We start from the raw sequence: 115343 nt of genomic DNA on the forward strand, positions 1-115343 counted from the left end.
CTTCAGCGGCATTGCATCGTCAACCAACAAGGATCTGTTGGGTATCGCGGGGACCGCCAGCGGCGCCGGCGTAGCAATCACTTATGGCGGCCAGCCGATCAAACTGGGTCAGGCGACTGCGGCACAGACGCTGAATACTGGCAACAACAGCCTGAACTTCGCCGCTTACCTGCAGGGTGAAGGCGCTTCCGCAGCCATCGTTCCGGGCGATTTCACCGCCGTAGCCGACTTCACTCTGGCTTATCAGTAAGTGAGACAGCAGGCTTAATCAACCAGGCATGGGGTACGCCGCATGCCTGGTGACTCTCTGTGTCAAAGGAATGTCGCGATGTTTTTTTCAAGGAATCGAGCGGGTGCCGTTCTTTTGGCGTCGTTGGCGTTTGCGCCCGGCAGTGCAATTTCCGCCGCACAGGGGTGGGGCAAAGTCAGTATGCACGGCGCCATTATCGACACTGCCTGCGCCATTGCCGCCGGCAGCCGCGATCAGACTATCGATATGGACACGCTTCCTATCGGACAGATCATTCGTGACGGCCAGGGGATGACTAAACCTTTCAGTATTGAATTGGTTAATTGCATTTTGGAACGTCCGGAAAACAAGCCTGATTGGAAATTCTTTCAGGTCACGTTTGACGGTTTGGCGGAAGGCGTTTTGTTTGGCGTACAGGGTGATGCGCGCGGCATCGCATTGAAGATAAAAGACAGCCGCGGCAGGCCGGTTATTCCAGGGGAACCGTTGCCGATGGAGGGAATAATACCGGGGAGCCGAGTGCTGAATTATTCCATGACGTTAATGCCGAATCACCAGCCGTTGAAGGTGGGAGCGTATTTTTCCACAGTGCGTTTTAAGCTGGATTATTTTTGATTTTTTCTCGTACTGACGGTTAATTCGTTATTGAAAGGACTTTATTATGCTTTCACCGGCAGGGAAGTTATTTCGTCTTCAGGCCTTGGGGCTCTGTGTCGCCCTTTCTCTGGGAAATCCGATCGCGTTGGTTTATGCCGCCGACGTTATTCAATTCAATACTGACGTCTTGGACATCAACGATCGTAAAAATATCGATCTGAGCCAATTTACGCGCAGCGGCTACATCATGCCGGGCGTTTATACCATGGTGGTGCACGTCAATAAGAACGACCTGCCGGAACAGCCGGTGACGTTTATGGCGCCCGAGAACGATCCTAAAGGCAGCGAAGCCTGTCTTTCGCCGGAGTTGGTCAACCAACTGGGGCTGAAAGAAAAACTGTTGAGCACGCTGAACTGGACGCACGGCGGCCGTTGCCTTGAGGCCTCCAGCCTGGCTGGGATGGAGGCCCGCGGCGATCTTGCCAGCTCCTCGCTGTACCTCAATATTCCTCAGGCCTATCTGGAATACAGCTCGGAAAACTGGGACCCGCCTTCGCGCTGGGATGACGGTATTCCCGGGTTGCTGTTTGACTATAACGTCAATGCTCAAACGCAAAAACATCAGAAAGGCGGCAGCAGTTACAGCCTGAGCGGCAACGGCACCGGCGGCGCCAATCTGGGCGCCTGGCGTCTACGCGCCGATTGGCAGGCTAATCTCAACCATCAGACCGGTTCTTCTCAGTCGACCGACAAACAGTTCGACTGGAGCCGCTATTACGCCTATCGGGCTATTCCGGCGCTGCGCTCGCGGCTGACGATGGGGGAGGATTATCTGAACTCCGACATTTTCGACAGCCTGCGTTTTACCGGCGTCAGTCTGCGATCCGACGACAGCATGCTGCCGCCCAACCTGCGCGGCTATGCGCCGGAAGTGACGGGCGTGGCGAAAACCAACGCCAAGGTGGTGGTCAGCCAACAGGGGCGCGTGCTGTATGAGACGCAGGTGGCGGCGGGGCCATTCCGCATTCAGGACATCAACGACGCGGTTTCCGGCGAGCTGGACGTACGCGTCGAAGAGCAAGACGGCAGCGTGCAGGAGTTCAAGATGAACACCGCCAACATCCCTTATCTGACGCGACCGGGTACGGTGCGTTACAAGCTGGCGACGGGCAAGCCGTCGGAATGGGGGCATCACCTGCGCGGGCCGATGTTCGGCACCGGTGAGTTCTCCTGGGGCATCAGCAACGGCTGGTCGCTGTACGGCGGGGGCATCGCCGGCGGCGATTACAACGCGCTGTCGCTGGGGATCGGGCGCGATCTGATGGCGCTGGGGGCGTTGTCGTTCGATGCCACGCAGTCGCGTGCGCGCTTGCCGCAGGAGGGCGCTCTGACCGGCGGTTCGTACCGGTTGAGCTATTCGAAGAACTTCGACCAGTACGACAGCCAGATCACCTTCGCCGGCTACCGCTTCTCCCAGGAGGACTTCATGAGCATGGGGGACTACCTCGATGCGCGTTACGAAGGAGGACGCAGCGGCAAGAGCAAGGAAATGTACACCATCACCTTCAACAAACAGTTCCGCGATCTGGGGTTGAGCACCTATCTCAACTACAGCCACCAAACCTACTGGGATCGGGCGCCGAACGATCGTTACAACCTGATGGTATCGCGCTACTTCGATATCGGCGATTTCAAGAGCGTCAGCGTGTCGCTGTCGGCCTATCGCAACCGCTATAACGAACGCAATGACGACGGGATGTATCTGTCGCTGTCGCTGCCCTGGGGCAGCGCGGGCACGCTCAGTTACAACATGACGCTCGATCGCGAAGAGAACGCCCACCGGGTCGGTTACTACAACCGGGTCGATGAACACAACAACTATCAGATCAGCGCCGGCGCCGCACGCAGCGGGGCGACGGCCAGCGGCTATTACAGCCATCAGGGCGATATGGCGCAGATCAACGCCAACGCCAGCTACCAGGCCGGCCGCTATAGCGCCGTCGGCATCGGCGCGCAGGGCGGCCTGACGATGGCGGCGGAAGGGGCGGTGCTGCACCGTGTCAATACGCCGGGCGGCACACGCTTGCTGCTCGATACCGAAGGCGTCGCCGGCGTGCCGGTACGCGGCTACGGCAGTACGGTGCTGACCAACCGTTACGGCAAAGCGGTGGTGGCGGATGTAAACAGCTACTACCGCAATAAGGCCAGCATTGATCTCAACAGCCTGAGCGACAACGTCGAGGCGACGCGTTCCGTGGTGCAGGCCACGTTGACCGAGGGAGCCATCGGCTACCGCAAGTTTGAGGTGATTGCCGGCGAGAAGGCGATGGCGATCGTCAAACTGGCGGACGGCAGCGAGCCTCCATTCGGCGCCACGGTGTTGAATGCCCGTAAACAGGAGACCGGCATCATCAATGACGGCGGCAGCGTTTACCTGTCTGGCCTCAACCCCGGCGAGCGCATGAGCGTGCATTGGAACGGCGCGGCGCAGTGTGAAATCCAGCTGCCGGCGCCGTTGCCGGCCGAAATGCTGATGAACACGATGAACACGCTGCTGCTGCCTTGCCGTCCTCTTGCCGGCAACAAGCCGGCGGCTGACGCCAACTGACTTATACCCGGCGGAGTGCGCTCCGCCGCTAAACCGCCGGAGCGGGATTGCCCGCCTTCGGCCGACTGGAACCGTGAAGACATGATGAATCTGACTATGACCAGAAAGACCGTTTCCCTTGTGGGCCCGCTCGCCGCCGCATTGACGCTCGGCGCGGTCGGCCTGCCCGCTCATGCGGCTATCGCGCTGGATCGCACGCGCGTGATTTTCGACGGCGACCTGAAAACGGTCAGTCTCAACATCAGTAACCAGAACAAACAGTTGCCGTATCTGGCGCAGGGGTGGATCGAAGACGATCGCGGCAACAAAATCCAAAGCCCTTTCACCGTGTTGCCGCCGGTGCAGCGGGTGGAGCCGGGCAAACCGAGCCAGGTGAAGATCCAGTCGCTGCCGGCCGCGCGTCAGCTGCCGCAGGACAGGGAGACGCTGTATTACTTCAACCTGCGTGAAATCCCGCCGCGCAGCAACAAGCCGAATACGCTGCAGATAGCGTTGCAGACGCGCATCAAAATGTTTTATCGCCCGGCGGCGCTCGCCCCGAAGAAGAATGCGGCGCCGTGGCAGGAGCAGCTGACCCTGACCCGGCAGGGTGACAAGTACGTGGTGAACAACCCGACCCCGTATTACGTGACGATCGTTGAGGCGAGCGCCGGCAAGGGCGGGAAAGGGGCGGCGGGCTTTGAACCGTTGATGGTGGCGCCGAAGGCCAATGCCCCGCTGAACGTCTCCGCCGCGAGCCTCGGCAACGCGCCGTCGCTGGCGTACATCAACGATTACGGCGGGCGGCCGCAGTTGAACTTCCGCTGCGCCGGCAATGCCTGCCAGGCCGTGCCGGCCGCCAAATGACGAGCCGCGCGCAGGCAGGAAAGACAGAGTGAACACAGCGGAGTGAACGAATCATGCAACGAAAGATCCCCATGCTGTTGGGAAAGGCCTATGAGCGTCATCAGCGACGCACTATCGGCCTGACGGTATTGGCCGCGCTGATGGTGCCGCTGACGGCGGGCGCGATGCTGATGCTGATGCCGCCGGCCCGCGCGGTAGACAATTGGGACGTGGAGGGCGCGAACGGCACGCTCCACGTCTACGGCGCGTTGACGGAAAGCGCCTGCAGCCTGGAAATGACCACCGCTCGTCAGGAAGTGTGGTTGGGTGAGACGGGAACGGCGCACTTCCAGCGCCCGGGCGATCGCGGCACGCCGGTGGCGTTCGAGCTGACGCTGAAAGACTGTCTGCGGGCGCCGGCGAGCAACCGCGACGCCTGGACCGGAGTGCTGGCCTGGAGCGGCAGCCAGCCTGCGGTGTCCGTGGCGTTTGCCGCGCCGACGGATGACGACGCGCCGGGGTTGGTCAGGGTCGCCGGCGTTACCGGATTGGGGTTGCAGTTGGCAGATGCCACCGGCCTGCCAGTGCGCCTCGGCGCGCGTAACAAACCGGTATTGCTGACGCCGGGACAAAACACCCTGATGTACACGGTGACGCCGGTGCGCACCCCGGCGACGCTGAGCGCCGGCGCTTACCGTGCGGCGATCGATTTCCGGCTTTACTACGACTAATACGCCGCTTGCGCCCGGTCGGCGCAAGCGCAACCAAAGGGAGTGGCGTCATGCGCGCGACAGAGACGAACCGGCGCCGGAGCGCGCTGTTGGGGGCTGGCATGGTCATGGCGGCCGGCATAATGGCGCAGTCGGCGACTGCGGCGGAAAACATGCGCTTTCACGGCACGCTGGTGGCCGAGCCGTGCGTCATTCAGCCAGGGGATGAGGACATTCCGCTGGATTTCGGCACCATCGTCGACAAATACCTGTATCTGAACACCCGCTCCCACAGCCAAACCTTCGCGTTGCACCTGACCGAGTGCGATCTCAGCCTGGGCAATACGGTGGCTATCACGTTTACCGGCACCGAGAACGCCAAACTGCCCGGCCTGTTGGCGTTGGATGCCGGCAGCCTGGCGTCGGGGATCGGCATCGGGCTGGAGGACAGCAGCGGCAAGGCGCTGCCGCTCAATCGCGCCAGCGATAAATTCCGCCTGAATGCCGGCAACACCACGCTTACGCTGCAGGCCTATGTGCAAGGGGAGCCGGAGGCTATCCAGACGAAGTCCATCGGCCGCGGCACTTTCAGCGCGGTGGCCACTTTTACGTTGGAATACGAATAAGCGTCTACAAGGACAAGAAACGCAATGATGAGAAAGCACGTCAATCACGCCCTGCGCATGGGGCTGCTGTGCCTGTTGGCGTTGAGCGCCGCCGCTTGCCAAAGCCAAAAGTCGGGCAAGCCCGCCGTGAACACTAAAAATCAGGTTGTGCAACCTCCGTCAGAAGAGGCTTTGCGCAAGCAGCGTGAGGCCGAGCAGCTGCAGCAGTGCCAGCAGCAACTGGGGGCATTGCGCGCGATCGACGAGAAACAGTATCAGCGCTATAAGCAGGCCTTCGACAGCCTGATGAGCGGCGCTTCGCAGTACGCCAGCCTGCGCGCCAGGGTAAACGGCGACACGCAGGCGACGGTGGATGCGCTGTATCGCTACAAGGTCAACTATCTGTGCGCCGGGGTGAATCAGGCGGTGTTGACCGGCTTGGCGGATCGCGGGGAGCAGATTAAATGAGGCTGCGCCAGCTGGGCTGCGTCGCTCTGCTGTTCTCCGGCGTCGCGCTGGCGGACGACGGCGTGCCGGCGCTGCTGCAGTTTGCCGAGCAGTATCAACGGCAAAACACCGTGCCGACGAACGAAAAAGCGGCGCCAGCCGACCGCGGGGCGGGACAAAAAAGGCCTGAGCCGGCAAAGCGCACGTCGGGCGCCAACCAGCCTGCTTCATCGGCCAAAGCTTTTACGCTGACCCAGGAATTATTGGCGCGTGATCAACAGCTGGCGCGTCAGCGAATGGAACTGACGATGTTGCGCCAGGAACTCGCCGCGTTGCGGGCGGAGAAAGCGACGCCATCCGTCGCGACGTTGCCGGACTCGTCAACGCTTCAGCAGTGGATCGCCGGGCTGGGCGCCGCCTGGCGCGGTTCGCCCGATGCGCAGCGCGCCGAGGCGCTGTTGCGTCAGGCGACGCAGGAAACCGCCAAAAGCAGAGCGGCGGCGGCGCAGGCCGAACGGCGCGTTACCGAGCTGGAATCTGCCGCGCAGGCATCGGCACAGACGCTTGCACAACGCCAACGGGAGCACCAGGAGGCGTTGCACGCTCTGCGCGCTGCGTTGGAAGAGAGCGAGCAGAAGCGGGCCGGTGAGCAGAAAGTGACCCAGCAGACGCGCGAAGCGCTATTGGCGCTGCATAAGCGGCTGCAATGGGAAGTGACGCCGGAGCAGTTGAAGGATGAACGCAAGCGTTTGTCCTATGCGGCGGGCAGTGCGCTGGGGCGGGACATTCAGGGGGTAGTGGCGGCGCGTCAAAGCTGGGGCGTACCGGTGGACCGCGACAGCCTGTTGGCGGGCGTCATCGATAGCGTCTCGGGGCGTTTGCGGCTGCCGCCGGATGAACTGGATGCGCTGACGGCGCAGGCGGATGCCGCCGCCGTGGCCGCGCGTGAGAAACGCGTTAACGAACAGCGGCGGCGTGATGAAGATTACCTGGCGCGATTCAGTCAACAAAAGGGCGTAAAGCAGTCGGCGATGGGCTTTTGGTATCGGGTGGATTACGCCGGGGAGGGCGCGCTGGCGCCAACGGCGGTGGTCGATGTGGTCGTGAAGGAGAAGTTGACCGACGGTACGGTGATCCAGGATATGGAACTGAGCGGCAAGGTGCTGTCGCAACCGCTGTCCGAGTATCCGCCGCTGTTCAGGGAGGCGATAAGCCATCTGCACAACCACGGTTCGCTGACGATGGTTGTGCCGCCGGCGCTGGCCTACGGCGAAACCGGCTACCCGCCGAAAGTGCCACCTAACGCCACCATGATTTATGAATTACGCATCGACAACAGTCAGGCGCCGGCAAAGGGCGCTCAGGCGGTTAAACGGGAAGCCGGAACGGCGGGAGGGCAGGGATGAACACGATGATAAAAATCGCGCTATTTGATGAAAACCGTTACTTCAGCGCCGGCTGGCAGGAGGCTCTGGCGCTGCACTTCAGCACTTACGGCAAGCGCACGCTGTTACTGGATGCGCAGCAGGTTCACGAAGCCGATCTGGTGTTCTGCTATTTTCCTCCCGGCGTGCAAAGCTGTTTTTGTCACTTCTTTGAGACGCAGACCGCGGGGCGCAAAACGCTGTATTTCTCGTTGCGAACGCCGGAGGGGCGGCATAAGCGCACCGTTGGGAACCGTTGCGCGCTGGAGGCCGGTGTTATCTACCACGATACGCCGTTGGTCTCGGCGCTGTATCAGGTGAGCGCCGAGCTGGAACGGCGCAGCAAATGGCCGGGCAGGCCGGGTTGTGGCAGGAACTGCATATGCCAGCACCGCGGCCTGACGCTGCGCGAACAGGAGATCATGCGCTGTATGACGCGGGAGATGGGGGTGACGCAAATCGCACGGATGCTGGACATCAGCGTGAAAACCGTCAGCAACCACAAGATGAGCGTTATGCGCAAAATGGGATTCCGGCGTAATGCCGAGCTTTATGGGTGGCTGCGACACAGCGCCCGTCCCGGCGCCATGGGGCTCGAACCGGCATTCAGCCGGGCGTTGCGGCAGGGAAGGAACGGCATTGAGACGGCGCCGGCCAAATCGGACCGGCCGGCGCCTTAAGTGCCTTACCGTGGCGATCAGTTGCAGGCCACGACCTTGATCGCCAGCCCGCCCTGTGAGGTTTCGCGGTATTTGGCGTTCATGTCTTTGCCGGTTTCGTACATGGTTTCGATGACCTTATCCAGACAAACCCGCGGTTGGCTGGTGCGGCGCATCGCCATGCGCGCGGCATTGACTGCCTTGACGGCGGAAATGGCGTTGCGTTCGATGCAAGGCACCTGAACCTGGCCGGCGAGCGGATCGCAGGTCAGTCCCAAATGGTGCTCCATGGCGATCTCCGCCGCGATGCACACCTGCGCCGGGCTGCCGCCCAGCAGCTCGGTCAACCCGGCCGCCGCCATCGAGCAGGCGACGCCCACTTCCCCCTGGCAACCCACTTCGGCGCCGGAGATCGAGGCGTTCATCTTGTACAGCGCGCCAATCACGCCGGACGCCAGGAAGTAGCGGGTGTAGGAATTGGCGTTCACCGGGCGGATGAACTTGTCGTAGTAGGCCAGCACCGCAGGGATGATGCCGCAGGCGCCGTTGGTCGGGGCGGTAACCACGCGGCCACCGGCGGCGTTCTCTTCGTTGACCGCCAGCGCGAACATGTTGATCCAATCGACCACGTTCATCGGGTCGATATTGTTCTTGTCTCCGGTCACCAGAATGCGGCGCAGCGCGGCGGCGCGGCGCGGCACCTTCATCGGGCCGGGCAGCAGGCCTTCGGTGTTGATGCCGCGCTCAATACCGGCGCTCATCACCTGCCAGACGTCGGCGAAGTGCGCGTCGATATCCGCTTTGCTGCGCAGCGCCAGCTCGTTCTGCATCACCAGGCCGGACAACGACAGCCCGGTCTCTTTGCAATGCTGCTGCAAATCGTGCGCCGATTTGAACGGGTAGGGCACCGGCGTTGCGCCCTCGGCGGACTGGCCGAAGTGCTCTTCGTCGACGATGAAACCGCCGCCGATCGAGTAATAGGTTTTGCTGTGCAGCAAGCGTTCACCGGCGAAGGCGCGGATGCGCATGCCGTTTTCGTGCAGCGGCAGGTTATCGCCGTGGAAATTCATGCCGCCATGCTGCGGGAAATCCACCTCGTGGTGGCCGTTGGCCAGCGGCAGGCGGCCGCGCTGTTCGACGTCGCGGATAAAGCCCGGAATGCTGTCGATGTCCACGTCGTGCGGCAGGTTGCCGGCCAGGCCCATGATGATGGCGATATCGGTATGGTGGCCTTTACCGGTTAACGACAGCGAACCGTACACGTCGACCACCACGCGGGTGGTGTCCTGCAGCTGCTGGTGGGCGATCAGATCGTCAATGAACTGTTTGCCGGCTTTCATCGGACCAACGGTGTGAGAACTGGATGGGCCAATGCCAATTTTGAAAATATCGAAAACGCTGACCATGGTCTCGCCTCCTTCTTCAGGTTTCAGGCGGTGAATACGGGAAATGGGGGCAGTGCGGGAGGGCCGGCGCGCAGCGGCGCCGGCCGGACGTGATTAGCCGAGCAGGCTGAACACGATAGCAGAGATGGCGATCAGACCCATCACAACCACAAATACGTTGCTGATGTGGCCGCTGTACTTGCGCATGGCAGGCACTTTACGGATGGCGTACATCGGCATCAGGAACAGCAGCATGGCGATGATTGGGCCACCCAGGGTTTCGATCATGCCCAGGATGCTCGGGTTCAGGGTGGCGACGATCCAGGTGGTCACCAGCATGAAGATAGCGGTCATGCGGTTCAGCTTGGCGGTGCTGACGGTTTTTCCGCGGCTCTTCATTGACTTGGCAACCAGGCCGTTGAAGCCTTCACGGGCGCCCAGGTAGTGGCCCAGGAACGATTTGGTGATGGCGACGAAGGCGATAACCGGCGCGATGTACTCGATCATCGGGTTGTTAAAGTGGTTAGCCAGGTAAGACAGAATCGAGATGTTCTGCGCCTTGGCTTCCGCCAGGTTTTCCGGCGTCAGGCTCAGCACGCAGCTGAACACGAAGAACATCACGGTCAGCACCATCATGATGTGCGCGTAAGCCAGAATGCGGGAGCATTTCTTCTCGGCGTCCGCGCCGTACTCTTCGCGTTTGGCGACGGCGAAGGCGGAGATGATCGGCGAGTGGTTGAAGGAGAACACCATCACCGGGATCGCCAGCCACAGAGTCATGATCAGGCCGTGACCCATGCCGGTACCGCTGCCGGACAGCGACACGTTTTCGAAGATGGCGCCGGTCCAGTTAGGGATCAGGTATACCGCCAGCAGCATCAGCACCGCTACGAACGGGAAGACCAGGATGCTCATGGTTTTCACGATGGCCTGCTCACCGAAGCGCACGATGGTCATCAGGCCGACGATCAGGATCAGCGACAGGATGGCGCGCGGCGGCGACGTCATGCCCAACTGGTGGGTGATGAAGCTGTCGACGGTATTGGTGATCGCCACGCTGTAAACCAACAGAATCGGGTAGATGGCGAAGAAGTACAGCAGGGTGATCAGTTTACCGGCGGTGATGCCGAAGTGCTCTTCCACCACGGCGGTGATGTCTTCACCGGGATTTTTGCCGGACAGAACGAAACGGCACAGGCCGCGGTGGGCAAAGAAGGTCATCGGGAAAGCGATGATGGCCATGATGATCAGAGGAATCAAACCGCCGATGCCGGCGTTGATGGGCAAGAACAGGACGCCTGCGCCGATGGCGGTGCCGTACAGGCCCAACATCCACATGGTATCCGTTTTACGCCAGGTACTGCTGGAGCCCGAGGCCGCAGAGGCAATTGTGCCGGTCTGTGTAGTGTCCATAAATATCTCCGAAGTGAACACGAATTTAAAATTAAAAGGCAAAACTTAAGGTTAAACCGTCAAACGTCCTATTCAGGCAACGCTTGCGGTAAGAATCAGGTGTTGCTTGCGGGGATGTTTTGGCGTCCCCCTGGTTGTTTATTGCGTTCATTACCAAGGCACAGCGCCGGGTAATTCACTAAAGACTTTTCACCTTCACGGGTGATAAAAGTCGTTACCGCTGCCGACAGGTCATTGCCTGTCGATTTTTGTTGGCGGCAAGATAACGATTTACAGTAGAAACAACCGTGATCCTGCTCTCAAATGCGTAATATGTGCAGTTATCTGCTTTTTCATCGATTTTTCGCGCATTTGTTGCACATTTGTGTAAGATTTTGTGCTGAGAACGCTCTCATAAAAATTTCTGCGATTATGTGGCTTGTACAATAATTAGCCGGATAAAGCGCTGTGCCCAGCAGCAAGCCGAGCAATATATTTTATGCGTGGTTTTGGATCTAGCTAAAAACCCGGATTAAGCAGTTTTAGTGATGTGGATCACATTGTGTTTTTAAGGTAAATTGAATTTATCTTTTTGTTTTTAATGATTTTTATTTAAAATTCACCGCTAGTAACGAAGGGAAATTACTTACGTGGTTAGCGGATAAAAATGCGTAACCATTCATCATATAAATAACAGATACCTAACAGGTATTGGTGAGATTTGCTGCAATCGCGTAAACCGCCGTTTATTTAAACTTCCTGGCCTTTGGCACGATTTATCATATAAAAGCCATAAATAGCCGTTAATTCACCCAGCCGACCGCGTGTTTAGCCTGCGAAAAAATAATCACTCGGGTGAGCTGTTGCATTTTATTAACCTGATGTTGCGTGCGGATAAGCGAAAAACGCGAATTGATTGCGCATTATTTGTTCATTTTCCGGCGGGGAAAGAGGGATATCGACGCGGTGCGCCGTCGGTTATGACGGCGCTGAAGGCGAATTAATAGCGGATAGCGATGGCGTTGTCGTTGAAGAACGCCAGGAAGTCGGCGCCCGGCTGGCGATCGGTGATCACCCGATCGAACTGCATCAGCGGGCCGATGCAGGCCGGCTTGGTTTTGCCGAACTTGCTGTGGTCTGCCACCAGGATCTTTTGCTGCGCCATCGCCATGGCGCGATGCTTCATCTCCAGCTCGTCGAAGTTGAAGCAGGTGGCGCCGTGCTGCAGGCTGAGGCCGGCGGCGGAGATAAAGGCGATGTTCGGGCAGATGTGATCGAGCTCGTTGCGGCCGCCGACGCTGGAAAAGATGTAGTTGTTCGGCTTGAACTCGCCGCCGCACAGAACCACCTTGCAGTTCGGTTTGTCCTGCAGCGCCAGGAAGGTGTTCAGCGAATGACACACGGCGGTGAAAGCCAGCTCGTCGGCGATGGCGTCGATGATCGCCGGGGTGGTGGTGCCGCAGTCAAAAAACACCGTGTCGTTTTCATTGATCAGCGGCGCTGCCAGCAGTCCGATGCGCCGTTTCTCCGTGACCTGTTTGGCTTTTTGATCGGAAACGAAGTAGTTGGTCACGCCGTTGCTGCGCGGATCGGTCACCACGTAGCCGCCGAGCAACACCACGGCCGCCGGTTCGGCGCTTAGATCGCGGCGAATGGTCATCTCCGAGACCCCCAGCAGCGCGGCGGCTTCTTTCAGGTGGATCTTGTCAGCGCGTTTTAACGCCTGAACTAACCGGTTGATACGTTCTTCGCGCCGCGTTTCCATAGATCCGTCTTCCCACAGGTAATAGAGATAAAAGGCGAGCCGGCATTTCCGACGCTAAACACAACGATGCGGGGCAATATCGGGCCGCATCAGCCGCCCGTATTGTCCCGCATCGGAGTGTATGGCCATGCCCGTCAGGGCGAGCCGACGATCAGTAGCTGCCCGCCGCCGGCTGGGCGCCGGAGACGATGGCGACGCCGGAGCTGGTGCCGATACGCGTGGCGCCGGCTTTGATCATCTTCTCGGCGGTGGCGCGATCGCGCACGGCGCCGGAAGCTTTCACGCCCATTTCGCTGCCCACGGTCTCGCGCATCAGTTTGACGTGCTCTTCCCGAGCGCCGCCGGTGCTGAAGCCGGTGGAGGTTTTCACGAAGGCGACATCGAGTTCGCGACACATTTCACAAACCTGGACGATCTGCGCATCGCTGAGCAGGCAGGTTTCCAATATTACCTTCAACGGGATCGCCGCGCAAACCTCGCGCACGGCGGCGATGTCGGCTTTCACTTCGTCCAGCAGGCCGCTTTTCAACCAGCCGACGTTGATCACCATGTCGATCTCTTGCGCGCCGGCGGCGATCGCCGCTTTGGCTTCAAAGGCTTTGGCGACGGTCAGGCCGGCGCCCAGCGGGAAACCGATCACCGAGCAGACTTTCACGGTGCTTTCCTGCAGCAGCTGGGCCGCCAGCGGCACATAGCCGGAGTTGACGCATACCGCATAGAAGTTGTGCTGCTGCGCTTCTTCGCACAGTTTGGCGATCTGCATTTCGGTGGCGTCCATGGCCAGCAGGGTGTGGTCAACATAGCTGGCGTAATCGATGCTTTCGGTGGTCATCGCGGTTCCTTAGTGAAGTTGAGAAAAGAGCATGGATAGGTAATGTGAAAATAATAACATTCCAACATCGATAAACCTAGCGGGATTTGAAAAATGTCGACGAGATCATAGTTACTTCACTGTTATCTGTATAACTTAGGGGAGAGTTATTTGTTATTTTAATAACATTTTCAGTGGCTGCTCGCGGCCTGCACGGGCGAAACGTCGAGGGGAAAAAAGATGGAGATCAACATCGATCTGGCTCCTGAAGCTTTCGGGACGCATCGGCAGGAACTGTTCCGCAACGCGGATTTCGCGGTGAGCGCGCATCGCTGCGCAGAACGCGGGCTGATGCTGACGCTGGCGAATTGCCGTGGCGCGCTGAGGGTTTTACCGTATCAGGGCCTCGCGATCTGGGACGCTGAGTTTGACGGTCATTCGCTGAAATCGGGCCGCCGCAGCGCGCGGGGCGCCGGAAGAAAGCGCGCTGACGACGCCGCGTTCTGTCCCGCCTGGCCGGGTCACGACGGCGCGCCGATCCAGATGCAACGCGTGTGGCTGCAGCTGGCGGGCGATGAGCTGACGTTGCACGGTGAAGGCGAGCGGTTGGGCGAGCGTTGGCGCATCGGCCCGGCGCTGCGTCTGGCGGCCCAGAGCGCGCAGTTCGCCATAGAGATGAAGATTACCAACCTGGGCGAGCGGCCGCAGCCGCTGCGCTATGTTTGCCGCCTCAACTATGATTGCATTCCCGACGCGGTATTCCGCCAGAACCTGCCGACGCCGGCTTTGTCAGGGGATACGATCGGGCAGGAACTGCTGTGCTCCGACGATCTGACGCGCTACGTGGATCAGGCCGAGTTCTTTATGCTGGCGCCGCAAGGCCGCCGCTATGTGACGCGTTTTGCCACCGGGCAATTCAACTATGGCCTGCGGCGCATCGCTGTCCAGGGCAACAGGCGGCTGCTGGCTTTTATCCAGCCGGCGAACTGCCGCCCGAATGCGCCAGAGGGTGAGGGGGTGATGCTGGGAGCGGGAAAAACGCGGGCGTTTTGCGTGACCACCGGCGTGGTGTGAAAGCAGGGGCGGTAACGCCCCTGTCATGTTATGCGGTTATTCTTTCACCCAGCCGCGGCGAATGGCGAAGGCAAACAGGAAGCGATACAGACGCGACAGCTTGTCGGCGAGGACATCACCGAACAGATTCCATACCAGCTGAGCGAACAGGCAGCCGACCAGGCCGAGCAGGAAACCGCCGACCATATCCAGCGGCCAGTGCACGCCGAGGTAAACGCGTGACCAGGCGATGCCGACGGCGACAATCATCAGCAGCGCGCCGGACCAGACCCGGTGCCAGAACAGGAACGCCAGCGCAAAGGTAAAGATGGCGGTGCCGTGATCGCTGGGGAACGAGCTGTCCGGTGCGTGCGCCAGGAAGGTATAACCCACGCCGGCGACGAACGGACGCTCATGCGGCAGCAGCGCGCCGATAGCGGAGGCGGCAAGCATGGCGAACAGCAGCGCGATCGTGGTTTTCGCCACCACTTCGCGCTGTGAAACCAGCTGGCTTCGCGGCCCCCACAGCCACAGGCCGACGATCAGCAGCGGCACGATAATGATAAGATCGCGCGCCAAAAAGGTGGCGAAATCGATCATCCATTCGGGAGATGCCGGGGTCGCATTGATCCAGGCGAAAAGAACATGGTTTAACTGCTCCATAACCGTTACCTCATCTTGCGGCGCCAATAGCCGCTAATCATCCAATAAATAGCCAACTGGCTTAACCAAACCCACCAACCCGCCCACAGGTTATGGGTAAGAAAATGTGCGCCGCGCATGATCTGACCAAAGCCCATCAACATGCCGAGCGCAATGCCGCCGCACCAGCAGCACCAGGCCAGGCGCGGGCGCTGCGGATAAAACAGGAAAAATAACGCCATGACCGCGAAACCGCTCGAGGCGTGCCCGCCGGGGAAACAGCGACCGGGGCCCGGCAGCGCCGGTATCGCGCCGAATAAAGGGAAGGACATCGCCTTGCCGCCGTACTCGATCAGATCCCACGGACAGGAGTGCGCGCTGGTGGCCTTGAGAATGCCCACCACCAGCGGGCCGATGCCGAGAAGCAGCATGCTGACAATCAGGCGCGCGCTGCGGCGATAGATGCCCCAAAACAGCGTGAGCACCGCTCCCACGATCACTATCTGCTTCAACAGACGGTGATTGATCAGATCCAGCCAATAATTGTTTTGCCACGGGAAATGCCCGCTGGCGGCATCGTACCAATAATTGCTGATCGCCCAGTCCAGCTGTTCGTTGCGGGAGAGCCACAGGAATACCAAACCGCTGATCAGCAGGCCAAAAACTTGCCAACGGTAAAAGGATGTCGGCAGGGAGTAAAGGGCGGTTGTCTTAATTTGCTGTGCCGTTGAGGATTGATTTAATGACGATTCTGGATTCACGCGCAGGCTCGGTGACAGGATTGAATAGCGCCACTGTAATAATTCTGTCTTAAGAAAACCTTAGTCCTGCGGCAAGAGAACCCTCCGCTTGGGCGCCGGTCAGCGCGTGTTTCTCTCGTCTTAATCGGCGGTTTTTTGGGGTATTGCTCCGGTTAATGGGTTATATCGGGCGATTGTCACTATTTATAGCCTATTGTAAAGAAGATTAAACTTGTGGCGAGCATGGCGGTAGTGTATTAGTTTATAGGCGGATTATTTGACAAAAAGTGTAGGGATAAAACATGAACAAGGCATCCGTTGTATTTTCCGGCCTGCTGATGGCCGTTTCCGCCGGCGCTATGGCGGCGACCTCTGGCGATGACGCAGACATGAGCAAACAGCCGCTGGAAAAAGTCGCGCCTTACCCGAAAGCCGAGAAGGGCATGAATCGCCAGGTGATCTACCTGCCGAAGCAAGAGCACGAAGAGAACTACAAGGTCGAACTGCTGATCGGCAAGACGCTGGAAGTGGACTGCAACCGCCATATGATCGGCGGCACGCTGGAGACCAAAACCCTGTCCGGCTGGGGTTACGACTACCTGGTGCTGGAGAAGCTGTCTGAACCGGCCTCGACCATGATGGCCTGCCCGGACAACACCAAGACCAAGCAATTCATCGCCGCCAACCTGGGCGACGCCGCGATGCAGCGTTACAACAGCCGCCTGCCGATCGTGGTGTATGCGCCGAAAGACGCGGAAGTGAAATACCGCATCTGGAAAGCCGAAGATACCGTAAGCCAGGCTGAATCAAAGTAATCCGCGATTAGCGCTGTGAATACATGATCTTGTACCAAGCCGTTTGAAGAGCATTTTGCAATTATATGCGGCTCTTCAGGCGGTTTTTTATTTTCAGTCAGGAAAGCCGAGTGCTTAGCCAAATTTTTTCAACCTACAGAGGGAAAATAGAAAGTGACTCAAGCTAACAAGGTTAATATCCTTGGTTTAATGGCGTTTTTTTAATTCTCACTCGCAATATCCTCATTTTTATCCCCCTTTATCTCTGATTATATTGTTGTGAATTGCAATTATTTGGCTAATAACAAACCGTTTTGGTTACATAAATAAAAATATTCTTATTAATCATTTTATTGTTGTTTTATTGATTTTATTTAATGGCAAAGAGATGGAAATTAATTATTGTGCTGCTAGATTCATCAATGTAATTAGCTCCACGGCAATTACATTGTTCGCTAATTAATATCTAAAAAAACTTACGAGGATATTCCAATGGCTGATTGTAAATGCAATGAACAAGATCCGCATGCTCAAAATGAACATGTTGCTGATTTTACTGCGGTTGGATTTTCGCAAAAAACACCGGCGCCGGTACCTGTAGACCTTAAGCAGCAGGGGGTATTGGCGCTTAAACTTTCGGTTTGCGTTGGGGCCAGTTATAACCCAGCAAACAACCAAATTTGTTTTACCATTCCTATCTACGGTGACTTTTGCGTTTCTTCGCCTATTCCAATTCCCATTGGTGGGCAGCTTAAAGTGTGCGCAGAGACCTGTGGTTCCTTTATTCCTACGGGGTTGAAGGCCACTATTTATCTGAACGGTTCCGTTCTGTTCTCTGTCGTTCTTTTTGGCGCTTGTTAATGTAAAAAGAAAAGCAAGGCACCTTAGATGTCTTGCTTTTTTTGATATTAAGATATTGATATGGCCGTTGTTGGGTTCAGACCCAATTGCTAATTAATACAGCCACTCCTTTCTCACTCTTTCTGCAATCAAACCTTGGGAAATGCATTGTTTGATAGCCGACCGCCCGACACTAAACGTTAAGAGAAACGATGTTTCAGGAAGGAGCGGACGCGCTGTACGTCGTCAGTTGAGGTGTTGCTGCCATCTGATGGCGGTCTCGCGGGCGGCGGCGTGCAGGCAACAAAAAACCCGATAATCTTGAACCTAAAAGGCGGGATTATCGGGCTCCACAAAATGGGGACATCAAAGAAAAGCAGTGGCACTAATTCAGACTGCGGCCCCCAACGAAAGTTCTGGCCGGCGACAAAAAAATCAAAATATTTTTATCGCCGATCCATCTCTCCCGCTAATCGATCAGCCGAGTATGCCTGGCCATAGCACCACGATGAGAGAACCCGCCAGCGTTAACAGCACGTTAGCGATGGCGTAGGTGCCGGCATAGCCCAGCGCCGGGATGTTGCTGCGCGCGGTGTCGCTGATGATCTCCATCGCCGGTGCGCAGGTGCGGGCGCCCATGATGGCGCCGAACAGCAGGGCGCGGTTCATGCGCAGCACGTAGGCGCCGAACAGGAAGCAGATAATCACCGGCACCAGGCTGACGATAAGCCCGGCGATCAGCATCTGGCCGCCGACCGCGCCCAGGCTGTGGCCGATGCCGGCGCCGGCGCTCAGGCCCACGCCCGCCATAAACACCATCAGGCCGAATTCTTTCACCATGTTCAGCGCGCCCTGCGGAATATAACCGAAGGTCGGGTGGTTGGCGCGCAGGAAGCCGAGCATGATGCCGGACATCAACAGGCCGGCGGCGTTGCCGATGCCGAACGAGAAGTTGCTGAACTGAATGGTGATCTGGCCGATCAGCAGGCCGATGATGAAGAAGGCGCAGAACGCCAGCAGATCGGTCACCTGGCTGTGGATCGAGATAAAGCCAATCTTCTCCGCCACGCTCTTCACCCGGCGCGCGTCGCCGCTTACCTGCAGCACGTCGCCCTTGTTGAGCACGATGCTGTCGTCGATCGGCATTTCGATCTGGCTGCGGATCACGCGGTTGAGGAAGCAACCGTGGTCGGTCAGCTTCAGCTGGCTCAGGCGTTTGTTCACCGCGTTGCTGTTCTTCACCACGATCTCTTCGGTCACGATGCGCATGTCGAGCAGATCGCGATCGAACACTTCCTTACCGTTGCGGAAGCTCGGATCCAGCCGCGCGTGGGCGTCCGGATAACCGACCAGCGAGATCTCGTCGCCCACCTGCAGCACCGCGTCACCGTCCGGGTTGGCCAGAATGCCGTTGCGGCGGATGCGTTCGATGTAGCAGCCGGTCTGGCGGTAGATGCCCAGTTCGCGCAGGTTCTTGCCGTCGGCCCAGGCCACCAGCTCGGGGCCGACGCGGTAGGCGCGGATCACCGGCAGGTAGACCTTGCGCTGGCTGTCGGTGTCCAGGCCGCGTTCGCGGGCGATCTGCTGGGCGGAGGTGGACAGATCCTGGTGCTGCAGCTTCGGCAGGTAGCGCGCGCCGAAAATCAGGCTGACCAAGCCGATCAGGTAGGTGAGGGCGTAGCCGAGGCTCAGATGATCCTGCGCCGCCAGCAGCGCCGGGCCGTTGACGATGGTGTTGCGCAGCGTATCGCCGGCGCCCACCAGCACCGGCGTCGAGGTCATCGAGCCGGCCAGCATGCCGGCGGTCAGGCCGATGTCCCAGTGGAACAGCTTGCCGAGGCCGATGGCGATCACCATTGCCGAACCGACCATCACCAGCGCGAGCATCAGGTAATTCTTGCCGTCGCGGAAGAAAATCGAGAAAAAGTTAGGCCCGGCTTCCACCCCGACGCAGAAAATAAACAGCATGAAGCCAAGATTCAGCGCCTCGGTGTTAATGGCGAAGTGTTGCTGGCCGAGCAGCAGAGAAACCACCAAAACGCCAATGGAATTACCGAGTTGGACGGAGCCCAGACGGAGTTTACCGAGGCATAGCCCCAGTGCGAGTACCACGAACAGTAACAGAATGTAGTTACCGTTTAACAAACTAGCGACGTTTATGTTCACGGAGGATAACTTATTGTTTACCAGTAAGTGCTTGATATAGATAACTATAAGAGATAAATTCAGCCTTAAAACGACATCATGAATCACCACCAGCAGAAAGCGAAGCGAACCATCGTTCGGCGGCGTTCATTCTAGACGCTATGACCGATGACAGCCAGCACAGAAAGCTGATTTCCTGCGCCGCCGGGCGCATTTAACTCTCTTTTGACCAAGGAAAAAATTCGGTTCAGCGTCACCGCACGGGTGATCGGGCCGATTTCTATTGATGCGGTAATTGGGCGGGGGAGAATTCGCATGACGAGTTATCGATATTGGCTGGGCATTCTCAGCTGTTTTCTGTTGTTCAGCCTGGTGTTTCTCGGCCAGCAAACCGGCCTGTTCGGTAGCACGGATCATGAGCACCACGGTGAAACCGGCCTGCTGCTGTTTGTGATCCCCGGCGCAATCGCCAGCTATTTGTCGAGCCGCAAGCGGCTGCTTTGCCCGTTGCTTGGCGCGCTGTATGCATTGCCGCTGTGCCTGCTGATCCGCCACTTTTGGCTGACGCCGTCCTATTCGTTCTGGCAGGAGCTGGCTTACGCCACCAGCGCGGTGTTCTGGTGCGTGTTCGGCGCTATGCTGATGCTGTTCGCCCTCGGTCTGTTGCACACGCTGCAGCAGCTGCACCGGCGGCAGCGGCAATAAAAAAAGGCGCGTTAAGCGCCTTTTTTGTCGTTCAAAAACTTACTGGAACAGGTTCAGGTGTTCTTTAGCGTAAGCTTCGAAATCGGTGCAACCGCCGATGTGCTTCTCGTCCAGGAAGATCTGCGGCACGGTTTCAACCGGTTTGCCGACGGTTTTTTCCAGATCGGCCTTGGTGATGCCTTCCGCGTGGATGTCAACGTAACGGAAGTTGAAATCGTCGCGTTCTTCAGTCAGTTTTTCCGCCAGTTCTTTAGCGCGGACACAATAAGGACAGCCAGGACGCCCGAAGATTACTGCAAACATGCAACGCTCCTTAATTGGATTTTCGATAAATTATTCGCGATTGCAACGACATCCCGTCACCGAAAAAGTCATTACCTGCGTCAGATGGCGCCTACTATGCCCGTTGAGGCGGTGAAAAAAAAGCAGGAATTACCTGTTAATCTGATTCATGTAACCAATTAGTCTGCCGGGGCTGTCGCCATCGGCGGGAATTCACTACACTGGGGGCAGACCTTCTGGAGAGGAAAAATATGCGTTCATTCGGTGACTTACCGCGCCCGGTGCTGGTGTTGGAAGGGCTGGGCATCGTGATGCTGGTGCTGGCCTACCTCAGCATTCACGGCCACCTGCAACTGCCGGGTTGGCTGGCGTCGCAGCAGGCGGCGGTCGGCATGATTTTCCTCGGCGTGGCGCTGATGGTGCCGGCGGCGGCGTTTCTGGTATGGCGCGTGGTGCAGGGCTTCGGGCCGCTGATGCGCGGCGGGTTGCCGCCGGAAAACGATCGCCGCAAACCGCAAGATGCAGACGCATCGAAAGATAATCAGGATCGCGATCCGCGCGCCTGAGCGCCGCGGCCGCTAACCCGCCTGCCGGGCAGGCGTTGGCTTTTGGGGTGACGAGTGAAAATTGCCATTCTTTCTCGCGACGGATCGCTCTATTCATGTAAGCGGCTGCGTGAAGCGGCGGAAGATCGCGGGCACAGCATCGATATCATCGATCCGCTCTCCTGCTATATGAACATCAATCCGGCGGCGCCGACCATTCATTATCGCGGCCGTCAGCTGGAACGTTACGATGCGGTGATCCCGCGCATCGGCTCCGCCATCACCTTTTACGGCACCGCGGTGCTGCGCCAGTTCGAACTGCTCGGCAGCTACCCGCTAAACGAATCCGTGGCCATTACCCGCGCCCGCGACAAGCTGCGTTCGCTGCAGTTGCTGGCGCGGCAGGGCATCGATCTGCCGATCACCGGATTTGCCCATTCGCCGGACGACACTGGCGATTTGATCGAGCTGGTCGGCGGCGCGCCGCTGGTGGTCAAACTGGTGGAAGGCACGCAGGGCATCGGCGTGGTGCTGGCGGAAACCCGTCAGGCGGCGGAAAGCGTGATTGACGCCTTTCGCGGGCTGAATGCCCACATCCTGGTGCAGGAGTACGTGCGCGAGGCGCAGGGGCGCGACGTGCGCTGTCTGGTGGTGGGCGGCCGGGTGGTGGCCGCCATCGAACGGCAGGCCAAGCCCGGTGAGTTTCGCTCCAACCTGCACCGCGGCGGCACCGCCTGCAAGGTGACCATCACCGCCAGGGAGCGGGCGATTGCGGTCAAAGCGGCGAACACGCTGGGGCTGGACGTCGCCGGGGTGGATATCTTGCGCGCCGAGCGCGGCCCGCTGGTGATGGAGGTCAACGCGTCGCCGGGGCTGGAAGGGGTGGAAACCACCACCGGGCTGGACATCGCCGGCATGATGATCGAATACATTGAGCAGCGCGGCCGGCCGGGCTTCCGCCTGAAATCCGGCGGTTAACGGGGTGGGCGGAGCGCATTTCCCGCCGTGCAATATCTGAATTAGTGAATTAAGCCGCATTGATCGTGGCGTATCGGGTGAATATTCCGTAAGCTATGCGCCTTTTCGCGTATTGAATATTGTGAGGCTGGTTATTATGGATTCACTCATTGTCCCCGATTTGGCGCTGTTGCGGCGCTGGCTGGATCAGTCGGGCATTTCTTTCTTTGAGTGCGATTCCTGCCAGGCGCTGCACCTGCCGCACATGCAGAACTTCGACGGCGTGTTCGACGCCAAGATAGATCTGGTGGACAACGTCATTCTGTTCTCCGCGCTGGCCGAAGTGAAGCCGACCGCGTTGATCCCGCTGGTGGCGGACCTGAGCCAGATCAACGCCAGCTCGCTGACCATCAAGGCGTTTGTCGATATTCAGGACGACAACCTGCCGAAGCTGATCGTCTGCCAGTCGCTGAGCGTGGCGGTCGGCATCACCTACGAGCAGTTCACCCACTTCATGCAGCAGGGCGAAGAGCAGGTCTCGATGGTGATCCTTGAGGCGCGGGCGAACGATCTGCTGTTTATGGGTGACGAAGAAGAGATCCCCGCTGGCGCCGTGCGTCAACCGATGCTGCACTGATCCTCGCCATACCTTAAGCATGCCGTCGCTCCGGCGGCATGCTGCCGTGACGCCTCTCCGCAATAAAATATTCTGCACTTTGGCCTTTGCCGCCCGATCTTTCTCGCCTTTTGCGCCGTTAATGGCGTGTCACATAGAGAAAACTGCATAAAAAATCGATAAAAGGCGTTTTTTACCCTGGGGGCTGGCGGGTTGCGATGGCAGCGGCTATGCTGCTGATTCTGCAAAGGGCTTGCGATTCCCCTTGTGACCACGCGAGCAGGGCAGTGAAAAAGGCGCATGCAATCATATGCATAGCCATTCAGTTCGCGGTTGCAACGATTGCGCTCAATCAGGAAAGGTTTTGTATCGCTGCAGATACAAGTTCAATTCTATGATTCACCCTGTTTTGGAGGAAGTTACGGATGGTCACCCAACGTAAAAAGTGGTTATCGGGTGTGGTTGCCGGCCTGTTGATGGCCGCGTCCGTCAATGCGTCAGCCGAAGAGAAAACGCTGCACGTGTATAACTGGTCCGATTATATCGCGCCGGACACTTTGGCTAATTTCCAGAAAGAAACCGGCATCAAAGTGGTGTACGACGTCTTTGACTCCAACGAAGTGTTGGAAGGCAAACTGATGGCGGGCAGCACCGGTTATGATCTGGTGGTTCCTTCATCCAACTTCCTCGAGCGCCAGTCTCAGGCCGGCATCTTCGAACCGCTCGACAAGAGCAAAATGCCCAACTACAAGAATCTCGATCCCGAGATGCTGAAGCTGGTTGCACACAATGACAAAGACAACAAATACGGCATCCCATACCTGATGGTGACCACCGGCATCGGCTATAACGTCGACAAGGTGAAGGCGGCATTGGGCAAAGACGCGCCTGTCGACAGTTGGGATCTGATCCTCAAGCCGGAAAACCTCGAGAAGTTGAAAAGCTGCGGCGTCTCCTTCCTCGATGCGCCGAGCGAGGTTTACGCCACTGTGCTGCACTACCTGGGCAAGGATCCCAACAGCACCAATGCGGCGGACTATACCGGCGCGGCCAACGATCTGCTGCTGAAACTGCGGCCGAATATTCGTTACTTCCACTCTTCTCAGTACATCAACGATCTGGCTAACGGTGATATCTGCGTGGCGATCGGCTGGTCCGGCGACGTGATGCAGGCGGCCAACCGCGCCAAAGAGGCGAAGAACGGCGTGAACGTGGCCTACGCGATCCCGAAAGAGGGGGCGCTGACCTACTTTGACATGTTCGCCATGCCGGCGGACGCCAAGAACAAAGACGCCGCGTACCAGTTCCTGAACTTCCTGATGAAACCTGACGTGATGGCGGGCATCAGCAACTATGTCTATTACGCCAATGCGGTGAAAGATTCCACGCCGCTGGTGAACGCCGAAGTGCGCGAGAACCCGAACGTCTATCCGCCGGCCGATCTGCGCGCCAAGCTGTTCACGCTCAACGTGCAGTCGCCGAAGCTGGACCGTGTCATTACCCGCGCATGGACTAAAGTTAAAAGCGGGAAGTGATGATGGGGGGGATACCCCCGATCGTCGGTAAACCGGCAGGCGGGGGCTCCCCGCCTGCATTGCCGTTTTGGGCCACGGCGCTCGCCGTGGTTTTGTGCCGCTTTACGCCGGAGAGCACCCCGATTGAACGACGCCATCCCTCGTCCTCAAGCCAAGTCGCAGAAGGTCTTCACCCCTCTGCTGGAAATCCGTAACCTCACCAAAACCTTCGACGGGCAGAATGCGGTCGAAGACGTCAGCCTCACCATCTACAAGGGCGAGATCTTTGCGCTGCTTGGCCCGTCCGGCTGCGGCAAGTCCACCTTGCTGCGCATGCTGGCCGGCTTTGAACAGCCGACGGAAGGGCAGATCGTGCTCGATGGGCAGGATATGTCGCATGTGCCGCCGTACCAGCGGCCGATCAACATGATGTTTCAGTCGTACGCGCTGTTCCCGCACATGACCGTGGAGCAAAACATCGCGTTCGGCCTGAAGCAGGACAAAATGCCGCGGGCGGAGATCGCCGAACGGGTGGCGGAAATGCTGGCGCTGGTGCACATGCAGGAGTTCGCCAAACGCAAACCGCACCAGCTTTCCGGCGGCCAGCGGCAGCGGGTGGCGCTGGCGCGCAGCCTGGCCAAGCGGCCGAAGCTGCTGCTGCTGGATGAACCGATGGGCGCGCTGGACAAGAAGCTGCGCGATCGCATGCAGCTGGAAGTGACCGACATTCTCGAGCGCGTCGGCGTGACCTGCGTGATGGTGACGCACGATCAGGAGGAGGCGATGACCATGGCGGGGCGCATCGCCATCATGAACCGCGGCAAGTTCGTGCAGATCGGCGAGCCGGAAGAGATCTACGAGCATCCGAACAGCCGCTTCAGCGCCGAATTTATCGGTTCGGTCAACGTCTTCGACTGCGTGCTGCAAGAGCGCCACGACGATGCGCTGATCCTGCAAAGCCCGGGGCTGCGCCATGCGATCAAAGTGGATCCGGACGCCTCGGTGGTGGATGGCGTGCCGATCCAGGTCGCGCTGCGGCCGGAAAAGATCCTGCTGTGCGAACAAGTGCCGGAAGACGGCTGCAACTTCGCGGTGGGGGAAGTGGCGCACATTTCCTATCTGGGTGATCTGTCCATCTACCACGTGAAGCTGCACAGCGGGCAGATCATCAGCGCCCAGCTGCAAAACGGCCATCGTTTCCGCAAGGGGATGCCCACCTGGGGCGATGAAGTGCGTCTATGTTGGGAAACCGACAGCTGTGTCGTGTTGACGGTGTAGTGGAGCTGGTGAGGAGTAACCCGTATGTCCCTGCTTTCTGAACGCACGCCGGAACCGCCGGCCAAAACGCCGGCCACCCTCAAGGCCTTGTTCCATCGCCTGCTGATGGCTCACGGCCGCAAGCTGGTAATCGCATTGCCGTATTTATGGCTGACGCTGCTGTTTATGCTGCCGTTCCTGATCGTGTTCAAGATCAGCCTGGCGGAGCTGGCGTTGGCGGTGCCGCCTTACACCGAGCTGATGAGCTGGGTGGACGGTAAGCTGAACATTGCGCTCAACTTCGCCAACTATCTGCAGCTGACCGACGATCCGTTGTATATCGATGCCTACCTGCAGTCGCTGCGCGTGGCGGCGGTCTCGACGCTGTGCTGCCTGATCATCGGCTATCCGCTGGCCTGGGCGGTGGCGCACAGCAAAGCGTCGACCCGCAACATTCTGCTGTTGCTGGTGATCCTGCCTTCCTGGACTTCGTTCCTGATCCGCGTTTACGCCTGGATGGGGATCCTGAAAAACAACGGCACGCTGAATAACTTTCTGATGTGGCTAGGGGTGATCGACCAACCGCTGGTGATCCTGCACACCAACCTGGCGGTGTATATCGGCATCGTTTATTCCTATCTGCCGTTTATGGTGTTGCCGATTTACACGGCGCTGATCCGGCTGGATTACTCGCTGGTGGAGGCGTCGCTGGATCTGGGGGCGCGGCCGCTGAAAACCTTCTTCAGCGTGATCGTGCCGCTGACGCGCGGCGGCATCATCGCCGGTTCGATGCTGGTATTCATTCCGGCGGTGGGGGAGTTCGTGATCCCGGAACTGCTCGGTGGGCCGGACAGCATCATGATCGGCCGCGTGCTGTGGCAGGAGTTCTTCAATAACCGCGACTGGCCGGTGGCCTCGGCGGTCGCCACCATCATGCTGCTGTTGCTGATCGTGCCAATTTTGTGGTTCCACAAACACCAGAACAAGGAAATAGGGGGGCAGGAATGAACAACTTGCCGGTAGTGCGTTCACCGTGGCGCATCGCCATCCTGACGATCGGTTTTACCTTCCTGTATGCGCCGATGCTGATGCTGGTGATCTACTCCTTCAACAGCTCCAAGCTGGTGACGGTGTGGGCCGGCTGGTCCACGCGCTGGTATACCGAACTGTTCCACGATTCGGCGATGATCAGCGCGGTGGGGCTCAGCCTGACCATCGCCGCCGCCTCCGCCACCGCCGCGGTGGTGCTGGGCGCCATCGCCGCCGTGGTGATGGTGCGGTTCGGCCGCTTTCGCGGTTCGACCGGCTTCGCGTTTATGCTGACTGCGCCGCTGGTGATGCCGGACGTGATCACCGGCCTGTCGCTGCTGCTGCTGTTCGTAGCGATGGGGCACGCTTTCGGCTGGCCGTCGGAGCGCGGCATGTTCACCATCTGGCTGGCGCACGTCACCTTCTGTACCGCTTATGTGGCGGTGGTGATCAGCTCGCGTCTGCGCGAGGTGGATCGCTCGATTGAAGAGGCGGCAATGGATCTGGGGGCGCCGCCGCTGAAAGTGTTCTTCGTTATTACCTTGCCGATGATTGCGCCGGCGCTGATCTCCGGCTGGATGCTGGCGTTTACCCTGTCGCTGGACGATCTGGTGATTGCCAGCTTCGTCTCCGGCCCGGGCGCCACCACGCTGCCGATGCTGGTGTTCTCCAGCGTGCGCATGGGGGTGAATCCGGAAATCAATGCGCTGGCCAGTCTGATCCTGCTGGTGGTGGGCATTCTCGGCCTGATCGCCTGGTGGTTTATGGCGCGTTCGGAAAAACAACGATCGCGTGAATTACAGCGGGCGGCCCGTAGCTGAATCGTAACAAACCTGCTATTTTTGCAATCAATAAGTATTGCAACTAACTACCTGACTTTACATGCGCCATCTGTATTGGTGGCGCGTCGTAGCGGAACACGGATATGTCAGACATGCTGAAAAGCGGGCAGGGAATGAGATCGACTTCGGATGCGCCGGTGCCGGTGATGGTGGCGGGCACCGCCATGGTGGCGATCAAGTGTATCAGCGTGGTGTTGTTGTTGGGCGAACTGGGCGTCGACGGCGCACAGGAATTCGTCAACACCAGCGCGCAGGCGTGGGATTCCACCTTTATCTTTCTGGCCGGCCTGATGCTGCTGTGCCTGCAAATCAGCTGCGGCTTTGCGGTGATGCGCGGCCGCAACTGGGGACGCTGGGGCTATGTGGTCTGCCAGTGCATCGTGGTGCTTTACCTGCTGTTGGCCACCATTGGCAGCGTCTTCCCCGAGGTGTTCACCGTGGAGGGGGAAACCAGCGGCCAAATCCTGCACGTTCTGATCCTGCAAAAGATCCCCGACGCGGTGATCCTGGCGTTGCTGTTCGTTCCTGCCGCCAGCCGCCGCTTCTTCACCGCGCGCAAGTGAGATTTTAGGCGTGCGGAGTGGTAAACTCTGCGCCCTTAATTCGTCATCCTGAACTTCACGGTAATCTTCATGCATTGCGCTTTGTATACGGCGGGTACCTGCCGTTCCTGTCAGTGGCTGGAAAAGCCCTATCCGCAGCAACTGGCTGACAAACAGCATCACCTGCACTCGCTGCTGGCCGGGCGCGACGTCGCGCAGTGGCTGCAGCCGATGGCGGGGGAGCTGAGCGCATTTCGCAATAAAGCCAAGATGGTGGTCAGCGGCAGCGTGGAGCGCCCGCTGCTCGGCATGCTGCACCGCGACGGCACGCCGGTCGATCTGAGCGACTGCCCGCTGTATCCCGCCGGCTTTGCGCCGATGTTTGCGGTGCTGAAAAGCTTCATCGCCCGCGCCGGCCTGACGCCGTATAGCGTGGCGCGCAAACGCGGCGAGCTGAAATACCTGCTGCTGACCGCAAGCACGCTCGACGGCGGCGTGATGCTGCGTTTCGTGCTGCGCTCGGAAACCAAGCTGGCGCAGCTGCGCGCCGCGCTGCCGTGGCTGCAGCAGCAGCTGCCGCAGCTCAAGGTGATCTCCGCCAATATTCAGCCGGTGCATATGGCGATCATGGAAGGGGAGCGCGAGATCGCGCTGACCGAACAGCAGGCGCTGGAGGAACAGTTCAATCAGGTACCGCTGTTCATCCGCCCGCAAAGCTTCTTCCAGACCAACCCGCAGGTGGCCGCCGAACTGTATGCCACCGCCCGCGACTGGGTGCGCGCGCTGGGTATCAACAGCATGTGGGATCTGTTCTGCGGCGTCGGCGGTTTCGGCCTGCACTGCGCGCAGCCGCAAACGCGGTTGACCGGCATCGAAATCAGCGCGGAAGCGATCGCCTGCGCGCGCCAGTCGGCGCAGCGATTGGGGTTGCTGCAGGTCGATTTTCAGGCGCTCGACTCCACCCGCTTCGCCACCGCCGAAGGCCAGGTGCCGCAGCTGGTGCTGGTCAATCCGCCGCGGCGCGGCATCGGCCAGACGCTGTGCGATTATTTGAGCCGGATGGCGCCGGATTACATTCTGTATTCCAGCTGCAACGCCGAGAGCATGGCGAAAGATATCGAGATGTTGCCGGGATACCGCATCGAACGGGTGCAGCTGTTCGACATGTTCCCGCATACCGCGCACTACGAAGTGCTGACGCTGTTGGTGCGGCGTTTATAAAACATAAGGCCCGGTTATCCGGGCCTTATTGCTTACTGCGGGAACCATTTGTCGTTGATGGCTTTGTAGGTGCCGTCGGCCTTGATGGCGTCCAGCGCGGCGTTCAGCTTGGCCAGCAGCGCCTGGTTGTCCGGGCGCACCGCGATGCCGAGACCGGTGCCGAAGTATTGCGCATCGGTGATGTGCTCGCCGACTGGCGCCAGCTGCGGGTTGGTTTTCAGCCACTCGTTCACCACGGCGGTGTCGCCGAACACGCCGTCGATACGGCCGTTTTTCAGCTCCAGAATGGCGTTCTGGTAGCTGTCGTAAGAAACGGTGTTAATCTCCGGGTGCTTGTCCTGCATGTATTTCTGGTGGGTGGTGCCGTTTTCCATGCCGAGCTTTTTGCCTTTCAGATCCGCCAGCGAGCTGAACTTGCCTTTTTGCGCGATCACGATTGCCGAGTTGGCGTAGTAAGGCTGGGTGAAAGCGACCTGTTTGCTGCGTTCCGGCGTGATATCCATCCCGGAAATCACCGCATCGTATTTCTTGAATTTCAGCGCGGCGATCAGGCTGTCGAACGCCTGGTTGGTGAAGGTGCACTGCGCCTGCATCTGCTTGCACAGCGCGTTGGCCAGATCGATATCGAAACCGACGATCTGGTTGTTGGCGTCGAGTGATTCGAACGGCGGGTAGGTGGCGGAGGCGGCGAAGCGGATAGTCTCGGCAGCGGCGGCGTTAAAGGTCATCCCGGCCAACATCGTCGCGGCAAGCAGCAGTTTTTTCATGCGTAGAGCTCCTGTCTGGATCCTGAAAGTGATTATTCGCTATCGTTTGTTTTTACTGGTAATCGCCAGAGGTTTTTGTGCGAATGCCTGTTGTTAACCCTGCCATTGAGTGAATTAAAATGCAATATAAATGATTAAGTATTGCATTGAGGGATAAAAAAAGCCCCGCACAATGGCGGGGCTCATGGGGGCGGCGCCCTCAGTTACGGCGCTCAAACGCCAGCGCGCGGCGCTCCACCAGCCGCATCAGCAGCGTCAGCAGGCCATTGACGCACAGGTACACCAGGCCGGCGGCGCCGAACACCATCACGTCGTAGGTGCGGCCATACATCAGCTGGCTGTAGCCCATCACTTCCATCAGCGTGATGGTATAGGCCAGCGAGGTGCTTTTGAACACCAGCACCACTTCGTTGGAATAAGACGACAGCGCGCGTTTGAAGGCAAACGGCAGCAGGATACGCAGCGTCTGCCGGCGCGACATACCCAGCGCTTCGCACGACTGCCATTGCCCGGCCGGAATGGCGCGCACCGCGCCGTAGAACAGCTGCGTGGTGTAGGCCGCGCTGTTCAGCGCCAGCGCTATCATCGCGCACAGCCAAGGCTGCGACAGCAGGTTCCACAGCCACGGATAGTCGCGGATCGCCGGAAACTGACCGGGGCCGTAGTAGATCAGGAAGATCTGCACCAGCAGCGGCGTGCCGGTGAACAGCGTCACGTAGATCTTGACCAGCGGCGTCAGGATTGGCGTTTTCAGCGTCAGGATCACCGTCAGCAGCAGCGACAGCACCAGCGCGACGATCAGCGCGGCGACGGTCAGCGTCAGGCTGGTATGCAGCCCTTTGAGGATTTCCGGCAAATACTCAATCATCAGACCGGCCCCCGCTCAAAGCGCGTGGCGCGCAGCTCAATGCGTTTGATGACGTATTGGCTGAACAGCGTCACCAGCAGGTAGATGGCCGCCGCGATCACATACCAGGTAAAAGGCTCCTGGGTGCGGGTGGCGATGCTCTTGGTTTGCAACATCAGATCGTTCACGCTGATCAGCGACACCAGCGCGGTGTCTTTCAACAACACCAGCCACTGATTGCCGAGGCCGGGCAGGGCGTGGCGCCACATCTGCGGCATGATCAGGCGAAAGAAGATCGCCGCTTTACTCAGTCCAAGCGCTTGACCGGATTCCCACTGCCCCTGCGGCACCGCTTTGAGCGCGCCGCGCAGCGTCTGCGAGGCGTAGGCGGAATAGAGCAAGGCCAGGGCGATCACCCCGCACAGGAACGGGCTGACTTCGAAATTGTCGATCGCCAGCTGAATCGGCAGTTGGAACAGACCGAGGTTGAGGGTAAAGCCGTCGGAGAGCATCAGCAGCAGCTGCGACGAGCCGAAATAGATAAACAGCACCACCAGGATTTCCGGCAGGCCGCGCAACACGGTCACCCAGGCGGTGCCGAGCCAGCTGACCGCTTTCCAGCGGGACGATTCCCATACGGCGAACAGCATCGCCAGAATCAGCCCGAGGATCAGGGCGCAAACGGCAAGGCCGACGGTCATGCCGGCGGCGCTTGCTAAAGGTTGTAATTCATTCATTTGGGCGTATTACTGCTGGAACCATTTTTTGTAGATGGTTTCATAGGTCCCATCCTGCTTGATCTTGTCCAGAGCGGCGTTGAACTTGCCCTGCAGATCGGTATTCTTCTGGCGCACCGCGATGCCGAGGCCGGTGCCGAAGTAGTCTTTGTCGGTCACTTTGGCGCCCACTGCCGCCAGCGCGTCATTCTGCTTCAGCCACTCGTTGACCACCGCGGTATCGCCGAACACCGCATCAACGCGGCCGTTCTTCAGATCCAAAATGGCGTTCTGGTAGCTGTCGTAAGGCACGGTGGTGATTTCCGGGTGCTTGTCGGTCAGGTATTTTTGGTGGGTGGTGCCGTTTTGCACGCCCACTTTCTTGCCTTTCAGCGCCGCCACGTCGGCGATTTTGCCTTTCTGCGCGATGAACAGCGCCGAGTTATCGTAGTAAGGCTTGGTGAACAGCACCTGCTTCTCACGCTCCGGCGTAATGTCCATGCCAGCCATCACCGCATCGAAACGCTTGAACTTCAGGCTCGGGATCAGGCTGTCGAACGCCTGGTTGGTGAAGGTGCACTCGGCCTGCATCTCTTTGCACAGCGCGTTGGCTAGATCGACATCAAAACCCTGAATTTTGTTGCCGGCGTCAATAAATTCAAATGGAGGATAGGAGGCTTCGGTAGCGAAACGGATGGTTTCGGCTGCGGAGGCGGAAACGCTGATGCCGGCCAGAACGGCGGCGATTATTAGTTTTTTCATCGCAAAATCCCCAAATTACAGCAAGTTAATTGTTAGTGTGATAAGTAGTTGGCAAACTCGGTGGTCCGTGGCTGCGCAAAGTGGCTGCTGTCGCCTTGCTCCACCACGTGGCCGTTTTCCATGTACACCACGCGGCTGGCGGTCTTGCGCGCCACTTCCACTTCGTGGGTGACGATCACCTGCGTGATGCCGGTGCCGGCCAGTTCGCGAATGATGCTGACGATCTGAGCGGTGATTTCCGGATCCAGCGCCGCGGTCGGTTCATCGAACAGCAGCACCTGAGGTTCCATCATCAGGGCGCGGGCGATCGCCACGCGCTGCTGCTGGCCGCCGGAAAGGTGCAGCGGGAAGCGATCGGCGAAGTCGGTCAGGCGCAGACGCTTGAGCAGCTTGTCGGCGCGCTCCATCGCCTGAGCCTTGGTCAGACCCAGCACGCGGCAAGGCGCCTCGATCAGGTTCTGAACCACGGTGAGGTGAGGCCACAGGTTGTATTGCTGGAAGACCATGCCGACGTTTTGACGCAGCTCGCGAATGGCTTTCTCGCCCGGCGCCTGTTTGAAGTCGAATTGGTTGCCGGCGATCTGCAGTTGGCCCGAACGCGGCATTTCCAGCAGGTTCAGCACCCGCAGCAATGAGCTTTTCCCGGCGCCGCTTGGGCCAAGCAGCACCAGGGTTTCCCCGGCTGGACAATCCAGCGTGATGTCAAACAGCGCCTGGTGAGCGCCGTAATAGCAATTGATACCGTTAAGTTGAATACTCATGCGCCAGAATTGAATAGACATTGATGCCGCAAATGTTAACTTCCACAGAATACTTATGCAATCTTTGTGCGTTAAAATTTATGAGTGTGCGGCGGGACAGTAAAAGATTAGCACAAGATACCGCGACTCAAGCCGAGGGAGGGGATTTGTGGCGCAGGCTGTGATATCGGTAGCGAAATTTTTTCTATTGGACGAAATTTGAGCGGCGGCGGACAGCGGGGATGACCGACGCGGCAAGCCCGCGTCGGCCGGGGAAGGCGGGTTACTGGTTTTCCAGCACCTGGCGCACGCTGCCGTTGGTGGCGTGCGCTGGAACATTCAGGTAGCGAATATCATCAACCACCCAGCAGGTGCCTTCGCGCACCATCAGCACTTCGTCTTGCCAGTTCACGGTGCTGTTGGCGTCTTTCTGGTAGCTCAGATCAACGCGCAGCGGGATGTTCTTCGCATCGGTGTTAGGAATGGTCGAGGCGCTGGCGACGGAGGCGTTGCTTGGCCCTTGCGCATTGCCGGAGAACAGATCGCCGGTTATCCGGTGCTTGCCCGGGTTTTGAGCGGCGCTGGCCAGATCCTGATACAGCACTTTGCTCAGATAGGGCTGCAGCTGCGCCAGGCGGTTGCTGTCCGGCAGGCCGGCGCCCTGCTGGATGCGCAGGTCATAGAACTTTTGCGCGACCGTATCCGGGCCGCCTTCCACACAGCTGCCGCTGCGGGTGCCGATATCCTTGTATGCCGGTTCCACCGTGGTACAGGCACTCAGCAACAGCGCTAAGGGTAAAACAGCCGCAATCGTTTTTGTTTTCATCTTATTACCTTATGTGAAAGTCTCTACCATGAAGACCGATAGCTTACAGTATAAATGCGTTTTTTGGCCTTGCATTCGTACTGCGTGCCATTGATTAAGCGAACATAACGCCAATCTTCTGGTCATAGATACGTTGAATTAATCAAACAAGGAATTCTGATGCAGCTTTCAACTACCCCGACCCTGGAAGGGTTCACCATTACCGAATACTGCGGCGTCGTCACCGGCGAAGCGATCCTCGGCGCCAACATTTTTCGTGATTTCTTCGCCGGCGTGCGCGATATCGTCGGCGGCCGCTCGGGCGCTTATGAGAAAGAGTTGCGCAAGGCGCGCTTGATTGCGTTCGAAGAGCTAGAAGATCAGGCAAAAGAGCTGGGCGCCAACGCGGTGGTCGGCATTGATATCGATTATGAAACCGTTGGCAAAGACGGCAGCATGCTGATGGTGACCGTCAGCGGCACCGCGGTGAAAGTCAGCCGCTAACGCCATTCTCCGCGCCCCGGCCGTTTCGCCGGGGCGACATCCTGTAGGTTCATCCCACCTTGTGCTGCTCGACGATCGGGCGGTGTTCCTGCGGTTTCACCGGCGCCGGCGCTTGGCGATGCGGCATCGGCTGAACGGACGGCTGGTGGATCTGCGGCGCCGGGGCAGGATGCGGCATGATGCGCGCTTGCGGCACAGGTGCCGGGCGCACTAACGCCGGATGCAGCGTTGCGGCCGGTTCGCGCGCCCCCGGCTGAACGACGTGCGGCACTATCTGAACCTGGGGGTGCACGGCGGATGGATGCACCGGCGCAGCATGCACGGCCATCGGCTCCTGCGCGTGGGGCGCCGCCGGCGCGGTATGCGTGAACGTCGGCATGCTCCTCGGCTGTTGCACATGGGGCGCGTTGACCGACTGTTGCACGTGCGGCGCGGCCGCTACCGGCTGGCTGTGCGCAAAGGTCGGCAGGGTCATCGGCGCATGGGCCGCAGGCGCGACACGCGGCTGCGCGTTAGGCGTCTGCGGGTTGAAATGTGGCGTCGGCGCGGCGGTCGTATTGTTGTAGTTATTCACTGTATGGATGCTGCGATTCACATTGTTCACGTTGTTATATTGGTTGATGTTGGTGACGCGATTCACCACGGTGGTGGAATGCGATACGTAGGGCGCATCGCGATAGACCACCGGTTGGCGTCGATCGTCCCAGCGCATATCCCAGTTGTGCCAGCCGCTGTTGTGCTGGTTGAACAATGAGGCGACCGCAATGCCGACACCGAAGCTGATCACGCCGGCCGCCAACATGTCGCCGCCGCTGTAGCCCGAAGGTTGATACCGATAGCTCGGATAAGCTGGGACCGGCGTGCCGTAGGCCACCCAGGGATCGTAATGCGGGACGTAAACCGTATCCGGCTGGCTGGGTTCGATGACGATGGTTTCGCCCGGCGCCGCCACCACGCGCTGGCGATAGGGCTGCCGCTCAACGTAACGGGTGGTGGGAGCCACGACGATGCGCTGCTGCGGGGTGTTTTTCAGCGTGCCTTGGCTGGCCGCCCGTTGACGCATCACCTGAATGGCGTTCATCACGTCGGTGGGATCGTTCAGGGAGGCGCTGCCCAGGGCGGTGGTCCAGGGGATGTTTTTCGCCATTTGATCGAGCACGTCGGGGAATTGCACCAGGCCGCGCACGCTGGGATCCCAAGGCTGAGTGTCGGCCGCTGAGCTGAGCGCCGCCGGTTGCAACCCGCGGTTTTGCGCCAGCCAGGCATCCGCGGCGCTGATTTGGTCAGGATAACCCGCGCCGGCCAACACCTGCGCCAGCAGCTTGTCGGGGAACAGCGCCACCGGGCTGACCAACTGGTACAGCTGGTCGGCGGTCAGCGGCGTATAGGCCGGCGCGCTCACATTGGCGGCGGATGCAGCCGAGGGCGGTGCGCTTGCGCCCATCGCGTCAGCGACTTTTTGCCGATCGCAGCCGCTGAGCGGCAGCATGGCGGCACAGAGCAACCAGGACAGATAGCGTGGCGTGAACATGTTCGACTCCGCTCTTTCGGCGCAGATGATACTTTGAGACTATCATGGGCGGGAAAGGCCGCCAGTCGGGAGCAACACTCGCTTGCACATCGGCGTTGTCTGTCATTATTTCTCGACGAACGTGATGATTGGATACAGGTCAATCGCGTCGCGTTACATCTCTCACGGACGCCAATCAGGAGGATAAGTGAAAATTTGGCCAGGGATCATCGCCGCCGCGCTGTTGGCGGGGTGCCAAAATCCGCAGCAGGACACGCTCGTCGATCGCGGCGCTTACCAGCTCGAGACGCTGCACCAGGCGCAGGGCGCCGATCGGCGCATTCGCTTTCTGGTGATGCACTATACGGCGGAAGACTTTCATTCATCGCTGAAAACGCTGACCGATGAACACGTCAGCGCGCACTACCTGTTGCCGGCGCATCCGCAGCGCGAACACGGCAAACCGACGGTGTACCGGCTGGTGCCGGAAGCGATGCGCGCCTGGCATGCCGGCGCCAGCGCCTGGCGCGGCCGCAGCAACCTCAACGACACCTCGATCGGTATCGAAATCGTCAACAAGGGGTTCACCCGCAGCATGCTGTTCACCCATTGGCAGCCTTATACGGCGGAGCAGATCGCCGTGCTGATCCCGCTGAGCCGCGACATCATCCAACGCTATGGCATCCAGCCGCAGGACGTGGTGGGGCACAGCGACATCGCGCCGCAGCGCAAACAGGATCCCGGCCCGCTGTTCCCCTGGCGGCAGCTGGCGCAGGCCGGCATCGGCGCCTGGCCGGACGAACGAGACGTGCAGCGTTTGCTGGCGGGGCGCGATCGCCATGCGCCGGTGCCGATGACGCCGCTGCTCGATAAGCTGGCGCGTTACGGCTACGCGGTTGATGCGTCATGGGATGCGCGGCAGCAGCGCAATGTGCTGGCGGCGTTTCAGATGCATTTCCGGCCCGACGATGTGCGCGGTGAGCCGGATGCAGAGAGTGAGGCGATTATCGATGCGCTGCTGGTGAAGTACGGCGCGTGGCGTTGATTACAGGCCGTGCAGTTTGCCGTGATCTTTCAGCCAGCGGGCGGTGCGCGCGATGCCTTCTTCCAGCGAGACGATCGGCTGATAGCCCAGCTCTTGCTGCGCGCGGGTGGTATCGAGCGTGAGGTCGAAGTTGAGTTTGGCGACGCCGTAGTGGGTCAACACCGGCTCCTTTTCGCTTTTGCTGCCCAGGCGCTCCATGCCGCGCGCCATCATGTCGAGCATCGGGTAGGGGACGGAGCGGATGCGGCACTTCATGCCCAAATCGTCGATCAGCTGCTGCACCACGGTGCGAAGCGGACGCGGCTGCTGGTTGGTGATGTTGTAGGCGCGGCCGGACGGCGTGTCTTCTTTTAGCGTCGCCAGCCACATGGCGTGCACCGCGTTCTCCAGATAGGTCATGTCCACCATCGCCGCGCCGCCGCGCGGCAGCAGCAGGTTGCCGTAGCGTTTGATCATTTGCAGCAGCCGCGGCAGCATCACCTTGTCGTGCGGCCCGAACAATCCCTGCGGGCGCAGAATGGTGAAATGGGTCTGCGGATTGGACAGCGCCAACTGCTGGATCACTTGCTCGCCGGCGGCCTTGCTGCGCGCGAACTCATTGGCGTAGCGCTGCGGGCGGAAGTCTTCGGTTACGTTGCGGTGATGGTGGTAATCAAAATAGATCGCCGGGGAAGAGATGTGAATGAACTGCGCCACGCCATAGGCCGCCGCCCATTCGCCGAGGCGGCGGGTGGCGCGGACGTTGGCCAGTTCGAAGGCTTCTTCGGTGCCCCAGGGCGAGGTAAAGCTGGAACAGTGCCACAGCACGTCGACGTCCGCCAGCATCGCCTTGGCCTGCGAAGAGATCAGGTTGGTGAGATCGGCATGAATGAACTCCGCGCCCATTTTTTCCAGCAGGCCGCCCATCGCCTGGTTACGGCCAGTGGCGCGCACTTTGATGCCCTGGCGGCGCAGATATTCAACGGCGTTACGGCCTAACCCACTGGTGGCACCGGTGACCAATACCTTCATAACGGACTCTATTCTCACCCAAAATCGGAATACCGGCGGGCGCTTGCGGCGCTCCCAGCAAATAAGATGCCATTCTTCCGTGATTTCGTGCGCTATGCAATCGGAAAGCCCCGAAGCACAGCGGCAAACTGTGCGGTTGATCGACAAATGAACGGCATTCAGCGCTGTTGGCGGTCCAGGTTCTCGGCCAGTGTCGCGATGCGCTTCGCCATGCCGCGAAAAATGAACAGGTGTGCGGGCATCATGGCGAACCAATACAGCAGCCCACTGAAGCCGGCCGGATGCCACCAGGCGCGCACGTCCAGCGTGCGGCGATCGCCGCGATCGGTAATGGTGAAGCTCAACCGCCCCAGCCCTGGCGCCTTCATGCCGAACAGCAGCGCCAGTTGCCGCAGCGGTTTCAGCGTGATGACTTTCCAGCCGTCGATTTCGTCACCCAGCGCCAGGGTCGTGCGCGCCGGGCGGCCATAGACCACGCCGTTGCCGATCATGTCGTCCATGCGGGCGCGGACCCGCCACAGGATATTGGCGTAGAAATAGCCTTCTTCACCTCCCAGTTGCTGCACCGTTTGCCACAGCGCCTGGCTGCTGGCGGCGGTATTCAGCGCGCAACCGGCCTGTTTCGGGTAGTAGCCGTAGCCGGGGCGCCAGCGGGCCCGCGCCGCCGGATCGTAGCCCCAGTCGGCGGAATCGACCACCTCCAGTTCGCGCTGCAGCGTGGCGGTGACCGCCTGATCAAAAGTGTGCAGACGCTGCGGGATCAAGGCTTGCAGCGGCCGGCCGTCGGCGGGCAGATCGTGCTTCAGGCCCTGGATCAGCGCGCGCGCGATCGGCGTCGGCACCGAGGTGATCAGGCTGATGAACCACACTGAAATCAGTCGCGTCGGCAAGGGGATCGGGATCAGCCAGCGCCGCTTGCCGCTGATGGCGATAAAGCGTTTGAACATATCCTGATAGCTGAGGTATTCAGGCCCGGCGACGTCGAAGATGCGGTGTTCCTCCGCCGGGTGCGCCAGCAGATCGGCAAGGTAAACCAGCAGGTTCTCCAGCGCCACCGGCGAGGACTTCGAGCGCACCCAGCGCGGCGGCGTCAGCACCGGCAGGTTATAGACCATGTCGCGCATCACTTCGAACGCCGCCGAACCGGGGCCGACGATGATGCCGGCGCGCAGCTCGGTCACCGGCACACCGCTCTGGCGCAGGATCTCGCCGGTCAGGCGGCGGGCCGCCAGGTGCGGCGAACTGTCGTCGTTCGGCTGCAGCGCGCCGAGAAAGATCACCTGTTTGACGCCGGCATTGCGCAGCGCGTCGCGCAGGTTTTCCGCCGCCTGGCGTTCCTTCTCGATAAAGTCGTCGCCGTCGCCCATCGCGTGCACCAGATAGTAAAGCGTATCGATTTCCCACAGCGCCGCGCTCAGAGTTTCCGGGCGGTGCAGATCGACATACAGGCAGTTGACCTGCGGCCAGTTCTGCGCCTGCAGCCACTCGATGCGCCGTGCGGCGGCGGTAATCTGGTGCCCCTGTTCGATCAGGTGCGGGATCAGGTTCTGGCCTATATAGCCGCTGGCTCCAAGAACCAGTACGCGTTGGGGTGTCATCGGGCCGCCTTGTGCGGTAGAGGATTGGCAGAACGACAGGATGCCAAATTCAGGGTTTAAATGCACATTTTGTATGGGTATAAGTCGGTTGCATCCATCCTGACGCAGGTTCACACTACGCGCCCCTTATCGCACGAAAAACCGGATGCCATGAAGCTCAATGTGATTTGTTACGCCCTGCTGGGTCTGGCGCTGATCGCCAGTTTGTTCTCGCCGCATCCGGTGTGGATGTGGTTGTTGCTGGCCAACCTGCTGACGTTTCTGATCTACGGCGGCGATAAGCTGGCGGCGCGCAAAGGGTGGCGACGGGTGCCGGAGGCGACGCTGTTGCTGTTCGGCGCGCTGGGCGGCTGGTTGGGCGCGCTGCTGGCGCAGCAGCTGTTTCGCCACAAAACCCAGAAGCAACCGTTTAAAACCTGGTTCATCCTCAGCGTGGCGCTCAATCTGGCGGCGGTGCTGGGGCTGTGGTACTGGGTTTACGGCCGCTGGATCTTCTGATTGCGGGGCGCGGCCTGCGCCCCTGGCGATCAGGCGTGCTGCTGAAGAAACTCCCGCCACAGTTCGACCACCCGCTGCAGATCCTGACGGCTGACGTCGAGGTGGGTCAGAATGCGCGTCAGCGGGCCACTGCTGATCAGCACGCCGCGTTCGCGCATCCACGGACCGAATTTGGCCGCCAGCGCCGGCGGTTGGCGCAGGTACAGCACGTTGGTCTGCGCGCCGGGAGCGGCGATCTCCACGCCGATCTGCCGCAGCTGTTGCTCCAGCCAGACCGCGTTGTCATGGTCTTCGCGCAGCCGCGCAACGTTATGCTCCAGCGCGTATAGACCGGCCGCCGCCAGGATGCCGGCCTGACGCAGCCCGCCGCCGGTCATCTTGCGCCAGCGCAGCGCGCGCTGAATGAAGGCCTCGCTGCCGCACAGCAGCGATCCGACCGGCGCGCCCAGTCCTTTTGACAGGCAAATGGTGAAGGTGTCGCAGTATTGCACGATCTCTTTCAGCGGCAGGTTCAGCGCCACGGCGGCGTTAAAGATGCGCGCGCCGTCGATATGCAGCGCCAGCTGCCGCTCGCGGGTAAACTGCCACGCCTGCTGCAGGTAGGCCTGCGGCAGGACTCGGCCGCTGATGGTGTTTTCCAGGCTCAGCAGCCGGGTGCGGGCGAAGTGGATATCGTCGGGTTTGATGGCGGCGGCGAGCTTGTCCAGCGGCAGCGTGCCGTCGGCGTCGGCCTCGATCGGCTGCGGCTGAATGCTGCCCAGCACCGCTGCGCCGCCGGCTTCGTATTTGTAGTTGTGCGCCTGCTGGCCGACCAGGTATTCATCGCCGCGCTGGCAGTGGCTCAGCAGCGCCACCAGGTTGGCCTGGGTGCCGCTGGGCAGAAACAATGCCGCTTCTTTGCCTGACAGGCGCACCGCCTCGGCCTCCAGCGCGTTGACCGTCGGGTCATCGCCGTAGACGTCGTCGCCGACCTCTGCCTGAGCCATCGCCTGGCGCATGGCGGCGCTGGGGCGGGTAACGGTGTCGCTGCGTAGATCGATAAGCATAGGGTTCCTGGAATATAAGGGAGAGGAAAAGGGTACATGGCATCATATACCCTTTATTTCACCGGGGCAGCTTGCTTAGCGCAGCCAGTTGGTTTTCGCCAGCTCGACCACTTCGTCGCCGCGGCCGTTGATAATGGCGCGCAGCATGTACAGGCTGAAGCCTTTCGCCTGTTCGAACTTGATCTGCGGCGGCATCGCCAGCTCTTGCTTGGCGGTGACCACATCCAGCAGCGCCGGGCCGGGGTGCGCCAACATCTCCTGCAGCGCGCCGTCCAGATCGGAGGCTTTTTCCACGCGGATGCCCTTGATGCCGGCGGCGTTGGCGATCGCCGCGAAGTCCGGATTATGCAGATCGGTGCCGTCGGTCAGGTAGCCGCCTGCCTTCATCTCCATCGCCACGAACCCCAGCACGCTGTTGTTGAACACCACGATTTTCACCGGCAATTTGAGCTGCGCCAGCGACAGGAAGTCCCCCATCAGCATGGTGAAGCCGCCGTCGCCGCACATGGCGATCACCTGTTTATCCGGCGCGGTGGCCTGAGCGCCGATCGCCTGCGGCATGGCGTTGGCCATCGAACCGTGGTTGAACGAACCGAGCAGGCGGCGCTTGCCGTTCATTTTCACGTAGCGGGCGGCCCACACCGTCGGCGTGCCGACGTCGCAGGTGAAGATGGCGTCGTCGCTGGCATAGTGGCTGAGCTGCTGCGCCAGATACTGCGGGTGGATCGGCTGGTCGTCGTTGGCGGTCGCCAGCCCGTCGAGATCCTTGCGCGCGTTGCGATAATGCTCCAGCGCCTTGTCGAGGAACGCCCGGTCGCGCTTGGGCTCCAGCTGCGGCAGCAGGGCGGTGAGGGTGGTGTGGATATCGCCCACCAGCGCCATATTGACCGGGCAGTGCGCGCCGATGCTGCCGGGGTTGATGTCGATCTGAATGATGTTGGCGTTGGTGGGGTAGAACGCGCGATAGGGGAACTGGGTGCCGAGCAGCACCAGCGTGTCGGCGTTCATCATCGCGTGGTAGCCGGAAGAGAAACCGATCAGCCCGGTCATGCCGACGCTGTAGGGGTTATCCCACTCGATATGTTCTTTGCCGCGCAGCGCGTGCACCACCGGCGCTTGCAGCAGCTCGGCCAGCTTGACCACTTCATCGTGCGCGCCAGCGCAGCCGCTGCCGCACATCAGGGTGATGTTCTTCGCCTTGTTCAGCGTTTCCGCCAGCTTGTTCAACTCGCTCATCGGCGGCTGCACCAGCGGCAGCGCCGGGGTATGCCAGGTCAGCGTCGCGTCTTCCGGCGCCATGCGCAGCGCCACGTCGCCCGGCAAGACGACCACCGAGACGCCGCGATTGAGGATCGCCTTGCGCATGGCGATCTCCAGTACGCGCGGCAGCTGTTCCGGGTTGGAGACCAGTTCGCAATAGTGGCTGCATTCGCGGAACAGCTCCTGCGGATGGGTTTCTTGGAAGTAGCCGCTGCCGATTTCGCTGGAAGGGATGTGTGCGGCGATCGCCAGCACCGGCACATGGTTGCGGTGGCAGTCGAACAGGCCGTTGATCAGGTGCAGGTTGCCGGGGCCGCAGGAACCGGCGCACACCGCCAACTGGCCGGTGAGCTGGGCTTCGGCGCCGGCGGCGAAGGCGGCCACCTCTTCATGGCGGGTGCCCAGCCATTCGATGGTGCCCATGCGGTGCAGGCTGTCGCTGAGGCCGTTGAGCGAATCGCCGGTCACGCCCCAAATGCGTTTTACGCCGGCTTGATCCAGCGTTTTGGCGATCAGTGTGGCTACGGTTTGCTTCATGGTTCCCCCAAACATGGTTTGAAAAACGATGTGGACTCGATCCGGTGAGTGGCAGCAGAACAACTGCAAGCATAGCTTACCGGCTGTGGACGAGATGCGGTCAGGAAGGGTAAAGAGCGTAGGACGGGGAAAAGTGTAACCGGGCTGGCCACGGGGAACTTGCCGATAAATGCCCCATCGCGGCGATGGGGCTAGGGATCACGCCAGCGTGACGTCGCCCTTTAGCTGGCAACTGCAGGCCAGCACGTAGCCCTGCGCGATTTCTTCCGCGCTCAACGTCATGGTGCTGGTGGTGGTGTAGTCGCCCTCGAGGAGGCGGGTTTTGCACGAGCCGCACACCCCGGCGCGGCAGGCGGCGTTGACCGGCAGGGCATTGGCCTCCATCGCCGCCAGCAGGGTGCTGCCGACCGGCACGCGGAATTCGCGCAGCGGGCGGGCGGCGCGCAGCGTCAGCCCTTCGGTGGCATCGGCCTGCGCCGTCGGCGTGTGGAACTGCTCCTTATGGAAACGCTCGGCCGGCACGCCGAGCCGGCGACACAGCTGCTCCACGTGGTCCATGTAGGGCGCGGGGCCGCAGGTCATCACCGTGCGTTCGGCGATATCCGGCGCGGCCTGCCGCAGCGTCTGTTCATCGATGCGGCCGCTGAGGTAGCCGAGTTGCAGATCCTGCTCGGCCATCAGTGTCAGGCGCAGCTGCGGATGGGCGGCGCACAGCGCGCGCCACTGATCGGCGAAAATCGTGTCGGCGGGTGTGCGCACGTTAACGATCGCGGCGATATCACAGGTTGGACGGTTGGCGGTCAGCCAGCGGCACATCGAGACGATCGGCGTCACGCCGCAGCCGGCCGCCAGCATCAGATAACGATCGGCCGGGTGGCGCTCACAGCTGAATTCGCCCTGCGCGTCGGACAGCCACAGCGTGTTGCCGGGCTTGACCTCTTGCGTCAGCCAGCGCGACCCGACGCCGTCCGGCAGGCAACGCACGCTGATGCTGAGAAAGCGGCTCTGGCCAGGCGAGGAGGAGAGCGTATAGGCGCGCAGCGTCTCCTCGCTGTTGCGGATGCTGACCAGCGCGAACTGGCCGGCCTGGTAAGGATAGAAAACGTCGCAGATCAGGTTCAGCGTCCAGACGTCGGCGGTTTCACGCTGGATGGAATGCACCTGCATGCGGTTCGGGCAAAGCGGAGTGGGTTGAGTCATCGGGGCACCTCAAAAAACACAGGGGCCGGCGCAGGCGGCCCCATAACGTAATGGCATCAGGCGAGCAGCGCTGCGATATCCTGCTCGACGGTGGTGATCGGACGCAGGCCGAATTTCTCGTTGAGGATCGCCATCAGATTGTCGGTCAGGAAGCCCGGCGCGGTCGGGCCGGTGACGATGTTTTTCACCCCCAGCGACAGCAGCGTCAGCAGAATGACGATCGCCTTCTGTTCAAACCACGACAGCACCAGACTGAGCGGCAGCTCGTTGACGCTGCAGCCGAGCGTGTCCGCCAGCTTGACCGCCAGCATGATGGCGGAGTAGGCGTCGTTGCACTGGCCGACGTCCAGCAGGCGCGGCAACCCCTCCAGCGTGCCGAAGTCCAGCTTGTTGAAACGGTACTTGCCGCAGGCCAGCGTCATGATCAGGCAGTCTTGCGGCACGCTGCGGGCGAAGTCGGTGAAGTAGCTGCGCTCGTCGCGGCTGCCGTCGCAGCCGCCGACCAGGAAGACGTGGCGCAGTTTTTTCTGCGACACCAGATCGATCACCGTATCGGCGGCGTTCAGCAGCGTCTGGCGGCCGAAGCCGACGGTGATCAGGTGCTCGATCTCGGTATAAGGGAAACCGTTCATGCCCTGGGCCTGGCGGATCACGGCGCCGAAGTCGTCGCCTTCCAGATGGTTGACGCCCGGCCAGCCGACGATGCTGCGGGTCCAGATGCGATCGCCGTAGTTGCCGACGTTAGGATCGATGATGCAGTTGGAGGTCATCACGATCGGGCCGGGGAATTTGGCGAATTCCGTCTGCTGGTTCTGCCAGCCGCTGCCGTAGTTGCCCACCAGATGCTTGAATTTTTTCAGTTCCGGATAGCCGTGCGCCGGCAGCATTTCACCGTGGGTGTAGACGTTGACGTTTTGTCCTTCGGTTTGCTCGAGCAGCATGCGCAGATCTTTCAGATCGTGCCCGGAGATCAGGATGGCTTTCCCGGCCACCGGGCGCACGTTGACCGCGCTGGGCTGCGGATCGCCGTAGGCCTGGGTTTCACCGCGATCGAGGATCGCCATCACGTTGAAGTTCATCTTGCCGATGCCCATGGCGTTGTTCAGCAGGGTGTCGACGTCGCGCGGCCGGGTGCCGAGCCAGGCCATAAAGGCGTGGTAGTCGGCATAGAGTTGCTCGTCGAACTGGCCGAGCACGTGCGCGTGTTCCATATAGGCCGCCGCGCCTTTCAGGCCATACAGGCACAGCAGGCGCAAACCGTGTACGTCGTCGCCGACCTCGGCCTTGTCGCTGTTGAGGGCAAACTGCGCCGCCTGTTGCAGCAGCGCAGGCATATCGTCACCGGCCAGCTGCAGGGCCGCCATCGGGTGATCGACGCGCACGCCGGCATCCAGCAACCGGCAACGGGCGGTCAGCGAGTCGCGCAGCAGCAGAGTTTCCCGCGCGTAGCCGATGATGCGCTGGGAATCGAAGTTGACGTTGGTCAGGGTGGAGAAGAAGGCGCGCGGGGCGAAGCTGTCGATCTCGTGGTCGACGATGCCCAGCGAACGCGCCTGCAGCGCCCAGGCGGAGAGGCCCTGCAGCGCCGCCACCAGCAGATCCTGCAGGTCGGAGGTTTCCGCCGTTTTGCCGCACATGCCCTGAGCATACGCGCAGCCGTTGCCTGCCGGGGTACGGATGGTTTGTTCACATTGCACACAGAACATAGTCGCTTCCTTTTATTTTAAAGTTGCATTTGTAATGCTTGTTTAAAAGCATAGATCGGCGATCGGGGTTGCAAAAGGCTTTTGTGCGACTACTGCGGGCAAGTTTGATTTAGCGCAATTTTGCCGTGCGGATGGGAATTATTACGCTTTGGGGGCCGGGCGGCCCCCCAGGGGAAAGGATCAGGAGAACAGGGCGATCAGCACCGGCGCCAGCAGGCTCAGCAGGAAGCCGTGGACGATGGCGGGGGGCACCATGTCCAGCCCGCCGCTGCGCTGCAGCACCGGCAGGGTGAAGTCCATCGAGGTGGCGCCGCACAGGCCGAGGGCGGTGGAGCGGCTGCGGCGCACCAGCGTCGGGATCAGCATGATCGCCACCAGCTCGCGCGCCAGATCGTTGAAGAACGCGGCGCTGCCCATCACCGGGCCATAGGCGTCGGTGATCAGAATGCCGGACAGCGAGTACCAGCCGAAGCCGGAGGCCATCGCCAGCCCGGCCTTGACCGGCAACCCCAGCAGCTGCGCCGCCAGCGCGCCGCCGGCCAGCGACGCGACGGTCACCACCAACGCCACCAGCGTGCCGCGGCGGTTGAGCACGATCTGGCGCAGCGTCATGCCGCTGTTGCGCAGCTGAATGCCGACCAGCAACAGCAGGAAGATCAGCGCATATTCGCTGCCTTTATGGGCGAACTGCAGCCATTGCCACTGCGTCAGGCCGAGCAGGAAGCCGCCGAGCACCACGCCGCACAGCTTGAGCGACTCCAGCGCCATGTGCACGCGCGAAGGCAGCTTTTCCTGTTTATGGCTGCTGCGCCACGGCATGCGCCGCTCCAGCAGCGCCAGCAACAGCAGATTGGCGCAGAGAATGCAGAAGAAGAACACCGCGCTGTACTGGAAGATCAGCACCAGATTGCTGCTGAGATCTTCCATAAACGCCAGGCTGATGCCCATGAAAAACAGGATCACGTACACCATCCAGCTGAGCAGCCGGTTGATCAGCACCAGCAGCGGGCGATGGCGTAAGGGAATGAGGTAACCGACAATCAGCGGTAACAGAATAATCAACAGTCCTGAGTACATGGTGCAGCTTGTGTCCTTGAGTTTTGAGGCGCGCCGAACGGCGGCGAGGAGCACACGCTAACCAAAAGCCCGGCCGGAGTAAAGCGGCAGATTTGACGCTGGCCGCTTGACCTGCAAGGGGTTTTTTGACCATGCTCTGTGAAGGTCGCCTCATTGAAGAGGCGACGGCGCGCACGGGAGGCGGCGGATGTTCTTGGAGCGTATCGAAATTGTAGGTTTTCGCGGCATTAATCGGCTGTCGCTGATGCTGGACGACAACACGCTGTTGCTCGGCGAAAACGCCTGGGGTAAATCCAGCCTGCTGGATGCGCTGACGCTGCTGCTGGCGCCGGAGCAGAAGCTGTATCGGTTTGAAGCGCACGATTTCCATTTCCCCCCCGGTGAAGAGTCAGCCAAAGAGCGCCACCTGCAGGTGGTGTTCACCTTCTGCGAAAAAGACATCGGCCATGCGCACCTGCCGCGCTATCGCCACCTGACGCCGCTGTGGGTCAAGGGCGAAGATGGCCTGAGCCGCATTCATTACCGCTGCGAGGGCGAGCTGGCCGACGACGGCACGGTGTGCACCTGGCGCGGTTTTCTCGACGCCGACGGCAACGCCTTTCAACTGCACCATATCGAACAACTGGCCCACGCCATTATCCGCATTCATCCGGTATTGCGCCTGCGCGACGCGCGCTTTATTCGTCGCCTGCGCCCCAGCAGCCTCGGCGATGAACGCAAACCCGATACCCAGGCGCTGGCGCAGCAGTTGGATCAGCTGACGCGCGAGCTGGTGCGCAATCCACAGAAGCTGACCAACGGTGAGCTGCGCCAGGGGCTGGCGGCGATGCAGCAGCTGCTGGAGCACTATTTCGCCGAGCAGAGTTCGCAGGTGACGCGGCCGCGCCGCCGCGGCGGTGAACCGGAGCAGGACGCCTGGCGCGCGCTGGACGGCATCAACCGCATGGTGGCCGAGCCGAACAGCCGCAGCATGCGCCTGATCCTGCTGGGCATGTTTTCCACCCTGCTGCAGGCCAAGGGCGACGTCAAGCTGGATCCCCATGCCCGGCCGCTGTTGCTGGTGGAGGACCCGGAAACTCGCCTGCACCCGATCATGCTGTCGGTGGCCTGGGGGCTGCTCAATCAGCTGCCGCTGCAGCGCATCACCACCACCAACTCCAGCGAACTGGTGTCGCTGGTGCCGGTGGAGCACGTCTGCCGGCTGGTGCGCGAGTCGGGGCGGGTTGCGACCTACCGTCTCGGGCCACGCGGGCTGAGCGCCGAAGACGGGCGGCGCATCGCGTTTCACATCCGTTTCAACCGGCCGTCGTCGCTGTTCGCCCGCTGCTGGCTGCTGGTGGAAGGCGAGACCGAAGTGTGGCTGCTGAACGAGCTGGCGCGCCAGTGCGGCTATCATTTCGAGGCGGAAGGGGTGAGGGTCATCGAATTCGCCCAGTGCGGCCTGAAGCCGCTGCTGCGCTTCGCCCGCCGCATGGGCATCGAGTGGCATGCGCTGGTGGACGGCGACGAGGCAGGCAAAAAGTACGCCAACACCGTGCGCAGCCTGCTGGACAATCATGAAGACAACGAACGCGATCGGCTGACCGCGCTGCCGGCGCCGGACATGGAACACTTCATGTTCCGTGAAGGGTTCGCCCCGGTCTATCACCGAATGGCGTCGGTGCCGATCAACGCGCAGATGCCGGTGCGCAAGGTGATCCTGAAAGCGGTTCATCACTCGTCGAAACCGGATCTGGCGATTGAGGTCGCTATGCAGGCCGGCGAATGGGGCACGGACTCGGTGCCGCCGCTGCTGAAGAAAATGTTCTCACGGGTAATCTGGCTGGCGCGCGGCCGGGCGGACTGACAGCCCGCCGGGCGTCATCGGGCGCAGAAATGCGCCGCCAATTCCTGTTCCAGCGCGTCCAGCAGCTGATAGCGACGGCGATACTCGGCGCGCTTCTTGCTGGCAATCTCTTCGATAGGTTTGCGGGCGATGCGCTCGGGCAGCAGGAAATAGCCGCTGTCGAGCGGTTTGGCGCCCATCGACAGCCAGAACTGATCGTAATCGGCGTGCAGTTGGCCCTTCTTCTTACTCTGGTAACGCCAGTTTTGATAGATATGGGTGGCATTGCCGACGGCTACGATCTGGCGGATGCCGAGATGCCGCGCCAGCGTGCAAATGCCTTCCAGCACCAGCCGTTTAGGGAACAGACCGTGACACTCCTTGGTGGTGTGCTGGATCTCGGCGTGCGGCACCTCATGGTTCGCGCCCTGCAGGCCGCCGATGAACAGCGTCGGTTGCTGCTGATAATGCATCAGCGCAAAGGTGATTTCCGCCAGCATCACGCCGTTGGCGTTGCGCAGCAGCAGCGTGGCTTCCCCTTCCTTATTCAGTTTGTCGATCGCCGCCAGTTCCAGCGCGATCGGCGCTTCGTTTTTGCCCATCGCGCGGGCCAGCACGAAAGGCTGTGGGCCGAGGTGGCCGAGACGCATCTTCAGCGGCATGCGCTGCACGATGAGATCGTAATGATCGCGCAGGGCGAACAGGCATTCGATCTTGCTCATGTTGGCCGCCAGGTAGGGGCGATGCAGCTTGCACGGCAGGTTCGGCTGCGCGCTCAGGATCTCCTCCCGCAGCGGGTTGCTGGCCAGGGTGCTGAGCAGGCCGCTGGTGGTGCGCCAGTTGAGCAGCGAACGGCCGAGAAACTTCAGGCGAAACGAGGTTTTTTTCCAGGCGTTGCTCGGTGCCTTTTCGCCATTGATCAGCGCCGTCATCAGTTGCCAGCCGTTAAGCGGCCGGGCGGAGGCGAGTGGGTAGCTGAGCTGTGACATGATGAAATCCTTGGCTGTGTTGAATGGCGTTATTTCATCAAGGTTTCACTAAACGGGAGTTCAATGCTGAACTGTAACCAGACGTGTCTCCACATTGTGTTGAGCTAAGGTTTAGTTATTCCCTACGTTGCATGCTAATTTAGCTCCGCCGCCGCAATGGGCGGTTGATATTCACAAGCACAGGCAGGTCCATTTTGACAGGGTTTAAAGGACATAAACGCCGCTGGATACTCGTTCTGGCGGTGATTGCGGCGATTGCCGCGGCGGCCGTTTGGCACTTCCGCCATCCGGCGCCGACCGATTTCAAAACGGTGAAGGTCACCAAGCGCGATCTGCAGCAGAACGTGTTGGCGACCGGCCAGCTGGACGCGGTGCGCAAGGTTGACGTCGGCGCGCAGGTCAGCGGGCAGTTGGAAAAACTGTATGTCGAGATCGGCGACAAGGTGAAAAAAGGCCAGTTGCTGGGGGTTATCGATCCGCAACAGGCGCAGAACAGCATCCGCGAAGGCGAGGCGACGCTGCGCGAACTGCATGCGCAACTGCTGCAGGCGCAGGCCGAACAGCAACTGGCGGCGGTCACGCTGCAGCGCAACCAGGCGCTGGCTAGGCTGCAGGCGGTGTCGCGTCAGGATCTGGATCAGGCGGCGACGCAGTTGGCGGTGAAGAAGGCGCAGGTGGGCACCATCAATGCGCAGATCGCGCGGAATCAGGCCAGCCTGGACACCGCCAAGATCAACCTGGCCTACACCCGCATCGAAGCGCCGATGGATGGCGACGTGGTGCAGATCACCACGCTGCAGGGCCAGACGGTGATCGCGGCGCAGCAGGCGCCGAACATTCTGACGCTGGCGGATCTCGGCACCATGCTGGTGAAGGCGCAGGTGTCGGAGGCCGACGTCATTAACCTCAAGCCAGGTCAGAAGGCCTGGTTCACGGTGCTTGGCGATCCGACCCGGCGCTTCGACGGCGTGCTGAAAGACATTCAGCCGACGCCGGAAAAGGTCAACAACGCCATCTTCTATTATGCGCGTTTCGAAGTGCCCAACCCGGAAAGGCTGCTGCGCTTGCAAATGACGGCGCAGGTGCATATTCAGCTGGCCGGCGTCCAGCAGGCGCTGGTGATCCCGCTGGCGGCGCTGGGCGATCAGATCGCCGACAATCGCTACCACGTCTCGGTGTTGAAACAGGGCAAGGAAGAGAAGCGCGAGGTGGCCATCGGCCTGCGCAACAATATCGACGTGCAGATCCTCCGCGGGCTTGAGGCGGGCGATGAGGTGATCGTCAGCCGCGGCGGCGTGGAGGCCGGCTGATGGCGGCGCTGTTGCAGCTGAGCGGCATTCGCCGCAGCTACCGTTCCGGCGAGCAAACGGTCGAGGTGCTGAAGGGGATCAGTCTGAGCATCGACGCCGGTGAAATGGTGGCGATCATGGGGGCTTCCGGCTCCGGCAAATCGACGCTGATGAACATTCTCGGCTGTCTGGACAAGCCGAGCGCCGGCGTGTATCGGGTGGCCGGGCAAGATGTGGCGACGCTGAGCGACGATGCGCTGGCGCAGCTGCGGCGCGAGCATTTCGGCTTTATCTTTCAACGCTACCATCTGCTGCCGCACCTGAGCGCGGCGCACAACGTCGAGGTGCCGGCGGTGTACGCCGGGCTGGGCAAAGCGGCGCGGCGCGAACGGGCGGAGGCGCTGTTGCGGCGGTTGGGGCTGGGGGAGCGCGTCAACTATCGGCCGAGCCAGCTTTCCGGCGGCCAGCAGCAGCGCGTCAGTATCGCCCGCGCGTTGATGAACGGCGGGCAGGTGATCCTGGCGGATGAGCCGACCGGCGCGCTGGACAGCCACTCCGGCGAAGAGGTGATGGCGATCCTTAAACAGCTGTGCGCCCAGGGGCACACGGTGATCCTGGTGACTCACGATCCGGCGGTGGCGCGCCAGGCGGAGCGAATCATCGAGATCCGCGACGGCGAGATCATCGCCGACTCGCGCCCGGCGCCGCCGGAGGATACCCAGGCCAAGCCGCTGGCGCTGGCCGCAACGGCGCCTTCCTGGCGGCAGATGGGCGGCCGTTTCCGCGAGGCGCTGATCATGGCCTGGCGCGCGATGGCGGCCAACAAGATGCGCACCGCGCTGACCATGCTCGGCATCATTATCGGCATTGCCTCGGTGGTGTCGATCCTGGTGATCGGCGACGCCGCCAAGCAGATGGTGCTGGCGGACATCAAATCCATCGGCACCAATACCGTCGATATCTATCCCGGCAAGGATTTCGGCGACGACGATCCGACCTATCGGCAATCGTTGAAATACGGCGATCTCGACGCGCTGCGCGAACAGCCGTACATCAGCGCGCTGTCGCCGAGCATCAGCAGCAGCATGCGGCTGCGCTTGGGCAACGTCGATGCGGCGGCCAACGTCAACGGCGTCAGCGAGCAGTTCTTCCGCGTGTACGGCATGAGCTTTACCCAAGGCGTCGGCATCGATCCGATGCAGGTACAGTCGCAGGCGCAGACGGTGGTGATTGACGCCAATACCCAACGGCGGCTGTTCCCGCACCAGAAGAACGTGGTGGGGGAAGTTATCCTGGTGGGCAACATGCCGGCGACGGTGGTCGGCGTGGCCAAGGAGAAGCAGTCGATGTTCGGCAGCAGCAAGACGCTGAACGTGTGGGTGCCGTACAGCACCATGGCCAACCGGCTGATGGGCAACAGCTATTTCGACTCGATCACCGTGCGCATCCGCGACGGTTACGACAGCAAGGAAGCGGAGCAGCAACTGTCGCGCCTGTTGACGCTGCGCCACGGTAAAAAGGACTTCTTCACCTATAACATGGACAGCCTGGTGCAAACCGCGGAGAAAACCACCCGCACGCTGCAGCTGTTCCTGACGCTGGTGGCGGTGATCTCACTGGTGGTCGGCGGCATCGGCGTGATGAACATCATGCTGGTGTCGGTAACCGAGCGCACGCGCGAGATCGGCATCCGCATGGCGGTGGGCGCGCGTTCCGGCGACGTGCTGCAGCAGTTCCTGATCGAGGCGGTATTGGTCTGCCTGGTGGGGGGCGCGCTGGGGATTACGCTGTCGTTCGCCATCGGCCTGGCGGTGCAGTTGGTGTTGCCGGGTTGGCAGATCAGTTTCCCGCCGGCGGCGTTGCTGAGCGCGTTTCTCTGTTCTACCGGCATCGGCGTGGTGTTCGGCTATCTGCCGGCGCGCAATGCCGCGCGACTGAATCCGATCGATGCGCTGGCGCGCGAGTAAGTAAAGGGCATAAAAAATGCCAGTCACACGGCGGCTGGCATTTTTATCGCAGTCAGGGGCAAGGCAGCGCGACGCTGCCGGAAGCGTTCAGGACAGCGCCTCGCTTTCCACCGGCACAATAAGACTGGCATGGTTCCCTTTCGGCCCTTGATGCACGTCGAAACTGACCTGCTGGCCCGCCTTCAACGTTCTGTAACCATCCATCTTGATGGTGGAATAATGCGCGAAAATATCTTCGCCGCCGCCGGCTGGGCAGATGAAGCCAAAGCCTTTGGCGTTGTTAAACCATTTAACAGTACCCGTCTCCATGCTTTTACATCCCTCGCAACGCTATTTTAAGTGAGATGAATAACTGAATTCGCACCCGCCGTGGGCGGGTAGCAGGGTGGACAAGGGGTGGTTAAAAGACCACCAGCCACGAATTTACACTCTAGAGCAAATGATCGGGGCGTCAAGGGATCGGCTTTTGTCGGCGGGGAGCAGTTCACCAAAGTTTGAAGCAGGTAACGCTATTGCCACGATTCAGTCACAATTGGCCCGTTTTTTTGCGCACGTTACAGTGCGGCGGGACGATGCCGAAGATGATAAAATAGTAACTATCCCCACTTTGAATAACCGAAACCTGCCCCCATATCAGAGGGCAGAGCAGAGAAGATGAGCAGCGATGGGCAATAACAACGACTGGCTAAACTTTGAACACTTGGCCGAAGAAAAACAAATCGATGCGGTAAAACCGCCGTCTATGTATAAAGTTATACTTAACAACGACGATTACACACCGATGGAATTTGTGATTGACGTTCTGCAAAAGTTCTTTTCTTATGATATTGAACGCGCAACGCAACTGATGCTCACGGTCCACTATCAAGGCAAGGCGATCTGTGGTGTTTTTACCGCCGAGGTGGCGGAAACCAAAGTCGTCCATGTGAACCGGTACGCAAGGGAGAACGAGCATCCGTTGCTTTGTACGCTGGAAAAAGCCTGAATAAGGCAATCTATTGGGGAGGTGCTTATGCTCAATCAAGAACTGGAACTCAGTCTCAACATGGCTTTCGCCAGGGCGCGTGAGCACAGACACGAGTTTATGACCGTGGAGCACCTGTTGCTGGCGTTGCTGAGCAACCCTGCCGCGCGAGAAGCGCTCGAGGCATGTACGGTGGATCTGGCCGCGTTGCGCCAGGAGCTGGAAGCCTTCATCGAACAAACCACACCGACGCTGCCCGCCGGCGAAGAGGAGCGCGACACTCAGCCGACGCTCAGCTTCCAGCGCGTGTTGCAGCGCGCGGTCTTCCATGTGCAATCTTCCGGCCGCAGCGAAGTGTCCGGCGCCAACGTGTTGGTGGCCATCTTCAGCGAGCAGGAGTCGCAGGCGGCTTATCTGCTGCGCAAGCACGACGTCAGCCGTCTCGACGTGGTGAACTTCATTTCACATGGCACGCGTAAAGACGAGCCGGGCCAAGCGCCGAATGCGGAAAACCCGGTGAACGAAGAGCAGTCCGGAGGGGAAGACCGTATGGAAAACTTCACCACCAACCTCAATCAGTTGGCCCGTGTGGGCGGCATCGATCCGTTGATCGGCCGCGATCGTGAGCTGGAGCGCGCGATTCAGGTGCTGTGCCGCCGTCGTAAAAACAACCCGCTGCTGGTCGGCGAATCCGGCGTGGGCAAGACCGCCATCGCCGAAGGTCTGGCCTGGCGTATCGTGCAGGGCGACGTGCCGGAAGTGATGGCGGACTGCACGCTGTATTCGCTGGATATCGGTTCACTGCTGGCCGGCACCAAATACCGCGGCGACTTCGAGAAACGCTTCAAGGCGCTGCTCAAGCAGCTGGAGCAGGATCAGAACAGCATCCTGTTCATCGATGAAATTCATACCATCATCGGCGCCGGTGCGGCTTCCGGTGGGCAAGTGGATGCCGCCAACCTGATCAAACCGCTGCTGTCGAGCGGCAAGATCCGGGTGATCGGCTCGACCACCTACCAGGAGTTCAGTAACATCTTCGAAAAGGATCGCGCTTTGGCGCGCCGCTTCCAGAAGATCGATATCACCGAACCGACGGCGGAAGAGACCGTTCAGATCATCAACGGCCTGAAGGCCAAGTATGAGGCGCACCACGACGTGCGTTATACCGCCAAGGCAATCCGCGCCGCGGTGGAGCTGTCGGTGAAATACATCAACGATCGTCATCTGCCGGACAAGGCGATCGATGTGATCGACGAGGCGGGCGCCCGCAGCCGGTTGATGCCGGCCAGCAAGCGCAAGAAAACCGTCAACGTGGCCGATATCGAATCCGTGGTGGCGCGCATCGCGCGCATCCCGGAGAAAACCGTGTCGGCCAGCGATCGCGACGTGCTGAGAAACCTGGGCGATCGCTTGAAGATGCTGGTATTCGGCCAGGATCAGGCGATCGAAGCGCTGACCGAAGCGATCAAGATGAGCCGCGCTGGTCTGGGCCACGAGCGCAAGCCGGTCGGTTCCTTCCTGTTCGCCGGGCCGACCGGGGTCGGGAAAACCGAGGTCACCGTTCAGTTGGCCAAGGCGATGGATATCGAGCTGCTGCGTTTCGACATGTCCGAGTACATGGAGCGGCATACCGTCAGCCGCCTGATCGGCGCGCCTCCGGGCTACGTCGGTTACGATCAGGGCGGGCTGCTGACCGATGCGGTGATCAAGCATCCGCATGCGGTGGTGCTGCTCGATGAGATCGAGAAGGCGCATCCGGACGTGTTCAACCTGCTGCTGCAGGTGATGGACAACGGCACGCTGACCGACAACAACGGCCGCAAGGCGGATTTCCGCAATGTGATCCTGGTGATGACCACCAACGCCGGGGTGCGGGAAACCGAACGCAAGTCGATTGGTCTGGTGCAACAGGACAACAGCACCGACGCGATGGAAGAGATCAAGAAGGTGTTTACGCCGGAGTTCCGCAACCGTCTGGATAACATCATCTGGTTCAACCATCTGTCTACCGAGGTGATCCAGCAGGTGGTCGACAAGTTTATCGTCGAACTGCAGGCGCAACTGGATGCGAAGGGGGTCTCGCTGGAAGTGAGCGACGAAGCGCGCGATTGGCTGTCGGTGAAGGGTTACGACCGTGCGATGGGCGCTCGTCCGATGGCGCGAGTCATGCAGGAAAACCTGAAGAAACCGTTGGCCAACGAGTTGCTGTTCGGTTCGCTGGTGGACGGCGGTTCCGTGAAGGTCGAGCTGGACAAGGACAAGAAACAGCTGACTTACCACTTCCTCAGCGCCGCCAAGCGCAAAGCGGACGAGGGCGCGGTGCACTAAGGCCGCCTTCAGGCAAAGAAAAAGCGATGCTTCGGCATCGCTTTTTTTATGGGTGAGATTCACCGTACAACAGAAACGAGTGAGCCCTCTCAGTTTACCTGCGCACCTGCAACCCGTTATGTAACGTCGCTGCGGGGGTAAACGGAAAGGGCTCCCGAGGGATTACATCCTCGATGCCGCCAGCGTGTGGCGCGCGGTGAGCCGATTAACGGCTACGGAAGACAATGCGGCCTTTGCTCAGGTCGTACGGGGTCAGCTCTACAGTGACTTTGTCGCCCGTCAGGATGCGGATATAGTTTTTACGCATTTTACCGGAGATGTGTGCGGTTACCACGTGCCCGTTTTCCAATTCAACGCGGAACATGGTGTTCGGCAGCGTATCAAGAACGGTGCCCTGCATTTCAATATTGTCTTCTTTGGCCATCGAATCCTCTAGGTCTAACTACCTTAGTTTTTAACCGGCAAGATAATGCCGAAAAACCCCCATTATGTAAAGATGTGTCGGTGAACATTGCACCGTTTCCACCAATTAGTTTGCTGGGGAGGGCGGTTCAACCGGCTGTGGGGATATGACTTGCGGCGCCCAGCACGCCGGTGCCAAAGGCCGCCGTTGAAGGGTGCTGAGCTGCTGCAAAAATTGACGGCGCGGAATTTCACGCGCGCCAAGGCGGGCAGTGTGAGCGTTCAGCACCTGGCAGTCAATCAATTCCCCGCCATAAGCGGCAAAATGGCGGCAAAAGGCCATCAATGCGCATTTTGAGGCGTTGGTAACGCGGCTGAACATCGATTCGCCGCAGAACAACGCGCCCTGCGCCACACCGTACATGCCGCCGACCAGTTGATCATCCTGCCATACCTCCACCGAGTGCGCGTAGCCGAGGCGATGAAGATGTTGATAGGCACGCTGTACCTCCGGGCCGATCCAGGTGCCTTCATTCGGCCGGTGGGCGCAGGCGGCGATCACCGCGGCGAAGTCGTGATTAAGCGTGATGCGAAACGGATCGTGGCGAAGAAAGCGTTTCAGGCTGCGGTTGAGATGAAACTCGGCCGGGAACAGCACCGCACGCGGATCGGGTGACCACCACAGAATCGCTTCCCCCGGCGAGTACCAGGGGAAGATGCCGCGCTCGTAGGCTGCCAGCAGCCGCGGCGCCGTCAGGTCGCCGCCGATAGCCAGCAGGCCATTGGGATCGCGCAGGGCGCCCTCAGGCGAGGGAAACGCCAGCGACTGGGGGGAAAGCTTAACGATGCGCATACAGGGTTTCTGCGTCCTCTACGGGCCGATTACGGCGCCAGGTTGCTGATACGGTTGCGAAAGCGGGCATAGCGGCCCTGCTGGCGCATTAGGGCGGCGTGATCGCCCTGTTCGACAATTTGGCCGTCATCCATTACGCAAATGCGATCGAGATGCTCCAGGCCGTACAGGCGGTGCGTCACCAGGATCAGCGTCTTGCCCTGACAATGCCGGCGCAGCAGCGCCAGGATCTGCTGCTCGGTCTCGGCGTCCAGCCCTTCGGTCGGTTCGTCAAGCAACAGCAGCGGGGCAGGGTGCAGCAGCGCGCGGGCGATGCCCAGTCGGCGCTGTTCGCCGCCGGACAGCTGCCGGCCGCCTTCCCCCAGCCAGGCGTTCAGCCCGCCGTCGCTGTCCAGCAATTTGCCGAGCCCCACCTGCTGCAGCACGTCACTCAGGCGAGCGTCGCCGGCATCCGGTGCGGCCAGCCGCAGGTTTTCCCGCAGCGTATCGCTGAAGATATGCACTCGCTGGCTGACGACCGTGGTCATTCGACGCAGGGTGGTTTCATCATAATCTTCCAGCGGTTCGCCGTTGAGCAGAATTTTTCCGCCGTCGGTGCGCCAGGCGCGGGTCAGCAGCTGCAGCAGGGTGGACTTGCCGCAGCCGGTGCGGCCGAGCAAGGCGATGTGTTCGCCGGCCGCGACTTCGAGCGTGACGTCGCGCAGTACCGGCTGCGGCTGATCGGGGTAGGTGAAACTCAACTGCCGCAGGCTAAGCTGAGCCCGGTCGGCGGCGGCCGGACCGGCGGCGGGGAAGGTGACTTCCGGCTGGCGATCGATGATCTGTTTGACCCGCGTGGCGGAGGCGATCACCTGGCCGAGGTGCTGGAAGGCGCCGGCCACCGGCATCAGCGCTTCGAACGACGCCAGCGCGGCGAAGACAAACAGCGCGATCAGCGCGCCGGGTTGGGTATCGCCGCCGATGCCGGCGGCGGTCAGCCACAGCAGCAGCGTCACCGTCAGCCCGCTGGCGAGGATCATCAGCGCCTGCGCCTTGCCGCTCAGCGAGGCTTGCTGCCACTGGCGGCGTTGCCACCGCTGTTCGGTGGCGTTCAGCGTCTGGCGGAAGTCGTTGACGGCGCCGAACACCACCAGCTCCGCCTGCCCCTGCAGCCAGGCGGTCAGGTCGGTACGGTATTGGCCGCGCAGCGCGGTGAGTTGGCCGCCGATCGGTTTGCCGGCGCGGTAGAACACCGGCGGCACCAGCAGCAACAGCAGCAACAGAATGCCGCCCAACGTCAGGGCGAGCGCAGGATCCAGCCAGCTCAGGCCGTAGGTGACCACCAGGATCACCACCGCCGCGCTGATCAGCGGCGAGATCACCCGCAGATAAAGGTGATCCAGCGTGTCCACGTCCGCCACCAGGCGGTTGAGCAGGTCGGCCTGGCGGAAACGGGCGATGCCGCCCGGCGTCAGCGGCAGGATCTTGCTGAAAGTGAACACCCGCAGGTGCGACAGCACGCGGAAGGTGGCGTCGTGGCTGACCACGCGCTCGGCGTAGCGCCCGGCGGTGCGGAAGATCGCCGCGCCGCGCACGCCGGCGGCCGGCAGCATATAGTTGAAGGTCAGCAGGCCCGCCAATCCGGCCAGCGAAGAGGCGGCCAGGAACCAGCCGGAGAGCGCCAGCAGGCCGATGCTGGCCAGCAGAGTGACGATCGCCAAAAGGATGCCCAGGCTAATCAGCAGGCTATGGCGGCGATACAACGCCAAAAACGGCAGCAAAACGCGCATGATTAAAGCTCCCCGCGGCGGTGGGCGATCAGAGTGGCGAACAGGCCCGGCTGGGCGCTGAGGGTGGCGTAATTGCCCTGTTGCACGATGCGCCCGTTATCCATCACCCAAATCTGATCGTAGTCTTCGGTATCTTCCAACTGGTGCGTCACCAGCAGGGTGGTTTGCTGATGCGAAGCGGCATTCAACGCCTGCATCACCCGTTGTTCGCTATGGGCATCGAGGCTGGCGGCCGGTTCATCCAGCAGCAGCAAGCGGCGCGGGCCGATCAGCGCCCGGGCGACCGCCACGCGCTGCGCCTGGCCGACCGACAGGCGGGCGGCGTTGTCGCCCACTTCGGTGTCGAGCCCCTGCGGCAGATACGGCAACAGTTCGCTGACGTAGGCGAGTTCTACCGCCTGCTGCAGCTGCGCTTCGTCGGCCTGCGGGCAGCCCAGCAGAATATTGGCGCGCAAGGTTTGCGCCGGCAGGTGCGGGTTTTGCCCTACCCAGCTCAACTGTTGCCTCCAGTTTTCTGCGGACAGTTCACGCAGCTCGACGCCGTTGACGGTCAACGAGCCGCGGTAGGGCAGGAAGCCGAGCAGCAGATTGAGCAGCGAACTTTTGCCGGCGCCGCTCAGCCCGACCAGCGCTACGCGCTGCTGCGGTTGTAGGGTGAAACTCAGCGGCCCGGCCAGCAACACGCCGTTCGGCGACAGGATTTCCAACGCGTTCGCCTGCAGCGTCAGCGGTTGATCGGCGGGCAGCTGCCGCGTGCCGTTGCCCATCTGCTCGCCCTCGGCGCTGAGGAAGGTTTCCAGCGCTTCCGCCGCACCGACCGCCTGCGCTTTGGCATGGTAGAAGGTGCCGAGATCGCGCAGCGGTTGGAAAAACTCCGGCGCCAGAATCAGCACCAGAAAACCGGAAAACAGCGTTACGCCGAGGCCGTAGCTGCCGAAATTGAGTTCGCCGAGGTAAGAAAAGCCAAAGTACACCGCCACCACGGCGATGGAAATCGAAGCGAAGAATTCCAGCACGCCGGAAGAGAGGAAGGCCATGCGCAGCACTTCCATGGTGCGGCTGCGGAAGTCTTCGGAGGATTTGGCGATCTGCGCGGTTTCGGCCTGCGCGCGGTCGAACAGCCGCAGGGTGTCCAGGCCGCGCAGGCGGTCGAGAAAGTTGCCGCTCAATCGCGCCAGCGCCACGAAGTTGCGGCGGTTGGCGTCGGCGGCCCCCATACCGACCAGCGCCATGAACAGCGGGATCAGCGGCGCGGTCGCTAACAGAATCAAACCGGCGGCCCAATTGATCGGGAAGACGGCGATCAGGATCAGCAGCGGGATGAAGACCGCCAGATACATCTGCGGCAGATAGCGCGAGTAATAGTCCTGCATATCCTCGATCTGCTCGACGATGATGCTGGCCCAACTGCCCGCCGGTTTGCCCTGGATCCAGGCCGGGCCGAGCTGCTGCAGCTTATCCAGCACCTGCTGGCGCATGCGCTGACGGATCACCTGGCCACACAGGAAACCGACCCGCTCCCGCAGCCAGCTCAACAGCGCCCGCAATGCGAACGCGGCGGCCAGCCAGATAAACGAAGGGAGCAGCTGTTCGCGTGGGGTATGTTCGATGATCAGGGCGTGCAGCAGGCTGGCCAGCAGCCACGCCTGCGCCACGATCAGCAGGCCGCTTAACAGCCCCAACAGCATGGAAAGGCGCAGCCAACGCTGCGCCAACGAACTCTGGGTTTTAAGCCAACGGGTTAACTGTTGCTGTCTGGTTTTTTTCATCAGATATGCGTCTGCGTCGCCGGCGCCCGTTTGTTACGGGCTGGGTTAACGTACTGTTAAATAATAGTGTTTGGCGCAATCGGCGACAAACAAGCGAGGTCCCATGTTACCTCGTCACCCGGCAGACTGAAAATAATAAAGCGGGCAAATGTGGCTATAACAGACGCGAGAAGGGGGCGGAGGGGGGAAACAAAAAAAGCGGCTCGAGAGCCGCTTTTTGCCGATGATGAAAACGTCTTAGCAGACTTCTGCGCCGGCGATGCCGTCCAGGTAACGTTCTGCGTCCAGCGCCGCCATACAGCCGGTGCCGGCGGAAGTGATCGCCTGGCGGTAGACGTGATCCATCACGTCGCCTGCGGCGAAGACGCCGGGGATAGTGGTCTGGGTCGCATTGCCGTGAATGCCGGACTGTACCTTGATGTAGCCGTTTTCCAGCTCCAACTGGCCGCCGAAGATGCCGGTGTTCGGGCTGTGGCCGATAGCGATGAACACGCCGGCCAGTTCCAGTTCACGGGTTTCGTTTTCCGCTTTGGTGCTGCGGATGCGCACGCCGGTCACGCCCATTTCATCGCCCAGCACTTCGTCCAGCGTATGGTCGGTGTGCAACACGATGTTGCCGCTTTTCACTTTTTCCATCAGCCGGTCTATCAGTATCTTTTCTGAGCGGAAGCTGTCGCGACGGTGGATCAGGTGAACCTCGGCGGCGATGTTGGACAGGTACAGCGCTTCTTCAACGGCGGTGTTGCCGCCGCCGACCACCGCGACTTTCTGGTTGCGGTAGAAGAAACCGTCGCAGGTCGCGCAGGCGGAAACGCCTTTGCCCTTGAAGGCGTCTTCGGAAGGCAGGCCAAGGTAGCGGGCGGAGGCGCCGGTCGCGATGATCAGCGCGTCGCAGCTGTATTCGCCGCTGTCGCCGAACAGGCGGAACGGACGCTGCTGCAGATCGACGCTGTTGATATGATCGAAGACGATTTCAGTTTGGAACTTCTCCGCGTGCTCGCGCATGCGCTCCATCAGCGCCGGACCGGTCAGGCCGTCGGCGTCGCCCGGCCAGTTTTCCACTTCGGTGGTGGTGGTCAGCTGGCCGCCTTGCTCCAGACCGGTGATCAGCACCGGATTCAGGTTGGCGCGCGCCGCGTAGACGGCGGCGGTGTAACCGGCCGGGCCGGAGCCCAGAATCAGTAATTTGCTATGTTTAGCCGTGCCCATGAATAACCTCTTTATTCCACAATGGCGGACAATGAAGCCGATTGTAGGGAAAATGGCGCAGTAAAAAAAGCGCCGGGCGACGTTGTTAACGATTTGTATGATAGTTGTCGCCTATTAATGCACCCGCTGTCGGCAAATCGTACGCCGAACGCAGAAATTTACCTTATCAAAGCTGCATTCGGCCGCCGAATCGCCAACCGCGCAAAAACGGCGCATTCTGCGGCTTCAGCCGCTCCCCGCCGGGGTTTATCTGCCAGCGATTCATAACCAAAAATGGGATGCAGACTTTTCGTGACGGTACGTTGTTCTGATTTTGCTTCTTTTACTTTGACAATCCGCTGCGCATTTGCGAAAACATCATAGGAAGAAGAAATTATCCCCGTAACACCAGCAAATCGTACGTATTTGCGCCGCGAGGCGGCAATGCGCGATGGGTGTGCGGAGCAGAGCGCGCAAGCGTTTGCTGATTTTTTCTCGACCTAAACGTCGTTACCTGCGTCGCGCGGGGTTGGACAGACAGGCTGCGCGGCGTGGAATGATGGTAGTGAAGAAGCATATGACAGGCATCGGGTCTTCGCTTGGAACGAACCCTTACACATTGACGTTGGCTAGGGTGTGGCAAGTGCACGGAAGAAAATAAGAGAGACAATAATAATGGCAGACAACAAGAAACGCCCGGGTAAAGATCTTGACCGTATCGACCGCAACATCCTGAATGAGCTGCAGAAGGATGGGCGTATTTCGAACGTCGAGCTTTCGAAGCGCGTGGGGTTATCCCCGACACCATGTTTGGAACGCGTGCGCCGTCTTGAGCGCCAGGGTTTCATTCATGGCTATACCGCATTGCTTAACCCGCATTATCTGGATGCGTCCCTGCTGGTTTTCGTGGAGATCACGCTGAACCGCGGCGCGCCGGATGTGTTTGAGCAATTCAACTCGGCAGTGCAGAAGCTTGAAGAGATTCAGGAGTGTCATCTGGTTTCCGGCGATTTCGACTACCTGTTGAAAACCCGCGTACCGGATATGTCGGCTTACCGCAAATTGCTGGGCGAAACCTTGCTGCGTTTGCCGGGGGTTAACGACACCCGTACCTACGTAGTGATGGAAGAAGTGAAACAGAGTAACCGTCTGGTTATCAAAACACGGTAAGGTGCAGGTGCAAAACCTGATTAAATTGGTTACACTCCTGTTTATTCATACAGTTTCGGCGCCGGGGCAGTTTCTCGGCGCTGTTGCTATGTCAGCTAACAGGAACCTGGAGAGCCTTTCTTGAGCCAGGAATATACAGAAGATAAAGAAGTTACCCTGAAAAGACTCAGCAGTGGCCGGCGTTTGCTGGAAGCTGTGCTTATCGTGGTAGCGATTTTTGCCGTTTACCTCATGGCTGCGCTGGTCAGTTTCAATCCGTCTGACCCAAGCTGGTCGCAGACCGCGTGGCATGAGCCGATTCACAATCTGGGCGGCGGTGTCGGGGCCTGGTTGGCCGATACGCTGTTCTTCACCTTCGGGGTGCTCGCCTACGCGATACCGCCGATCATGCTGGTCTTGTGCTGGGCGGCTTATCGCCAACGCAGCAACAGAGACTACATCGACTATTTCGCGCTTTCCCTGCGCCTGATCGGCACCCTGGCGTTAGTGCTCACCTCCTGCGGGCTGGCGGCGCTGAACGTCGACGATCTCTATTACTTCGCTTCCGGCGGCGTGATCGGCAGCCTGCTGAGCAACGCCATGTTGCCGTGGTTCAACGGCATCGGCGCTACGCTGGCGCTGTTGTGCGTATGGGCGGCGGGGTTGACGCTGTTTACCGGCTGGTCCTGGCTGGTGATCGCCGAGAAGATCGGCGGGGCGGTGCTGGGCGTCGCGACGGTGATGACCAATCGCTCACGTCGCGAAGAGCGCTATTTTGAGGATGACGAGCGTTACGTTGACGACGAGCCTGAGCAGGCAGGGAAGGGTGCCGCCGCAGCGGTTGCCGCGACCGCCGCCGGAGCCGCGGCCGCCGATGACGACGTGCTGTTCTCCGCGCCTTCGGTCACCGAAAGCGCCAAAGCGGCAGAAGAAGATGCCGCCGATCCGTTGCTCAGCGGCCTGCGCGCCGACGATGGCGAGCTTGAAGCGGAAGCCGCACCCATCGCGCCGGCGGCTTCGCCTGCACCGGCGGTGAAGGCAGAGATCCACGAGCCCGTTGCAGCGCCGATCGCCACACAGGCTCCGTCGGTAACGGTGGCGCCGGCCGCGCCGGCCTCTGTCAATCAGCACCCGGTGAGCGCCCCGGCGCAAGACGCTACGCCGCCGCTGTATTCCTTCGAGATCCCGGAAGAAACGCCTGCGCCTAAGGCGACGCGTCCTGTCGATCCTTATCAGGATGACGATGAGCCGCGCCTCGGCAACTGGCAAGAGCCGGCCGCGCCGCAGCCGCCGGCGCGTTCTCCCTTTGATTTTACCGCCGCACAGCGTGACAGCGTCGACATCGGCAGTTCGAGCGGTTTCAGCGCCACCGGCGCCAAACCGCAGCCGGATACGGCGGCAGCCGCTGCTGCTGCGGGCGTCGCAGCGGCGACCTTTATGCCGGCCTTCACGGCGACCAGTGACGGCAATCCGCAGGTTAAGCAGGGCATCGGCCCTGAACTGCCGCGGCCGAATCCGGTGCGCATCCCGACCCGTCGCGAACTGGCTTCCTACGGCATCAAGCTGCCTTCGCAGCGTGCGGCCGAACAGGAACAGCGCCAGACAGAGGCGGAGCCTCAGCAGCCGGCGGCGGTGAACCCGCAGGATGAAGAGGCGCTACAGGAAGCCGCGCTGCGTCAGGCGTTTGCCGAGCAGCAAAGCCAGCGCTATGGCGAAAGCTACGCGCCGGAGCAGGATGATGAACAGGCTCAGCAGGAGGCTGAGCTGAGCAAAGCGTTCGCCGAGCAACAGAGCCAGCGTTACGGCGAAGATCAGCAGGACGACGAAGAGGCGCGGCAAGAGGCCGCGCTGCGTCAGGCGTTTGCCGAGCAGCAGCAGGCGCGCTACGGCCAGCAAGCATCTGCTCCGCAGGCGCCGGCCGCCAGCCCGATCGATACCCGCAATGCTTTCAGCTTCTCGCCGATGGCGGATCTGGTGGACGATGGCCCGAGCGAGCCGATGTTCACGCTGTCCCCGCAGCTTGAAGAGCGCATTGAACAGCAAAGCGAGCAAGAGGACGATGTGCCGTTCGGTCAGTTTGAGCCGGCGGCGCCGGCTGCCCAACCTCAGCAATCGCACCCGCAGCCTCAACAATACCAGCAGCCGCAGCAACAGCAGTATCAACAGCCGTCGCAGCAGCAATATCAGCAGCCGCAGCAACAGCAATATCAACAGCCGTCGCAGCAGCAATATCAGCAGCCACAGCAACCGGCGCAGCAGCAGCCTCAGCAAGCTCAGGCAGAGCAACATCCTGCGATGGACAGTCTGATTCACCCGTTCCTGATGCGCAACGATCAGCCGCTGCAGAAGCCGACCACGCCGCTGCCGACGCTGGATCTGTTGACCGAGGCGCCGAAAGAGGTGGAGCCGGTCGATTCCTTCGCGCTGGAACAGAAGGCGCGCCTGGTGGAGGCCAGCCTGGCCGATTACCGCGTGAAAGCCGACGTGGTGGACATCCTGCCGGGGCCGGTCATCACCCGCTTCGAGCTGGATCTGGCGCCGGGCGTTAAAGCGGCGCGCATTTCCAACCTGTCGCGCGATCTGGCGCGCTCGCTGTCGACTTCGGCGGTGCGCGTGGTAGAAGTGATCCCCGGCAAGCCTTATGTCGGTCTGGAGCTGCCGAACGCCAAACGGCAAACGGTGTATCTGCGTGAAGTGCTGGATTGCCCGGCTTTCCGTGACAATCCGTCGCCGCTGTCCATCGTATTGGGTAAAGACATCTCCGGCGAACCGGTCGTGGCCGATCTGGGCAAAATGCCGCACTTGCTGGTTGCCGGTACCACCGGTTCCGGTAAGTCGGTCGGGGTCAACGCCATGATCCTGAGCATCTTGTATAAGGCCACGCCGAAAGAGGTGCGCTTTATCATGATCGACCCGAAAATGCTGGAACTGTCGGTTTACGAAGGCATTCCACACCTGTTGACCGACGTGGTCACCGACATGAAAGACGCCGCCAACGCGCTGCGCTGGTGCGTGGGTGAAATGGAACGCCGCTACAAGCTGATGTCTGCCCTGGGCGTGCGTAACCTGGCCGGCTACAACGAGCGCGTCGATCAGGCCGAAGCGATGGGGCGCCCGATCCCGGATCCATTCTGGAAGCCGACCGACAGCATGGACATCACGCCGCCGGTGTTGGAGAAAGAGCCGTACATCGTAGTGATGGTCGACGAATTCGCCGATCTGATCATGACGGTCGGCAAGAAGGTCGAAGAGCTGATCGCTCGCCTGGCGCAGAAAGCGCGTGCGGCGGGCATCCATCTGGTGCTGGCGACCCAGCGTCCTTCGGTGGATGTGATCACCGGCCTGATCAAGGCCAACATTCCGACGCGCATCGCCTTTACCGTGTCGAGCAAGATCGACTCCCGCACCATCCTCGATCAGGGGGGCGCCGAGTCCTTGCTGGGCATGGGTGACATGCTCTATCTGGCGCCGAACTCCTCGATCCCGGTGCGCGTGCATGGCGCATTCGTGCGCGATCAGGAAGTGCACGCGGTGGTCAAGGATTGGAAAGCGCGCGAGCGGCCCCAATATAAAGAGGGCATTCTCAGCGGCGGCGAAGACGGCGAGGGCGGTGCCGGCGGCGGCATGGACGGCGACGAAGAGCTGGATCCGCTGTTTGACCAGGCGGTGGATTTCGTGGTGGATAAACGCCGCGCCTCCATCTCCGGCGTACAGCGCCAGTTCCGCATCGGCTATAACCGCGCGGCGCGCATCATCGAACAGATGGAGGCGCAGGGCATCGTCAGCGAGCAGGGGCATAACGGCAACCGCGAGGTGCTGGCGCCGCCGCGGCACGATTGATGGTCGTTTAGCCATTGCAATTTAATAAGAAAGGGCCGCTTAAGCGGCCCTTGTGCAAAGAAGCGTAAACCCGTTTCTTCTCGGAACATTGGCCTACCGGCCGATCGCCGGCTTCAGGTAAAGTAACGGGAGTAAAGGGTTGATTGGCCCGCACGGCGTCGCCCTGCGGTTAACGCATTTCATAAGGTATCTGGAATAATGAAAAAACTGTTAGTTGCCTGCTGTCTGCTTTCGGGATTCGCTTCTACCTCCGTGCTGGCCGACGCCGCACAGGATCTGCAAAGTCGCCTGGCGAAGGTGAACAGTTTCCACGCCAGCTTCTCGCAAACCGTGACCAGCGCCGAAGGCGCCGCGGTGCAACAGGGTGAAGGCGAGCTGTGGGTGAAGCGGCCGAACCTGTTCAACTGGCACATGACGTCACCCGATGAGAGCGTGCTGGTCTCCGATGGTCAAACCCTGTGGTTTTACAACCCGTTCGTCGAGCAGGTGACGGCGACCTGGCTGAAGAACGCCACCGGCAATACGCCGTTTATGCTGATCACCCGCAATAACGCCAGCGACTGGAAACAGTACAACGTGAAGCAAAAGGGCGATGATTTTGAATTAACGCCAAAATCCGCCAGCGGCAACCTGAAGCAATTCGCCATCAGCGTGACCAACAGCGGCACCATCCGCAGCTTCGCCGCGGTGGAGCAGGATGGCCAGCGTAGTGCTTATACGCTGAAAAGCCAGCAGAACGTCGCCGCCGATCCGGCCAAATTCAAATTTACCCCGCCGAAGGGGGTGACGCTGGACGACCAGCGCCAGTGAGGTGCAAGTGAGTAATAATCTGTCGCTCGATTTTTCCCAGAACGAGTTCCAGCCGTTGGCCGCGCGCATGCGGCCGACCACGCTGGCGCAGTATATCGGCCAGCAACACCTGCTGGCCGCCGGCAAGCCGCTGCCGCGCGCCATTGAGGCCGGGCAACTGCACTCGATGATTTTATGGGGGCCGCCGGGCACCGGGAAGACGACGTTGGCAGAGCTGATCGGCCGTTATGGCCAGGCGGATGTCGAACGGATCTCTGCCGTGACCTCCGGCATCAAGGAGATCCGCGAGGCGATTGAGCGGGCGCGGCAAAACCGCGACGCCGGCCGCCGCACCATCCTGTTCGTCGACGAAGTGCACCGCTTTAACAAAAGCCAGCAGGACGCTTTCCTGCCGCATATCGAAGACGGCACCATCACCTTTATCGGCGCCACCACCGAAAACCCGTCGTTCGAACTGAACTCGGCGCTGTTGTCCCGCGCCCGCGTTTACCTGCTGAAGGCGCTGACCGCCGAAGATATCGGCCAGGTGCTGGATCAGGCGATGAGCGACAAGGCGCGCGGCTTTGGCAATCAGAACGTCGAGCTGCCCGCGGAAACGCGCCGCCTGCTGTCGGAGTTGGTGGGCGGCGATGCGCGCCGGGCGCTGAACAGCCTGGAAATGATGGCGGACATGGCGGAGATCGATGCCAAAGGCGTGCGGGTGCTGACGCCGGAGTTGCTGAAAGAGGTGTCGGGCGAGCGCAGCGCGCGCTTCGACAACAAGGGCGACCGTTATTACGACCTGATTTCCGCGCTGCATAAATCAGTGCGCGGTTCGGCGCCGGACGCCGCGCTGTACTGGTATGCGCGCATCATTACCGCCGGCGGCGATCCGCTCTATGTGGCGCGCCGTCTGTTGGCGATTGCCTCTGAAGACGTGGGCAACGCCGATCCGCGCGGCATGCAGGTGGCGATCGCCGCCTGGGATTGCTTCACCCGCGTGGGGCCGGCCGAGGGCGAACGCGCCATCGCGCAGGCGATTGTTTACCTGGCCTGCGCGCCGAAAAGCAATGCGGTTTACACCGCGTTCAAGGCCGCCATGCGCGATGCCAAAGAGCAGGCCGATTATGACGTGCCGGAGCACCTGCGCAACGCGCCGACCAAGCTGATGAAGGAGATGGGGCTGGGGGCGGAATACCGTTACGCCCACGACGAACCCAACGCCTACGCCGCCGGTGAGAGCTATTTCCCGCCCGAAATGGCCCATACGCGCTACTACCAACCGACCTCGCGCGGGCTGGAAGGGAAAATCGGCGAAAAGTTGGCATGGCTGGCTGAGCAGGATCAAAATAGCCCGACAAAACGCTACCGCTAGCGTGGCCGTTGCGGTAAGGTTAGCGGGTATCACTCTTCTTTTATGCGGCTATAAATCAGCCGCATAGAACAACAACACTTCTTTCAATAACAACAAGCACAGGATTAGCATGCTCGATCCCAATCTGCTGCGTAATGAGCTAGACGCAGTCGCCGTCAAACTGGCTCGCCGAGGCTTTAAACTCGATCTGGATCTGCTGCGTTCGCAGGAAGAACGCCGCAAAGTTCTGCAGGTAGAAACTGAAACGCTGCAAGCGGAACGCAACTCCCGATCGAAATCCATCGGCGCGGCCAAAGCGCGTGGGGAAGACATCGAGCCGCTGCGTCGCGAAGTGAACGAGCTGGGTGACAAGCTGGATGCCGCCAAGGCGGCGCTGGATGCGCTGCAAAGCGAGATCCGCGATTACGCTCTGACGCTGCCTAACCTGCCGGACGACGCGGTGCCGGATGGTAAAGACGACAGCGAAAACCTGGAAGTCACCCGCTGGGGCGAACCGCGCCAGTACGACTTCGCGGTGCGCGATCACGTCGATCTGGGCGAAATGGCCGGCGGGCTGGATTTTGCCGCCGCGGTTAAGCTGACCGGTTCGCGTTTCGTGGTCATGAAAGGGCAAATCGCCCGCATGCACCGCGCGCTGTCCCAGTTCATGCTGGATCTGCACACCGAGCAGCACGGCTACCTGGAGGCCTACGTACCTTATCTGGTCAACCACGCCACGCTGTATGGCACCGGCCAACTGCCGAAGTTCGGCGAAGATCTGTTCCATACCCGCCCGCTGGAAGAAGAAGCCGACAGCAGCAACTACGCGCTGATCCCAACGGCGGAAGTGCCGCTGACCAACCTGGTGCGCGACGAGATCGTGGAAGAGGAAACTCTGCCGCTGAAGATGACCGCGCACACGCCATGCTTCCGTGCGGAAGCCGGTTCTTACGGTCGCGATACCCGCGGTTTGATCCGCATGCACCAGTTCGACAAGGTCGAGATGGTGCAGATCGTCCGTCCGGAAGATTCGATGGATGCCCTGGAAGAGCTGACCGGCCACGCGGAAAAAGTGCTGCAGCTGCTGAACCTGCCTTACCGCAAGGTGCTGCTGTGCACCGGCGATATGGGCTTCGGCGCATGCAAGACCTACGATCTGGAAGTGTGGCTGCCGGCGCAGAACACCTACCGCGAGATCTCGTCCTGCTCCAACATGTGGGACTTCCAGGCGCGTCGCATGCAGGCGCGTTGCCGCAGCAAGGCCGACAAGAAGCCGCGTCTGGTTCACACGCTGAACGGCTCCGGCCTGGCGGTCGGCCGTACGCTGGTGGCGGTGCTGGAAAACTACCAGCAGGCCGACGGTCGCATTCAGGTGCCTGAAGTGCTGCGTCCTTATATGGGCGGCCTGGAATACATCGGCTAAACGGCAAGCTACGAGAAAAAAGCGCCTGCGGGCGCTTTTTTTATGTCGAGAATTCAGTCTGTCGCCAGCGCGTAGGCCTGTTTAATGTAGTCCGCCAGATGCTTGCTTTTCACCTCGGCGAGCGAGTGGAGCTTGATGTGCCGCCGATATTGGCCGTTGCCTTCAAGTTGCTGATAGCGATCTTCCAGTCGGTGCCCTTGGCCGAATTCCACCGTGACGTGACTGCGGTAGGCGAAAACGCCGCAGAAAAATTGAGTATGCGAGAACATGATGCCGCCGTATTTGACCGATTCGGTGACGCCACTGCCGCTCGCCGTGGCGACCCGGCGCACCTGTTGTACGATCTCCAGCAGCTCGCCGTGCGTGCTGCCGATGTCTGCCAGCAAGGTCTCGACCGCCGCATTATTTGCCTGACTCATCTCGCTTCTCCGTCGTTAAATTCGCTCTGCGCTGAGCATAGCGCTTTTTCAGCCGCTTAGCCGGAAACAAATCGTGCGCTGGAATGATAAGAGGCGATTGACTTTTTTATCGCCAGTGGCATGATGCGCGCACTCTCATTGCGCGTTCGGTCACAATTTCACTATGTCCGCATACTCCCGCCCAGTGCTCCTATTGCTCTGCGGCCTTTTGCTGCTCACGGTATCCATTGCCGTTTTGAATACGTTAGTGCCGCTTTGGTTAACCCATGCCCAGCTGTCAACCTGGCAGGTGGGCATGGTCAGCTCCTCTTATTTCAGCGGTAACCTGTTGGGCACGTTGGTGGCGGGCAGACTGATCCAGCGCGTCGGCTTTACCCGCAGCTATCATCTTTCTTGTCTGGTGTTCGCCGCGGCGACCGCCGGCATGGTGCTGTCGATCGATTTCTGGAGCTGGCTGGGCTGGCGCTTCTTCGCCGGCGTCGGTTGCGCCTGGATCTGGGTGATCGTGGAGAGCGCGCTGTTGCGCAGCGGTAACCTGAGCAACCGTGGCCAGCTGCTGGCGGCCTATATGATAGTCTATTACCTCGGTACGGTGACCGGCCAATTGCTGTTGAGCATGACCTCGACCGAATTGCTGCACGTGGTGCCGTGGGTGACCGCCATTGTGATCAGCGCGATGTTGCCAATGCTGTTCGCGCGGGTCAACCGCCATGAAGACGAGCCGCAGCAGGCGGCGGTATGGACAATGTTGAGACGCCGCAGCGCGCGCCTCGGCATCAACGGCTGCATCATCTCCGGCATCGTGCTCGGTTCGCTGTATGGCCTGATGCCGCTGTATCTCTCCCATCAGGGCATGAGTGACGCCAACGTGGGTTACTGGATGGCGCTGCTGGTCAGCTCCGGCATCGTCGGGCAATGGCCGGTCGGGCGCCTGGCCGATCGTTACGGGCGCCTGCTGGTGCTGCGCATTCAGGTGTTCGTGGTGATCCTCGCCAGCGTGGCGATGCTCGGCAACTACGCCATGGCGCCTTCGCTGTTCATCCTCGGCTGCGCTGGCTTTACCCTTTACCCGGTGGCGATGTCCTGGGCCTGCGAGAAGGCAATGCCGCACGAACTGGTGGCGATGAACCAGGCGCTGCTGATGAGTTACACCATCGGCAGCCTGCTGGGCCCATCGATGACGGCGCTGCTGATGCAAAACTACTCCGATCGCGTGCTGTTCGTGATGATCGCCGCCGTGGCGCTGGTTTACCTGCTGATGCTGCTGAAAAAGCAAAAGCCGGATCGCCACCACACGCCGTTCGCCGCCGCCTGAGCATAAAAAAACCGGCCATGAGCCGGTTTTTCTTTTGGCGTGCGCCAATCAGTAAATCACTTTGTGGCCGTAGCTTTCCAGGATGCCTTTGACGCGATCCATGGTCTCGGCCTTCGGCGGATGTACGCCGTCCAGTTTGTACTCTTCCCCCATCGCTATCCATTTGTGCTTGCCCAGCTCGTGGTAAGGCAGCAGCTCGATTTTCTCGATGTTGGTCATGTCTTTGGTGAACTCGCCCAGCAGGTGCGCCGATTTATCGTCGTCTGACCAGCCCGGCACCACCACGTAACGGATCCAGGTGCGCTGGTTGCGTTTCGCCAGATAGCGGGCGAATTCCAACGTGCGGTGGTTGGAGACGCCGACCAGATTCTGGTGGATCTCGTCGTTCATCTGTTTCAGATCCAGCATCACCAGATCGGTGGTGTCCAGCAATTCGTCGATCACCGGATCGTAGCGGCGTACAAAGCCATTGGTGTCCAGGCAGGTGTTGATGCCTTCGGCATGGCAGGCGCGGAACCAGTCGCGCACGAATTCAGCCTGCAGGATCGCCTCGCCGCCGGACGCGGTCACGCCGCCGCCGGAAGCGTTCATGAAGTGGCGGTAGGCCACCGCGTCTTTCATCAGCTCTTCGACGGTCACTTCTTTGCCGCCGTGGGTGTCCCAGGTGTCACGGTTATGGCAATAGAGGCAGCGCATCAGGCAGCCCTGGAAGAAGACGATAAAGCGGATCCCGGGCCCATCGACGGTGCCGCAGGATTCGAAGGAGTGGATGCGACCAGTTACTGACATTGCGGGGTTTTCTCCAATATGGACTGTCAAACGCAGTCTAAAAATAGGCGCGTGGCCGCCGGCCAGGTATCTGCGATGCAGCGGCGGGGGATCCGCCACCGGGGGTAATGATGCCTGTCGGCCGGTCAGTTGCCGGATAACTGTTTTGCCGGCTATCCATTTCAGTATAGATGTCCGGCAAAACAGACTCGTACAGAGTCAGGGGAGAGCGGTGGGAGAAAAGGGCCGGCAGAACCGGCCCTGACGTTGGCACCGGGCGGTTTCCCGCCCGGTCGGCGTTATTACATCGTTTGAGTGAAGGTACGAGTAATGACGTCCTGCTGTTGCTCTTTGGTCAGCGAGTTGAAGCGCACGGCGTAACCGGAGACGCGGATGGTCAGCTGAGGGTATTTCTCAGGGTTTTCCATCGCGTCCAGCAGCATTTCGCGGTTCATTACGTTGACGTTCAGGTGCTGGCCGCCTTCGATGGAGGCTTCATGGTGGAAGTAACCATCCATCAGGCCCGCCAGGTTGGCTTTACGCACGTCGTCGTCTTTACCCAGCGCGTTAGGCACGATGGAGAAGGTGTAGGAGATCCCGTCTTTCGCGTAGGCAAACGGCAGTTTGGCTACCGAGGTCAGGGAGGCTACTGCGCCTTTCTGGTCGCGGCCGTGCATCGGGTTGGCGCCTGGGCCGAATGGTGCGCCGGCGCGGCGGCCATCCGGGGTGTTACCGGTTTTCTTGCCGTACACCACGTTGGAGGTGATGGTCAGTACGGACTGAGTCGGTACTGCGTTGCGGTAGGTGCGCAGTTTCTGAATTTTCTTCATGAAACGTTCCACCAGGTCGCAGGCGATGTCATCGACGCGGGCGTCGTTGTTACCGAACTGCGGATACTCGCCTTCCACTTTGAAGTCGATAGCCAGGCCGTCTTCGTCGCGAATGGTGGTGACTTTCGCGTACTTGATGGCGGACAGGGAGTCGGCCGCAACGGACAGACCGGCGATGCCGCAAGCCATGGTGCGATAAACGTCACGGTCATGCAGCGCCATCAGCGCAGCTTCGTAGCTGTACTTGTCGTGCATGTAGTGAATGATGTTCAGCGCGGTCACGTACTGCTTGGCCAGCCAATCCATAAAGTGGTCCATGCGCGCCATGACTTTGTCATAGTCCAGCACTTCGTCCATCATCGGCGCTTCTTTCGGGCCGACCTGCATTTTCAGTTTTTCGTCAACGCCGCCGTTGATGGCGTACAGCATGGTTTTCGCCAGGTTGGCGCGGGCGCCGAAGAACTGCATTTGTTTGCCGACGATCATCGGGCTGACGCAGCAAGCGATGGCATAGTCATCGTTGTTGAAGTCAGGGCGCATCAGGTCGTCGTTTTCGTACTGAACGGAAGAGGTGTCGATGGACACTTTCGCCGCGAATTTCTTGAAGTTCAGCGGCAGCTTCTCAGACCACAGGATGGTCATGTTCGGCTCCGGCGACGGCCCCATGGTGTACAGGGTGTTCAGGAAGCGGAAGCTGTTTTTGGTGACCAGGGTACGGCCGTCGACGCCCATACCGGCCAGGGACTCAGTCGCCCAGATTGGGTCGCCGGAGAACAGCTCATCGTACTCAGGGGTACGCAGGAAGCGCACCATACGCAGTTTCATCACCAGGTGGTCGATCAGTTCCTGCGCTTGTTCTTCGGTCAGTTTGCCCGCCTTGATGTCGCGTTCGATGAACACGTCGAGGAAGGTGGACACGCGGCCGAAGGACATGGCGGCGCCGTTCTGGGATTTCACCGCGGCCAGGTAGCCGAAGTAGGTCCACTGCACCGCTTCTTGCGCGCTGGTGGCCGGGCCGGAGATGTCGTAGCCGTATTTGGCGGCCATCTCTTTGATCTGAGCCAGTGCGCGGTGCTGTTCAGCGATCTCTTCGCGCAGCTGGATGGTCATTTCCAGGTCTTCGCCGTTTTCCAGTTTTTCCTGCAGCGATTTGAACTGGTTCAGTTTGTCGGCCATCAGGAAGTCGATGCCGTACAGCGCCACGCGGCGGTAGTCGCCGATGATGCGGCCGCGGCCGTAGGCGTCTGGCAGACCGGTCAGCACGCCGGATTTACGGCAGTTCAGGATGTCTTTGGTGTAAACGTCGAATACGCCCTGGTTGTGGGTTTTACGGTATTCGGTGAACACTTTTTTCAGCTGCGGATCCAGCTCGCGGCCGTACACTTTGCACGAACCTTCGACCATTTTGATGCCGCCGAACGGGATCAGCGCGCGTTTCAGAGGGGCGTCGGTCTGCAGACCCACGATGGTTTCCAGCTCTTTGGCGATGTAACCCGCGTCGTGAGAAATGATGGTTGAAGCAACGTTGGTGTCGAAATCAACCGGCGCATGAGTGCGGTTTTCCAGTTTGATCCCTTCCATAACCTTGTCCCACAAGGTGGTGGTGGCTTGAGTTGCGCCAGCCAGGAAGGATTCGTCACCTTCATAAGGCGTGTAGTTTTTCTGGATGAAGTCACGAACGTTGACTTCATTCTGCCAGTCACCCTTGCTGAAACCTTCCCAAGCGTTGGCTAATTTCTCGTTAAGTTCGGTCATTGTACACCTACCTTTGATTGTGGATTTCTAACTCTGCGCGCGGTAACTCACAGCTTAGTGCTGTTCGCGGCCCCCGCGCAGATAAATTACCCAGTAAGTCAACCCAACCAGCAGACCGCCGCCGATGATGTTACCGAGGGTGACCGGAATCAGGTTGTCGATGATGAAGTTGCTTACTGTCAGATGAGCGAATTGCTCAGGTACCGCCCCTACGGCTTGCCAGAATTCCGGCGTGGCGAAGTGTTTGACCACGATGCCCATAGGGATCATAAACATGTTGGCGATGCTGTGTTCGAAGCCGCTGGCGACAAACATACCGACCGGCAGCACCATGGCGAGCATCTTGTCGGTCAGGGTGCGGCCGGAGTAGCTCATCCAGACCGCCAGGCAGACCATCAGGTTAGCCAGAATGCCGAGGCAGACGGCTTCGATAAAGGTGTGATGCAGCTTGTGGTCCGCGGTTTGCAGAACATTCAGGCCCCACTGGCCGTTGGCGACCATATACTCGCCGGAGAACCAGATCAGCGCCACGAAGAACAGCGCGCCGACCAGGTTGCCGAGATAAACGTTCAGCCAGTTGGCGCCCAGCTGGCCCCAACTGATGCGGCCGCTGGCCTTGGCGATGACGATAAGTACGGTAGAAGTGAACAGGTCGGCGCCCGACACCACCACCAGCATTAACCCGAGAGAGAAGCAGATGCCGCCGACCAGTTTCGCCAGCCCGAAAGGCACGCCGGCGGTGCCGGTGGTCGCCGTGATGTAGAAGACGAAGGCGATGGAAATGAAGACACCGGCGGTGATCGCCAAATAAAACGTTTTCAGCGGATGTTTGGTGGCTTTATACACGCCGGCATCTTCAGCGATTTTCGCCGTTGCCGCAGGTAAAATCAGATCGAATGGGCTGTCAGTTTTCAAACTAACTCTCGCTCTTAAGGGTTAAAACAACGCAATGAGATACTAGCAAAGCAGTATAGGGGAAAATTTGATTTGGATCATAAGGCGGGGAAGTAGAGCGGCGAAATGGCGTGTTTTTTGTGTGGTTTTTGTGGTTAATTTATTGATTTTTAATCAAAAACATTTTTTTAATGTTTGCAAATTTTTTTGAATCCACCGAATGGTCGGCGTAGAGTAAAGTTAAATTTTTAGGCGTTTTGTCGCCGCGCGGCGCTGAAAGTTTAATTATCGGTTAATTATTATTTCACCGTCCGGCAACAATTGACGGTTTATTTATTTTTATGGCCGTTTAACCGCCTATTTCCCGGCGAAAAAATAAAACCGAATGCGTTGAAATAAACCGCAAAAATGAAAACGCCGCAACGGAGTGCGGCGTTTGGCAACAGGGGTACTCCCAAAGTGGTGGCACCCCCTGATGATGCTTAGGCCTTGGCCCAGTGGCGGCGTTTGGCCGCCTGCAGCTTCTCGTAAGCCGCCAGCAGCGCCTGATGCGCCGGCAGCGCCTTCAGATCGGCATCGACGGCGAACAGCCCGTTGAAGCGCTCTTCACCGCTGATGGCGGCGGAGGCGGCGTCGACCGCTTCCTGGCCGTACATTTTCACGAACGCGGTATAGTATTGCGCCGCTTCGCGTTCAGGCTCCTGCGCCAGCAGCAGCAGCGTTTGCAGGCAGCGGTAGTAGTTGCTGCGCGCCGGGCTCAGCACCGAGGCGTTGAAGTCCTGCGTCCATTCGGTCCAGATCAGCGCCTGATCCAGATCGCCGCCCGCCAGCGCCAGCATCGACTTCAGCTCGCCCACGCGCAGGGTATGCCAGGCGTTGTCTTTGCCGCTGGCAATGCCCAGCAGTTCGCGTACGCGGGTGAAATCGTCCAGCCCTTCGTCGTCCAGCTGCTCGATCAGCGCCAGGTATTCTTCCGGCTCCCACTCGCTGCCCGGCAGCGCCAGCAGCGTATCGCGCAGGTGCGCGCCCATGCTGTTGTTGGCCAGCAGCAGGTCTTCCGCCGGGTAGATATCGGACATGCCCGGCACGATGATGCGGCAAGCGTAGACGCCCAGGTGCTCGTAGTCGGCGATGTACACTTCCGCGTCTTCCTTGTCGAAGATGCTCATCAGGGTGGCGAACTCTTCCTGCGTGCTGCCGCTGAAGTTCCAGTCAACGAACGGGTAATCGGCATCCTGTTTGAACAGATCCCAGGAGATCAGGCCGCTGGAGTCGATGAAGTGCGTTTCCAGGTTGGTGTGTTCCGCCACTTCTTCGTCATCGAAGGTCGGCGCGGTGAACACGTCGAGATCTTTCAGGCTGCGGCCCTGCAGCAGTTCGGTTACCGTGCGCTCCAGCGCCACGCCGAAGTCAGGATGCGCGCCGAATGAAGCGAAGCAGGTGCCGTTGGTCGGGTTGAACAGCACCACGCAGATCACCGGGTAGTTGCCGCCCAGCGAGGCGTCATAGGAGAGGATCGGGAAACCTTCCTCTTCCAACTTGGCGATGGCTTCCACCACGCCCGGGTAGCGGTTCAGCACTTCGTCCGGGATCGCCGGCAGGCTGATGGATTCGGCGATGATGCGGTTTTTCACATAACGCTCGAACACTTCCGACAGGCCCTGCACGCGCGCTTCGTTGGCGGTGTTGCCGGCGGACATGCCGTTGGAAACATACAGGTTGCCGATGATATTCATCGGGATGTACACGGTTTGCTGGTCGGACTGACGGGTAAACGGCAGCGCGCACACGCCGCGATCGGCGTTGCCGGACTGCAGATCGACCAGATCGCTGGCGCTCAGCTCTTGCTGCGGATCGTAGAAGGCGTGCAGGCGTTCGTCGAGGATGCCGGCCGGCAGCGCGTCGTCTTCAGGGATCGGGAACCATTTCTCATTCGGGTAGTGCACGAAGTCGCCTTCGGCGATCTGCCGGCCCAGATAGAAATCGGCAAAGAAGTAGTTGGTGGACAGGCGCTCGAAATATTCACCCAGCGCGGAGGCCAGCGCGGCTTTTTTGCTGGCGCCTTTGCCGTTGGTGAAGCACAGCGGGCAATCGCGATCGCGAATGTGCACCGACCACACGTGCGGCACCGGGTTCAGCCAGGAGGCTTCTTCGATGTTGAAACCGAGGTCGCTCAGTTTCTGCTGGAAACGGGCGATGGAGTCTTCCAGGGCGGCGTCTTTACCGGGGATAAAAGTTTGCGTCATTGTCTTCACTTTTTGCGCGTACTAAAAACGCGCAATGATACGGGGTTTTACGCTGGAGCTCCACGTATTCCTAAAGCGGTGGCAAAGTCACAGTTTTTTTAAGGATAAAGGCCATAATTCAGCGAGTTATCTGTCACGGAGAAATCTAATGAAATCAGTGAAACTCAGCGTGTTAACCCTCTTGTTGACCGGCGTCAGCGCTTCGGCGCTGGCGCTGCCCAACATCACCCTGCTGGCGACCGGCGGCACCATTGCCGGCGGCGGCGATTCGGCGACGAAATCCAACTATACCGCGGGCAAGCTGGGCGTCGAGGCGCTGGTCGATGCGGTGCCGGCGTTGAAAAACATCGCCAACGTGCGGGGGGAGCAGGTGGTGAACATCGGCTCGCAGGACATGAACGATCAGGTCTGGCTGACGCTGGTGAAGAAAATTGACGCCGACTGCGGCAAAACCGACGGCTTCGTCATCACCCACGGTACCGATACGCTGGAAGAGACGGCCTATTTCCTCGATCTGACGGTGAAGTGCGACAAGCCGGTGGTGCTGGTCGGGGCGATGCGGCCGGCGACGGCGATGAGCGCCGACGGCCCGTTCAACCTGTATAACGCGGTGGTGACGGCGGCGGATCCGCAATCGGCCAACCGCGGGGTGCTGGTGGCGATGAACGACACCGTGCTGGACGCGCGCGACGTCACCAAGACCAATACCACCGCCGTGCAGACCTTCCAGTCGCCGAACTTCGGCCCGCTGGGGTACATCCACAACGGCAAGATCGATTACCAGCGTTCGCCGCAGCGCAAGCATACCCGGGAGACGCCGTTCGACGTCAGCAAGCTGAACGAGCTGCCGAAGGTCGGCATCGTCTACAACTACGCCAACGCCTCCGATGCGCCGGCCAAGGCGCTGATCGCCGAAGGATATCAGGGCATCGTCAGCGCCGGGGTCGGCAACGGTAACCTGTATAAAACCGTGTTCGACACCTTGGCGACGGCGGCGCACAACGGCGTGGCGGTGGTGCGTTCTTCGCGCGTGCCGACCGGCGCGACCACCGAGGATGCGGAAGTGGACGACGCCAAATACGGCTTCGTGGCCGCCGGCACGCTGAATCCGCAAAAAGCGCGCATTCTGCTGCAGCTGGCGCTGACGCAAACCAAAGACGCGAAGCAGATCCAGCAGATGTTCAATCAGTACTGATCGTTTTCTCTCCTGCGGGGGCCGTCCGGGCTCCCGCAGCCATCTCGGCTGAATACAGCATAAAACACCGCGTTAACCCGCTGAATTTCCCCATGTCGCAGGGTTTTATCGTCCAAACAATCGCGACGGCCGCAGAGCCTGTCATCACCCGGCGCGACCGTTTGCCGCCGACGGGCGAATAAGCGTTGCAGCCATGGGGCGTGAGTGATAAAACCGATGGGTTGGTTAACGCGAGCGTTAGCTTCGGGCATCTTTTCGACAGGTCGCTTTTCTGCGGCGAACAGTGAATGTGGTGAGGGGAAATGACTCAGGTTTATAATTTTAGCTCTGGCCCGGCGATGCTGCCGGTGGAAGTGTTGCGTCGTGCGGAACAGGAACTGTGCAATTGGCACGGCCTGGGCACGTCAGTGATGGAGATCAGTCACCGCAGCAAAGAATTCATCGCCGTTGCCGAGCAGGCGGAACAGGATCTGCGCGATCTGCTGAAAGTCCCCTCCAACTATAAAGTGCTGTTTTGCCACGGCGGCGCCCGCGCACAATTCGCCGCGCTGCCGCTGAACCTGCTGGGCGACAAGGCCACCGCCGACTATATCGACGGCGGTTATTGGGCGCACAGCGCTATCAAGGAAGCGGAAAAGTATTGCACCCCGAACGTCATCGACGTGAAAACCCGCATCGACGGCCTGAGCGGCATCAAGCCGATGAAAGAGTGGCACCTGAGCAACGACGCGGCTTACGTGCATTATTGCCCGAATGAAACCATCGACGGCGTGGCCATCGATGAAACGCCGGACTTCGGCGACAAAGTGGTGATCGGCGATTACTCCTCGACCATTCTGTCCCGCCCGCTCGACGTCAGCCGCTTCGGCGTGATTTACGCCGGCGCGCAGAAAAATATCGGCCCGGCCGGCCTGACGCTGGTGATCGTGCGCGACGATCTGCTGGGCAAGGCGCGCAAAGAAGTGCCGTCTATCCTCGATTACACCGTGCTGGCCGAGAACGACTCGATGTTCAACACCCCGCCAACCTTCGCCTGGTACTTGTCCGGGCTGGTGTTCAAATGGCTGAAAGAGCAGGGCGGCCTGGTGGAGATGCAAAAACGCAATCAGGCCAAGGCCGAGCTGCTGTACGCGGCCATCGATAAATCCGACTTCTACCGCAGCCAGGTGGCGATCGCCAACCGTTCCTGGATGAACGTGCCGTTCCAGCTGGCCGATGCGGCGCTGGACAAGGTGTTCCTCAGCGAAGCCGAGGCCATCGGCCTGCAGGCGCTGAAAGGCCACCGGGTAGTTGGCGGCATGCGTGCTTCTATTTACAATGCCATGCCGCTGGCCGGCGTGCAGGCGCTGACCGACTTCATGACCGACTTCGAACGTCGTCACGGTTGATTCCGTCAGCCCGCCAGGCGCGGGCTGCTCAGGCTGTTGTCCTTTTGCATTAAAGCGGCTCCGGCATTATTCCGGAGCCGTTTCGTTTATCAGAATTGGAGAGTTTTGTTCACATGGTGGATTCCCTGACGTTACAACCGGTCGCCCTGGTCAATGGCACCGTCAACTTACCCGGCTCGAAGAGCGTTTCTAACCGCGCTCTGCTGCTGGCGGCGCTGGCGGAGGGAACGACCCGGCTGACCAACCTGCTGGACAGCGACGATGTGCGTCATATGCTGAATGCGCTGCAGGCGTTGGGCGTGAACTACCGGCTTTCCGCCGACCGCACCGTGTGTGAAGTGACCGGCGTGGCCGGGCCGTTGGTGGCCAACCAACCGCTGGAACTGTTCCTCGGCAATGCCGGCACCGCGATGCGCCCACTGGCGGCGGCGCTGTGCCTTGGTGAAGGTGATGTGGTGCTGACCGGGGAACCCCGCATGAAAGAACGCCCGATCGGCCATCTGGTGGACGCGTTACGCCAGGGCGGGGCGCAGATTGATTACCTCGAGCAGACCGATTACCCGCCGATTCGCCTGCGCGGCGGTTTCCAGGGCGGTGACGTCACCGTTGACGGCAGCGTCTCCAGCCAGTTCCTGACCGCGTTGCTGATGACCGCGCCCCTGGCGCCGCAGGATACGCAGATCCACATCAAGGGCGAGCTGGTTTCCAAGCCCTACATCGACATCACGCTGCATCTGATGCGCACCTTCGGCGTATCGGTGAGCCACGACAACTACCGGGTATTCCATATCCAGGGGCGCCAGACGTATATCGCGCCGGGCGACTACCTGGTTGAGGGCGACGCTTCTTCCGCCTCTTACTTCCTGGCGGCGGCGGCGATCAAGGGCGGCACCGTGCGCGTGACCGGCATCGGCCGCAAAAGCGTGCAGGGCGACACCAAGTTCGCCGACGTGCTGGAGAAAATGGGCGCGCGCATCACCTGGGGCGACGATTTCATTGAGTGCAGCCGCGGTGAACTGCGCGGCATCGACATGGACATGAACCACATTCCGGACGCGGCGATGACCATCGCCACCGCGGCGCTGTTCGCCGAGGGGCCGACCACCATCCGCAATATCTACAACTGGCGGGTGAAGGAGACCGACCGTCTGGCGGCGATGGCTACCGAGTTGCGTAAAGTGGGGGCGGAAGTGGACGAAGGCGAAGACTACATTCACGTCGTGCCGCCGGCCAAACTGCAGTTCGCCGAGATCGGCACCTACAACGATCACCGCATGGCGATGTGCTTCTCGCTGGTGGCGCTGTCGGATACGCCGGTCACCATTCTCGATCCGAAATGCACCGCGAAGACCTTCCCGGATTATTTCGAACAGCTGGCGCGCATCAGCCAGCCGGCGTAACCCGTCAAATCGTTTCTTTTAAGGCCCCTTTGCGGGCCTTTATCGTTTTTAACCTTCGGCGACCGGCGTTTCTTCTATACTTTTTCGCGGTTGTGCGCTTATTTTCAACAACCGGACAGTTCCAGGGTAACAGATTGCCGTAGGGCAGCGTATAATACGCCACCGTATTTGCCCCTGATTGGGCAGGTGGCAGAGCGCACGGGCTTCGAGTCGAAGCGCGCCGTGTCTCTGTGAGGTTTTCTACCTGAAGGAGAGAGAAATGACGGCTACAGCCCCGGTGATAACCGTTGATGGACCAAGTGGCGCAGGCAAAGGCACGCTGTGTAAAGCGTTGGCCGAGTCCCTTGGTTGGCGTTTGCTGGATTCTGGCGCGATCTACCGCGTGCTGGCGCTGGCGGCGTTGCATCATCAGGTGGATATCACTTCTGAGGAAGCGCTGGTTCCGCTGGCCGCACATCTCGATGTTCGCTTCGTTGCCCAGGACGGCAAGCTGCAGGTGATTTTGGAAGGTGAGGACGTCAGCAATGAGATCCGCACCGAAACCGTCGGCAACACCGCGTCGCAAGCGGCGGCGTTTCCGCGCGTGCGCGAGGCGTTGCTGCGCCGCCAGCGCGCGTTTCGCGAGGCGCCCGGCCTGATTGCCGATGGCCGCGACATGGGCACGGTGGTGTTCCCGGACGCGCCGGTCAAGATTTTCCTCGACGCCAGCTCGGAGGAGCGCGCGCACCGCCGCATGCTGCAGTTGCAGGAGAAGGGCTTTAATGTTAACTTTGAACGTCTTTTAGCCGAGATAAAGGAACGGGACGACCGTGACCGTAATCGGCCTATCGCGCCTCTGGTGCCCGCTTCTGACGCCCTCGTGCTGGATTCTACCAGCATGTCGATAGAGGAAGTGATCCAGCAGGCGTTGACGTATGCACAGAAAGTGTTGGCGTTGCCGCAGCAATAAGCGCGGCGGCGCTATTGGCTTTTTGTCATATTTGTCATAGCGGTATCGCAATATATCGGGTAAAATTTTACCCCTGTAACCTTAAACCCTGTCGGCATGGAGCCAATGGCGGGGTATGTGAAACAACCCCATTCGGCGGGACGCTAAATGGACGTTAAACTAAAGAACCCTGAAGATTAACAACATGACTGAATCTTTCGCTCAACTCTTTGAAGAATCCTTAAAAGAAATCGAAACCCGCCCGGGTTCCATCGTTCGTGGCGTCGTTGTTGCTATCGACAAAGATATCGTACTGGTTGACGCCGGTCTGAAATCTGAGTCTGCCATCCCGGCTGAGCAATTCAAAAACGCCCAGGGCGAGCTGGAAATCCAGGTTGGTGACGAAGTTGACGTTGCTCTGGATGCTGTTGAAGACGGCTTCGGTGAAACCCTGCTGTCCCGTGAGAAAGCTAAGCGTCACGAAGCTTGGATCACGCTGGAAAAAGCCTACGAAGAAGCTGAGACTGTAACCGGTGTTATCAACGGCAAAGTGAAGGGTGGCTTCACCGTCGAGCTGAACGGCATCCGCGCGTTCCTGCCAGGTTCCCTGGTTGACGTGCGTCCGGTACGTGACACTCTGCACCTGGAAGGCAAAGAGCTTGAGTTCAAAGTCATCAAGCTGGATCAGAAGCGCAACAACGTTGTCGTTTCTCGCCGTGCGGTTATCGAATCCGAAAACAGCGCTGAGCGCGATCAACTGCTGGAAAACCTGCAGGAAGGCATGGAAGTTAAAGGTATCGTTAAGAACCTCACTGACTACGGTGCATTCGTTGATCTGGGCGGCGTAGACGGCCTGCTGCACATCACTGACATGGCTTGGAAACGCGTTAAGCACCCAAGCGAAATCGTCAATGTTGGCGATGAAATCACTGTTAAAGTGCTGAAGTTCGACCGCGAGCGTACTCGTGTATCCCTGGGCCTGAAACAGCTGGGCGAAGATCCATGGGTTGCTATCGCGAAACGTTACCCAGAAGGCACCAAGCTGACTGGCCGTGTAACCAACCTGACTGATTACGGCTGCTTCGTAGAAATCGAAGAAGGCGTTGAAGGTCTGGTACACGTTTCTGAAATGGATTGGACCAACAAAAACATCCATCCGTCCAAAGTTGTTAACGTGGGCGACGTAGTGGAAGTGATGGTTCTGGACATCGATGAAGAACGTCGTCGTATCTCCCTGGGCCTGAAGCAGTGCAAATCCAACCCATGGCAGCAGTTCGCAGAAACCCACAACAAGGGCGACCGCGTTGAAGGTAAAATCAAGTCTATCACTGACTTCGGTATCTTCATCGGCCTGGACGGCGGCATCGACGGCCTGGTTCACCTGTCTGACATCTCCTGGAACGTTGCAGGCGAAGAAGCAGTACGTGAATACAAGAAAGGCGACGAAATCGCTGCGGTTGTTCTGCAAGTTGACGCAGAGCGCGAGCGTATCTCCCTGGGCGTGAAGCAACTGGCTGAAGACCCGTTCAATAACTACCTGTCTATGAACAAGAAAGGTGCTATTGTTACTGGTAAAGTCACTGCAGTTGACGCCAAAGGTGCTACAGTTGAATTGGCAGGCGGCGTAGAAGGTTACCTGCGTGCATCTGAAGCCTCTCGCGACCGCATTGAAGATGCAACTCTGGTTCTGAACGTAGGTGACGAAGTTGAAGCTAAATTCACCGGCGTTGACCGTAAGAACCGCGTTGTAAGCCTGTCCGTACGTGCTAAGGACGAAGCTGACGAGAAAGACGCCATCGCAACTGTTAACAACAAACAGGAAGAAGGCAACTTCTCTAACGCAATGGCTGAAGCTTTCAAAGCGGCTAAAGGCGAGTAATGACGGGGGGCGGTCGCTGACCGCCCCGATACGGTAGTTTAGCTGCAAAGCTTGGAGGTACTATGACCAAGTCTGAACTTATTGAAAGACTTGCTGGCCAGCAATCTCATATTCCGGCGAAGGCCGTTGAGGATGCAGTGAAAGAGATGCTTGAGCACATGGCCGCAACGCTGGCCGAGGGCGAACGCATTGAGATCCGCGGATTCGGCAGTTTTTCTCTTCACTACCGTGCCCCGCGTGTAGGCCGCAACCCGAAAACCGGTGACAAAGTAGAGCTGGACGGTAAATACGTTCCTCACTTCAAGCCAGGCAAAGAGTTGCGTGACCGCGCCAATATCTATGGCTAGTCGCTGACTGATCATAGCGTTGTTGCTTGAAAAGAATATAAAACGGTGCCTGTAAGGCGCCGTTTTTTTTCGCCTGCAATTCTCCGCGATATGCTCGCGAGTTGCGTACTACGCCGCATTTACGATGTGGCTCCTGCATAGATCTCTCTTATCCTGCCATGTTCACCGCATCTTCGTTAAAGCCCGCTGGCGGTGACATGTCGCCTGAATGATCCTGCTTGCTTGCCGTGATGCGCTTTTGCTCATGGCGGAGCCGATGGGAGAAGAGCGATCAAAATTTCGCTGGATCTGGCGATACTCGCCGTTATCTGCGGCATCCTGCCGCTGTTGGTTTTACCGCAGTTGCCTGAGCAATGGCAGCTGTGGCCGCTCGTGCTTGTTGTCTGTTTACTGCTGCGCACGCGCAGGCCATTCTGCCGCTATTTGGCCTGTCTGGGATTGGGATTCATATGGGCGGTTTTCAACGCCGGCAGCCTGATCGGGCAAATGGATCGCTTAACTCGCATGCCGGACGTGACGGCGGTGGTGCAGGTGAGCAGCGTCGCGCTGGAGCCCGCCGCCAGTAAACAGACGCTGATGCGCATCGAGCGGGTCGACGGTCATTGGTTGGCGCCTGCGCTGGCGTTTACCACGACGTGGGCTCCCGAACAGCAGCGGCTATGCGCTGGGCAGCTTTGGCAATTGAAACTGCGCCTGCGGCCGGTACATGGCAAGCTCAATGAAGGCGGATTTGACAGCCAACGTTGGGCGATCGCCCAGCGCCAGCCGTTGACGGGCCGGGTCAGGCAGGCTCGTTTGCTGGATGGCGATTGCGGGCTGCGCCAGCGCATCATCAGCCATGCGGAAACCAACATCGGTGAATTGCGTTACAAGGCGGTATTGCTGGCGCTGGCGTTTGGGGAACGAACCGCGCTGGAGCAGGCTTTGCGCACGCTGATGCTGAAAACCGGCATCGCTCATCTGATGGCCATTTCAGGGTTGCATGTGGCGATGGTCGCCATTTTGTTCTGGGCCGCGTTGCGCGCGCTGCAGTTTTTTCTGCCCGCCCATTTGATTGGCTATCGCTTTCCATTGGTCGCAGGCTGGGTGGCGACGCTGATCTATGTTTGGTTGGTGGGCGCCCAGCCGCCGGCGGTGCGTACCGCGTTGGCGATGACGCTGTGGATGCTGCTGCGCTTGCGCGGCGTTCATTGTTCTTCCTGGCAAGTGTGGTTGTGGTGTATCGGGCTGATTTTGCTGTGCGATCCGTTGGCGGTTTTGTCAGACAGTTTCTGGCTGTCGGTGCTGGCGGTGGGGTGTTTGATTTTTTGGTTTGAATGGGCGCCGCTCGGTGAGCGATTCCGGTCGGCCTGGTATTGGGCGCCGGTGCGCTGGCTGCATATTCAGCTGGGCATGACGTTGTTGCTGGTGCCGATGCAGGTCGCGCTGTTCTTAGGTCTGACGCTGACCTCGCTGCCCGCCAATCTTTGGGCGGTGCCCATCGTCTCATTGGTGACGGTGCCGTTGATTTTGCTGGCGGTGATCGGCGGCGTCCTCCCCTCGCTAAGTTACGGGCTTTGGTGGTTGGCAGATTTCACGTTGAGCGGGGTGTTTGTGCCGCTGCATTACCTGCAACTCGGTTGGGTGGATTTGGGAACCGCCTCGCTGCTGGCCAGCATAGCGGGATGGCTTATCGTTATCTGCTGGCGTTTTCATTGGTGGTGGCGCTATGCGCCGGGGCTGGCGGCGGTGGCGGTATGCTGTGTGTTGTGGCGTGGCAAAGCGCCGGACTATCGCTGGCGCGTCGATATGCTTGATGTCGGGCACGGGTTGGCGGTGGTTATCGAGCAAAACGGCAAGGGGATACTGTACGATACCGGCGATCGTTGGCCCGCGGGCAGCGCCGCCGAACGGCATATCTTACCGATGCTGAACTGGCGGAATATTGAACTGGAGCAGATCATTATCAGCCATATTCACCTCGATCATATCGGCGGGCTGCCGATGATGCGGCGGGCGTTTCCTCAGGCGACGGTGCGCAGCCCGATACGCGGGGAAGGACACTTGCCCTGCGTCGCCGGTGAGCGTTGGCGCTGGCAATCGCTGCAATTCGAGGTGCTGTGGCCACCGAAAACGCGCAAAAGGCCGGTCAATGACGACTCCTGCGTTATCCGCATCGACGATGGGCAATACAGTTTGCTGCTCACCGGCGATGCGGAAAAGAAGGCGGAGGAGCAGCTGTTACGGTTGCGGCGCGATCGTTTGGCTGCCACGGTGTTGCAGGTGGGGCATCACGGCAGCAAGACGTCTTCTACGCCGCCGTTTCTGCGCGCGGTCAATCCCGAAGCGGCGCTGGCGTCCGCATCGCGTTACAACAAATGGCGATTGCCGGCGCGGAAAGTGGTCGCCAGATACCGGGCAAATGGCATTCAATGGCGCGATACGACGCGCTCCGGTCAGTTATCGGTACTTTTTTTCGCCAACGATTGGCAAATTAAAGGCTTTCGCGAACAATTAATACCCCGTTGGTACCATCAGCGGTTTGGCGTAGAGGGTGATAATGAGTAAAATAGGCCGCTATTTCTTCCGATGCTGGTATTTGCATGATGAATGATAAAGATCTCTCGACCTGGCAGACGTTCCGTCGACTCTGGCCGATGATCACTCCTTTTAAGACCGGGCTGATTGTGGCCGCCATTGCGTTGATTATGAACGCAGCGGGGGACACGCTGATGCTGTCTCTGCTTAAACCGTTATTGGACGATGGGTTTGGAAAAACCGACAGCAGCGTGCTGGTGTGGATGCCGCTGGCGGTGATTGCGCTGATGCTGATGCGTGGCGTGACCAGCTTTGTTTCAAGCTACTGCATTTCCTGGGTTTCCGGCATGGTGGTGATGCAAATGCGCCGCCGCCTGTTTGGCCACATGATGAGAATGCCGGTGGCCTTCTTCGATCAGCAGTCCACCGGGACTTTACTGTCGCGCATTACCTATGATTCCGAGCAGGTGGCTTCCTCCTCTTCCAGCGCGCTGGTGACCGTGGTGCGTGAAGGAGCCTCGATCATTGGCCTGTTCATCATGATGTTCTACTACAGCTGGCAGCTGTCGGTGATCCTGATCGTGCTGGCACCGATCGTCTCCATCGCCATTCGCCTGGTGTCCAAGCGTTTCCGCAACATCAGCAAGAACATGCAGAACACCATGGGGCAGGTGACCACCAGCGCCGAACAGATGCTGAAAGGCCATAAAGAAGTGCTGATTTTCGGTGGCCAGCAGGTAGAAACCGAGCGTTTTAACTCGGTGAGCAACCGCATGCGCCAACAGGGCATGAAACTGGTCTCCGCGTCTTCCATTTCCGATCCGATCATTCAACTGATTGCTTCGCTGGCCCTGGCGTTCGTGCTGTTTGCCGCCAGCTTCCCAAGCGTGATGGAAACCCTGACCGCCGGCACCATTACCGTGGTGTTCTCGTCGATGATCGCGCTGATGCGTCCGCTGAAGTCGCTGACCAACGTCAATGCCCAGTTCCAGCGAGGGATGGCGGCCTGTCAGACGCTGTTCTCCATTTTGGATATGGAACAGGAAAAAGACACCGGCACCCGCGAAGTGAAGCGTGCGAAAGGCGATATCGAATTCCGCAACGTCACCTTCTACTACCCGGCCAAAGAAACGCCGGCGCTGCGTGATATCAACCTGAAAATCGCCGAGGGCAAAACCGTCGCGTTGGTGGGCCGTTCCGGTTCGGGTAAATCCACCATCGCCAACCTGCTTACGCGCTTCTACGATATTCAGGAAGGCGAAATCCTGATGGATGGCCACGATCTGCGTGAATATACCCTGGCCTCGCTGCGCAATCAGGTGGCTCTAGTTTCGCAAAACGTGCACCTGTTCAACGACACCATCGCCAACAACATCGCCTATGCGCGCGAGAGCGAATACAGCCGCGAGCAGATTGAGAAAGCGGCGGAAATGGCGTACGCGATGGACTTCATCAACAAGATGGAAAACGGTCTGGATACGGTGATCGGTGAAAACGGCGTGATGCTGTCCGGCGGCCAACGCCAGCGCATTGCCATCGCGCGCGCGCTGCTGCGTGACTGCCCGATCCTGATCCTGGATGAGGCGACCTCTGCGCTGGATACCGAGTCCGAGCGGGCCATTCAGGCCGCGCTGGACGAACTGCAGAAAGACCGAACTTCACTGGTGATCGCGCACCGTCTGTCGACCATTGAGAAGGCGGACGAGATCCTGGTGGTGGAGGACGGCCGCATCGTCGAACGCGGTGAACACGCCGAGTTGCTTGAGCGCCAAGGCGCCTATGCGCAGCTGCACCGCATGCAGTTTGGTCAATAATGATTGAGCGCATCTGGTCCGGCGGTTCGTTGCTTTATCTGGCGCTATTGCCGCTCTCGTGGCTCTATGGCTTGTTCAGTTGGCTGATCCGTCTCAGTTACCGCTGCGGCCTGCGTAAAAGTTGGCGTTCGCCGGTGCCGGTAGTGGTGGTGGGTAACCTCACCGCCGGCGGCAACGGCAAAACGCCGATGGTGATTTGGCTGGTGGAACACCTGCAACAGCGGGGCTATCGCGTTGGCGTGGTGTCACGCGGCTACGGCGGCAAGTCGGCGGTTTATCCGCTGGTGCTCGGTCAGAATACGTCGACCCGCGAGGCGGGCGATGAGCCGGTGCTGATTTATCAACGTACCGGTGCGCCTGTGGCGATCGCGCCCAAGCGAGCCGAGGCGGTGCAGGCCCTGCTGCAACAACAGCCGCTGGATGTGATCATCACCGACGACGGTTTGCAGCACTACGCTTTACAGCGTGACTTCGAGCTGGTGGTCATCGACGGCGTGCGTCGTTTCGGCAACGGCTGGTGGTTGCCGGCCGGGCCGATGCGCGAGCGTGCCGCGCGGCTTGGCAGCGTCGATGCGCGCGTCGCCAATGGCGGCGTGGCGCAGGCCGGGGAAATTGCCATGCGCCTGCAGGCGCGTGATGCGGTGAACCTGCTGAGCGGTGAACGTCGCCCGGCGGCTGAGCTGCCGCGCGTGGTGGCGATGGCCGGCATCGGCCATCCGCCGCGTTTCTTCGCGACGTTGGAAAAGTTGAACGTCGAAGTCGTACAGGAAGTGGCGTTTGCCGATCATCAGGAATATCAGCAGGAACAGCTGGCGGCGCTGGTTGCAGCCGATCAAACGCTGTTGATGACGGAGAAGGACGCGGTGAAGTGTCGCGCCTTTGCCCAGCCTAATTGGTGGTATTTGCCGGTTGATGCGGTGCTACCTTCCGCTCAGGCTGAGCAATTGCTGCAGGATATCGAATCTCTGCTGACTAAGTAATCTCAGGATGCCAGCGTGGCAAGTCCCAAGGCTTGCGCGCAGGCTTCCAGCGAACGCTGCTGGGTTTGCTGATACAGCGCCAGCTCGTCGATCACCTCACTGCCCAACGCTTGTTCAAACGCTGCCCGGCTGGAAGCGGCGTTGTACTGCGCGTGGCGGCTGTCGCCCAGGTTTGACTGGAAAATCCCCGCCGCGCTGACCGGCAGAAAATCTTCATACACCAGAGGCTGGAAGCGAACGTGTTCTTTCTCGATCAGTTGTTCCAGGGTGCTGTGCTTATCCAGCGACTCTTTGGCCGCCAGGCCGCATTCGGTCGGGAAATAGCGGAACCAGGCCAGCTGTTGCTCACGCAGCGTGGCGTAATCATCCGGAAACGCCCGGAAGTTTTCCTCCAGCAGTTGATAGTAGCGCTCGGCATTCTTCTCGCTCGGCGGCGCCTGCAACGCATCGTTGGTCGCCTGCAGCAAACGGTCGTAAAGTTCGCGTCCTTTAGGCGTTAGCGCCACGCCACGTTGTTCGATCTCGCCGAAGCGCGCGGTATGGTGACCGGCGACGGCGTGGCCGTCGTGCTCAACGAAATCGACGCTTTCTTCCAGCGCTTTGAAGCTGGTTTGGCGGAGCAGGATCGCGCGGCGGCGGCGCGGCGGGCCCTCGATGACCGCTTTGGGCGTAATACCGCGGCCGGGCATCGCTTGCTGAACGCGATCGATGTCCAGCGTGCGTGGTGTCAGGTGGTTGATATGCGGTCCTTTAAACGCCACCACGTCGGCGATCAGGCGATGCTGATCGTGCAGCTGCCGGTATTCTTCGGCGCTGACCGTCGCCTGGTTGTGCCAGCGGAAGGTTTCCAGCGCTTGTTCGACAAATTCTTGCGCCTGCACTTCATTCAGCCCGCCTTGCGCTTCCTGCAGCGCGATCAGCTCCAGCGCGCGATCGGTAAAGATACGGCGGCGCGCCAGCAAGCGCTCGGCCAGCGCACGCAGCGCGGGATCTTCTATCAGTTCCAGGCGCAGCAGGGAGGTGAACACGCGGAAAGGACTGATCTGCAGCGCGTCTTCGTGTATGGCGCGAAAAGCGGTGGAGTGTACCGGAACGCCCGCCACCGATAGGTCATAGTAACCGACCGGCGCCATACCCATCACCCGGAACAGGCGGCGCAGGGTGGCCAGTTCGTCCGCCGTACCGACCCGGATCGCGCCGTGGCGCTCCATGGCCAGGCGTTCGATCTCGCCGGTGATTTGCAGTTGATGAGCCAGTGCGGCATCTTCGCGCAGAACCTGTCGGTTGGTTTCCGCCACCAGCTCCAGCAGATCGCCGTACAGCGGTACCTCTTTTTGATACATGTCCGACATCGCGTGAGAGAATCTGGCGCGGATTTCATTAGGTGAAACGAACTGCTGGGCGGTCATGCGCATAGCTCCTTGATTCAGCATAATCTGAAAAATCGTGTTTTTAGCGGCAAAAGTGCTGGCGAAAAAGCCGTCTGCCTTGTTTTCCCCTCAAGTTTAGCCATCTGATTTGGGATTTGTTATAGCAGCGTCAAGCATATTAGAGTTTTATGCGTTAGCTCTCATTTGCAGCGCTCAGACGGGCAAATGATGCTCCGGTGAGGAGAGGAACGCGGTGGATCGGCCGCGGCGAGCGTTAAATTAAGTCATGTATATTCAGGGGGATAAAAATAAATTCGACGTAATGATGAATTTATTGCAATAAACCTCTTGTGCATTCACCATTTTTATGAGTAAATGCAAGTCGGCCTGTAATCCAGACCTATTTATGTTCGAGTTTAGAGTTAAGCAGTTCCTCCAAAAACGTTATCATCCGATTCCGCTTCAAAGACGAACCTTCTAAGTACCTCCCATAAGTAATGTTTCTGAAATGGCCGCAATTGCCTCTTATGGCAGGTTTTGTAAATATATTTAAAGGTAAAAGTAATGTCTAAGAAGACTGGTCAAGTTAAGTGGTTCAACGAAAGCAAAGGTTTTGGTTTCATTGAGCAGCACGACGGCGGCAAAGATGTATTTGTACACTTCTCCGCAATCATGACCGACGGTTTCAAGACCCTGGCTGAAGGCCAGCGTGTCGAGTACACCATCCAGGACAGCCCGCGCGGGCCGGCTGCCGCCAACGTAGTTGCTCTGTAAGAAGACAGGGAACGCGTATAAAGAGATCTTAATACAACCATGGTGACGCTTCAGCGCTGAGTCATGCGGAAGATATTAAGTTCAACAAGCCCGCCTTAGTGCGGGTTTTTTATTTTTTTGCTCACGAGAGGTTTGTTACGAAAAACTTTAGGATGGGCTGGTAGCGTCCAGACAATATAAAAAATGACGTTGTCAAGGATGCTCAAGTAAAAGGATATAAGTTATGTTTAAAAATACTGTGTTAAAAATGGGTCGTGTGAAATGGTTTAATCAGGCCGAAGGCTATGGTTTTATTTCACCGGTAGATGGCAGCGACGAAATCTATGTCAACCGCAACGCTATCGCCAACACCAAAAATAAGTCGTTGAACGAAGGTCAGAACGTTGAGTTCTCGATCTATCGCAGCTCGCATGGGCTGTCCGCGGCAGACGTTATCGCGTTCTGATCGCATCCTCCTTCCTCGCCAGTGCCGGTGTCGCCACCCGCAAGCACTGGCGAAGATAAATCCCGCGATATCCACTATTATCAGGCCATTGCCTACTCGCCACGGATATCAGGATGACCACCCCGACCATTTCCCTTACCGCCGCTCGCGCGTTGCACCTTGCCGCCCAGGGGCTGCTTTCTCCGCTTAAACGCCAGGCTCGGCCCGATGACGTCGTGAGCGCGATCCAGCGCATGGGGCTGTTACAAATCGATACCATTAGCGTCGTCGCTCGCAGCCCGTATCTGGTGCTGTTCAGCCGTTTGGGAACCTATCAGCCAGAGTGGCTTGAGCAGGCGCTCGCCGGCCGCAAGCTGTTCGAGTATTGGGCGCACGAGGCCTGTTTCCTGCCGATCGAAGATTTTGGTCTGCTGCGCCACCGCATGCTGGCGCCGCATGATATGGGCTGGAAATACTCGGCCGACTGGGTGCAGCAGCACCAGGCCGCGATGGACAACCTGCTGCGGCACATCGAACAACAGGGGCCGGTGCGTTCCGCCGATTTCAGCGCCGAGAAGAAAGGCAACAGCGGGTGGTGGGACTGGAAACCGGAGAAACGGCACCTGGAGATCCTGTTTACCGCCGGCAAGCTGATGGTGGCCGAGCGTCGCAACTTCCACCGGGTTTACGATCTGACCGAAAGGCTGCTGCCGGCCTGGGACGATGCGCGTCATGCGCTGCCTGCGGAGTGGGCGCGCCGGCAGATGCTGCATCGCACCTGCCGCTATCTGGGCATTTTTCGCGCCGAATGGTTGGCGGATTATTATCGGCTGAAACGCGTGGCGCCAAAAGCCTTGCTGGCAGAGCTGCAGGCGCAGGGGGAAATTTCGCCGGTGCAGGTAGAGGGGCTGGAAGGGCAGTTCTATGTGCATGAATCACTGGCGGAACTGCTGCCGCTGGCGGAGCAGGGCAAATTGAAATCGACGGTCACCAGCCTGCTGTCGCCTTTTGATCCGGTGGTGTGGGATCGCCGCCGGGCGCTCGAACTGTTCAACTTTGACTATCGGCTGGAGTGTTACACGCCGAAAGAAAAACGCCGCTACGGTTACTTCACGTTGCCGGTGCTGCATCGGGGCGAGCTGGTGGGGCGGATTGACGCCAAGGCGCACCGTCGCCAGGGCATCTTCGAGATCATCAGTTTCCATGCGGAGCCGCAGGTGCGCTTCGGCAAACAGCGAACGCAGGATATCCGGCAGGCCATCGCGCGCACGGCCAAATGGCACGGTGCGCAACGGGTCGCGCTGGGCGACATTCCGGCGGCGTTGGCCGCTGAATGGGGTGCCGGCTGGGAAGTGGGATAACGAGCGACGCCGTCGGTGGGGTAAAACGAAGTGAAGCGTCGCTCGTTACAAAGGGGCTCAGTGGCTGAAGTTAGCGAACAGAGCGATGATTTTATGCAGACGTTTGATCATGTATCACTGCTTTCTTTTGTGATTTTCATCACAAAATTCTACGCCGGGATGCGCCGCAGTTCAAGCTGTCACGCCGACGCAGTGAGGAAATATCGGCGGGTTGGCGCTGCCGATGATTAACCTGAGGCCGGGCGTTATGCTATCCTCACTGCCTTTCCCAGATGACCTATCCCCTAGCGGAGGATGCATGGACCACCGTTTACTCGAAATCGTTGCCTGCCCGGTATGCAACGGCAAACTCTATTTCAATAAAGAAAACCAGGAGCTGGTGTGCAAAGCGGACGGGTTGGCTTACCCGCTGCGTGACGGCATTCCGGTACTGTTGGAAAATGAAGCGCGTGCGCTGTCGCTGGATGAGAAGCACGCATGAGTTTTATCGCTATTATTCCCGCCCGCTACGCCTCAACCCGTTTGCCGGGCAAACCGCTGGCCGATATTCACGGCAAGCCGATGGTGGTGCACGTGATGGAGCGTGCCCGTGAGTCAGGCGCCAGCCGCGTCATCGTGGCGACCGATCATCCTGAAGTCGCCAAAGCGGTGGAAGCCGCCGGCGGCGAAGTGTGCATGACCAGCCCGGATCACCATTCCGGCACCGAGCGTCTGGCGGAAGTGATCGCGCACTACGGCTTTGCCGACGATCAGATCATCGTTAACGTGCAGGGCGACGAACCGCTGATCCCACCGGTGATCGTGCGGCAGGTGGCGGAGAACCTGGCGGGCAGCCAGGCCGGCATGGCGACGCTGGCGGTGCCGATCGAGAGCGCCGAAGAGGCTTTCAACCCCAACGCGGTGAAGGTTGTGATGGACGCGCAGGGCTACGCGCTCTATTTCTCACGCGCCACCATTCCGTGGGATCGCGAGCGTTTCGCCGCGTCGAAAGAAAGCATCGGCGACAGCCTGCTGCGTCATATCGGCATCTACGCGTACCGCGCGGGCTTCGTGCGCCGCTACGTCAGATGGGCGCCGAGCCAGCTGGAGCAGATCGAGCTGTTGGAACAGCTGCGCGTGCTGTGGTACGGTGAAAAGATCCACGTGGCGGTCGCGAAAGCGATCCCGAGCGTGGGAGTCGATACGCCGGAAGACCTCCAGCGCGTGCGCGACAGCATTCAACCCTGAGCCTGATTTCGTCGGCGCGCCGCGCAACGCGCCGACGATGCAACACCCCATTATTGATCCCCGTTTTGTTGATCTGCGTTGAAGAATTTTTCCGCTCGCCGTTTGATGATGTTACGCATCCCCCCCTAATTAGCCTGAGGTGAATGCCTTATGGAGCAGTTACGCGCCGAACTGAGCATTGTGCTGGGTGAGTCCATCAGCCGGCTGGAGCGGGTGAGCGAACAGCCTTATGCGCATATGTATTCGCTGTACGATCGGCAGGGCAACGCGATCCCGTTGATGGCGAAAAGCTTTATCTGTCGGGGCATCGCCCAGCAGGAGGCGTACAAGCTGTCGATGCTGGCGCGCGACGGGGATATTCGCCTGCCTACGGTGTATGGCGTGGTGTGCACCCACCAGGCGCCGTATACGGAAATCCTGCTGATCGAGCGCCTGCGCGGCGTGTCGGTTGAGGCGCCGACGCGCTCGCCGGATCGCTGGAATATGCTGATGGAGCAGATCGTTGACGGGATATTGGCCTGGCACCGCATCGACAGCCACGGCAGCGTCGGCAGCGTTGACAGCACGCAGGAGAATGACTGGTTTTGCTGGTATCAACAGCGGGTCGAAGTGTTGTGGGCGACGGTGGTCAATCTCACCACCCCGCAGTTGACCATGGCGGATCGGCGTTTGCTGTACCGCACGCGCGAAACGCTGACCCATTTCTTCGTCGGCTTCGATGATCCCTGTGTTCTGGTGCACGGTAACTTATCGCTGCGCAGCATGCTGAAAGATCCCAAAAGCGATCAACTGCTGGCGATGCTCAACCCCGGCGTAGTGCTGTGGGCGCCGCGCGAATACGATCTTTTCCGCCTCTGCGAGGCGGGCATGCCCAGCCAGCTGTTGTTCAACTATCTGCAGCGGGCGCCGGTCGCCGACGCTTTCCTGGCGCGGCGCTGGCTATATGCGGTATGGGAAGCGGTAGGGCGTTTGATCCATACCGGCAAGCTGGAGCGGCGGCCGTTCGACTATGCGTCGCAACAGCTGCTGCCCTGGCTGGCCGGTTGAACGGGCTTTACTCTGCGCCGGCGCTATCTGCGCCCTTCAGCCATTGCCACAGGCTACCCAGCGTTTCATACCAGGCGCGCTCGGTATGGCCGAGGAACATTGACGACGGTGTGGCGCGATCCCAGATATTCAGCGGCGAGTCGATAGCCAACTGATTGGCCGGCGCCGGGATCGGGTGCAGCCCCTTAGCCTTGAAGAAACGCATGGCGCGCGGCAGATGGTTGGCGGAGGTCACCAGAATGAACGGTTGCTCGCCGACCAACTTGGCGACCTGAGCGGCCTCTTGCTCGGTATCGCGCGGTTTCCCCAAGATCACCATATCACTGCGCGGCACGCCCAGGCTTTCGGCCACCAGCGCCGCAGTGGCGGCGTTGCTTTGCATGGGGCCGGCGGACGCGCCGGTGAACACCATCCTGGCGCCGGGATGTGCAAGGTAGAGCCGCACGCCTTCCGTGACGCGCGGCAGACTGTTGCCGAGCAGGTTTGAACTGGGCGCCCAATCGGGATTGTAGGTATAGCCCCCGCCCAACACGACGATGTAGCTGACCGGATCGTTACCGCGATAAGTCTGGTATTCGGCTTCGATCGGCCGCAGCAGCCGGTCGGCCACCGGTTGCAGGCTGAAAAGCAGTAAAAACAGCCAGCTCAGCGTGAAAATCGTCTTACCGCTTTTTTGCCAGCGGGTGAACCACAGCAGCAGCAGCGCCAGCCCCATCAGCAGCATCAACAGCGGCAGTGGCATCAGCAGGGCGCCAAAGAACTTTTTCAGGTTGAACAGCATCGAAAATCAGATCCTTTTGGGTGAAAAATCGGCATCCAGGTATAAACAGGCCGCAAGAAGATACATTCTAAGCCAGTCTGTGCCAAAATAGCAGGTTTGAATGGGCGTGCGCTTTGCCGCCGACAAGACTGAGATCAGCGGAGCCGTTGTCCATGCAGGATCGCAATTTTGACGATATTGCTGAAAAATTTGCGCGTAATATTTACGGCACCACGAAAGGAAAAATCCGCCAGGCGGTGGTTTGGCAGGATCTGACCGGGCTGCTGGCGCAGTTGCCGCAGCGGCCGCTGCGCATTCTTGACGCCGGGGGCGGTGAAGGCCATATGGCCTGCCAACTGGCAGAATTAGGACATCAGGTGTTGTTGTGCGATCTTTCTGGTGAGATGATCCAGCGCGCCGCGCAGCTGGCGGAGCAGAAAGGTGTGAGCCAGAACATGCAATTCGTACAAAGTTCTGCGCAGGATATCGCTCAACATTTGGAACAGCCGGTTGATCTGATATTGTTTCATGCAGTGCTTGAATGGATCGCCGAGCCCGAAGCGGCGCTGCAGGCGTTGTATGACTGCCTGACGCCGGGCGGCGCGCTGTCGCTGATGTTCTTCAACGCCAACGGCCTCTTGATGCGCAACGTGGTGTTGGGTAATTTCCAACTGGTGGATCCCGAGGTCAGACGGCGCCGCAAGCGTTCGCTGTCGCCGCAATATCCGCACGATCCGCTATTGGTCTACGGTTGGTTGGAACAGCTGGGCATGCGCATCGGCGGCAAAACCGGCGTGCGGGTGTTCCACGACTATCTGCAGAGCAGACAGCTGCAAACACAAAAATTTGAAGAGTTACTGGCGCTTGAACAGCACTATTGCCGGCAGGAGCCGTACGTGAGTTTGGGGCGCTATATTCACGTCATGGCGCATAAACCAAACCTGAAGGACGAACTATGAGTGAATTTTCCCAGACAGTACCCGAACTGGTCGCCTGGGCACGGAAAAATGATTTCTCTATTTCGCTCCCTACGGAGCGTCTCGCATTTCTGCTCGCCATCGCCACCCTGAACGGCGAACGACTGGATGGCGAGATGAGCGAAGGTGAGCTGGTTGATGCATTTCGCCATGTCAGCAAGGGTTTTGAACAGACGCATGAAACGGTGGCGATGCGCGCCAACAATGCGATTAACGACATGGTGCGCCAGCGCCTGTTGAACCGTTTTACCAGCGAGCTGGCGGACGGCAACGCGATTTACCGCCTGACGCCGCTGGGTATCGGCATTACCGATTACTATATTCGCCAACGCGAATTCTCCACGCTGCGTTTGTCGATGCAGCTGTCGATCGTGGCGCAGGAACTCAAACGCGCCGCCGATGCCGCCGACGAGGGCGGCGACGATTTCCATTGGCACCGCAACGTGTTCGCGCCGTTGAAATATTCGGTGGCGGAAATCTTCGACAGCATCGACATGACCCAACGCGTGATGGATGAGCAGCAGCAGAGCGTGAAGAACGACATCGCGGCGCTGCTGAGCAAGGATTGGCGGGCGGCGATCTCCAGCTGCGAGATGCTGTTGTCGGAAACCTCGGGCACCCTGCGCGAGCTGCAGGATACGCTGGATGCGGCGGGCGATAAGCTGCAGGCCAACCTGCTGCGCATCCAGGACGCAACCCTCGGCAACGTGGAGCTGGGTTTCGTCGACAAGCTGGTGTTCGATCTGCAAAGCAAGCTGGATCGCATCATCAGCTGGGGCCAGCAGGCGATCGACCTGTGGATCGGCTACGATCGCCACGTGCATAAATTTATCCGTACCGCTATCGATATGGACAAAAACCGCGTGTTCGCCCAGCGCCTGCGTCAGTCGGTGCAAACCTATTTCGACCACCCGTGGGCGCTGACCCATGCCAATGCCGATCGTCTGCTGGACATGCGCGACGAAGAACTGGCGCTGCGCAGCGAGGAAGTGACCGGGGAACTGCCGCCGGATCTGGAATTCGAAGAGTTCAGCGAGATTCGCGAACAGCTGGCGGCGATGATCGAAGAGGCGCTGAAGGTGTACCAGGAACAGCAGATGCCGCTCAACCTTGCGGCGGTGATGCGCGATTACCTGGCGCAATATCCGCGTGCGCGTCATTTCGACGTGGCACGTTTAGTGGTCGACCAGGCTGTGCGCCTCGGTGTGGCTGAAGCAGATTTCTCAGGGTTGCCGGCGGAATGGCAGGCAATCAATGATTACGGAGCCAAGGTCCAGGCCCATGTCATCGACAAATATTGAACAAGTAATGCCAGTCAAGCTGGCCAAGGCGCTGTCCAACTCGCTGTTTCCGGCGTTGGACAGCCAACTGCGCGCGGGTCGTCACATCGGTATCGATGAGCTGGACAACCACGCCTTTTTAATGGATTTCCAGGATGAGCTGGAAGAATTTTACAACCGTTACAGCGTCGAGCTGATTCGGGCGCCGGAAGGCTTCTTCTATTTGCGCCCGCGCTCCACCACGCTGATCCCGCGTTCGGTGCTGTCCGAGCTGGATATGATGGTGGGTAAGATCTTGTGCTACCTGTATCTCAGCCCCGAGCGCCTGGCGCACGAAGGCATTTTCAGTCATCAGGAGCTGTACGACGAGCTGCTGAGCCTGGCCGATGAGAACAAGCTGCTGAAGTTCGTCAACCAGCGCTCCACCGGTTCGGATCTCGATCGGCAGAAGCTGCACGAAAAGGTGCGCACTTCCCTGAACCGCCTGCGCCGCCTCGGCATGGTCTATTTCATGGGCAATGACAGCAGCAAGTTCCGCATTACCGAGGCGGTGTTCCGCTTCGGCGCCGACGTGCGCAGCGGCGACGATCCGCGTGAAGCGCAGCTGCGCATGATTCGCGACGGCGAGGCGATGCCGGTTGAAACCAGCCTGTCGCTGAACGATGAGAATGACGCTGAGGATCAGCAGGTTGATAACGCTCCTGACGGTGCAGAGGATGAACAGGAATGATTGAACGCGGTAAATTTCGCTCGTTGACGCTGGTTAACTGGAACGGCTTCTTCGCCCGCACCTTTGATCTGGATGAGCTGGTGACCACGCTGTCCGGCGGTAACGGGGCGGGGAAATCCACCACCATGGCGGCCTTCGTCACCGCACTGATCCCCGACCTGACGCTGCTGCACTTCCGTAACACCACCGAAGCGGGCGCCACCAGCGGCTCACGCGACAAAGGCCTGCACGGCAAGCTGCGCGCCGGCGTGTGTTACTCCACCCTTGACGTCGTCAACTCACGCCACCAGCGCGTGGTGGTTGGCGTGCGTCTGCAGCAGGTGGCGGGGCGCGATCGCAAGGTCGATATCAAACCGTTCACCATTCAGGGGTTGCCGACCGCGGTACAGCCGACTGAATTGCTGACCCAGACCGTGGGTGAGCGCCAGGCGCGCGTGCTGTCGCTGCAAGAGTTGAAAGAGCGCGTGGAAGAGATGGAGGGCGTGCAGTTCAAGCAGTTCAACTCCATCACCGATTACCACTCGCTGATGTTCGATCTGGGCGTGATCCCTAAGCGCCTGCGTTCGTCCGCCGATCGCAGCAAGTTCTACCGTCTGATTGAGGCGTCGCTGTACGGCGGTATCTCCAGCGCCATCACCCGCTCGCTGCGCGATTACCTGCTGCCGGAAAACAGCGGCGTGCGCAAGGCGTTCCAGGACATGGAAGCGGCGCTGCGCGAAAACCGCATGACGCTGGAAGCGATCCGCGTCACCCAGTCGGATCGCGACCTGTTCAAGCATCTGATCTCCGAGGCCACCTCCTATGTGGCGGCGGACTATATGCGTCATGCCAACGAACGCCGAATCCATCTGGACGGCGCGCTGGCGCTGCGCAGCGATCTGTTGGGCAGCCGCAAGCAGCTGGCCGCCGAACAGTATCGCCATGTGGAAATGGCGCGCGAGCTGAGCGAACAGAGCGGCGCTGAATCCGATCTGGAAACCGATTACCAGGCCGCCAGCGACCACTTGAATCTGGTGCAGACGGCCATGCGTCAGCAGGAGAAGATCGAACGCTATGAAGCCGATCTGGAAGAGCTGACCTACCGTCTGGAAGAGCAGAACGAAGTGGTGGCCGAGGCGAGCGAGCAACAGGCCGAAAACGAAGCGCGCGCCGAAGCGGCCGAGCTGGAAGTGGATGAGCTGAAGAGCCAGTTGGCCGACTACCAGCAGGCGCTCGATGTGCAGCAGACCCGCGCCATTCAGTACCAGCAGGCGCTGCAGGCACTGGAGCGCGCGCGCGCGCTGTGCCAACTGCCGGACCTGACTGCCGATAATGCCGAACAGTGGTTGGATACCTTCCAGGCCCGCGAGCAGGAGGCGACCGAAGCGCTGCTGATGTTGGAACAGAAGCTGAGCGTGGCCGATGCCGCGCACGGCCAGTTCGAACAGGCCTATCAGCTGGTGGGTAAAATCGCCGGTCAGGTCAGCCGCAGCGAAGCCTGGCAGTGCGCGCGCGAATTGCTGCGCGACTGGCCTTCGCAGCAGCACTTAGCCGAGCGCGTTCAGCCGCTGCGCCTGCGCCTGAGCGAACTGGAGCAGCGCTTGCGCTCGCAGCAGGACGCCGAGCGCCTGCTGCAAGAGTTTTGCAAACGCCATGGCCAAGAGTACCAGCCGGACGATCTCGACATGCTGCAGCAGGAGCTGGAAGAGCGCCTGGAAGCGCTGTCGCAGAACGTCAGCGAAGCCGGCGAACGCCGCATGGAGATGCGCCAGGAGCTGGAACAGATCCAGCAGCGCATCCGTGAGCTGACGGCGCGCGCCCCGGTGTGGCTGGCGGCGCAGGATGCCCTGAGCCAGCTTAGCGATCAGAGCGGGGAGCCGCTGGAAAACAGCCAGCAGGTGACCGAATACATGCAGCAACTGCTGGAGCGCGAGCGTGAAACTACCGTCGAGCGCGACGAAGTGGCGGCCCGCAAGCGCGAAGTGGAAGCGCAGATCGAGCGCCTCAGCCAGCCGGGCGGCGCGGAAGATCAACGCCTGGTCACCTTGGCCGAACGTTTCGGCGGCGTGCTGCTGTCGGAAATTTACGATGACGTCACCATTGATGACGCACCTTACTTCTCGGCGCTGTATGGCCCTTCGCGCCACGCCATCGTGGTGCCGGATCTGTCTCTGGTGCGCGAGATGCTGGAAGGGCTGGAAGATTGCCCGGAAGATCTTTACCTGATCGAAGGGGATCCGCAGTCGTTCGATGACAGCGTATTTGCCGTCGAAGAACAGGACAAAGCGGTGGTGGTGAAGATCGCCGATCGCCAGTGGCGTTATTCCCGCTACCCGGAAGTGCCGTTGTTCGGCCGTGCGGCGCGCGAAAACCGGCTGGAGGTGCTGCATGCCGAGCGTGAAACGCTGGCGGAGCGTTACGCCACGCTGTCGTTCGACGTGCAGAAAACTCAGCGCTCGCACCAGGCTTTCAGCCGCTTTATCGGCACCCATCTGGCGGTGGCGTTCGACGCCGATCCGGAAGCGGAGATCCGCGGCCTGAACGCCCGTCGTGGCGAGATCGAGCGTGCGCTGAACAATCACGAAGCGCAGAATCAGCAGCAGCGTCAGCAGTACGACCAGGCCAAAGAGGGCATTTCCGCGCTCAACCGCCTGATGCCGCTGGTGTCGTTGCTGAACGATGAAACGCTGCAGGATCGCGTCGACGAGATCCGCGAAGAGCTGGAAGAAGCGCAGGACGCCGCGCGCCACATTCAACAGCACGGGGTGTCACTGACCAAACTGGAGCCGCTGCTGTCGGTGCTGCAGAGCGATCCGCAGCAGCATGAACAGCTGCAGCAGGACTATGCGCAGGCGCAAAGCGTGCAGCGTCAGGCTAAACAGCAGGCGTTCGCGTTGACAGAAGTGGTGCAGCGTCGCGCGCACTTCAGCTATACCGACTCCGCCGGCATGCAGAATGCCAACAACGATCTCAACGACAAGCTGCGTCAGCGTCTGGAGCAGGCGGAAGCCGAACGCGCCCGCGCTCGTGAGCAGCTGCGTCAGTATCAAACCCAGTTCACCCAATACAGCCAGGTGCTGGCCTCGCTGAAAAGCTCGTATGACGCCAAGCGCGACATGCTGAAAGAGCTGAGCCAGGAGCTGGTGGATATCGGCGTGCAGGCCGACGCCAACGCTGAAGCGCGCGCGCGCGCGCGTCGCGACGAGCTGCATGCGGCGCTGAGCAACAACCGCGCTCGCCGCAATCAGTTGGAGAAACAGCTGACCTTCTGCGAAGCCGAAATGGACGGCCTGCAGAAGAAACTGCGGAAGCTGGAACGCGACTATCATCAGCTGCGCGAGCAGGTGGTGACCGCCAAGGCGGGGTGGTGCGCGGTGATGCGCCTGGTGAAAGACAACGGCGTGGAACGCCGCCTGCACCGCCGCGAGCTGGCGTATATGGATGGCGACGAGCTACGCTCGATGTCGGATAAGGCGCTCGGCGCGCTGCGTCTGGCGGTGGCGGATAACGAACACCTGCGCGACGTGCTGCGCCTGTCGGAAGATCCGAAGCGGCCGGAGCGTAAGATTCAGTTCTATATCGCGGTGTACCAACACCTGCGCGAGCGTATCCGTCAGGACATCATCCGCACCGACGATCCGGTCGAGGCCATCGAGCAGATGGAAATCGAGCTGGGCCGTCTGACCGAAGAGCTGACCGCGCGCGAGCAGAAGCTGGCGATCAGTTCGAAAAGCGTGGCCAACATCATTCGCAAAACCATTCAGCGCGAACAGAACCGCATTCGCATGCTGAACCAGGGTCTGCAGGCCGTTGCCTTCGGCCAGGTGAAGAGTGTCCGTCTGAACGTCAATGTGCGCGAAGCGCATGCCACTCTGTTGGATGTGCTCTCCGAGCAGCAGGAACAGCATCAGGATCTGTTCAACAGCAACCGCCTGACCTTCTCCGAAGCGCTGGCCAAGCTGTATCAGCGCCTGAATCCGCAGATCGACATGGGGCAGCGCACGCCGCAGACCATCGGCGAGGAGTTGCTGGACTACCGCAACTACCTGGAAATGGAAGTTGAGGTGTACCGTGGTTCCGACGGCTGGCTGCGTGCGGAAAGCGGCGCGTTGTCTACCGGTGAAGCCATCGGTACCGGGATGTCAATCCTGGTGATGGTGGTGCAGAGCTGGGAAGAAGAATCCCGCCGCCTGCGCGGTAAAGATATCTCGCCGTGTCGCCTGCTGTTCCTCGATGAAGCGGCGCGTCTGGATGCCAAGTCGATCGCCACGCTGTTCGAACTGTGCGATCGTCTGGAGATGCAGCTGATCATCGCGGCGCCGGAAAACATCAGTCCGGAGAAGGGCACCACCTATAAACTGGTGCGTAAGGTGTTCCAGAACCACGAGCATGTGCACGTGGTGGGGCTGCGCGGTTTCGCCGGCGAGCCGCCGGCGCTGGGCACTGCGCCGGTTGAAACGCCATAACGCAGAAAAACGCCCTAAAAATCCGAAAATAGCCGCCGCAGGGTGGCTATTTTTTTGTGCGCGTGGATGATAGTCCTGCTTTTTTATCCGTTGAAAAGCGGTTAGTTTAATCAGATAAACAGTTATTCTACGCCCGTAGGGCGAAACGGCCTTTCTGTTTGTATACTGAAACTATATGCAATTTTTGACGTTTTTTTTGTGAGCATACAGGGGGCAAGGGATGTTGCTTAAAAAGGGAAACTCTCTACGACGTTTGGCGCTGAGTGGCGCTATCGCCTGTAGTCTTGTGTCGTCGTTTTCCGCCTTGGCCACCGTAACGGCGTTACCGGTGGCAACAGCAGGCATGTCCGTTGCGCAGAGTCGTTCTGAACTGCTGGCCGCGTTGCCGCGCGGTATGGATCTGCACTACCTTTCCACGCTGGCGCCGCTGTATGCGGCGAATCATATGCAGCCGATGTGGCAGGATCGCGAGGCCGTTCAGCAGTTTCAACAGCAGCTGGCCGAACTGGCGATGTCCGGCGTGCAGCCGCAGTTCACCCAGTGGGTGAAGATGTTGACCGATCCGGCGCTCAGTGAAGCGGGCCGCGATGCGGTGCTGTCCGATGCGATGCTGGGTTATTTGCAGTTTGTATCCGCCATCGGCGCCAACGGCAACAACTGGCTGTACAGCAATATTCCCTACAAGCTTGGTTTGCCGCCCACCGCGGTGATCAATCAATGGCAGCTGGCGGTGCGCCAGGCGCGAACCCTGAGCTACGTAAATTCGCTCGCGCCGCAGCATCCGCAATATGCCAAGATGCATCAGGCGCTGCGTGACATGCTGGCGGACAACCGCCCCTGGCCGCAGGTGGGCAGTGGCCCGAGCCTGCGCCCTGGCCAAATGAGCAACGATATCCCGGCGCTGCGTGAGATCCTGACGCGCACCGGCATGCTGGCCGCCTCGGCGCCGGAAGCGGAGCCGGAACCGGCGGTGGTTTCGGCGAAGAGCAATGAACCCGACGACGGCGGGCTGACGGTAGATGAAGAGAAAAGCCGCGTGACGGTGAGCCCATCGGCGGCGCCGGTGACGGACTTGACCGCGGAACAGACGCCGCCGCAGATCGGCAGCGTGGTGAGCGACAACCTCTATACCAACGAGCTGGTGGAGGGCGTCAAGCGTTTCCAGAAATGGCAGGGGTTGACGGCGGACGGCGTGATCGGCGTGCGCACCCGCGAGTGGCTCAACGTGTCACCGAAAACCCGCGCCGCGCTGTTGGCGCTGAATATCCAGCGCCTGCGCATTTTGCCGGGGCATGTCGGCACCGGCATTATGGTGAACATTCCCAACTACTCGCTGACCTACTATCAGAACGGCAACGAAGTGTTGTCCTCCCGCGTTATCGTCGGGCGGCCGAGCCGTAAGACGCCGCTGATGAGCAGCGCATTGAACAACGTGGTGGTCAACCCGCCTTGGAACGTGCCGACCACTCTGGTGCGTGAGGATATTGTGCCGAAGGCGATGCGCGACGGTAACTATTTCCAGAAACACGGCTATACCGTGCTGTCAGGCTGGAGCAACGATGCGGAAGTGATCAACCCGGCGATGATCGACTGGAGCATGGTTTCCGCGCGCAATTTCCCGTATCGCGTCCGTCAGGCGCCGGGGGCCACCAACTCGTTGGGGCGTTTCAAGTTCAATATGCCGAGCTCGGATGCCATCTACCTGCACGATACCCCGAACCACAGCCTGTTCCAGAAAGACATCCGCGCGCTCAGCTCCGGCTGTGTGCGGGTGAACAAGGCTTCCGATTTGGCGAATATGCTGCTGCAGGATGCCGGCTGGAACAATAGCCGCGTTTCCTCCACGCTGAAAGAAGGCAATACCACTTATGTGAATATTCGCCAGCGTATTCCCGTAAAACTGTATTATCTGACCGCCTGGGTTTCGGATGATGGCCAACCGCAATTCCGTACAGATATTTACAATTATGATAATACGGTGAGATCGGGCGCACAAATTTTGGCTCAGGCCAAAAAATTAATGCAGTAAATGCAGTAATTATAAATAAATAACGGTCAGAATGTTTGGCTATACCGCAGGCCCTCGTAGGCGGGGGCCTGTAAACCTAGGCGTATCGCGGGTTGACTCAGCATACGCAGGCGGTTATGGTTCGGACAGTGCGCTGCTTTGTGCATTTATTTTGACATTCTTGCCGGGTTTAACAGAGTCATGGACAAAATTGATCATCATCGCCGTAAATGGCTGGCGCTAGGTGGCGCCGCTATGGGCATAGCGCTGCTTCCAGGGCAGGCATTTGCCAGTCTTTCCACCGCTCGACCGCGTATTTTAGTGCTGAATAACCTGAATACCGGTGAATCTATTAAAGCCGAGTTCTTTGACGGCAAAGGCTACAATAAAGAAGAGTTGGTTCGGCTAAATCATCTGTTCCGCGATTATCGCGCCAACAAGGTTAAATCGATCGATCCCAGCTTGTTTGATCACCTCTATCGCCTGCAGGGGCTGCTGGGCACCAGCAAGCCGGTGCAGCTGATCTCCGGTTACCGCTCCGTAGATACCAACAACGAATTGCGCGCGCACAGCCGCGGCGTGGCCAAGCACAGCTACCATACCAAGGGCCAGGCGATGGATTTCCACATTGAAGGTATCCAATTGAGTAATATCCGTAAAGCGGCGTTAAAAATGCGCGCCGGTGGTGTAGGATATTACCCACGTAGCAACTTCGTGCACATCGATACCGGCCCGGTTCGGAGCTGGTAATCGCGGTGCCCTCAGTGAATAACGCTGCTCCTTGCAGAGGCGGCGTTATTGTCGTTGGAGCCTTATGAAATACCATCTTATTCCCGTTACCGCCTTTAGCCAGAACTGCAGCCTGATCTGGTGTGAAAACACGCAGCAGGCGGCGTTGGTTGATCCCGGCGGCGAAGCGGAAAAAATCAAAGCGGAAGTGGCGAAGCAGGGTGTGACAATCACGCAGATTTTTCTGACGCACGGCCATTTGGATCACGTCGGCGCGGCGGCGGAGCTGGCGGACCATTATCAGGTGCCGATTTACGGCCCGGATAAAGAGGACGCTTTTTGGCTGGATGGTTTGCCGGCGCAGAGCCGGATGTTCGGGCTGGAGGAGTGTGCGCCGCTGACCCCGACTCGTTGGCTGTCGGAAGGCGATGAGATGCAGGTGGGCGAAATGACGCTCAAGGTGCTGCACTGCCCCGGGCACACGCCAGGCCACATTGTCTTTATCAATGAGCAGGCGCGTTTGGCGCTGGTGGGCGACGTGCTGTTTAACGGCGGCGTGGGGCGCAGCGACTTCCCGCGCGGTGATCATCAGGCGTTGATCGCCTCGATTCGCACCAAGCTGCTGCCATTGGGCGACGATATGCGCTTTATTCCCGGCCACGGCCCGATGTCGACCTTTGGCCACGAGCGCCAGACCAACCCGTTCCTGCGCGAAGAGCCGGCGGTGTGGTAACGATTATTTCCCGGCCGAAATAATCAAGGGCGCATAGAGCGCCCTTTTTTTATGATTTATGACCTGCGTCGATGCTTTTAGAGCACGGCGACGATGGCTTCACACAGCGGCGCCATGTTGTCCGGGGTCATGCCGGCCACGTTCACCCGGCCCGAGTTCACGGCGTATACGCCGAACTCTTCACGCAGACGCAGCACCTGTTCTTTGGTCAGGCCGCTGAATGAGAACATGCCATTCTGCTGGATGATGAAGCTGAAGTCCTGTTGTGCGCCTTTCTCCTGCAGGGTGTTCACGAACAGCTGACGCATGCGGTGAATGCGCTGGCGCATGTCGGTCAGCTCCTGCTCCCACATCGCGCGCAGGGCGTCGTTGCCCAGAATGGTGGCGACAACGGCCGCGCCGTGTGACGGCGGGTTGGAGTAGTTGGCGCGAATGGCCGCCTTCACTTGGCTGAAGGCGCGATCGGCGGTTTCGGCATCGGCAGCTACAATGGTGCAAGCGCCGACGCGCTCATTGTACAGGCCGAAGTTTTTCGAGTAGGAGCTGGCGACGATCAGCTCTTGATGTTTGGCGGCGAAAATACGCAGCCCCTGCGCATCCTCTTCCAGACCGTTGGCGAAGCCTTGGTAGGCGAAGTCGAACAGCGGCAGCCAGCCATTGGCGACGGAAAGCTCAGCCAGTTGTGCCCACTGTTCCGCCGTTGGATCGATACCGGTCGGGTTATGGCAGCAGCCGTGGAACAACACGACATCCCCGGCCTGAGCCTGTTTCAGGCTGTTCAGCAGGCCGTCAAAATCCAGCGCGTGGTTGGCAGCGTCGTAGTAGGCGTACTCCAGCACTTCCAGGCCAACGGCGCTAAAGACGTTCTTGTGGTTCGGCCAGCTTGGGTTGCTGATCCAGATGCGCTTGGCGCTGGTCTGGTTGGCGATAAAGTCTGCCGCCACGCGCAGGCCGCCGGTGCCGCCTGGCGTCTGCGCGGTGCGCGCGCGACGATTGGTGACGATCGGGCTCTCTTTACCGAACAGCAGCTCTTGCGTGCAGCTGGCAAACGCCGGGATGCCTTCAATGCCGAGATAGTTTTTGGTGGTCTCGTTTTCCAGCAGATACTGTTCAGCTTTTTTTACGCTGGTCAGCACCGGGGTTTTGCCGGTTTCGTCTTTATAAACGCCAATCCCTAAATTGATTTTATTCGGGCGGGCGTCGGCGCGGAAAATGTCGGTCAGGCCCAGGATCGGGTCGGCGGGTGCGGCGGTGATTTTTTCAAACATGTCAGGTGCTTCCAAATCTCGGAGTTAAGCAGACAGAAGCATCAGGGTAGCGCCAGTTATCGGCTTTGCCAACCGTTTGCGATAAAAACACCTCGATCTTGTGAACGGGAAGGATTCGACAGAAAAAATGATGGGGAAGGGGAAATCTGCAGGATAAAACGTTACCGGAATACACAAATAAAAACAGGGCCGAAGCCCTGTTTTTTAACTTAGCCGACGGTAAACCGCCGTTAAGCGAGACAACTTAGAACTGGTATACCAGACCAACGCCTACGATATCGTCAGTTGCGATGCCGTTAGCTTTGGTGAATTCGTTGTCATCCAGCAGGTTGATTTTGTAATCAACGTAGGTGGACATGTTTTTGTTGAAGTAGTAGGTGGTACCAACAGAAACATATTTAACCAGGTCAGCGTCGCCGCCGTTGAAGCGAGCGTTGTTCGCGGTGCGGCCAGCCAGGTCCTTACCTTTAGACTGCAGGTAAGATACTTCTGGACGCAGACCGAAGTCGAACTGGTACTGAGCGGTCACTTCGAAGTTCTGAGTTTTGTTAGCGATACTGAAGTCAGACTCACCGTATGGGGTCATGTTGCGAGTTTCTGCATACATCGCCGCCAGGTAGACGTTGTTGGCGTCGTATTTCGCACCCACGGTCCATGCGTCAGCTTTCTTGCCATCAGCAGTAGACAAATCTTTCTGATCATTGGTGCGGCTAGATGACGCATAGGCTGCGCCGAAGCTTACGCCTTCGCCGATGTCATAAGTAGAGGAGATACCCCAGCCGTCGCCGTTCTGTTTTTTCAGAGCACGGCTGTCGTTCTGGTTTTTACCCTGGTACTGAACGGCGAAGTTCAGACCGTCAACCAGACCGAAGAAGTTGTTGTTACGATAGGTCGCAACGCCGTTGGTACGGCCGGTCATGAAGTTGTCGGAGTAGGTATAAGTATCGCCACCGAACTCTGGCAGCATATCGGTCCAGCCTTCCACGTCGTACAGTACGCCGTAGTTACGGCCGTAGTCGAAGGAGCCGTAGTCAGCGAATTTCAGACCGGCGAAGCCCAGACGGGTTTTGGTGCCTTCGGTGCCCTGAGATTCGGCGTGGTTAGCCTGGACGTTGTATTCCCACTGGCCGTAACCGGTCAGTTGGTCAGTAATCTGAGTTTCACCTTTGAAGCCGAAACGAACATAGGTCTGATCGCCGTCATTACCTTTGTCTTTGGAGAAGTAGTGCAGACCGTCAACTTTGCCGTACAGATCCAGCTTGTTGCCGTCTTTGTTGTAGATTTCAGCTGCGTTTGCTGCACCAGCAGCCAACAGAGCCGGGATAACCACTGCAAGAATGTTGCGCTTCATCATTATTACCCTCATTGGTGTTATTCGGACACCTTTGCCACTGCCGCCAATAATTCTTTGGGAACTATTGTTGATAGATTGGTGTCGTCCTGTGTCTGAACGCAGTGTTCCATTCACAGGCGGGTTAATCTAGGACGAAAATGATACCAATGTCGCAATGAGGTTGCAAAAGGAAAGTATGTGTAACCAAATGTAATTTTTCGGGAACTTTGTGACGTGCGTCAATATTAAAAAATGCGAAAGGCCAGCGAGGCTGGCCTTTGTTTTGTAACGAAATCGTTTAAAAAACGTTTGATCGTATGAATTAGAAGCTTGCGTTACGTGGGGTGCGTGGGAACGGGATCACATCGCGCACGTTTTGCACGCCGGTGACATAGGCGATTAAACGTTCAAAGCCCAGGCCGAAACCGGAATGCGGCACGGTACCGTAACGGCGCAGATCGCGATACCACCAGTAGTCTTCTTTATTCAGACCCATCTCTTCCAGACGTTGATCGAGCACGTCGAGGCGTTCTTCACGCTGAGAACCACCGATGATTTCACCGATGCCCGGCGCCAGCACGTCCATGGCCGCGACGGTTTTGCCGTCTTCGTTCATGCGCATATAGAACGCTTTGATGTCTTTCGGGTAGTTTTTCACCACCACCGGTGCCTGGAAGTGTTTCTCCGCCAGGTAACGCTCATGTTCGGAAGAGAGATCGATACCCCAGGAGACCGGGTTTTCGAAGGTTTGGCCCGAGGCCAGCAGGATCTCGATGGCGTCGGTGTAGTCCACCTGGGCGAAATCGGAAGAAACGAAACGCTCCAGACGAGCGATAGCGTCTTTATCCACGCGCTCGGCGAAGAATTTCAGGTCATCGGCACGTTCATCCAGCACCGCCTGGAACACATACTTCAACATGCTTTCGGCCAGACCGGCAACGTCGTCCAGCGTCGCGAAGGCCACTTCCGGCTCGATCATCCAGAATTCCGCCAGGTGGCGGCTGGTGTTGGAGTTTTCAGCGCGGAAAGTTGGGCCGAAGGTGTATACCTTGGACAGCGCGCAGGCGTAGGTTTCGCCGTTCAGCTGGCCGGAAACGGTGAGGAAGGCTTCCTTACCGAAGAAGTCCTGGCTGAAATCGACGGCGCCCTTGTCGGTGCGCGGCAGGTTTTCCAGGTCCAGCGTGGAGACGCGGAACATCTCGCCAGCGCCTTCGGTATCGGAGGCGGTGATCAGCGGGGTAGACACCCAGAAATAGCCATTTTCATGGAAGAAGCGGTGAATCGCCTGCGCCAGCGTATGACGCACGCGCGCCACGGCGCCGATCAGGTTGGTGCGCGGGCGCAGGTGAGCCACTTCGCGCAGGTATTCGATGCTGTGGCGCTTGGCCGCCATCGGGTAAGTGTCCGGATCGTCGACCCAGCCGACCACGTTGATCGCGGTAGCCTGCAGTTCGAAGCTCTGGCCTTCGCCCGGTGAAGCGACGACTTTGCCGGTGACTTCAACCGAGCAACCGGTGGTCAGATGCAGCACTTCATCCTGATAATTCGGCAGAGAATTATTAACGACGGCCTGTAACGGATCAAAGCAGGAACCGTCATAGACGGCCAGGAAGGAGATACCAGCTTTTGAATCTCTCCGGGTACGTACCCAGCCGCGTACGGTGACTTCACTGTCAACCGCAGCACGACCTTGCAGTACGTCGACTACAGGCACTACGCTCATAGATTTCTCTCTTTAATAATTTGGTTTAGAAATAGCTTACAACCCAAGAATATGGGGGTAATGGCTATGTTACTTGCCGCGGTGCAGAGCACAAGCAGAAATCATCGGATTGGCGCAACATTTATCGCGGCTGACTGAAAAGAGGGCGGTCGGGATAAAAACAAAAAAGCCGGCGCGAGAACCGGGCCGGCTTTCTCTCTTTATATAAAGAAGGCTCAGCTGGCTTTCTTCACCAGCGGCAGATCGAAGGCCTTGCGCAGAGCCCTGACGAACGCCTGGTCCTGGCAGATGGTCTTGCCGGGGCTGTCGGAGAGCTTGGCCACCGGCTTGCCTTTGCACTCGACCAGCTTGATCACGATATTTAACGGCTTAACGCCGGGAATATCGCAGGTCAGGCGCGTGCCGATGCCGAAGCCGAGATTAATGCGCTGGTAGAAATGGCGATAGAGCGCCAGCGCTTTTTCCAGATCCAGGTTGTCCGAGAACACCAGCGTTTTGCTCAGTGGGTCGATGCCCAGTTTCTGATAGTGGGCAATGGCCTTTTCACCCCACTCGACGGGATCGCCCGAATCGTGGCGAAGCCCCTGATAACGCTCGGCGAACTGCGGGCCGAAGTCGCGCAGGAAGGCATCCATGGTGATGCAGTCGGTGAGCGCTATGCCAAGCTGGTCCGGATATTCATCCAGCCAGGCCTGCAATGCGGCGCGCTGGCTGTTGGCCAGCACCGGGCTTATCTGCTGATGCGCCTGGAACCACTCATGCGCCTGCGTGCCGACCGGCGCCAGACCCAGCTGGTGCGCCAGATCGTAATTGCTGGTGCCCGACAGGTACGGGAATTCGGCCTGCAATGTGCTGACGATGGCCTGTTGCACGCCCTGAGAGAAACGGCGGCGGGTGCCGAAGTCCATCAACTTGAAGCGTGAAAGATCCAGATCGCCCGCCAACGTCTTGAACTGCGCCAGCTTGGTTTGCAGATGCGCCACCGCCTGTTCCGGCGTCGCCAGCGGCGAGCGCCGGCGGTGCACCACTTCGCTGATCACCGCCAGCAACGGCACTTCCCACATGATCACTTCACGCCAGGGGCCGGCGATGCGGATGTGCAGCTTGCCGTCGCGGTTGTCGATGGTGACCTGCTGCGGATCGTAGCGGAACGTTCGCAGCCAGTTCAGGTAATCTTGACGGAAGAAGGGCAGGCCCGAAAGATAAGCGAATTCGGCGTCGGTTAGCGCCAGCCGGCTCATCAGCGCCACCTGCGCGCGGATCTCGTCGGCATATTCGCCCAGCAGTTCGTCGCCGCGGCAGCGGAATTCCGCCGCCACGCTGATCGCGGGATAGCGATGGAACACTGCTTGCTGCATATGAAGCTTATAAGCATCGGTATCAAGCAGTGATGTCAAAATCGGGGAAGCGTATTGAGTCATAGCGCGTTACAGCATCCTCGTCAGGCGCGTGTCCAAATCCGGATAATCATAAAAGTGGGGGTGGAGTATACCCGGATTATCCTGTTATTGAAGCTGCATCACACCATAAATCACCGAAGCGGGTCGAGGATTAAACGTGCCTTTATGGCGGCTGGATAGCGGCGGGGAGGAAAAAAAGCCAGATATGCCTGTAAGGTGAATGACTTAGCCTAATTAGTCATAAAAATTATAATGTTAATTATTTTAAACAACGAATCAGATAAAGCCGGCCTGGGTATGCACGCTGACCCGATCCTTGCCGTTCTTTTTGCAAAAATAGAGCGCTTCGT

General features: G+C 59.6%; 100 protein-coding genes (2 of these 100 cut by a window edge). 59 read left to right on the forward strand and 41 right to left on the reverse strand.

The window, feature by feature from the left end; genetic code table 11:
• The 9 genes from J0F90_RS08075 to J0F90_RS08115 all read left to right on the forward strand — a co-directional run.
• Window positions 1-250, forward strand: partial view of a fimbrial protein gene (locus tag J0F90_RS08075; RefSeq protein ID WP_004938731.1) — the 3' end only. Its footprint begins 272 nt before the window's first position; only the last 250 of its 522 coding nucleotides appear in the window; its start codon lies beyond the left edge, outside the window; its stop codon occupies window positions 248-250.
• Between the two features lie 78 nt (window positions 251-328).
• Window positions 329-865, forward strand: a complete 537-nt coding sequence (locus J0F90_RS08080; protein WP_016928382.1) for a fimbrial protein — start codon at window positions 329-331, stop codon at window positions 863-865.
• Window positions 866-911: 46 nt separating this feature from the next.
• A complete protein-coding gene (locus J0F90_RS08085) occupies window positions 912-3455 on the forward strand; it encodes an outer membrane usher protein (RefSeq protein WP_080286926.1) in 2544 nt (847 codons plus the stop codon).
• Between the two features lie 81 nt (window positions 3456-3536).
• Window positions 3537-4301 carry a fimbria/pilus periplasmic chaperone gene (locus tag J0F90_RS08090; protein WP_079451001.1) on the forward strand — a complete coding sequence of 255 codons (765 nt, stop codon included), beginning with the start codon at window positions 3537-3539 and terminating at the stop codon, window positions 4299-4301.
• 71 nt (window positions 4302-4372) lie between these two features.
• On the forward strand, window positions 4373-5011 hold the full coding sequence (locus J0F90_RS08095; RefSeq protein WP_033640839.1) for a fimbrial protein: 639 nt from the start codon (window positions 4373-4375) through the stop codon (window positions 5009-5011).
• 50 nt (window positions 5012-5061) lie between these two features.
• Complete coding sequence (locus tag J0F90_RS08100; protein WP_028127969.1) at window positions 5062-5616, forward strand: fimbrial protein; 555 nt, start codon at window positions 5062-5064, stop codon at window positions 5614-5616.
• Window positions 5617-5640: 24 nt separating this feature from the next.
• On the forward strand, window positions 5641-6063 hold the full coding sequence (locus tag J0F90_RS08105; protein ID WP_016928377.1) for a hypothetical protein: 423 nt from the start codon (window positions 5641-5643) through the stop codon (window positions 6061-6063).
• A complete protein-coding gene (locus J0F90_RS08110) occupies window positions 6060-7448 on the forward strand; it encodes an FKBP-type peptidyl-prolyl cis-trans isomerase N-terminal domain-containing protein (RefSeq protein ID WP_033640838.1) in 1389 nt (462 codons plus the stop codon). The genes J0F90_RS08105 and J0F90_RS08110 overlap by 4 nt, the downstream gene beginning before the upstream one ends.
• Window positions 7445-8146 carry a helix-turn-helix domain-containing protein gene (locus tag J0F90_RS08115; protein ID WP_102025902.1) on the forward strand — a complete coding sequence of 234 codons (702 nt, stop codon included), beginning with the start codon at window positions 7445-7447 and terminating at the stop codon, window positions 8144-8146. Before J0F90_RS08110 ends, J0F90_RS08115 begins: the two co-directional genes overlap by 4 nt.
• A gap of 17 nt (window positions 8147-8163) precedes the next feature.
• Here J0F90_RS08115 and J0F90_RS08120 read toward each other — a convergent pair whose 3' ends face one another.
• The 4 genes from J0F90_RS08120 to deoC all read right to left on the reverse strand — a co-directional run bounded on the left by J0F90_RS08120 (window position 8164) and on the right by deoC (window position 13499).
• On the reverse strand, window positions 8164-9531 hold the full coding sequence (locus J0F90_RS08120; protein ID WP_033640837.1) for an L-serine ammonia-lyase: 1368 nt from the start codon (window positions 9529-9531) through the stop codon (window positions 8164-8166).
• Between the two features lie 93 nt (window positions 9532-9624).
• Window positions 9625-10923, reverse strand: coding sequence for an HAAAP family serine/threonine permease (locus J0F90_RS08125; protein WP_004938697.1), 1299 nt, complete (start codon window positions 10921-10923; stop codon window positions 9625-9627).
• A 979-nt stretch (window positions 10924-11902) separates the two neighbouring features.
• Window positions 11903-12667, reverse strand: coding sequence for a DNA-binding transcriptional repressor DeoR (gene deoR / locus J0F90_RS08130; RefSeq protein ID WP_033640836.1), 765 nt, complete (start codon window positions 12665-12667; stop codon window positions 11903-11905).
• Window positions 12668-12818: 151 nt separating this feature from the next.
• Entirely contained in the window at window positions 12819-13499 is a 681-nt protein-coding gene (gene deoC / locus J0F90_RS08135; RefSeq protein WP_016928371.1) for a deoxyribose-phosphate aldolase, read from the reverse strand.
• A 219-nt stretch (window positions 13500-13718) separates the two neighbouring features.
• Between deoC and J0F90_RS08140 the strand changes: the two genes are divergently transcribed.
• A complete protein-coding gene (locus tag J0F90_RS08140; RefSeq protein ID WP_033640835.1) occupies window positions 13719-14552 on the forward strand; it encodes an aldose epimerase family protein in 834 nt (277 codons plus the stop codon).
• Between the two features lie 36 nt (window positions 14553-14588).
• Here J0F90_RS08140 and ybjG read toward each other — a convergent pair whose 3' ends face one another.
• Window positions 14589-15194 carry an undecaprenyl-diphosphate phosphatase gene (gene ybjG / locus J0F90_RS08145; protein WP_028127970.1) on the reverse strand — a complete coding sequence of 202 codons (606 nt, stop codon included), beginning with the start codon at window positions 15192-15194 and terminating at the stop codon, window positions 14589-14591.
• 5 nt (window positions 15195-15199) lie between these two features.
• On the reverse strand, window positions 15200-15934 hold the full coding sequence (locus J0F90_RS08150; protein WP_033640834.1) for a phosphatase PAP2 family protein: 735 nt from the start codon (window positions 15932-15934) through the stop codon (window positions 15200-15202).
• Window positions 15935-16215: 281 nt separating this feature from the next.
• On the opposite strand from J0F90_RS08150, the gene eco reads away from it, so the two are divergent.
• Both eco and J0F90_RS08160 read left to right on the forward strand, forming a co-directional pair.
• Complete coding sequence (gene eco, locus J0F90_RS08155) at window positions 16216-16728, forward strand: serine protease inhibitor ecotin (RefSeq protein ID WP_016928367.1); 513 nt, start codon at window positions 16216-16218, stop codon at window positions 16726-16728.
• A gap of 471 nt (window positions 16729-17199) precedes the next feature.
• On the forward strand, window positions 17200-17568 hold the full coding sequence (locus J0F90_RS08160; protein ID WP_071796762.1) for a hypothetical protein: 369 nt from the start codon (window positions 17200-17202) through the stop codon (window positions 17566-17568).
• A gap of 456 nt (window positions 17569-18024) precedes the next feature.
• Here the strand turns inward: J0F90_RS08160 and J0F90_RS08165 are convergent, their stop codons facing one another.
• Window positions 18025-19713: an aspartate:alanine antiporter gene (locus tag J0F90_RS08165; protein ID WP_004938680.1), complete on the reverse strand. Its 1689-nt coding sequence runs from the start codon at window positions 19711-19713 to the stop codon at window positions 18025-18027.
• Window positions 19714-20007: 294 nt separating this feature from the next.
• Between J0F90_RS08165 and J0F90_RS08170 the strand changes: the two genes are divergently transcribed.
• Window positions 20008-20397, forward strand: coding sequence for an inner membrane protein YbjM (locus J0F90_RS08170; protein WP_004938679.1), 390 nt, complete (start codon window positions 20008-20010; stop codon window positions 20395-20397).
• Between the two features lie 39 nt (window positions 20398-20436).
• Here the strand turns inward: J0F90_RS08170 and J0F90_RS08175 are convergent, their stop codons facing one another.
• Window positions 20437-20700 carry a GrxA family glutaredoxin gene (locus J0F90_RS08175; RefSeq protein ID WP_004938676.1) on the reverse strand — a complete coding sequence of 88 codons (264 nt, stop codon included), beginning with the start codon at window positions 20698-20700 and terminating at the stop codon, window positions 20437-20439.
• A 230-nt stretch (window positions 20701-20930) separates the two neighbouring features.
• On the opposite strand from J0F90_RS08175, the gene J0F90_RS08180 reads away from it, so the two are divergent.
• The 9 genes from J0F90_RS08180 (at window position 20931) to rlmC (ending at window position 29202) form a co-directional block, all read left to right on the forward strand.
• Window positions 20931-21245, forward strand: coding sequence for a YbjC family protein (locus J0F90_RS08180; protein ID WP_015377290.1), 315 nt, complete (start codon window positions 20931-20933; stop codon window positions 21243-21245).
• A gap of 54 nt (window positions 21246-21299) precedes the next feature.
• Window positions 21300-22202, forward strand: a complete 903-nt coding sequence (rimK, locus tag J0F90_RS08185; RefSeq protein WP_033640833.1) for a 30S ribosomal protein S6--L-glutamate ligase — start codon at window positions 21300-21302, stop codon at window positions 22200-22202.
• Between the two features lie 136 nt (window positions 22203-22338).
• Window positions 22339-22818, forward strand: a complete 480-nt coding sequence (locus tag J0F90_RS08190; protein ID WP_004938666.1) for a type III secretion system chaperone family protein — start codon at window positions 22339-22341, stop codon at window positions 22816-22818.
• Between the two features lie 404 nt (window positions 22819-23222).
• Window positions 23223-24332, forward strand: a complete 1110-nt coding sequence (gene potF, locus J0F90_RS08195) for a spermidine/putrescine ABC transporter substrate-binding protein PotF (protein ID WP_015377292.1) — start codon at window positions 23223-23225, stop codon at window positions 24330-24332.
• Window positions 24333-24455: 123 nt separating this feature from the next.
• Window positions 24456-25589 (forward strand): putrescine ABC transporter ATP-binding subunit PotG, encoded by a 1134-nt coding sequence (gene potG / locus J0F90_RS08200; RefSeq protein ID WP_033640832.1) that lies wholly within the window; start codon window positions 24456-24458, stop codon window positions 25587-25589.
• A 24-nt stretch (window positions 25590-25613) separates the two neighbouring features.
• Window positions 25614-26576 carry a putrescine ABC transporter permease PotH gene (gene potH / locus J0F90_RS08205; RefSeq protein WP_016928361.1) on the forward strand — a complete coding sequence of 321 codons (963 nt, stop codon included), beginning with the start codon at window positions 25614-25616 and terminating at the stop codon, window positions 26574-26576.
• Window positions 26573-27418, forward strand: a complete 846-nt coding sequence (potI, locus tag J0F90_RS08210; RefSeq protein ID WP_016928360.1) for a putrescine ABC transporter permease PotI — start codon at window positions 26573-26575, stop codon at window positions 27416-27418. The genes potH and potI overlap by 4 nt, the downstream gene beginning before the upstream one ends.
• A gap of 104 nt (window positions 27419-27522) precedes the next feature.
• Complete coding sequence (locus J0F90_RS08215; RefSeq protein WP_042706209.1) at window positions 27523-28002, forward strand: YbjO family protein; 480 nt, start codon at window positions 27523-27525, stop codon at window positions 28000-28002.
• A 69-nt stretch (window positions 28003-28071) separates the two neighbouring features.
• Entirely contained in the window at window positions 28072-29202 is a 1131-nt protein-coding gene (gene rlmC / locus J0F90_RS08220; RefSeq protein ID WP_033640831.1) for a 23S rRNA (uracil(747)-C(5))-methyltransferase RlmC, read from the forward strand.
• Between the two features lie 32 nt (window positions 29203-29234).
• On the opposite strand, the gene artJ (J0F90_RS08225) is transcribed toward rlmC, so the two are convergent.
• The 6 genes from artJ (J0F90_RS08225) to J0F90_RS08250 all read right to left on the reverse strand — a co-directional run bounded on the left by artJ (J0F90_RS08225) (window position 29235) and on the right by J0F90_RS08250 (window position 33860).
• Window positions 29235-29969: an arginine ABC transporter substrate-binding protein gene (gene artJ / locus J0F90_RS08225; RefSeq protein ID WP_016928355.1), complete on the reverse strand. Its 735-nt coding sequence runs from the start codon at window positions 29967-29969 to the stop codon at window positions 29235-29237.
• Between the two features lie 199 nt (window positions 29970-30168).
• A complete protein-coding gene (gene artM, locus J0F90_RS08230; RefSeq protein WP_033637817.1) occupies window positions 30169-30837 on the reverse strand; it encodes an arginine ABC transporter permease ArtM in 669 nt (222 codons plus the stop codon).
• Complete coding sequence (artQ, locus tag J0F90_RS08235; protein WP_028127976.1) at window positions 30837-31553, reverse strand: arginine ABC transporter permease ArtQ; 717 nt, start codon at window positions 31551-31553, stop codon at window positions 30837-30839. The genes artM and artQ overlap by 1 nt, the downstream gene beginning before the upstream one ends.
• 9 nt (window positions 31554-31562) lie before the next feature.
• A complete protein-coding gene (gene artJ, locus J0F90_RS08240; protein ID WP_004928409.1) occupies window positions 31563-32294 on the reverse strand; it encodes an arginine ABC transporter substrate-binding protein in 732 nt (243 codons plus the stop codon).
• A gap of 32 nt (window positions 32295-32326) precedes the next feature.
• Window positions 32327-33055 carry an arginine ABC transporter ATP-binding protein ArtP gene (artP, locus tag J0F90_RS08245; RefSeq protein ID WP_016928352.1) on the reverse strand — a complete coding sequence of 243 codons (729 nt, stop codon included), beginning with the start codon at window positions 33053-33055 and terminating at the stop codon, window positions 32327-32329.
• A gap of 262 nt (window positions 33056-33317) precedes the next feature.
• Window positions 33318-33860: a lipoprotein gene (locus tag J0F90_RS08250; protein WP_033640830.1), complete on the reverse strand. Its 543-nt coding sequence runs from the start codon at window positions 33858-33860 to the stop codon at window positions 33318-33320.
• Window positions 33861-34019: 159 nt separating this feature from the next.
• On the opposite strand from J0F90_RS08250, the gene J0F90_RS08255 reads away from it, so the two are divergent.
• Window positions 34020-34343 (forward strand): heavy metal-binding domain-containing protein, encoded by a 324-nt coding sequence (locus J0F90_RS08255; protein WP_004928400.1) that lies wholly within the window; start codon window positions 34020-34022, stop codon window positions 34341-34343.
• A 49-nt stretch (window positions 34344-34392) separates the two neighbouring features.
• Here J0F90_RS08255 and J0F90_RS08260 read toward each other — a convergent pair whose 3' ends face one another.
• Window positions 34393-35874 (reverse strand): DUF3300 domain-containing protein, encoded by a 1482-nt coding sequence (locus J0F90_RS08260; protein ID WP_033640829.1) that lies wholly within the window; start codon window positions 35872-35874, stop codon window positions 34393-34395.
• 187 nt (window positions 35875-36061) lie between these two features.
• Here J0F90_RS08260 and J0F90_RS08265 point away from each other — a divergent pair, with 187 nt between their 5' ends.
• Window positions 36062-36898: an N-acetylmuramoyl-L-alanine amidase gene (locus tag J0F90_RS08265; RefSeq protein ID WP_016928349.1), complete on the forward strand. Its 837-nt coding sequence runs from the start codon at window positions 36062-36064 to the stop codon at window positions 36896-36898.
• Here the strand turns inward: J0F90_RS08265 and J0F90_RS08270 are convergent, their stop codons facing one another.
• On the reverse strand, window positions 36899-37909 hold the full coding sequence (locus tag J0F90_RS08270; protein ID WP_004928393.1) for an NAD-dependent epimerase/dehydratase family protein: 1011 nt from the start codon (window positions 37907-37909) through the stop codon (window positions 36899-36901).
• Between the two features lie 158 nt (window positions 37910-38067).
• Window positions 38068-39507, reverse strand: coding sequence for a DUF2867 domain-containing protein (locus J0F90_RS08275; protein WP_033640828.1), 1440 nt, complete (start codon window positions 39505-39507; stop codon window positions 38068-38070).
• Window positions 39508-39657: 150 nt separating this feature from the next.
• Here J0F90_RS08275 and J0F90_RS08280 point away from each other — a divergent pair, with 150 nt between their 5' ends.
• The gene (locus J0F90_RS08280; RefSeq protein WP_033640827.1) at window positions 39658-40005 is read left to right on the forward strand and encodes a DUF1294 domain-containing protein; all 348 of its coding nucleotides are present in this window, start codon (window positions 39658-39660) and stop codon (window positions 40003-40005) included.
• Window positions 40006-40034: 29 nt separating this feature from the next.
• On the opposite strand, the gene ltaE is transcribed toward J0F90_RS08280, so the two are convergent.
• The 5 genes from ltaE to J0F90_RS08305 all read right to left on the reverse strand — a co-directional run bounded on the left by ltaE (window position 40035) and on the right by J0F90_RS08305 (window position 46831).
• A complete protein-coding gene (ltaE, locus tag J0F90_RS08285; protein WP_016928343.1) occupies window positions 40035-41051 on the reverse strand; it encodes a low-specificity L-threonine aldolase in 1017 nt (338 codons plus the stop codon).
• Window positions 41052-41126: 75 nt separating this feature from the next.
• Window positions 41127-42848: a ubiquinone-dependent pyruvate dehydrogenase gene (gene poxB / locus J0F90_RS08290; protein WP_016928342.1), complete on the reverse strand. Its 1722-nt coding sequence runs from the start codon at window positions 42846-42848 to the stop codon at window positions 41127-41129.
• A 198-nt stretch (window positions 42849-43046) separates the two neighbouring features.
• Complete coding sequence (gene hcr, locus J0F90_RS08295) at window positions 43047-44048, reverse strand: NADH oxidoreductase (protein WP_033640826.1); 1002 nt, start codon at window positions 44046-44048, stop codon at window positions 43047-43049.
• A gap of 56 nt (window positions 44049-44104) precedes the next feature.
• Entirely contained in the window at window positions 44105-45754 is a 1650-nt protein-coding gene (gene hcp / locus J0F90_RS08300; RefSeq protein ID WP_033640825.1) for a hydroxylamine reductase, read from the reverse strand.
• Window positions 45755-45934: 180 nt separating this feature from the next.
• The gene (locus J0F90_RS08305) at window positions 45935-46831 is read right to left on the reverse strand and encodes a LysO family transporter (RefSeq protein WP_004928363.1); all 897 of its coding nucleotides are present in this window, start codon (window positions 46829-46831) and stop codon (window positions 45935-45937) included.
• A gap of 187 nt (window positions 46832-47018) precedes the next feature.
• On the opposite strand from J0F90_RS08305, the gene J0F90_RS08310 reads away from it, so the two are divergent.
• Window positions 47019-48677: an ATP-dependent endonuclease gene (locus J0F90_RS08310; protein ID WP_033640824.1), complete on the forward strand. Its 1659-nt coding sequence runs from the start codon at window positions 47019-47021 to the stop codon at window positions 48675-48677.
• Window positions 48678-48691: 14 nt separating this feature from the next.
• On the opposite strand, the gene J0F90_RS08315 is transcribed toward J0F90_RS08310, so the two are convergent.
• Entirely contained in the window at window positions 48692-49645 is a 954-nt protein-coding gene (locus J0F90_RS08315) for a VirK/YbjX family protein (protein WP_016928337.1), read from the reverse strand.
• Between the two features lie 242 nt (window positions 49646-49887).
• On the opposite strand from J0F90_RS08315, the gene macA reads away from it, so the two are divergent.
• Entirely contained in the window at window positions 49888-50955 is a 1068-nt protein-coding gene (gene macA, locus J0F90_RS08320) for a macrolide transporter subunit MacA (protein ID WP_016928336.1), read from the forward strand.
• Window positions 50955-52901 (forward strand): macrolide ABC transporter ATP-binding protein/permease MacB, encoded by a 1947-nt coding sequence (macB, locus tag J0F90_RS08325; RefSeq protein WP_033640823.1) that lies wholly within the window; start codon window positions 50955-50957, stop codon window positions 52899-52901. The genes macA and macB overlap by 1 nt, the downstream gene beginning before the upstream one ends.
• Window positions 52902-52988: 87 nt before the next feature.
• Here macB and cspD read toward each other — a convergent pair whose 3' ends face one another.
• On the reverse strand, window positions 52989-53210 hold the full coding sequence (gene cspD, locus J0F90_RS08330) for a cold shock-like protein CspD (RefSeq protein WP_004928349.1): 222 nt from the start codon (window positions 53208-53210) through the stop codon (window positions 52989-52991).
• 355 nt (window positions 53211-53565) lie between these two features.
• Here cspD and clpS point away from each other — a divergent pair, with 355 nt between their 5' ends.
• Window positions 53566-53886 (forward strand): ATP-dependent Clp protease adapter ClpS, encoded by a 321-nt coding sequence (clpS, locus tag J0F90_RS08335; protein ID WP_004928347.1) that lies wholly within the window; start codon window positions 53566-53568, stop codon window positions 53884-53886.
• Window positions 53887-53913: 27 nt separating this feature from the next.
• The gene (gene clpA / locus J0F90_RS08340) at window positions 53914-56193 is read left to right on the forward strand and encodes an ATP-dependent Clp protease ATP-binding subunit ClpA (RefSeq protein WP_004928343.1); all 2280 of its coding nucleotides are present in this window, start codon (window positions 53914-53916) and stop codon (window positions 56191-56193) included.
• A gap of 205 nt (window positions 56194-56398) precedes the next feature.
• Here the strand turns inward: clpA and infA are convergent, their stop codons facing one another.
• The 5 genes from infA to trxB all read right to left on the reverse strand — a co-directional run bounded on the left by infA (window position 56399) and on the right by trxB (window position 62195).
• Entirely contained in the window at window positions 56399-56617 is a 219-nt protein-coding gene (gene infA, locus J0F90_RS08345; protein ID WP_002211347.1) for a translation initiation factor IF-1, read from the reverse strand.
• 105 nt (window positions 56618-56722) lie between these two features.
• The gene (gene aat / locus J0F90_RS08350; protein ID WP_033640822.1) at window positions 56723-57448 is read right to left on the reverse strand and encodes a leucyl/phenylalanyl-tRNA--protein transferase; all 726 of its coding nucleotides are present in this window, start codon (window positions 57446-57448) and stop codon (window positions 56723-56725) included.
• Window positions 57449-57477: 29 nt separating this feature from the next.
• Entirely contained in the window at window positions 57478-59217 is a 1740-nt protein-coding gene (cydC, locus tag J0F90_RS08355; protein WP_033640821.1) for a heme ABC transporter ATP-binding protein/permease CydC, read from the reverse strand.
• A gap of 2 nt (window positions 59218-59219) precedes the next feature.
• A complete protein-coding gene (gene cydD, locus J0F90_RS08360) occupies window positions 59220-60986 on the reverse strand; it encodes a heme ABC transporter permease/ATP-binding protein CydD (RefSeq protein ID WP_033640820.1) in 1767 nt (588 codons plus the stop codon).
• A 237-nt stretch (window positions 60987-61223) separates the two neighbouring features.
• Window positions 61224-62195 carry a thioredoxin-disulfide reductase gene (trxB, locus tag J0F90_RS08365; protein ID WP_016928331.1) on the reverse strand — a complete coding sequence of 324 codons (972 nt, stop codon included), beginning with the start codon at window positions 62193-62195 and terminating at the stop codon, window positions 61224-61226.
• Window positions 62196-62849: 654 nt separating this feature from the next.
• Between trxB and lrp the strand changes: the two genes are divergently transcribed.
• The 5 genes from lrp to serS all read left to right on the forward strand — a co-directional run bounded on the left by lrp (window position 62850) and on the right by serS (window position 70729).
• A complete protein-coding gene (gene lrp / locus J0F90_RS08370; protein ID WP_004928318.1) occupies window positions 62850-63344 on the forward strand; it encodes a leucine-responsive transcriptional regulator Lrp in 495 nt (164 codons plus the stop codon).
• Window positions 63345-63464: 120 nt separating this feature from the next.
• The gene (locus J0F90_RS08375) at window positions 63465-67163 is read left to right on the forward strand and encodes a DNA translocase FtsK 4TM domain-containing protein (RefSeq protein ID WP_033640819.1); all 3699 of its coding nucleotides are present in this window, start codon (window positions 63465-63467) and stop codon (window positions 67161-67163) included.
• A gap of 198 nt (window positions 67164-67361) precedes the next feature.
• Entirely contained in the window at window positions 67362-67973 is a 612-nt protein-coding gene (gene lolA, locus J0F90_RS08380; RefSeq protein ID WP_015377319.1) for an outer membrane lipoprotein periplasmic chaperone LolA, read from the forward strand.
• Window positions 67974-68040: 67 nt separating this feature from the next.
• Complete coding sequence (locus J0F90_RS08385; protein ID WP_042706225.1) at window positions 68041-69327, forward strand: replication-associated recombination protein A; 1287 nt, start codon at window positions 68041-68043, stop codon at window positions 69325-69327.
• Between the two features lie 109 nt (window positions 69328-69436).
• Complete coding sequence (gene serS, locus J0F90_RS08390; RefSeq protein ID WP_016928328.1) at window positions 69437-70729, forward strand: serine--tRNA ligase; 1293 nt, start codon at window positions 69437-69439, stop codon at window positions 70727-70729.
• 53 nt (window positions 70730-70782) lie between these two features.
• On the opposite strand, the gene J0F90_RS08395 is transcribed toward serS, so the two are convergent.
• Complete coding sequence (locus J0F90_RS08395) at window positions 70783-71148, reverse strand: DUF1801 domain-containing protein (protein ID WP_033640818.1); 366 nt, start codon at window positions 71146-71148, stop codon at window positions 70783-70785.
• A gap of 163 nt (window positions 71149-71311) precedes the next feature.
• Between J0F90_RS08395 and J0F90_RS08400 the strand changes: the two genes are divergently transcribed.
• A complete protein-coding gene (locus J0F90_RS08400) occupies window positions 71312-72463 on the forward strand; it encodes an MFS transporter (protein WP_028127990.1) in 1152 nt (383 codons plus the stop codon).
• Between the two features lie 48 nt (window positions 72464-72511).
• Here the strand turns inward: J0F90_RS08400 and pflA are convergent, their stop codons facing one another.
• From pflA to ycaO, 4 genes are all read right to left on the reverse strand, one after another.
• Window positions 72512-73252: a pyruvate formate lyase 1-activating protein gene (pflA, locus tag J0F90_RS08405; RefSeq protein WP_031299859.1), complete on the reverse strand. Its 741-nt coding sequence runs from the start codon at window positions 73250-73252 to the stop codon at window positions 72512-72514.
• A gap of 281 nt (window positions 73253-73533) precedes the next feature.
• Entirely contained in the window at window positions 73534-75816 is a 2283-nt protein-coding gene (gene pflB / locus J0F90_RS08410) for a formate C-acetyltransferase (protein WP_016928324.1), read from the reverse strand.
• A 54-nt stretch (window positions 75817-75870) separates the two neighbouring features.
• Window positions 75871-76731 carry a formate transporter FocA gene (gene focA, locus J0F90_RS08415; RefSeq protein WP_004928284.1) on the reverse strand — a complete coding sequence of 287 codons (861 nt, stop codon included), beginning with the start codon at window positions 76729-76731 and terminating at the stop codon, window positions 75871-75873.
• A 461-nt stretch (window positions 76732-77192) separates the two neighbouring features.
• A complete protein-coding gene (gene ycaO, locus J0F90_RS08420; protein ID WP_033640817.1) occupies window positions 77193-78956 on the reverse strand; it encodes a 30S ribosomal protein S12 methylthiotransferase accessory factor YcaO in 1764 nt (587 codons plus the stop codon).
• Between the two features lie 148 nt (window positions 78957-79104).
• Here ycaO and ansB point away from each other — a divergent pair, with 148 nt between their 5' ends.
• The 9 genes from ansB to lpxK all read left to right on the forward strand — a co-directional run bounded on the left by ansB (window position 79105) and on the right by lpxK (window position 91404).
• On the forward strand, window positions 79105-80151 hold the full coding sequence (ansB, locus tag J0F90_RS08425; protein WP_033640816.1) for an L-asparaginase 2: 1047 nt from the start codon (window positions 79105-79107) through the stop codon (window positions 80149-80151).
• A 302-nt stretch (window positions 80152-80453) separates the two neighbouring features.
• The gene (serC, locus tag J0F90_RS08430; RefSeq protein WP_033640815.1) at window positions 80454-81539 is read left to right on the forward strand and encodes a 3-phosphoserine/phosphohydroxythreonine transaminase; all 1086 of its coding nucleotides are present in this window, start codon (window positions 80454-80456) and stop codon (window positions 81537-81539) included.
• A gap of 113 nt (window positions 81540-81652) precedes the next feature.
• Window positions 81653-82939, forward strand: coding sequence for a 3-phosphoshikimate 1-carboxyvinyltransferase (gene aroA, locus J0F90_RS08435; protein ID WP_016928320.1), 1287 nt, complete (start codon window positions 81653-81655; stop codon window positions 82937-82939).
• A 259-nt stretch (window positions 82940-83198) separates the two neighbouring features.
• A complete protein-coding gene (gene cmk / locus J0F90_RS08440; protein ID WP_028127992.1) occupies window positions 83199-83888 on the forward strand; it encodes a (d)CMP kinase in 690 nt (229 codons plus the stop codon).
• 184 nt (window positions 83889-84072) lie between these two features.
• On the forward strand, window positions 84073-85746 hold the full coding sequence (rpsA, locus tag J0F90_RS08445) for a 30S ribosomal protein S1 (protein WP_004928267.1): 1674 nt from the start codon (window positions 84073-84075) through the stop codon (window positions 85744-85746).
• Window positions 85747-85808: 62 nt separating this feature from the next.
• A complete protein-coding gene (gene ihfB / locus J0F90_RS08450; RefSeq protein ID WP_004928264.1) occupies window positions 85809-86093 on the forward strand; it encodes an integration host factor subunit beta in 285 nt (94 codons plus the stop codon).
• 315 nt (window positions 86094-86408) lie between these two features.
• Window positions 86409-88640, forward strand: a complete 2232-nt coding sequence (locus J0F90_RS08455) for a ComEC family protein (protein ID WP_392391994.1) — start codon at window positions 86409-86411, stop codon at window positions 88638-88640.
• Between the two features lie 35 nt (window positions 88641-88675).
• Complete coding sequence (msbA, locus tag J0F90_RS08460) at window positions 88676-90424, forward strand: lipid A ABC transporter ATP-binding protein/permease MsbA (protein ID WP_021504329.1); 1749 nt, start codon at window positions 88676-88678, stop codon at window positions 90422-90424.
• Window positions 90424-91404, forward strand: coding sequence for a tetraacyldisaccharide 4'-kinase (lpxK, locus tag J0F90_RS08465; protein WP_016928316.1), 981 nt, complete (start codon window positions 90424-90426; stop codon window positions 91402-91404). Before msbA ends, lpxK begins: the two co-directional genes overlap by 1 nt.
• Before the next feature lie 2 nt (window positions 91405-91406).
• Here lpxK and hglS read toward each other — a convergent pair whose 3' ends face one another.
• Window positions 91407-92813, reverse strand: a complete 1407-nt coding sequence (hglS, locus tag J0F90_RS08470; RefSeq protein WP_016928315.1) for a 2-oxoadipate dioxygenase/decarboxylase HglS — start codon at window positions 92811-92813, stop codon at window positions 91407-91409.
• A gap of 525 nt (window positions 92814-93338) precedes the next feature.
• On the opposite strand from hglS, the gene cspE reads away from it, so the two are divergent.
• From cspE to J0F90_RS08505, 7 genes are all read left to right on the forward strand, one after another.
• Window positions 93339-93548, forward strand: a complete 210-nt coding sequence (cspE, locus tag J0F90_RS08475; RefSeq protein ID WP_004928244.1) for a transcription antiterminator/RNA stability regulator CspE — start codon at window positions 93339-93341, stop codon at window positions 93546-93548.
• A gap of 223 nt (window positions 93549-93771) precedes the next feature.
• Complete coding sequence (locus tag J0F90_RS08480) at window positions 93772-93993, forward strand: cold-shock protein (protein ID WP_004928241.1); 222 nt, start codon at window positions 93772-93774, stop codon at window positions 93991-93993.
• 113 nt (window positions 93994-94106) lie between these two features.
• Entirely contained in the window at window positions 94107-95333 is a 1227-nt protein-coding gene (locus tag J0F90_RS08485) for a winged helix-turn-helix domain-containing protein (RefSeq protein WP_033640814.1), read from the forward strand.
• Between the two features lie 60 nt (window positions 95334-95393).
• Window positions 95394-95564 (forward strand): hypothetical protein, encoded by a 171-nt coding sequence (locus J0F90_RS08490; protein ID WP_154232126.1) that lies wholly within the window; start codon window positions 95394-95396, stop codon window positions 95562-95564.
• Between the two features lie 67 nt (window positions 95565-95631).
• Window positions 95632-95814, forward strand: a complete 183-nt coding sequence (locus tag J0F90_RS08495) for a Trm112 family protein (protein ID WP_004928237.1) — start codon at window positions 95632-95634, stop codon at window positions 95812-95814.
• Complete coding sequence (gene kdsB, locus J0F90_RS08500; RefSeq protein WP_033640813.1) at window positions 95811-96560, forward strand: 3-deoxy-manno-octulosonate cytidylyltransferase; 750 nt, start codon at window positions 95811-95813, stop codon at window positions 96558-96560. Before J0F90_RS08495 ends, kdsB begins: the two co-directional genes overlap by 4 nt.
• A 150-nt stretch (window positions 96561-96710) precedes the next feature.
• Window positions 96711-97607: a YcbJ family phosphotransferase gene (locus J0F90_RS08505; RefSeq protein WP_033640812.1), complete on the forward strand. Its 897-nt coding sequence runs from the start codon at window positions 96711-96713 to the stop codon at window positions 97605-97607.
• A gap of 7 nt (window positions 97608-97614) precedes the next feature.
• On the opposite strand, the gene elyC is transcribed toward J0F90_RS08505, so the two are convergent.
• Entirely contained in the window at window positions 97615-98388 is a 774-nt protein-coding gene (elyC, locus tag J0F90_RS08510; protein WP_033640811.1) for an envelope biogenesis factor ElyC, read from the reverse strand.
• 152 nt (window positions 98389-98540) lie between these two features.
• Between elyC and cmoM the strand changes: the two genes are divergently transcribed.
• The 7 genes from cmoM to J0F90_RS08545 all read left to right on the forward strand — a co-directional run bounded on the left by cmoM (window position 98541) and on the right by J0F90_RS08545 (window position 109269).
• Window positions 98541-99326: a tRNA uridine 5-oxyacetic acid(34) methyltransferase CmoM gene (gene cmoM / locus J0F90_RS08515; protein WP_015377334.1), complete on the forward strand. Its 786-nt coding sequence runs from the start codon at window positions 98541-98543 to the stop codon at window positions 99324-99326.
• Window positions 99323-100645 carry a chromosome partition protein MukF gene (gene mukF / locus J0F90_RS08520; RefSeq protein ID WP_004928228.1) on the forward strand — a complete coding sequence of 441 codons (1323 nt, stop codon included), beginning with the start codon at window positions 99323-99325 and terminating at the stop codon, window positions 100643-100645. Before cmoM ends, mukF begins: the two co-directional genes overlap by 4 nt.
• Window positions 100626-101354, forward strand: a complete 729-nt coding sequence (gene mukE / locus J0F90_RS08525; RefSeq protein ID WP_004928226.1) for a chromosome partition protein MukE — start codon at window positions 100626-100628, stop codon at window positions 101352-101354. Before mukF ends, mukE begins: the two co-directional genes overlap by 20 nt.
• Window positions 101351-105799, forward strand: a complete 4449-nt coding sequence (gene mukB, locus J0F90_RS08530) for a chromosome partition protein MukB (RefSeq protein ID WP_016928310.1) — start codon at window positions 101351-101353, stop codon at window positions 105797-105799. Before mukE ends, mukB begins: the two co-directional genes overlap by 4 nt.
• 220 nt (window positions 105800-106019) lie before the next feature.
• Window positions 106020-107828: a L,D-transpeptidase gene (gene ldtD, locus J0F90_RS08535; RefSeq protein ID WP_072009677.1), complete on the forward strand. Its 1809-nt coding sequence runs from the start codon at window positions 106020-106022 to the stop codon at window positions 107826-107828.
• A 180-nt stretch (window positions 107829-108008) separates the two neighbouring features.
• A complete protein-coding gene (mepK, locus tag J0F90_RS08540; protein ID WP_004928217.1) occupies window positions 108009-108557 on the forward strand; it encodes a peptidoglycan L,D-endopeptidase MepK in 549 nt (182 codons plus the stop codon).
• Between the two features lie 64 nt (window positions 108558-108621).
• Window positions 108622-109269 (forward strand): MBL fold metallo-hydrolase, encoded by a 648-nt coding sequence (locus J0F90_RS08545; RefSeq protein ID WP_033640809.1) that lies wholly within the window; start codon window positions 108622-108624, stop codon window positions 109267-109269.
• A 77-nt stretch (window positions 109270-109346) separates the two neighbouring features.
• Here the strand turns inward: J0F90_RS08545 and J0F90_RS08550 are convergent, their stop codons facing one another.
• The 5 genes from J0F90_RS08550 to J0F90_RS08570 all read right to left on the reverse strand — a co-directional run.
• A complete protein-coding gene (locus J0F90_RS08550) occupies window positions 109347-110537 on the reverse strand; it encodes an amino acid aminotransferase (protein WP_033640808.1) in 1191 nt (396 codons plus the stop codon).
• 244 nt (window positions 110538-110781) lie between these two features.
• Window positions 110782-111891, reverse strand: coding sequence for a porin OmpC (gene ompC / locus J0F90_RS08555; RefSeq protein ID WP_033640807.1), 1110 nt, complete (start codon window positions 111889-111891; stop codon window positions 110782-110784).
• 301 nt (window positions 111892-112192) lie between these two features.
• Complete coding sequence (gene asnS / locus J0F90_RS08560; RefSeq protein WP_033640806.1) at window positions 112193-113593, reverse strand: asparagine--tRNA ligase; 1401 nt, start codon at window positions 113591-113593, stop codon at window positions 112193-112195.
• Between the two features lie 215 nt (window positions 113594-113808).
• Window positions 113809-115014, reverse strand: a complete 1206-nt coding sequence (pncB, locus tag J0F90_RS08565; protein WP_028127363.1) for a nicotinate phosphoribosyltransferase — start codon at window positions 115012-115014, stop codon at window positions 113809-113811.
• Between the two features lie 255 nt (window positions 115015-115269).
• Window positions 115270-115343 carry the 3' end of a GGDEF domain-containing protein gene (locus tag J0F90_RS08570; RefSeq protein WP_033640805.1) on the reverse strand. It continues 1627 nt past the right edge of the window, so the window shows 74 of its 1701 coding nt (coding positions 1628-1701); its start codon lies off the right edge, out of view; the stop codon is at window positions 115270-115272.

It is taken from the genome of Serratia marcescens subsp. marcescens ATCC 13880, from assembly GCF_017299535.1.
GTDB classification, from domain to species: domain Bacteria; phylum Pseudomonadota; class Gammaproteobacteria; order Enterobacterales; family Enterobacteriaceae; genus Serratia; species Serratia marcescens.

Excerpts from the sequence above, each read along its gene's own strand:
- J0F90_RS08080 (WP_016928382.1), top strand. The coding sequence starts at position 329 with ATGTTTTTTTCAAGGAATCGAGCGGGTGCCGTTCTTTTGGCGTCGTTG.
- J0F90_RS08085 (WP_080286926.1), top strand. The coding sequence starts at position 912 with ATGCTTTCACCGGCAGGGAAGTTATTTCGTCTTCAGGCCTTGGGGCTC.
- J0F90_RS08090 (WP_079451001.1), top strand. The coding sequence starts at position 3,537 with ATGATGAATCTGACTATGACCAGAAAGACCGTTTCCCTTGTGGGCCCG.
- J0F90_RS08095 (WP_033640839.1), top strand. The coding sequence starts at position 4,373 with ATGCTGTTGGGAAAGGCCTATGAGCGTCATCAGCGACGCACTATCGGC.
- J0F90_RS08100 (WP_028127969.1), top strand. The coding sequence starts at position 5,062 with ATGCGCGCGACAGAGACGAACCGGCGCCGGAGCGCGCTGTTGGGGGCT.
- J0F90_RS08105 (WP_016928377.1), top strand. The coding sequence starts at position 5,641 with ATGATGAGAAAGCACGTCAATCACGCCCTGCGCATGGGGCTGCTGTGC.
- J0F90_RS08110 (WP_033640838.1), top strand. The coding sequence starts at position 6,060 with ATGAGGCTGCGCCAGCTGGGCTGCGTCGCTCTGCTGTTCTCCGGCGTC.
- J0F90_RS08115 (WP_102025902.1), top strand. The coding sequence starts at position 7,445 with ATGAACACGATGATAAAAATCGCGCTATTTGATGAAAACCGTTACTTC.
- J0F90_RS08120 (WP_033640837.1), bottom strand. The coding sequence starts at position 9,531 with ATGGTCAGCGTTTTCGATATTTTCAAAATTGGCATTGGCCCATCCAGT.
- J0F90_RS08125 (WP_004938697.1), bottom strand. The coding sequence starts at position 10,923 with ATGGACACTACACAGACCGGCACAATTGCCTCTGCGGCCTCGGGCTCC.
- deoR (WP_033640836.1), bottom strand. The coding sequence starts at position 12,667 with ATGGAAACGCGGCGCGAAGAACGTATCAACCGGTTAGTTCAGGCGTTA.
- deoC (WP_016928371.1), bottom strand. The coding sequence starts at position 13,499 with ATGACCACCGAAAGCATCGATTACGCCAGCTATGTTGACCACACCCTG.
- J0F90_RS08140 (WP_033640835.1), top strand. The coding sequence starts at position 13,719 with ATGGAGATCAACATCGATCTGGCTCCTGAAGCTTTCGGGACGCATCGG.
- ybjG (WP_028127970.1), bottom strand. The coding sequence starts at position 15,194 with ATGGAGCAGTTAAACCATGTTCTTTTCGCCTGGATCAATGCGACCCCG.
- eco (WP_016928367.1), top strand. The coding sequence starts at position 16,216 with ATGAACAAGGCATCCGTTGTATTTTCCGGCCTGCTGATGGCCGTTTCC.
- J0F90_RS08160 (WP_071796762.1), top strand. The coding sequence starts at position 17,200 with ATGGCTGATTGTAAATGCAATGAACAAGATCCGCATGCTCAAAATGAA.
- J0F90_RS08170 (WP_004938679.1), top strand. The coding sequence starts at position 20,008 with ATGACGAGTTATCGATATTGGCTGGGCATTCTCAGCTGTTTTCTGTTG.
- J0F90_RS08175 (WP_004938676.1), bottom strand. The coding sequence starts at position 20,700 with ATGTTTGCAGTAATCTTCGGGCGTCCTGGCTGTCCTTATTGTGTCCGC.
- J0F90_RS08180 (WP_015377290.1), top strand. The coding sequence starts at position 20,931 with ATGCGTTCATTCGGTGACTTACCGCGCCCGGTGCTGGTGTTGGAAGGG.
- J0F90_RS08190 (WP_004938666.1), top strand. The coding sequence starts at position 22,339 with ATGGATTCACTCATTGTCCCCGATTTGGCGCTGTTGCGGCGCTGGCTG.
- potF (WP_015377292.1), top strand. The coding sequence starts at position 23,223 with ATGGTCACCCAACGTAAAAAGTGGTTATCGGGTGTGGTTGCCGGCCTG.
- potH (WP_016928361.1), top strand. The coding sequence starts at position 25,614 with ATGTCCCTGCTTTCTGAACGCACGCCGGAACCGCCGGCCAAAACGCCG.
- potI (WP_016928360.1), top strand. The coding sequence starts at position 26,573 with ATGAACAACTTGCCGGTAGTGCGTTCACCGTGGCGCATCGCCATCCTG.
- J0F90_RS08215 (WP_042706209.1), top strand. The coding sequence starts at position 27,523 with ATGTCAGACATGCTGAAAAGCGGGCAGGGAATGAGATCGACTTCGGAT.
- rlmC (WP_033640831.1), top strand. The coding sequence starts at position 28,072 with ATGCATTGCGCTTTGTATACGGCGGGTACCTGCCGTTCCTGTCAGTGG.
- artJ (WP_016928355.1), bottom strand. The coding sequence starts at position 29,969 with ATGAAAAAACTGCTGCTTGCCGCGACGATGTTGGCCGGGATGACCTTT.
- artM (WP_033637817.1), bottom strand. The coding sequence starts at position 30,837 with ATGATTGAGTATTTGCCGGAAATCCTCAAAGGGCTGCATACCAGCCTG.
- artQ (WP_028127976.1), bottom strand. The coding sequence starts at position 31,553 with ATGAATGAATTACAACCTTTAGCAAGCGCCGCCGGCATGACCGTCGGC.
- artJ (WP_004928409.1), bottom strand. The coding sequence starts at position 32,294 with ATGAAAAAACTAATAATCGCCGCCGTTCTGGCCGGCATCAGCGTTTCC.
- artP (WP_016928352.1), bottom strand. The coding sequence starts at position 33,055 with ATGAGTATTCAACTTAACGGTATCAATTGCTATTACGGCGCTCACCAG.
- J0F90_RS08250 (WP_033640830.1), bottom strand. The coding sequence starts at position 33,860 with ATGAAAACAAAAACGATTGCGGCTGTTTTACCCTTAGCGCTGTTGCTG.
- J0F90_RS08255 (WP_004928400.1), top strand. The coding sequence starts at position 34,020 with ATGCAGCTTTCAACTACCCCGACCCTGGAAGGGTTCACCATTACCGAA.
- J0F90_RS08260 (WP_033640829.1), bottom strand. The coding sequence starts at position 35,874 with ATGTTCACGCCACGCTATCTGTCCTGGTTGCTCTGTGCCGCCATGCTG.
- J0F90_RS08270 (WP_004928393.1), bottom strand. The coding sequence starts at position 37,909 with ATGAAGGTATTGGTCACCGGTGCCACCAGTGGGTTAGGCCGTAACGCC.
- J0F90_RS08275 (WP_033640828.1), bottom strand. The coding sequence starts at position 39,507 with ATGACACCCCAACGCGTACTGGTTCTTGGAGCCAGCGGCTATATAGGC.
- J0F90_RS08280 (WP_033640827.1), top strand. The coding sequence starts at position 39,658 with ATGAAGCTCAATGTGATTTGTTACGCCCTGCTGGGTCTGGCGCTGATC.
- ltaE (WP_016928343.1), bottom strand. The coding sequence starts at position 41,051 with ATGCTTATCGATCTACGCAGCGACACCGTTACCCGCCCCAGCGCCGCC.
- poxB (WP_016928342.1), bottom strand. The coding sequence starts at position 42,848 with ATGAAGCAAACCGTAGCCACACTGATCGCCAAAACGCTGGATCAAGCC.
- hcr (WP_033640826.1), bottom strand. The coding sequence starts at position 44,048 with ATGACTCAACCCACTCCGCTTTGCCCGAACCGCATGCAGGTGCATTCC.
- hcp (WP_033640825.1), bottom strand. The coding sequence starts at position 45,754 with ATGTTCTGTGTGCAATGTGAACAAACCATCCGTACCCCGGCAGGCAAC.
- J0F90_RS08305 (WP_004928363.1), bottom strand. The coding sequence starts at position 46,831 with ATGTACTCAGGACTGTTGATTATTCTGTTACCGCTGATTGTCGGTTAC.
- J0F90_RS08310 (WP_033640824.1), top strand. The coding sequence starts at position 47,019 with ATGTTCTTGGAGCGTATCGAAATTGTAGGTTTTCGCGGCATTAATCGG.
- J0F90_RS08315 (WP_016928337.1), bottom strand. The coding sequence starts at position 49,645 with ATGTCACAGCTCAGCTACCCACTCGCCTCCGCCCGGCCGCTTAACGGC.
- macB (WP_033640823.1), top strand. The coding sequence starts at position 50,955 with ATGGCGGCGCTGTTGCAGCTGAGCGGCATTCGCCGCAGCTACCGTTCC.
- cspD (WP_004928349.1), bottom strand. The coding sequence starts at position 53,210 with ATGGAGACGGGTACTGTTAAATGGTTTAACAACGCCAAAGGCTTTGGC.
- clpS (WP_004928347.1), top strand. The coding sequence starts at position 53,566 with ATGGGCAATAACAACGACTGGCTAAACTTTGAACACTTGGCCGAAGAA.
- clpA (WP_004928343.1), top strand. The coding sequence starts at position 53,914 with ATGCTCAATCAAGAACTGGAACTCAGTCTCAACATGGCTTTCGCCAGG.
- infA (WP_002211347.1), bottom strand. The coding sequence starts at position 56,617 with ATGGCCAAAGAAGACAATATTGAAATGCAGGGCACCGTTCTTGATACG.
- aat (WP_033640822.1), bottom strand. The coding sequence starts at position 57,448 with ATGCGCATCGTTAAGCTTTCCCCCCAGTCGCTGGCGTTTCCCTCGCCT.
- cydC (WP_033640821.1), bottom strand. The coding sequence starts at position 59,217 with ATGCGCGTTTTGCTGCCGTTTTTGGCGTTGTATCGCCGCCATAGCCTG.
- cydD (WP_033640820.1), bottom strand. The coding sequence starts at position 60,986 with ATGAAAAAAACCAGACAGCAACAGTTAACCCGTTGGCTTAAAACCCAG.
- trxB (WP_016928331.1), bottom strand. The coding sequence starts at position 62,195 with ATGGGCACGGCTAAACATAGCAAATTACTGATTCTGGGCTCCGGCCCG.
- lrp (WP_004928318.1), top strand. The coding sequence starts at position 62,850 with ATGGCAGACAACAAGAAACGCCCGGGTAAAGATCTTGACCGTATCGAC.
- lolA (WP_015377319.1), top strand. The coding sequence starts at position 67,362 with ATGAAAAAACTGTTAGTTGCCTGCTGTCTGCTTTCGGGATTCGCTTCT.
- J0F90_RS08385 (WP_042706225.1), top strand. The coding sequence starts at position 68,041 with ATGCGGCCGACCACGCTGGCGCAGTATATCGGCCAGCAACACCTGCTG.
- serS (WP_016928328.1), top strand. The coding sequence starts at position 69,437 with ATGCTCGATCCCAATCTGCTGCGTAATGAGCTAGACGCAGTCGCCGTC.
- J0F90_RS08395 (WP_033640818.1), bottom strand. The coding sequence starts at position 71,148 with ATGAGTCAGGCAAATAATGCGGCGGTCGAGACCTTGCTGGCAGACATC.
- J0F90_RS08400 (WP_028127990.1), top strand. The coding sequence starts at position 71,312 with ATGTCCGCATACTCCCGCCCAGTGCTCCTATTGCTCTGCGGCCTTTTG.
- pflA (WP_031299859.1), bottom strand. The coding sequence starts at position 73,252 with ATGTCAGTAACTGGTCGCATCCACTCCTTCGAATCCTGCGGCACCGTC.
- pflB (WP_016928324.1), bottom strand. The coding sequence starts at position 75,816 with ATGACCGAACTTAACGAGAAATTAGCCAACGCTTGGGAAGGTTTCAGC.
- ycaO (WP_033640817.1), bottom strand. The coding sequence starts at position 78,956 with ATGACGCAAACTTTTATCCCCGGTAAAGACGCCGCCCTGGAAGACTCC.
- ansB (WP_033640816.1), top strand. The coding sequence starts at position 79,105 with ATGAAATCAGTGAAACTCAGCGTGTTAACCCTCTTGTTGACCGGCGTC.
- serC (WP_033640815.1), top strand. The coding sequence starts at position 80,454 with ATGACTCAGGTTTATAATTTTAGCTCTGGCCCGGCGATGCTGCCGGTG.
- aroA (WP_016928320.1), top strand. The coding sequence starts at position 81,653 with ATGGTGGATTCCCTGACGTTACAACCGGTCGCCCTGGTCAATGGCACC.
- cmk (WP_028127992.1), top strand. The coding sequence starts at position 83,199 with ATGACGGCTACAGCCCCGGTGATAACCGTTGATGGACCAAGTGGCGCA.
- rpsA (WP_004928267.1), top strand. The coding sequence starts at position 84,073 with ATGACTGAATCTTTCGCTCAACTCTTTGAAGAATCCTTAAAAGAAATC.
- ihfB (WP_004928264.1), top strand. The coding sequence starts at position 85,809 with ATGACCAAGTCTGAACTTATTGAAAGACTTGCTGGCCAGCAATCTCAT.
- msbA (WP_021504329.1), top strand. The coding sequence starts at position 88,676 with ATGATGAATGATAAAGATCTCTCGACCTGGCAGACGTTCCGTCGACTC.
- lpxK (WP_016928316.1), top strand. The coding sequence starts at position 90,424 with ATGATTGAGCGCATCTGGTCCGGCGGTTCGTTGCTTTATCTGGCGCTA.
- hglS (WP_016928315.1), bottom strand. The coding sequence starts at position 92,813 with ATGACCGCCCAGCAGTTCGTTTCACCTAATGAAATCCGCGCCAGATTC.
- cspE (WP_004928244.1), top strand. The coding sequence starts at position 93,339 with ATGTCTAAGAAGACTGGTCAAGTTAAGTGGTTCAACGAAAGCAAAGGT.
- J0F90_RS08480 (WP_004928241.1), top strand. The coding sequence starts at position 93,772 with ATGTTTAAAAATACTGTGTTAAAAATGGGTCGTGTGAAATGGTTTAAT.
- J0F90_RS08485 (WP_033640814.1), top strand. The coding sequence starts at position 94,107 with ATGACCACCCCGACCATTTCCCTTACCGCCGCTCGCGCGTTGCACCTT.
- J0F90_RS08495 (WP_004928237.1), top strand. The coding sequence starts at position 95,632 with ATGGACCACCGTTTACTCGAAATCGTTGCCTGCCCGGTATGCAACGGC.
- kdsB (WP_033640813.1), top strand. The coding sequence starts at position 95,811 with ATGAGTTTTATCGCTATTATTCCCGCCCGCTACGCCTCAACCCGTTTG.
- J0F90_RS08505 (WP_033640812.1), top strand. The coding sequence starts at position 96,711 with ATGGAGCAGTTACGCGCCGAACTGAGCATTGTGCTGGGTGAGTCCATC.
- elyC (WP_033640811.1), bottom strand. The coding sequence starts at position 98,388 with ATGCTGTTCAACCTGAAAAAGTTCTTTGGCGCCCTGCTGATGCCACTG.
- cmoM (WP_015377334.1), top strand. The coding sequence starts at position 98,541 with ATGCAGGATCGCAATTTTGACGATATTGCTGAAAAATTTGCGCGTAAT.
- mukF (WP_004928228.1), top strand. The coding sequence starts at position 99,323 with ATGAGTGAATTTTCCCAGACAGTACCCGAACTGGTCGCCTGGGCACGG.
- mukE (WP_004928226.1), top strand. The coding sequence starts at position 100,626 with ATGTCATCGACAAATATTGAACAAGTAATGCCAGTCAAGCTGGCCAAG.
- mukB (WP_016928310.1), top strand. The coding sequence starts at position 101,351 with ATGATTGAACGCGGTAAATTTCGCTCGTTGACGCTGGTTAACTGGAAC.
- ldtD (WP_072009677.1), top strand. The coding sequence starts at position 106,020 with ATGTTGCTTAAAAAGGGAAACTCTCTACGACGTTTGGCGCTGAGTGGC.
- mepK (WP_004928217.1), top strand. The coding sequence starts at position 108,009 with ATGGACAAAATTGATCATCATCGCCGTAAATGGCTGGCGCTAGGTGGC.
- J0F90_RS08545 (WP_033640809.1), top strand. The coding sequence starts at position 108,622 with ATGAAATACCATCTTATTCCCGTTACCGCCTTTAGCCAGAACTGCAGC.
- J0F90_RS08550 (WP_033640808.1), bottom strand. The coding sequence starts at position 110,537 with ATGTTTGAAAAAATCACCGCCGCACCCGCCGACCCGATCCTGGGCCTG.
- ompC (WP_033640807.1), bottom strand. The coding sequence starts at position 111,891 with ATGATGAAGCGCAACATTCTTGCAGTGGTTATCCCGGCTCTGTTGGCT.
- asnS (WP_033640806.1), bottom strand. The coding sequence starts at position 113,593 with ATGAGCGTAGTGCCTGTAGTCGACGTACTGCAAGGTCGTGCTGCGGTT.
- pncB (WP_028127363.1), bottom strand. The coding sequence starts at position 115,014 with ATGACTCAATACGCTTCCCCGATTTTGACATCACTGCTTGATACCGAT.